Source organism: Nitrospirota bacterium (assembly GCA_035516965.1).
In the GTDB taxonomy this organism is placed as follows: domain Bacteria; phylum Nitrospirota; class UBA9217; order UBA9217; family UBA9217; genus MHEA01.
This window is the reverse complement of sequence record DATIZR010000120.1, coordinates 1-81,849: the sequence shown is the minus strand read 5'-3', so window position 1 is coordinate 81,849 and position 81,849 is coordinate 1. Positions and strand designations below refer to the sequence as shown.

Sequence of the window (81,849 nt, the reverse complement as noted above, 5' to 3'; positions counted from 1 at the left end):
TGGTGGAGCTGAGGGGGATCGAACCCCTGACCCCAAGACTGCCAGCCTTGTGCTCTCCCAGCTGAGCTACAGCCCCACGTCTTTAAGGCTGTTAATGTAACATCACGAATTATTCTTGTCAAGAAAAAATACCGGAAAGGGGCCGCGAAGCGCTGTTGACACGATGACGGACGTCAGCTACACTCGGTCCATGAAAAAACTCATCGTTCTCGCTTCGGTGTTTGTGCTGGCTGCGACGGCTCTCGCGCATCCCGGGAAAACGGACAGGTTCGGCGGTCACAAGTGCCTGAAGGACTGCGAAGAGTGGGGGCTCTATTACTCGGAATATCATCTCCATGACAAGGACGGGAAGCCGATTCGGGTCAGCAGGAAAAAGACCGCCATACCGAGGCAGGAACAGGATGAAAAGAGTCCGGCGACTGCAACCGCCCCGGTCGTGAGCGATGCTCCCCGGACAGAACAAACCGTCACCGAATACCGTTATGTTACCGTCGTGCAGGAAGAAAACACCCTGTCGCTGAACCCGCTGCTCTTGATGCTTCTTCTTCTCTTTCTGCTGTGGTTGATCCTCAGATTGAATCGAAAAAAGGAAGGGGATTCGGAACGCTGAAACGTTCCTTGCGTCAAGCTCAGTGCACCAAACCGGAGATGCAGTGGTCATGCGAGCGCACGAGCATCTGCGCGAGAAGTTCGATGTACCCGTCGCCGGTTCTCCGGTCCGCGTAGCGGGCGGCTCGTTCCTGAAGGTCGGGCTGAATGTTGGTGTGGTTCTGGTTCGTGGGGGTCTCGTAGCGTAATCAGCGTTCCTGCCGTCATCGTCAAATTCACGGGAATGATAGAGTATTCCCGGAGGCACCTCAACGGCGCCGACCTCCCGCTCCTGGTTGATGATTCTGAAGATCATCTCGACCTTTCCCGGATGCCCGGCAGGGCTGGCTGATTCAGTTCACCTATGCATATAATATATCGGACAAACAGATGTGATGCCGGGGCCGGGGAGAACCTGACTTTGCGAATTTATTCTTGCAAAATAAGGGTATCCCCGGATGGAATTAGGCCTGGGCCGCTGAAGGCATGCTGAAAAACAGTGAAAAATTGTGGCTTCCCAGTTATAATCTACCCATGCCCGAAGACAGGAAAACCGATCAACCCGAAAACGAATCTTCTGCCGCACCTGTCCCCGAGGTGCCGCTCGATACCCGTCTTCTTTCGGATGCCGTGATCGAACTGAACATCTCGCGCAAGAACGTGGCCATCTACCCGCCCGGACACGCACAGATCACGAGGAGCATAGACAATGCCTTCGAGATCCTGATGCGGCTGTTCGAAATCAGGCCCGAGATGACCTTCGGCGTGGCCAAGGACACCCTGCTTATCGGGAAGGACTATCTGGACCGGAAGAACCCGGTCTACCGCGATTTTGCCCTGTCGCTGAACCAGCAGGGGATTGCGGCGGTGACCTTCTCGCGGGGACTTTCGCGCGAGGAACTGGTCCGTTTCCACCAGGTCCTGTCCGCGAAGCCCGACGATATCCGGGCCCGCGGCGGCATCAAGAAGGTGATGGAGGAATCGTCCATAGCGCATGTGGGCGTGACGGCCATCGACTACGGCAGTTTCCACGTCACGGACGAGCAGGAGATCGTGAGCCCCCGGAAGCAGGCCGGCGGTGAAAAGGGCTCCGATGTGTGGCAGGATTTTGTTGCCCATCTTTCCGACAACACGCTGGCCGCACAGGGCGAAGGCGCGTCCCTCAGTCAGGCGGAGCGAATAGACCCCGTGGAGCTGGCCCGCCTGCTGAATGAGCGCAAGCTGGACCCGGGCGCCGCGGTCCAGAGCTACGACCGGATCATCACGTCGCATATCAGAAGCAATGCAGAGCGCAAACAGCTTACTCATGAGCAGTCAAAGACGCTGGAAGGCTTGAACACCCTGATACGGGAACTGAACCCGGACCTGAGAAAACAGTTCCTGTCCGTGGCGTTCCAGCGCGTATCCGAAAACGCGTCGCTCCCCGCGGCGGGGGATATTATCGGCGGTTTTGCCGATGACGCGGTGGTCGAAATGCTGACCCAGGCGAACGCGGAGGGACGCCAGATATCACCAACGCTGACGGGAATCATCGGTCAGCTCGCTGGCACGCGGCCGGATGGCGCCGCAGCGGGCCCTGCCGGATCAGCAGGAGCGATGCGGAGCACGCGAAGCTCCGCTGACCCTGAGATCCTTCCGGAGGAGATGGAGAAGCTCTTTGAGCGGGAACATTACGAAGAGTACGTGCCCGACGCATATCAGGCAATGCTGGATCAGGTAAAACAGCCGGTGACGGGTGCGGCAGCATCCTTCCCGCTGGAAGAGCATCTGAAATCGCTCGATGATTCGCGGCTCGACTCCCAGATCGGACGGGCGCTCATCGCGTTCCTTGACGAGAATCTCGAAGAGGATGATTACCGGGAATTCGTAAAGAAACTGACCGCCATTGTGCCCGGGTTCCTGGAAACGGGCAATTTCGAGCTCCTCTGGGACATATCCGAGACCCTCAGGCGCCACACGACCGACAAGCCGGTTAAAGCCATCAGGGAAGCGGCCGAAGAGGCCCGCAGGATATTCACCGATCCCACCTTCATTGAAAAGGCACTGCATGCGTTCGAGGTCTGGATGCGGGACAAGGGACAGGAGGCAGCAGGCCTGATCATGGCCCTCGGTCCCGACACCATCCCGGGACTGATGGACATCTTCAGCAGAGATGAATCCCATGGCGGAAAACGCGTTCTTTTTAACCTGCTCTGTCTTTTCGGCGAGACGGCCGTGCGTGAAGCGCAGAAGCGATTGCGCGACCCGCGGTCCTATTACGTGATCAATCTCCTGATATTCATCCGCCGGGCGGGCACGCCGGCTTCCGTCCCGCAGGTTCGGCCCCTGCTGAAGCACCAGGACCTTTTTGTTCGTATGGAGGCATTGAGCACACTCCTCAAGTTCAAGGCCCCGGACTCGGTGAAACTGCTGCGGGAGGCAATCCGGTCCGATGACGTCGATATCGCATCAAAGGCGGTTTCCCTGGCGGGCCTGTACCGCGTCTCAGAAGTGACGGAAGATGTCCTCGCACGGATCAAGCGGGTCATCCTCTTTGATGCGGATTATACGGTCAACGCGGAGATCATCAAGGCGCTCGGTGAGATCGGTGATCCACGGGCCGTTCCTGACCTGGAAAAACTCGCGCGCGCGAACTGGTCGCTCCATCCGCAGAGCCTGCTCTGGATGAAGGAGATCCTATTTGAATCGCTGGGCAGGTATCCGAGAGAGACCATCAACAACCTCATCAGGATCGGTGAACAGTTGAACAGCGATAAGATCCGGAAGGCATGCAGAAAACTGGCGGACAGGACGTGAGGGACCGATGCGGATCGCAACGTACGGATCAGGGAGACCTTCATGACCGACCATGATCTCCACGAGGGGCTGTCACGGGTGCTCTCCCAGCTGACAGCGGCGGTCACGAATACGAGCTTGTATTCGCCCGCCCACCCGCAGGTGGCGCAGTATATAGACAAGGCCTATGCCGTTCTTGAAGAGATCCTGAAGTTTGAACCGGAGGTCACGGTGCTGCTGATCGGCGACGACCTGATCGCACAGAACAGGCCGCTCGCCAAAGGAGGGAGTGCCTCCTTTGCTTCGCCATTCATCAAGATCCTGAAGAAAAAAGCTATCGAACGGCTGACCTTTGTCGCCGGTCTCCCGAGATCAGAACTCCAGTCGCTGATCCGCGATCTCGCTTCGCCGGATTCCCTGTCGGTCCGCTCGACGCCGTTCATCAAGCTCGGCAAGGTTGAGCTGCGGGTGAAAAAGGATGGCCAGTCCACAGCACACGGTGCGGACGATGCGCCTGAGGCTGCGATGCAGGAGTTGATCGCGCTCACGGCAGCGGAGTTGGACGAGCTGAAGGCGCTTTACGTCAGGATCAAGAAGCACAAGAAGATCGACATCCGCGGCGTTGACGACATGGTGAAGAACTTCATCAACGGCTTCCGTCAGGAGATCAATCCGCTCAGCCTGCTGGCCAGGCTCAAGTCGGTTCACGAATATACCTTTACTCATGTCACCAACGTGTGCATCCTTACCATGAGCCAGGCCCAGAGCCTGGGGTTCACCGGCGGCAGCCTCCATCAGATCGGCGTGGCTTCGCTGCTGCATGACGTGGGGAAGATATTCGTACCAGACGAGATCCTGAATAAGCCGGGGAAACTGACGGATGATGAGCGGAAGATCATCGAGACGCATTCTATCAAGGGCGCGCGCTATCTCATGGGGATCGACGGGATCCCCAAGCTGGCCGTCCTGTCGGCGCTGGAACATCACCTGAAATTCGACGGTTCGGGCTACCCTTCCATCAAGGGCGGCTGGCGGCCGAACATCACGAGCCAGATGATCACAGTCGCCGACGTGTTCGACGCCATGCGCAGCAAGCGCTCCTATCAAGGGGATATTCCGATCGAGAAGGTCGTCGAAGTCCTGAAGAAAGGAAGCGGCGTATCCTTCAACCCGGAGCTGGTCGATCATTTTCTGAGGCTCATCAAGTATCCGGCCGCATAAAGATATGTCGAGGTATTCTGAACAGCAGGTTTACCGGAAGGCCGTCACCAGGCGTAGCTTATCTCCGCTTCCACTTGGTCGTTCCGTGCGTAGCGGCCGAACAATGACTGTCCGGGTCCGGTGAGCGCAACGTAGGTGGCGCCCGCCTTCCACGCATCAGAGAATACATACCATCCATTTGCCCTGAACATGTGATCGCCGTGCTCGGGATTGTAGGCGATGTTCATGTTCGTCAGGATCTTCTGGTTCATGAATCCCGCCTTAAGGTTCGCCCAGAGCAGCGTCTCGACTTTCCTCTCGTAGAGCAAGTCCACATTCCCGGACAGGATCGTCTGCTGGGCCTGCACGGTCAACAGGCCGTCTTCGAACAGCCGGTAATCCGCGCCGATGCCATAGTCGAGCGCATCATGCTTCTGCTCGATGGATGGATTCAGCGGAAATATGCCCGGCGTGATCGTCGAAGGATAGCCCCAAAGCTCCTGGCGGATATTACGGTACCGGTTCAGGGAATAGGCGGTTTCCAGCCGGAGGCTCCAGTCGCCCCTGACAGCGGCTGCGTCCACGCCGATCGATGTAATCCTGTGGAAGTCGGGAACGTATCCAGGGTCGATCACGACGCTTCCGCCCACAGGCGAGACCACGAGTGTCGTGGTCCTGAACACGGGCCGAGGGTCCCAGCCATGATACAGGTCCAGTGCCCATTCGAAGTCTCCGGCGTGTTTCATGCGCAGTCCGATATTCCCGTTCTGGGCAGTACGCGCGGGAAGGAGCGGCTCTTCCGGAGTGATCAGTGCGTTCGGATACGACTGCTGGATGACCGAGGCAAGCGGTACTCCGGACCACCGTTCATCGGGCAGGGGCAGGCGAAAGGGGACCAGGAGAGGGACCCATACCGTTTCAAAGGACCAGTCTCCCAGCGCCAGGGCGGCTGAAACCGAGGGAGCGCCGACCTTCCGGTCTTCGAGCGGTTTTATCAGGAACTGCGAATAGTCCCAGGGGTTGAGCAGGTCATTCGGCGGATACTCATCGAGCCTGCCCCAGGCAAAGCGCTGGATGCCGGCCCGAATATCAAGCTCGCCTGAAGAATGCGTTACGAAGAGCTCCTTGAACTCCAGGTAGGGCGTGTTGCTCTGGTAGACCTGATCGTAGTTCTTGAAGAGCCTGTCATCCTGAGCAGGCCTCTTGACGCTCCCGTCCCAGCCTCCTTCGAGCCATGCATGAAATCGCCATGGCGCACCCGCAGAGTCGGCCTTGATCCGCCCCATCAGGCTCGGATCTTCTTTCACACTGTCGCTATTGAGCTCCTGCACCCCGCGAAGGTCCAGATTGCCGGAAAGGGAAAGAGCGTCATCGGCGAACGACGAGGAAGAGGTGAGAAAGATTGTGAACAGGAAATAAAATGATCTATGCCAGCTCTTGGCTGGAGATGACAATAGTGTCGGCATATTTATAGGGACCGGATATCAGATATTAATATTCAAGCGTGTCGCGGCACGATACAAATCTACTTCCCTGCGCGTTCCAGCGACCGTTGCGAAAAGAGATCATCGGGAAAGTGTGTGTTATACTGGATTTTCTGGATCGTCAGCTCGGTCCGGTGGCCGGACTTCCTGTTTTCCATGTTCAGCTTGAACGGCGTCGGGATGCCTTCGATGATCCTGACGTCAGAGAAGTCTCCGGACCGGTAGATGTCCTTGTCCTGGTAATACTCGACCTTAAGATGGATCCACAGGTCTTTCGCGACCCACCCAATGTATCGCGTATATTTCCTGCGGATTTTCGGCGTCACCTCGACGACGTAGCAGGACTTACCTTCCACGACCTCTTCTCTCAGGATACTGAACCTGTAGTCGTCCAGATTCGGCGGTCCGCCGAAATCGTCATAGGAGAAATCAGACCCGAAGAACGAGTCATCCTGCGAACTCGACGCGATCCTGCGGACGCGCTTGTATTCCGGGAAATAGGCCCACAGGTCTCGATCCGCGAAGGTGTGCGCATGGATCAGGAACCCGACGTTCTTGAGGTCTGGCGGGGCCGTGAACACCACGAGGACCTTGTATGCCTCCGGAACGGCCTTTTTGCTGTATTCGATCAGCGTCCTCGTGCGTTTGCCGCCTCCCTTGTCGAACAGAACCATGGTCGCCTCGGTCTTCCGGTCGAGGGCTTTCGAACGGATTTCGTGTACCCTTTCATAGACCTCGCGGCCAGAGAGGGCGAAGGAAGGTGAGGTAAATCCAAATACTAGAAGACAGATGACAGAGGACAGAAGACAGATATATTTTGAAATTTGATCATTCATAGGTCAGCGCCTCCACGATGTTCGTCTTCGCCGCCCGGCGCGCCGGGTAGATTCCTGCGAGTCCCGCAAGTGTCGTCGAGATGCCCAGAGCCCACAAGAGCGAAGCGGGATCGACGTGGTACTGCATGCTCGCGCCGTAGTCGCTTTTCAGGAACCCCTCGAGGCTCATCCAGCCGATAGCAATGCCGGCGCCTGCGCCGAGCACCCCGCCGATAAGGCCGAGGACCATGGATTCGATCACAACGACCCGGGAGACCTGGCTCCTCAACATGCCGATGGAGCGCAGGATGCCGATCTCGCGGGTTCGTTCCAGCACCGACGCGAGTAGCGTGACGATGATCCCGAGGCATGCGATCAGCATGGTAACGATGTTGATGGCGTGGTTCACGGCGAAGCCGCGGTCAATGAGCTTTCGGATCTCAAGCTTGAATTCCCGCGCCGGGAGCACAAAGAGCTTCCGGTCGTTGCCGAACCTTTTCGCGATCTCGTCGCGCACGGTGTTGACGTGGGCGTCCGGCTTCACCCGTACCGAAAAAGAATCGGCAAGATATTCCTTCCAGTATTTCCGGTATGTGTGCATATCCATCAGGATCGAGCCGGAATCCGAACTGTAGTCCACGTTGACGACCGCCACGGTGAAAGCGACCGGCCCCTCCGGCGTCGGAAGGACCATCGTGTCCCCGGGTTTGAGGCGCTCCTGAGCCGCTACGGTCTCATTTACCGCGATAGCGTTCCGGTTCGGCAGGAGGCGCACCATGTCCTCCCGTCTCCCCTGGGTCACTTTAAAGGGGCTGTACAGCATTCTGCGATCGATGTCCAGAGTCAGGAGCAGGAGGCGCCTGCCCCGGTAGTCGATGTAGATCTTGCGGAAGGGGTCGGCCGACAGCACGCCGGGGACCTTCTCGATGTCCTTCCACAGGTCCACGGGCATGGGGATGTTCTGCGAGCCCGTGGACGCGATGGGATGGCCGGACGTGACGATAATGTCGCCGCGCACGTAGGAATCGATCCACTCGAGCACCGACTGCTTGGCGCTGTAGATGATGCCCGCGGAGCTGACGAACACGGAGATGCCGTAAAAGATCGCTGCCGCCGCGACCGCATTCCGGGTGATGTTCTTCTGAAGGTTCAGGCCCGCCAGTTTGGCGGCGGCGCCGATGTACGGCGAAAGCGCCCGGTGGAAGAAGCCGAGAAATCCCTCGAGGACCGAGGGGGTCGCGAGCGATATTCCGAGGAGGAGGAAGATCGTGGCGGAGAACATGGCGACGGTGTTGTGGAGGAGGAGTGAGTCGGCGAAGGCTTTGTAGAGAACGAGCAGGAATAATGCGAAGGCGACAAACAGCACCGCCGCGATCCTGAGCCGATTACCCGAGAGGAGGCCTTCCTCGGAATAGGGCACGGAGCGAATGGCGGAGACCGGCGTTATACGGGCGCTCGCCAGGGACGGGAAGAACGCGGCGGCGAGGCTGGCTGCAATGCCGGAGAGGAAGCCGATGGCAAGATCGGGCGGGGAGACGGTAATCTGCTGGATGGACGTGCGCAGATAGAGCTCGGAAACGGTCTGCCCGACGGCCCCGATGGCCGCTTTCGCGAACAGGATGCCGACGGCCAGGCCGAGTCCGGATGCCACCACGGCCATGGCCAGGGTTTCGCCCAGGAACAGCGCGATGATCTGTCGTCTCGTAGTGCCCAGCGCACGGAGGATGCCGATTTCCTTTCGGCGCTGGACCACCGCGATCGAGACGGCGTTGTAAATGAGGTACATGCCGACGAAGACGGCGATAAAACTGATGAGATTGATGTTCTTCTGGAAGTGCGAAATAAGCAGAGCCACCTGTTTCGTTCTGCCCTCCGGCGTCACGATGCTATATCCCGCGGGAATCGCCTTCTCGATCCGACGGCGCACGCTCTCGAACTCTTCCCCACGGAGCAGGCTCACGTCAATCCGGTCGATGCGGCCCTCCTTCCCGAAGGCCATCTGGGCGGCGGGGTAGTCCATGATCGCGATATTGCCCCCCATGGCTTTCGCAGGGCCTTCAGGGTTCAGGAGACCGCGGACCTGGAAGGTCCTGATGCCCTGGACGGTCTCGACGCGGATCTTCTGGTCGATCGCAATGCCTTCCCGCCCGGCGAGCTCCTTGGTGAGCAGAATGGAGTCGGGCCTGGCAAGGAAGAGGAGCGGGTCGGGAATGTCCGCGCTCTCCTCGGAGAGGTGATAATCACGGATGTTGCTGTCCTGCAGCACATCGACGCCGAGGATGGCGATAGAGCTCTCTTTTGCGCCGATAAGGATGCCCTGGGTATCGATCACGGGCACTGCGTACTCCACGCCCGGCACGTTCTGCACGCGCTCCAGCAGTCCCTCGGGGAAGCCGGAGGCCGGGCCGGTGATCTGGAGCGCTGCCCTGCCCGTTACCCGAGTGATAGAGTCCTCGAAGGACTGCATGACGCTCTTGTTCACGATGCCGATGGAAACGATCGCCGCCACGCCGAGGCAGATGCCGGCCATCGTCATGAGCGCATGGACCTTCTGGAGGCGAATTCGCCTGACGCTGATGTGTTTGAGCAGGTTGAAGAGATTCATAGTCGACAAAACCCCTTGACTTGACAAGGCGCCAAGGACGGAAAGAAAGAGGTTGATCCCTTCAGAACAGCTTCTTCCTCGATCTTTGCGCTCCTTGCGACTTCGCGCTTAACTTGCTTTATGCTCGCTCCTTCGCACTGTCCTCGGCGATGCTGCCGTCCTTCAGCATGATGATCCTGGTTCCGCGCGACGCGGCTCTCGGATCATGCGTGACCATGACGATGGTCTGGCCCTCGGCGTGCAATCCGCCCAGCAGCCCGAAGATATCCTCGCTCGTCCGCGAGTCCAGGTTCCCCGTCGGTTCATCGGCGAGCAGCACGGCCGGGCTTGTGACAAGGGCGCGCGCGATGGCGACCCGCTGCATTTCACCGCCCGAAAGCTCTTCGGGTCGGTGCTCGGTACGTTCGGCGAGTCCAACTTTGGCTAGCAGGGAAAGAGCCTTAGGCTTCACGTCGGCATAGGGGATCCCCTCAAGCAGGAGCGGGAGGCTGACGTTTTCGGCAGCGGTCAGGATCGGCAGGAGATTGAAGAATTGGAAAATAAAACCGACCTTCCTGCGCCGGATCAGCGTGAGCTCGTCATCCGACACGCCGTGCAGCGGACGGCCTTCGATGAAGATCTCGCCCGAGGTGGGCTGGTCCAGGCCGCCGATGAGGTTCAGGAGCGTGCTTTTCCCGGACCCCGACGGTCCCATGATGCCCAGGAACTCGCCTTTCCCGATGCTCAGCGTGACCCGCTGCAGGGCATGGATCTCCTTTGCTCCGCGTTTATAAACCCTGCCGACATGCTTCAATTCAATCATGGGGCACCTCGTTGCTATCTATTGTAATCTCACCTCCGTATGTTGTAAAGGGCATCCCTTGAAAAGAGCGGCCTGGAAAAGCAGAAGAATACCGTTTCCAACAGGGATGATATGTGGTATAAGGATGCCACGGGATGTTTATTCACGCTGAACCTTGTCAAGCTCAATGGACGGACGGGGGACGGTTGGTGGTGCACAAGCGGGTACCGGCTTCCTTTGCATAACGGGCATAAATTAAAGAAAGCAGGAGGATTATTACGATGAAGGTCGTTGCATTCAACGGGAGTGCCCGCAAGGACGGCAATACGGCGATACTCCTGAACCTGGTACTGGATGAATTGAAGGCCGAGGGGATTACGACGGAACTGTACAGTCTCGCTGGAAAGCCGGTCCAGGGCTGCATCGCGTGCATGAAATGCTTCGAGAAAAAGAACAAGCGCTGTTCGGTCGAAAAGGACGTCATCAACGAATGCCTCCAGAAGATGGATGAGGCTGATGGTATCTTGCTGGGGTCTCCCACGTACTTTGCCGACGTATCGGCAGGGATGAAGGCCCTGATCGAACGGTGCGGCATGGTGGGGAGGGCTAATCCCGAGATGTACAATCGCAAAGTGGGGGCCGCGGTCGTCGCCGTGCGCAGGGCAGGAGCTATCCATGTCTTTAACACCCTCAATTATTTCTTTACGATCAGCGGTATGATCGTCCCCGGTTCGAGCTACTGGAACCTGGGAATCGGGCGTCAGCCGGGCGAGGTGAGCAACGATGCCGAGGGCATCCAAACGATGAAGAACCTCGGAAAGAACATGGCATGGCTGCTGAAAAAGGTCCGGGGCTAAGGGGCTGGAAGTGCAGTCGTTTGAAGAAGGTTCAATGCGGCATGGGGCCTGAAAATTCGAGTAAGAATCATTCAAAATGAGACCTCTGATCCGGCAAAAGCTCTTGACAGGGGATGGAACGATAGTGTACAATTTGTGACTTCGTTATGAGCTCGTCCGCGCTAAATAATCCTATTATATTAAGCATTTACCTCAGGGCGACTGCGTTAGAATCTTCATGATGGACATTAATCAAAAAAGAGCGCTTGTCGTCGGCGGCAGCAGGGGTATCGGTCGCGCTATTGCAGTGCGCCTTGCGCAGTCCGGGTTCGATCTCTGGCTGACGTATAAAGGGAACCATGAGGCCGCACGGAGCGTGAAAACAGAGATCGAGGCGCTCGGCAGGACGTGCGATACCCTTTCATTCGATGTTTCCAGCTTTGAAGAGACAGAAGCGGCTCTGGCCGGGCTCGTCGAAATAACTCCACCCCACGTGCTGGTCTACAACTCGGGCATCTCACGGGACAACCTTCTCATGTGGATGACGAAGGACGAATGGCGATCGGTTCTTTCAACGAATCTCGACGGCTTTTTCAATGTGACCCGCCCGGTCGTGTTTGCGATGCTGAAGGCAAAGCGCGGACGCATCGTTGTGGTGTCATCAACCTCCGGCCAGATCGGACAGGCGGGGCAAGTGAACTATTCGGCGTCCAAGGCGGGTCTGATCGGAGCAGCCAAAGCGCTCGCTCGCGAGGTGGGCAGGAAGAACATCCTGGTCAATGTCGTTGCGCCCGGCTTCATCGAGACGGACATGACTGAAAAAATCCCCCGGAACCAGGTGCTGCCGCTCATTCCCCTGAACAGGGTGGGAACGGCGGATGATGTAGCCTCCGTCGTAAACTTCCTGTGTGCGGAGGAACATCTGTACATCCATGGCCAGGTGATCGGCATCAACGGCGGGCTGGCAATGTGACCATCGGGATGTTCGGCTCTTTGAGAGAAGGAAGTCGGGGTTGCAGGCGTTTATGAACCGGTACGATCATATTGTGGTGGGAAGCGGCATCAGCGGGCTCACGATGACGCTTCTTCTTGCCATGAGCGGGAAGAAGGTCCTCCTGCTCGAAAAAGGCATGCACATCGGCGGCTCCCTGTCCCGCTTCGTCAAGCGGGGCATTGCGTTCGATACGGGATTCCACTTCACAGGCGGGCTCCAGGAGGGAGGAATCCTGTCCGATATCCTTTCGTTTCTCGGCATCCGCGGTTCCATCGAGCCGATCTTTCTTTCCGAGGCTTGCAGAAATCACTTCATCTTTGAATCGGAAGACAAGGGGTTCGAGCTCCCGAGCGGCGTCGAGAACATCAAAAAACAGCTCAAGGGCTATTTCCCGGCCGAAAGAGTCGCCGTCGACCGCTATTTTGAGATGGTTCTTTCGGTCTGCAGCCGCACGCCCTCGCTGAATATCCATGAAAATGAAATCGCCCTGGCGAACCTCGATGAGGATTTTGTTTCGCTCGATGCCGTTCTGAGGGGCCTGACCGGGAACGCGCTTTTGCGGGGCCTGTTGTCGGGGTATGCGATGTGCTACGGGGTGAGGCCAAGCGAGATCTCCTTCGCGAACCACAGCAGGATGGTCCTCAATTTTTACGAGTCCATCGCCTGCGTAAAGAACGGCGGAGATGCCTTTGTGGCCGCCTTCCGGGAGAAGTTCCGGGAATATGACGTGGATATCCGCTGCGGGACGTTCATCACCGGACTGGAGGACATCCGGGGCAACAAGGTCGGACGCTTCGTGCTGAATACCGGTGAAGAGGTCGCGGCCGACTCCTGCGTCTTCACGATCCATCCCAAAGATATTCTGAAACTGCTTCCCGAGAAGCATTTCAGCAAGGCGTTTGGGAACCGCGTATCGTCGTTCGAACCGTCGGCAGGCTTCTTCTCGGTATTTGCCATGCACAAGCCCGGAAGCAGGGACCCTAATCCCGAGGCGTCGATCGTCTCTCTGTTCCCGGATCCGGACGTCAACAATCTGCTGGATCCCGCCTACGAGGGGATGCCGGCCCTGGTCATCATCAAGTCGCCTGACCTAGCCGAGGGAAGCGCGGGCAAGGGAATCTGCATCCTCGAACCTTCGTTCGTGGAACAGGTCGCGGGCTGGAGCGGTTCCCGCAGGGGATCGAGGCCCCCCGCGTATCTGGATTACAAAAGGAAGCGCGTCGAAGCGATCCAGGAGCACATCTTCCGCGTCTTTCCCGCGTATCGCGAGTCGCTCCAGATCGTGGATGCCGGGTCCATGCTCACCTTCAAGGAATATCTGAACAACCCGGACGGAAGTGCCTACGGTGTGAAGCAGAAGATGGGACAGTTCAACCTGATCGGAAAACTGCCGCTCCACAATCTGTATGCAGCGGGGCAGAGCGCACTGCTGCCCGGGATCATAGGCGGGATGATGTCCTCCCTGATCGTCGGCCGCGCTCTCGTGGGCAAGGAACGGTACGGAAGACTTCTGAGCAAGGCATCATGTCATTGAAACGCGTGGCCATAACCGGCATTGGCGCGGTATCGCCTCTGGGCAACGGCGTGCCTGCCCTGATGCAGGGGATCGAGGAGGGCCGCAGTGCCATACGCCGCATGGAGGGGTGGGAACAATACATCGGCCTCCACAGCCTGGTCGGCGCTCCGGCCGAGATGCAGGACGAAAAGCGCATCCCGCGCCAGAAGCGACGGTCCATGGGGCGCATGAGTATTTTTGCGGCCCGGGCTGCCGATGAAGCGGTTGCGGATGCCGGTCTCGATCTGGCCGCCGAGGACCCCTGGAGGGCCGGGTGCGTCATCGGGTCCACGATGGGAAGCGCGAAGAGCATCAACGACGCCTTCGAGATCATGCTCCCGGACAGGGACCTGAGCAGGCTCAACTCGACCATGTTCTTTCACTGCATGTCCCATACCGCCGCGGTCAACGTGGCGCAGTACCTGGGATTGAACGGCATGATCATGGCGCCCGCCGCTGCCTGCGCGTCGGCGCTGCATGCCCTGGGCGTCGGATATGACCTGATACGGCTCGGCCGCCAGGACGTCCTGCTCTGCGGAGGAGCCGAGGAGTTGCATCCCACGGTGACCGGGTCCTTTGACATCCTGTTCGCCACGTCCTCGAAGTACAATGACGCTCCTGCGAGGACGCCCCGTCCCTTCGACCGGGACCGTGACGGGCTGGTCTGCGGAGAGGGGAGCGGGATACTCGTCCTCGAGGATTACGACCGGGCGGTCAGGCGGAACGCCAGGATCTATGCCGAGATCATAGGCTTCAGCACGACCGCAAACGGTCTGCATGTGAGCCAGTCGAACCGGGAGTCCATGGTGTCCTGCATGCGCCAGGCGATGCGCGATGCCGGTACCGGGGCCGGGGATATCGATTACATCAACGCCCATGCGACCGCCACCCTTCAGGGCGACCAGGAAGAGGCGGAGGCCATCCGCGATATCTTCGGCAAGACCGTACCGGTCAGCAGTCTGAAGGGCTACATCGGGCATACGCTGGGCGCGTCAGGCGCCATCGAGCTGGCAGCGTCCCTGTCGATGATGCAGCGCGGAGTCATCTACCCGACGCTGAATCTGGAGAACGTGGCCTCCGACTGCGAAGGAATCGATCACGTCACGAAACCGCTGCGAAAGGACGTGAGAACCGTGTTGAAGAACGGGTTCGCCTTCGGAGGTATAAACGCGGCGCTGGTGTGCAGGAAAATATAAACGCCGGAGAGTAGGCACCACATCGTCAATACTCTCCAGGCATCAAATTCAAAACGATGGAGAATTGCGACCGTGGCTTTGGGTATTCCGTATTATGCGGAATTGCGGAATTCATGATTCGGGATTTGGCGAACGGAGGATTGCATGACAGATCAGGAGATCATCGACAGGACGAACAACGTGTTTGTGGAATCCTTTGAGATCGAGAAGGAGCGGCTGGTTCCGGGGGCCCATATCTTCACCGACCTCGGGCTCGACAGTCTCGATATCGTCGATCTGATCGTCGCGCTCCAGAACGCCTTCGGCGTCAAGATCCGGAACGAGGAACGGGTGCGGGACATACGGACGCTCCAGGACATCTATGTGTTCATTGCTTCCCTCAAGGGCGGGGAAGGCGTCAAGAGCTCATAACCGATGCCGGATCGATTGAAGCTGCATCTTCTGAACCTGTATTTTTATACGTTGTTCCTTTTGCTCTCTGCGATCGGGATCCCGGCATTGACGTTGTTCGTAGCGGTAACGAGGCTCTTCCAGTCGCACCGGCAGACGATGAAGCGGTTTCGGCGGGCTATCAGCTTGTACGGGAGGCTGATCACGGCGATCCCGTACCCCTTCATCAGGCTCCAGTTTGAGGATTATTCCGGGAACGGCCCCGGAGAGCCGTACATATTCGTGAGCAACCACCGGTCGGCATCGGATGCATTCCTCATGTGCGTGCTGCCTCACGAGTGCATCCAGATCGTGAACGTATGGCCGTTCCGCATACCTGTTCTGGGACTGTACGCGAAGTTCTCGGGGTATCTGAACATCAGGCTGATGTCCCCCGGGCAGTTCACGGAGAAGGCGACAAGATTGCTGAACGAGGGTGTGTCTATCATCTTCTTCCCCGAGGGGACGCGGTCGGCGAGCCTTAAGATGGGGAGCTTTCACGGAGCGGCCTTCCGGCTGGCGCTGGCATCGAAGGCTTCGGTGGTACCTCTCTGCATCTCGGGCAACGAGAATATCCCTCCCAAAGGCTCGCTCCTCATGAGGCCGGGGACCATAAGGGTACGCAGGCTGCCGGCCATCCCGTGGGATGAATACAAGGACCTGAACGCCTTCGCGTTCAAGAACAGGGTCTGGCGCATCATCGACAGGGAGCTTGCCGCCATGGAGAACCGCCTATGAGCGCGATCGAATTCGACCGGAACCGAAAGCTCGAGTTCCTCAGGCCGGAGGAGATCAGGAAGGTGCAGGAGTCGCTGCTGCGGCGGCATGTGCATTACCTGGCCGATCATTCGCCCTACTACCGGCGGCTCTTTCAGGATCGCTGGGCCGATGTCCGGAGCATCAGCCTCGAGAGCCTTCGCGAATTCCCGCTGACCGACAAGTCAGCGCTGGGACAGCATAACGACGATTTTCTCGCCGCGCCCCGGGCGGAGATCGTGGACGTCGTCCTGTCCTCGGGTACGACCGGCAGGCCCACGGTGATGATGTACACCGAGAACGATCTCCGGCGCCTTGCCTATAACGAGGAGATCTCTTTCGTCAGCTGCGGCCTGAGCAGGGATGATGTGGTCCTCTTGACCTGCACGCTTGACCGGTGCTTCATCGCCGGCCTGGCCTATTTCTCCGGCGTGCGGAGTCTGGGGGCCGCCGCCATCAGGAACGGCCTGAACAGCGTCGAGAGCCATCTCGAGATGATGCAGCGGCTGAAGCCGACGGCAATCGTCGGCGTCCCGACGTTCCTGCTGAAACTGGGGAGATTCATTGAGACCCTGGACATCGATCCTCGCAGCCTGGGCGTATCGAAGCTGATCTGCATCGGGGAGCCGGTCAGGGACCGGAGCCTGTCGTTCCTGAAACTGGGAGAGAGCCTGGAAGCGGTCTGGGGCGGGAAGATCTATTCGACCTACGCATCGTCCGAGACGATCACGTCCTTCTGCGAGTGCACGGCGCAGCGGGGCGGCCACCTGCATCCGGACCTCGCCGTCGTCGAGATCGTGGACGAACAGGGGAAGGTCCTTCCCGCGGGCGAGACGGGCGAGGTCGTGGTCACTCCGCTCCAGATTGAAGGAATGCCGCTGTTCAGGTTCCGGACGGGCGATGTCAGTTTCCTGACCGGCGAGCCATGCTCCTGCGGAAGGTTCTCGCCCCGGCTCGGTCCCATCCTTGGCAGAAAGAAGCAGATGATCAAGTTCCGGGGGACGACGCTCTACCCGAACTCGCTCTATGCTGTCCTCGATTCTTTCCCGGGAGTCAGCGAATACTACGTTACGGCGACGAGCGACTACGACCTTTCCGACAGGATCACGGTCACGGTGGCGGTGAAGGACAAGGACTGCACTGCCGCGATGATCATGGACAGGCTCCAGGTCCATCTGCGGGTCAGGCCGGAAGTGATCGTCACGAGCGAGGATGAAGTGCGAAAACAGGTCTACACCGGGAATGCCCGGAAATTAACCAGGTTCGTCGATAAGAGAAAGAGCCCATGAATACTTGTCAGACACGCATCTACGCGGCGGAATTCTCCGCCGCAGAAATCGCAGAAGCGGTCCAAAACGGCAGGCTGCTGTCGATGGAAATCGAGTTCAACAGCGTCTGCAATTTCCGCTGCGTCTACTGCTATGCCTTCGAGAACGGCCGGAAGCGGAACGAGCTCACGAAGGAACAGTTCCAGGAGGTCATCACCCAGGCAAAGGACCTGGGAGCGCGCAAGATCATCGTGCTCGGCGGCGAGCCCATGCTCTATCCCCCCATTTTGGAGATGATCCGGTTCATCCGGGGCCTTTCCCTGGAGATCGAGCTGTTCACGAACGGGACGGGCATCACGCCGGACATGGCCGCCACGCTCTATGACCTGAAGGTGAGGGTCGTGCTCAAGATGAACACCTTCGATGAAAAACTGCAGGACACGCTGTCCGGGAAAAAGGGAGCCTACACGCAGATCCGTGACGCCTTCAACAATCTGAAGAAGGCCGGCTATCCGTCGGAAGACCGGTTCATGGGCGTCAGCACCATCATCTGTCAGCAGAACATCGAAGAGCTTCCCCGGCTGTGGGAATGGCTGCGGGACCAGAACATCGCGCCCTATTTCGAGATGATCACGCCCCAGGGCGGGGCAAAGGACAATGCCGCCCTCGACATCACCACCAGCCAGGCGGAAGAGTTTTTTCACAAGATCGCCGAGCTCGACCGCAGGAAGTACGGGAATCACTGGGACCCCAGGCCGCCGCTCGTGGGCGGGGTCTGCCTCAGGCACCAGTTCTCCTGCGCCGTCAGCTCCGAAGGCAACGTACAGCCCTGCGTGGGTGTCACGATCCCGATCGGCAATGTGCGGGAAAAAAAGCTCAAGGACATCCTGGGGGATAGCGAGGTCGTCCAGGACCTGAAGCGTTACCGGCACATGATCAAGGGTCCCTGCGGTTCCTGCGAACACCTGAACGAGTGTTACGGCTGCCGCGGTGCGGCCTATCAATTGACCGGTGATTATCTTGCCTCTGATCCGCTCTGCTGGAAGAACCTGGACAAAAAAGAGGAGATCCTCTACCTCCCCGTTGACGCGGCCCTCCTCGTGCCGCATAAGCCCCCGATGCTTCAGATCGACCGGCTGATCGAGATGAAAGAGCGCGCCTCTGTCTCGGAAATGACCGTGAAGGCTGACTCTATCTTCATGAACGGCAGCGGGACCCTGGACGAGGCCTCCTATCCGGAAATCATTTCCCAGGCGATCGCCGCGCAGGAGGGGTTCCGCAAGCTCGGCAGCCGGGACTCGCAGCCGGAAGGTTTCCTGCTCGGCATCAAGAAGCTCGAGGTCCTTGGGTCCGCGAGGGCCGGCGACACACTCCGCATCTCCGTCGTGAAGACCGCGAAGTACGGCGATTTCGGGATCGTGCACGGCGAGATACACCACGGCGCTGAACTGGTCGCCCGCGGCGAGGTCAAGGTCTATCAGAGCGGCGTGGAAACGGTGAACAAGTAATGCTCCTGCGAAAACTGATGAAGTTTTGTGCGCCGATCCTCCTCCTGGTGTTCGTCAACCTTCCCGTGACGCTGATTGCATCCGAGAAACCTGCCGGGGGGCAACCCGACATGGCGGTGTTCCTGGCCGAGCTGGGGAAGAGGGTTTCCGACTTCTCCACGCTGAAGACGGATTTTTTGCAGGAAAAAGAGATGGCCATGTTCAAGGAGAAGCTCGTCATGAAAGGCCGGATCTATCTGCAAAAACCGAACAAGGTCGCCTGGCATGTCGATTCCCCGGTACGCTATTCGGTCCTGATCACGGACAGGGTCATACGGCAGTGGGACGAGGACACGAACAGGGTGCAGGAAATATCTCTTGCGAAGAATCCAATCTTTCAGAATGTGCTGAACCAGATCACGGTCTGGTTCTCCGGCGACTACTCGTCGCTTCTCGCGGTAAATGATATCCGGCAGGTGCAGAACGATCCCCTCGTGCTCGAGTTCGTCCCGCAGGAGAAGAACGTGGCCAGGAAGGTCATCAAAAGCATCACGATCACGTTCCGGGACGATGGGAAGTACCTCAAGCAGATACGGATCAAGGAGGTGAGCGGGGATGTCACGACCATCATCTTCCTCAACACCCTCCTGAACGTTCCCCTGGACAGTTCCAGCTTCGAGGTAAAAGGACATGGGTGATCGCTTTTTTTCGCGCCTTTTTGAGCTCTCGCGGGCGCACAAGCGGCTTGTCCTGCTGATCATCGCGTGTTTCACGGCGGCAGCCGTTGCCGGGCTGACCCTAATCCGCTACGAAGGAAACATCGACCTCATGCTCCCCCCTGACCCGGAAGTCACGAGGAGCCTGCAGTTCCTGCGCGAATCGAACCTGTCCGACAAGATCATCATTTCTCTTGCATTGAACGACCCGGAAAAGGGAAAGAAAGAGCTCTTCTCCGCCGTCGACCAGCTGTCCGCCGCGCTCACGCCGCCGCTGTTCACCAAGGTCATGTCCGGCATCTCCGTGGCCGACGCGATGGATGAGTTTTCGGTGCTCCAGTATGCGCCGCAAGTTCTGACGGGGGATGAACTGGCGGCGCTGGACCACGAGATCACGCCGCCGGCCGTTGCCGCAAAACTCAAGCAGATCTATCTCCAGTCCTTCCGGCCCGAGAGCATCTTCACGGCATCCTTCTCCCGAACGGACCCGCTCGGGATTAAGTCGCTGCTCTACGGAAAGCTAAAGGCCCTTCCCGCATCCATGGGTTACGACGTCGCCGTCGAGGACGGCCACTTCGTGAGCCGCGACGGCCGCCACGCGATGGTGATCGCCCAGACCTCTGTTCCCATGACGGACAGCCAGCGGAGCAAAGAGCTCCTCCGGGTGCTGGAAGGGGAGCTCGGGCGCTTGCCTGAGAGTGTTACCGCGGATGTCATCGGCGGCCACCTGCATACGGTGAGCAATGAAAAAGTGATCACCCGCGACATCAAGACCGCATCGGCGATCGCTTCGATCGCGTTCATGGTTCTCTTCCTGGTCGTCTTTCGTGACCTGAGGGTCTTCTTCGTCTACGTCATCCCGATCATCGCTGTACTCTGGTCGATCATCCTGACGAGCGCTGCGGAGGGGACGCTGTCCTACCTGGTCATCGGGTTCGGAACGGCGATCGCCGGCATCTCGATCGACTACGGCCTTCTGGTCTACATAGCCATGAAGCGGGGAGCCGACGCATCCCAGATGGTGAAGCTCGCGAAGCTCGTGTCTATCGACGCAATCACCACAGTATTCAGCTTTTTCGTGCTTTATTTCTCGGTGATCCGGGGATACCATCAGCTGTCGCTGTTCTCGATGCTCTGCGTGCTTCTCTGCCTGGGGCTCTCCCTCGCGGTCCTTCCTCTCGTCCTGTCCTGGGACCGGTACTCCCTCGCGTCGGACCCGACGATCGGCAACCGGATGAAAAAGGTCCGCTGGCCGGCCCGGACGATCGTTGTCGTCTGGTCGCTCCTGACCGCCGCGGCACTCGTATTCTCGTTCCAGGTTAAGTTCGACAGCGACGTGAAGAAACTCGACGGGAGCGAACCGTCGGTCCTCAAGGCGGAGCAGAACTTCCACGACACCTGGGGAGGCAAGAGCAACCAGGCGATCTTCGTCGTTCAGGCGAAGACCTATGAAGAGGCGATGGAACTGAATGACCGCGTGTACCGCGAAGCGTCAGCGGTGGTCGGCCCGGAGAATTTCACGAACATCGGGATGTTCTGGGCGTCGGAAAGGACCAGACGGGAGAATGCGCAGCGCTGGGACAGTTTTTGGCGGACCGGCAGGGAAGCGAAGCTCCGGATCATGATCAGCCGGGCCTCGGCGCAATACGGTTTTTCGGACCGGGCCTTCGCTCCCTTTTTCAGCGGGCTGTACAGCCATCGGGTCGCGGGAAATAATAATGCGAACGGCATGGTGGCGCGGATCCAGGAGCGCTTTGTTGTGCGCCGGGACGATTCATGCAGGGTCCTTTCCTTTTTTCCGGACGAGCCGTCCTCTGTCGATGCTCTCAGCGCGATCGCACGGGACCATCCAGGCTCCTTCATCGTTTCGGGCAGGAAGCTGTCAGATTCCATATCGGCGTTCACGATCCGGGAAGCGAAGATCCTGGCACCGCTCGCGTTCCTGTTCAACGTGGTGCTGGCGTGGTTCTTCTTCCGGAATTGGCGGGAGGCCTTCATCTCCCTGGTCCCGGTCATCACGGGCGTGACGTGGCTCATCGGTTTCATGGCGATCTTCAAGATACCCCTGAACGTGGTGAATATCGTCGCCGCGATCGTGACGACCGGCGTCATCGTGGATTACGGCCTCGGCATGACCTATGAGTACCGGTACAACCTCAGGATCGGAACGGTAGTCGCCGTGACGCTGTCGGCCGCGACGAACATCATCGGGGCTGGAGTCCTCCTCTTTGCCAAGCATCCAGCGTTCTACTCGACGAGCATCGCCATGGTGATCTGCATGACAACGGGCTACCTCTCCTCGGTCATTGTCGTCCCGTCGCTGTGCAGCATCCTGACGCCGGCAAACCGGGAGCAGGCGCTGTGAAAACGATTGTTCCGGCGGCGCTTCTTGCGGGATTGCTGTTTGGCTGCGCTTCGCCCGTTCCCTTCCGCGCTGCGGCGCCAGTCGCCGTGGACGATGCCGATCCTGTGGCAGTGGCGGAGCGGTTCGGAAGAGCTGTTCCCGATGATTTTCATTTGCTCAGCTCCATTGTTTTTGAGTATAATTGGTTCTCCGTTTCCGGGATCGGATACCTCGATGTAGACACCACTGCCGGGCGATACAAGGTCGTTTGCATGAACTACCTCGGCGTCAAGATCTTAGAGTTCGAAGGCGACCGGAACGGCCTGACCCACAAGTACATGATAGAACCGCTGGCCCGACAGGGGGACATCGCGTCAGTGGTCGCAGAGGACATCAAGCGGATCTATCTGGACCTCGTACCCTCGCTCGATGCACGTGTGGTGAAGAGGAGACAGGCTATCCTGTTCCGGCAGCGGTCCGGCGACGGGGCCCTGGAGTATGAGTTCTCCGGCGAGGGGCTGCCTCTGACCAGCAAGACGTACCGGGAAGACCACCGCGCTGTCTGGAGGGTATCTTATTACGAGCACCGGAGCAGGAACGGCAGGCTCTATCCCATGGGCATTGTTCTCTCGAACTACCGGAACGGATACCGCTTGATCGTGCGGCAGAAGGAGATTCGCGAGTGACAAAGGTGAAGGCTGAGATCGTGCGCTGCATGAGCGCCTTGGAATCGCGGGAGCGGACGGTCACGTCCCGGTTCCGCTTTCCCGCGGATTTCGTCGGGTTCCAGGGGCATTTCCCGGACAACAAGGTCCTGCCCGGTGTATGCCAGATCCAATGCGCGCTCTCATCGCTGGAACAGGCGAAGCACCGGCATGCCGCGCTCCGGGAAGTCGTCCTTGCCAAATACTTCGCGCCGGTCGCCCCGGGCGAGGAGATCACCTGCTCATGCAGTGACGTCCTCGATGCAGGCGAATTCACGTTCAAGACGATGATCACGCGGGGAGACACCAAGATTGCGGAACTGAAATTGCGGGTCGCCTTCACCGACTGAGACGAGACGATGATACCACGGAGGAAGACAACCTATTTTGAGCGGATTGCCGGAGCGCCGGCTCCCATCGTCGTTGATATCAGACGTCGCGTGCGCTTCAATGAGGCCGACCCGATGGCGATCGCGTGGCACGGCAGGTACCCGCTCTACTTCGAGGAAGCATCCGAGGAGCTTGGAAGACGGTGTGGACTGTCCTACAGGGACTTCTTCGAAGCGGGCCTCCGCGCGCCCATTGTGGACCTCCATATCGACTACTACCGGCCGATCTTCCTGGACGAGGAGTTCACGATCAGGGCATCTCTGATCTGGCATGAAGGAGCGAAGCTGAACACCGAATTCCAGCTGCTCAAAGGGGATGGCACGGTGGCCACCAGTGGCTACACGGTCCAGCTCTTTACGGATCACCGGACCGGCGAGGCCTGCATCATATCTCCGGAACTGATCGAGCGGGTCAGGAAAAGATGGAAGTCGGGAGAGTTCCACCAGCATCCATGAAACCGGTCATTGTCGCGCATGATATGGTAACCTCCTACGGCCTTGGTGTGGATACCTGCTGGAGAGGCGTCACTGACAACAGGACGGCTATCGGTCAGGTCACCCGCTTCAGGACTGAGGCCTTCCAGTCCGGCTGCGCGGGGATTGTCCAGGGCCTGCAGTACAACGGGGACGGCTCGCTCGTCCTGCAGATGCTCCGGATGCTCTTCAGGGATGCTGGGACTGCGATCCCCGCTGATGCGAGGCTGCTGCTTGCTTCGACCAAGGGAGAGATCGATCTCCTGGAGCGGTTCGTTCTCGAAGGCCGGGGAGACCCGGAAGACAGCACCCTGGACCGGCTCCTGACCAAGGTCGAAGACCTCTGCGGGGCGCGCGGCGGGGGCATGGTTATGTCGGCAGCCTGCACTTCATCCTCTGCCGCTGCAGCGCGGGCCGCCTCTCTGATCAAAAACGGCCGCGCTGATGCGGTGCTCGTTGTTGCCTGCGACAGCGTGACGGAATTCATTTTTTCCGGCTTCTCGTCGCTCATGGCGCTCGACCGGGCACCGGCCAGGCCCTTTGACCGGAGCAGGGCCGGTTTGAGCGTGGGCGAGGCCGCGGCATACGCTCTTGTCATGAGCGAGGAACGGGCGCGGCGAGAGGGAATGCCGGTGCTCGGCGAGATTGCCGGGTGGGGACTGAGCGACGATGCCAATCACATGACCGGACCGTCGCGGGAGAGCGAAGGCCTGATCCTTGCCCTGAAAAAGGCATTGGCATCTGCCGGCGTCGGCCGGGAACAGATCGGGTTCATCAGCGCCCACGGCACCGGGACCGTGTACAACGACGCCATGGAAATGCGGGCGTTCCGGGAGGTCTTCCCGGGCGCGGCAGTCCCGGCATACTCGATCAAAGGCGGCATCGGTCATACCATGGGGGCTGCCGGGCTGGTCGAGATGATCATGGCGCTGCGGGCGCTGCGGGAAGGGATCGTCCCCCCAACGGTGAACCTGACCACACCCGACGATGATGCGGCGGGATGGGTATCGGACCGATTGAGACCGGTCAGTACGGGTATGCATGCGTTGGTGACGAATGCCGGGTTCAGCGGCATCAATTCAGCGATCGTACTGGCATGAGACGGCTTCTCATGCGCCAGGCTGACTAATGTCAAAGAAGATTATTCGAGCATGACGATAAGCGTACAGGGCATAGGCTGGCTTACGAAGGATGCGTACGGATGCATCGTTCGGAAAGAGCGGTCGATCTATGACGGCGGACCCGGCCCTGATTCGTTGAGAGACCAGCTTTTCCCCCGGCCCGTCAAGAACTTCGGACGCTTCGACCGCCTCTCGCGGATGGCATGCTCCGGCGTGGCGCTCGCGCTCCGGGACGCGGGGTTCGAGGATCCGCAGAAACGGGACATCGGCCTCATCGGCACGAGTCGGGAAGGATCGCTCCGCACGGACCTGGACTATTTCAGGGACTACATAAAAGGCGGCAGGACGCTGTCCCGGGGGAACCTTTTTATCTACACGCTGCCCTCGAGCCCGCTCGGCGAGGCGGCCATCCAGTTCGGACTCCTCGGCCCCCTGTTCTATGTCGCGGACCGCGGCCATTCCCTGGCACCGCTCCTCGACCTGGCCGCTGAAATGATCGAGAACCGGGAGGCTTCCTTCATGATTGCCGGAACGGCCGGGGAAGAAGAAGCGCTCTTTCTGGTCATGGGAACGGAGGGAACCGGCCGAACAGACGATCTCTGCAGTTTCCCCGTTGCACAGGCAATCGTTCAGTCAGCCCCGGAAGTAACGGGGATCATTCAGAAATTCTCTTTCGTGAGCAGCAGGAAAGGTTTCGCGTGAAGATTAAACTGATATACCCCCAATGGCCGAAACTGGAACGGCAGACGGAATTTCACCTCCCCCCGCACGGGCCGATCTGTTTTGCGTCGACTGTGCCGGACGACTGCGAACTGGGCTTTATCGACGAGCACGTGGAAAACATCGATTTCGACGAACCCGTCGACTTCGTCGCCATCTCCTGCATGCTTACTTGCCAGATCCCCAGGGGGTGGGAGATCGCCGACCGCTATCGGAGCAGAGGCGTTCCGGTCATCTTCGGCGGCATCGGGACCATGCTGCATGCCGAGGAGACAAAGACGCACGCCGATGCCGTGTTCCTGGGCGAGGCAGAGGGCCGTTTCGGCCAGGTCATCGATGACCTGAAGAGGGGACAACTCAGGAAGGTCTACGACTACCAGTGGAATTTTCCGGACATGAAGCTGGTCGGCCCTGCCCGGCGGAACATCCTCAAACGCGACCGGTACAACTACCGGGGCGTCCAGATGGTGGACCTCATCCATGCCTCGCGCGGCTGCCGGTTCAACTGTTTCCCGTGCTGCACGCCGTTCCTCGGCGGACGTGAATTCCGTCCGAGGCCGATCGACGACGTCGTGCGCGAGGTCGCGGCCATCGACAACAACCGGCTCTTCTTCGTGGACAACTCCATGGCGCAGAACGACCAGTGGGAGAAAGACCTCTTCCGGGCGCTGATCCCGCTCAAGAAGAAGTGGGTCTGCCATCCCATCAAGGACAATGACGAGATCCTGGATCTCGCGGCGCAGGCAGGCTGCTGGTACGTGTACCAGGCGATCTTCGACACGTCGGATTACATCCGGAACCGCGTCAAGCGGCTGCAGGAGCGGGGCATCGGCGTCGAGGGCACGATCATCCTGGGGACCGACGAACAGGACGAGGACTACATCAGGCGGCTTGTGGATTTCCTGCTCGAGATCAACCTCGACCTTGCCGAGTTCACGATCCTGACCCCGTTCCCCCACACACCGATCCGGGAAACGCTGACGAAGGAGGGAAGGATCCTGTCGAACGACTGGCGGAACTACACCGGAGGAAAGGTGGTCTATCAGCCGGCCAGGATGACGCCGTCCAGGCTTCAGGACCTCTATTACTACGCCTGGGACACCTTTTACCAGGAAAGCAGCCAGAACCTCAGGATGGCGAAGCTGTTCCTGAAGGTCATCGAGAAGGAAAAGGCGGACGGCACCTACCAGGGGGCGCGTCTGCGGCGGCGGAAGTGGCAAAAGGACATGGTAACGGGGACCTCGCGATGAAGATCCTTCTTATATCGGCGAATGTGACCACGTCTCCCTATCCGATCTACCCGCTTGGCGTGAGCATGATCGCGGCGGCCCTCACCCATGCCGGCCACGAGGTCCTGCAGGCGGATTTTCTGCAGCAGAAGACGTCCCTCGAAGCCATCGGGAGCGAGGTAAAGCAGTACGCGCCCGATCTCGTCGGCATCTCGGTCCGCAACATCGACAATGTGAACCTCGTGAGCGAGCAGTACTATATCCAGAACGTGAAGAACATCGTGTCCACGGTGAAAAAGGTATCGACCGCAAAGGTGTTGCTCGGCGGCGCCGGCTTCTCGCTGGTCCCCGAGCTGATTCTGCAGGAGACCGGTGCGGATTACGGCATCGTCGGCGAGGGAGAGGTCCTGGCCGTCGAGTTCGCGGACAATGCGGCACGGGGTGTCTATCCCCGCGACCCTATCATCGGGCCCTCGGCGCGGATCGCCGGCGACAGGATCGGGTCGGCGCTGTACGACGAACGGCTGCTCGAGTTCTATCTGCACAGCGGCAACATCGCGTCCGTTCAGACGAAGCGCGGCTGCGCATATAAGTGCGTGTACTGCACCTATCCCGTGCTCGAAGGCTCGCAGCTCAGGCGGCGCGAGCCCCGGGCCGTGGTCGACGACATCGAGCTGCTCAGGGACAGGTTCAAGACCAAATACCTCTTCTTCGTCGACTCGGTCTTCAATGATGACGAGGGTGCCTACCTTGAGGTGATCGACGAGATGCAGCGCAGGAGCGTCTCCATTCCCTGGACGGGTTTTTTCAAGCCCCGGGGGCTGACCGACGAGATCGTGGAGCGCATGAAAAAGACCGGTTTCGCGGCTGCAGAAGTAGGCGCCGACGCCGCGTGCGACACCACGCTCAAGAAGATGGGCAAGAACTTCACCTTCCGGGACGTCATCGAATGCAATGACCTGTTCGCGCGCCACGGAATCTCCACTTCCCACTTTTTTATGTTCGGGGGGCCCGGCGAGACGCCCGAGACCGTGGAGGAGGGCATTCGGAACATCCTGTCCCTGCAGAAATGCGTCGTGTTCATCTTCATGGGGATCCGGATCCTCCCGGACACGCCGCTCGCCCGACTCGCGGTCAAGGAGAACCTCATCAAGCCCGATGAAGGAATGCTCCATCCGGTCTACTATCTGTCTCCCGCTGTGGACAAAAAGCAGCTTGAGGAACGGCTGACAAGGGCATTCGAAGGTGTGCGGCACTGCGTGTTCCCGCCTGACGCGTACGACAACAGCCTGCAGATCCTGCACAAGCTCGGGTACACGGGCCCGATGTGGGACCTGCTCCTTCCCGGGAAGAACAAGGAGAGGGCGCGGCATGCACCTAAGTAAGCACGCCACGGACGGCCGCGTCTGGATCGCGGTCCCGGTCTATAACAATGCGGCCACCATCAGGACCGTCGTGGAACAATGCCTCGCCATGCTCTCAAACGTGATCGTGGTTGACGACGGCAGCACGGATGCCGACGTCTCATCACTGCTGGGCGGCCTTGCTGTTGTGATGCTGAAGCACGAAAAGAACCTCGGCAAAGGACAGGCGATCCTCACGGCCTCGCGCTCTATCGAGGAGCGCGGCGGCGTCTTCATGATCACCATCGACGCTGATGGGCAGCACGACCCGAGCGATGTCCGGCGGTTTTTCCCGGTAATCGAAGAGGACGACAGGAGCGTCATCATCGGATCCCGGGACTTCAATACCGGGAACGTGCCGGCTTCGAGCAGGTTCGGCAGGGCCTTCGCGAACTTCTGGCTCAAGGTGGAGACCGGGGTGACGGTTGATGATTGCCAGAGCGGCTTCCGCGCCTATCCGGTCCGCTATCTGAACCAGCTCACCTTCAAGGGCAGCCGCTACGACTTCGAGGCCGAGGTCCTTGCCAAGGCGTCTTGGGCGGGACTGACGCTGAAAACGGTTCCCGTCTCCGTATGCTATCCGAAGCCCGGGGAGCGCGTATCGAGCTTCCGGCCGTTCCTGGACAATCTTCGCCTCACGGGCATCCATTCCATGTTGGTAGGCAGGCGACTGCTGCCGGTGCCGCATCACAAACTGGTGAAGCCCGCAACGGCACTCAACCTCTCCCTCCTGCGACACCCGGGGAAGGCGCTGAAGATGCTGATCAGGGAGAACGCCACTCCGGAGGGGCTTGCCCTGTCCGCGGCAGTTGGCGTCTTTCTGGCGGTCCTGCCGCTTCTGTTCGTGCATTCGCTCGTCATCCTCTACGTGTCCCTGCGGCTGAACCTGAACAAGATCGTGTCCCTGAACGTCCAGCATATCGCGATGCCGCCCGTGGTGCCGGCGCTCTGCATCGAGGTCGGATACTATATGCGCCACGGGCAATGGCTCACCGATCTCTCGTTCCAGACAGTGTTCGAGCAGTTCTCCGCACGGCTCTATGAATGGCTTCTCGGTTCGCTGGTCATCGCGCCGCTCCTCGCCCTCCTGACCGGCGCGATCGTCTTCTTTGCCGCGCTTGCGATCCGGAAGGCAAGGTACGTCTATGTCGCAGGCAAGGGCAACTGACCGGAAGCGGGGGAACAGGATCGGGTTCTGGTTCTTCAGAACGGCGGTCCGCGTCTCCGGACTCGCCGGGGCCTACGGCCTGCTGTACCTGGTGGGGCTCTACTACCTGGCATTCGACCGCCCTGCAGTCAGGGCGAGCCTGGCTTATGTGAACCGCCGGTTCCCGGGCCACGGCCGGCTCCGGCGGCTGCTCGATGTTTACCTGCTGTTCGTCAGCCAGGGCAAAAGCCTCCTCGACCGGTATTACGTGATTGCCGGCGGAACAAGCATCGAGATCGACATCCAGGGCCTGGAACGGCTGAAGGGCCTCCTTTCAGGCGAGAAGGGACTGGTCCTGCTGACGGCCCACGTTGGAAACTGGCAGGTGGCCATGACCGTTCTGCGGAGGCTGGGAAAGACCGTCCACCTGCTGATGCGGCCAGAGGACAACGCCGCGGTCCGGGAGTCGCTGGGCATCGACCGGGACCAGAGTGCGATACGCATCCTGCACACCGATGACACGCTGGGCGGTGTGGTCGAAGCCATGAAGGCGATCAGCCGCGGCGAACTTGTTTCGATCATGGGGGACCGGACGTACGGGTACAGTTCCCAGGAAGCCATGCTTCTGGGCGGACCCGTTTCCTTTCCCTACGGAGCGTTCACGATCGCGGGCGCGGCCCAGTGCCCCGTAGTCGTACTGCTCTCGGCGAAGGTCGGGCGCAGGAAGTACCTGACCGACGTCACCCACGTGATCGAACCGCCGCGCGGGAGAGCGAGGGAGAAGCAGGAACAGATCAGGGCCTGTGTCCAGGAATATGCCCGCGTCCTGGAAGACTACGCGGATCGTTATCCATACCAGTGGTTCGTGTTCCGCGACATGTGGCGTTCCAATGAGTGACGGTGCTGCTGGCCTGGCCGCATGTGCAGCCGCTGCATGCGTTGTCAAACGAGATCATTCAACCGGTGAAGAAGGAGAGAAAGTATGGCAGAAGCAAAGGAACAGGAACTGGTGCAAATCCGCAAGGACCTCAAGGAAATGATCGTCCGCGATCTTTCGCTCGAGGATGTCAAACCGGCGGACATCAAGGACGATGAGGTTCTCTTCGGGGAAGGGCTCGGGCTCGACTCTCTGGACGCCGTGGAGATCGTCGTGCTGCTGCAGCGGAACTTCGGCGTCGAAGTCAAGAACATGGATCAGGGCAAGGAGATATTCCACTCCATCAATACCATCGCCAACTTCATCTACGATAACAAGAAGTAAAGAGCTCCGGGAGAAGGGTGCGACGATCCGGAAAGCGCGCCGGGGTATGTACACAGGGGTCCCCGTTCAGCTGATTCGTGGCGCCGCTCCCGGGGCCGGGGCTCGCTGTCCTGTGCGAATGCTCCGGTCAAGAAGGTCGACCACGATCAGCGTCTTCAAGGGAAGTCCATGTAGGCGTTCGAGAAATGGGAAGTATGATACACAATGAAGCGCTGACTATCATACGAGAGAAACTCTTCTACGGCTCCGTAGATTACACCAAGAGCCAGCCGGACCTGTTCATTCCTCACCACTTCAAGATACTGGCCCCGTCGCAGACCGACTGCTTTCTGGAGCGGGTAAGAGAGAGCCTGGTAGCAGAAGAGCTCTTGCTCTATGTCCACCTTCCGTTCTGTTTCTCCGAATGTCTGTTCTGCAATTCCTTCCCTCATCCCGTGAGCAGGGAAGCCCAGGATGATTATCTGGAGAATTTGCTGAAAGAGATAGAATTGGTGGCGGGCCGCGGAGTATTCTCTGGCAAGAAGGCGCGATGCATCTATTTCGGCGGCGGAACCCCCACGTCATTTCCCAGCCGCGACATCAACCGTATACTGGAAAAGCTTTCCTCTATCATCGGATTCAGTCATGCGTGCAACGTAACGTCGGAAGCGCATCCCGCCACGCTCTCGGATGCAAAGCGGGTACGGGAACTGCGGAATATCGGCATCAACAGGCTCAGTATCGGTTGCCAGACCTTTGACCAGGAGATCCTCGCTCGCTGCAACAGAAAGAACACCCGGGGACAGGTCGCAGACGTCGTGAGGGCCGTGCAGGATGCCGGGATATCGATCAACATCGACATGATGACCGGACTTCCCGGACAGACCATGGACAGTGTGGAAGCTGACCTGGCCATCCTTGAGGGAATCCGTCCTGATTCGGTCGAGTATATCAGGCACGAGATCGTGAACCCCTTGATCGTCAAGCTCTACAAAGAACACCCCGGCCTGGTCGTGAGCAATGACACTCTTTTTGACATCGTGTTCAGGACGCAGGAATGGATGAGCGCGAACGGATACGAGCAGAATGGCAGTTTTACGAATGACGCGCAATGGCCCTATCGCTATTACTGGTTGAAAGAGATACCGATCATCGCATTCGGTTCGCGGGCGCGGTCGTATACCAAAACGATCTGCTATGATAAGTATGAAGAGCTTTCCTCGTATACGAACATCATCAGAAAAGGCGGGCTTCCGATCGGCAGATATATCGACCTGACCAGACGGGAACAGATGTTCCGGACGCTCTTGCTGAGCCTGCAGCTGGCTGAAGGCGTCGATATCCGCCGGTTTCACGGCAGGTTTGCCGCAGACCCCCGGGATGTCTTCTCCCGGCTCTTTTCGGAGCTCGGAGGTTTTGGGTGTCTCCTGCAGGAGAATGGGTTCGTTCGTTTATCGAAATACGGCGCGTTTTTCGTGGAAGACGTTTGCGACTACATCATCGACTCGGTATTGACCGAGGAATCGGATCATCTGATACGGGCGCCACATTCCGAGGGCGGAACCTCTTCCCGGCTCACGAGTCCAGGTACATCGTGATCGCCCGGGACCGTCAGACACGATAGCCAGCCCAGCTACGTTTACGGGAACAGAAAGAAGCCCTGAACAAGATCCGGAAGCCTACATGAACCGAAAAAAATATCTCCTCGTTCCGGGCAACAACGCGCTTTCCCACGTGGCGAAATGCCTCGCCCTGAGCGAGGCGCTCATCGAGAGAGGCCATGAAGCGCGGATAGCGGTGAGCAGGAAACATTCAGCGTTCCTGACGCGTCTTTCGATCGAGCATTTCGTTCTGCCTGATATCCAGGAAAATGACGATTCGGGCTTCCCTTCCGTGGAATGGTTCCGGGACCCCCGCAGGATTGCTGCCTGCATCCATGCCGAAGTCTCTCTCCTGAGGGAATACCGGCCGGACCGCGTGCTCGGTGTATTCCGGTTCACGCTCAAGGCCTCTGCGGCCATTGCGGGCGTGCCCGTTGACTCCCTGATCTGCGGCTGCATGACTCCGGTTTCCGAGGACGTCCTCGGGTTCGCGGAAGACGAACCCGGGCGCGACATGCAGCGCATCATCCTCGACGGCTTCTTCCGGTACGCCGGATCAAAGCTCGGAGCGTCGATCACTGCTTTCGGACTGCCGAAGAGCAACGGAGACATCCGGAACAGCCTGCTGGGGGAGCGCACCTTTCTCTGGGACTTTCCCGAGTTCGCTCCGCTGCGTCAGCGGAAGGACCTCCTTCACGTCGGTCCGATTTCCTGGAACCGATGGCCTGCCGACCCTGTTGATATCGACTTGCTGCTGGCGGGCGGACAACCGCTTGCAGTCGTCGCCTTCGGCACCTGCACAGTCTCCTTCACTCCCGTGCTGCGGATCGTCCAACTGCTGCTCGACAGAGGGTATACGGTCCTGCTCGCAGGCGGCGGCCAGAAGGAATTCCTCGGCTGCGTGCCTGCTGATCCCCGGGTCGTCTCCATGACCTTTGCACCGCTCGCAGCAATCCTGCCCCATGCCTCGCTCGTGGTCACCCACGGCGGACAGCTTACGGTGTTTGAATCGCTCCAGAACCGGATCCCCGTGATCGTCATGCCGTTTCAGCCCGAGCAGGCCCACAGCGGCGTCTGTCTCGAGAGGATGGGGTGCGGTCTACGGCTGATACCACCCCAGCCTTTTCAGGGAAATCCGCAGATCTACATGGAGGCCCTCGAACGGATGTCTGACGATGAGGTCCACGTGAGGATCAGCAGCCTGCTGGTGAAGTCCGGTCTTTCAGGACAGCTTCTGCAGGCCCAGACCACCTTGGCGCGCTACGGCGGCGTGACCGCCCTTGCGACCGCTCTTACGGAGTCTTAGTCGTGCCCGCCACTGTTATTCTTGTCCACGGTTACTCGGGGTCCCCGGACGACCTTACCCTCCTTGCCGATGCGCTTCGCGGGCGCAAAGGACTGGATTCCGTGCGAACCGTGCGGCTTCCGGGTCATGCATCGCGCGGGGTGCCCGCCTTCGATATGAGGTCCTTTACCGGGTCCGTGGTCGAAGCAGTCAGAGACGCCCAGCAGCGGGGCCTGGACATCGTGCTCTTCGGACACTCGACCGGCGGCATCATTGCCCTGAACGCGCTGGCGGAGACGGGCGCAGAACCCTTGCTGCTCGTGCTTGCTTCCGTTCCAAAAAAAATCGACACAAACTCTTTCGCTCGATGGTCGGACCACCGCAAAGGCAAGAGCCAGATTTCGTTCACCTCGGTTGCGGCCATGGTCTCAATGATCAAGAAAGTCGGGAAATCCCGGTTCAAGGGTTCATTCCCGGTATTTGTCCTGCAGGGAGAGCGGGATGCGCTCGTCCCTGGCGCCGATACAGCAGACTGGTCGCGTGACTACTTCCGGGGACCCGTTCGTGCGGCGACCGTCCCCGGCGCGGGACACGATGTCTTGCAGGGTCCGAACTGCACGCTTGCTGTTGATCTTGTTGCGAGGGCCATCGATGATGTCGTGCGGGTGCCGTCGCGCGAGGATAGGGCCGTACTAGAACGCATCCTGTCCGTCGAACCCGAAGCGGGCCGTTTTCTTGACGTGTCGCCGTTTTCCGCGCATCATCTTGCCCTGAGCCCCAGCGGACAAAGCGCGGCCGGTCAGCAGTCCCGGCTCAGTCCGATCGTTCCGACTGAGCCGGTTATCGCTAACATCGAGATCACCACACGGTGCACCATGCGCTGCGTCCATTGCGCCCGCACCCTGAGGGGCGTCGATCCCAGGGACATGCCGAAAGGAGTCTTCTCCGCCATACTCGACCTGCTTCCGCATGCGTATCGGGTAACACTGGTTGGCCTCGGCGAAACGCTGATGCATCCGCAGGTGGCGGATCTTGTCCGGGAGGCATCATCCCGGGGAAGAAGAACAGCGCTGGTGACGAACGCGATGCTCCTGGACGAAGGGCTCTCTCGCAGTCTTCTTGACGCGGGTCTCGAATCGATCGCATTCAGCATCGACGCGGGTACTCAGGACCTTGCCGCAGCGGTACGGCCCGGAACGGACCTTGCCCGAGTGGTTGCTAACATAAGGCGGTTCGTCGATATCTCGCGTTCCACGAGGGAAATATCGATTGCCGTCTTTTCCGCGGTCTCGACGGAAACCATCGATTCGCTCGACCTGCTCATGGAACTCGTCTCCGGCCTGGGCGTTCACGTGATGATGCTGACGGACCTGAATTTCGGGGAAAACATCGGGCGGACGCTCTGGAAGAACGGCAGCGTACATGCAGCCTCGATGTTGCGGACAGCCGTATCCAGCGCTTTCCGGAAGAACCTGCCCGTTCTTTCCGTGAGGGGGCTGGAGGAGTTCGGTCTCTGGAAGAGGTACAATAAGTTCCTGCTGCTTCCTCCTGATCAGCTGTACATGCGGTCATCACGCCGCTCCTGGTGCGCTTCGCCGTGGCAGACCATCCCCATCAATGTCCAGGGCGAGGCAACGCTGTGCGATTGCCAACCCGGCATCAAGGCGGGAAATCTCCTTGCCCAGCCCCTCTCCGCGATATGGAATGGAGATGTGTTCAGAGACCATCGTCAGCGGATGACAGGTGATGACCCTCCCGAGGCCTGCAGGACCTGTCCGCGCTTCTGATGGCCTTGATGGCCAAACCCATGGACAAAGAACAAAGGGGAGTGTACAATAACCGGCCTATGCAGAACAACGATATCCTTATCACCGGACTAGGCGCGATCTCCGCGGCCGGCTCTTCGGTGCCTGAGACGCTGACGTGCTTCAAGGACGGCCGGCGAAACGGCGGGCCTGTAACGCTCTTCGAAACGCGGCTTGAGTATCCGGTGTTCGAAGTGAAAAGCATTCCCGAGGCATTTCGCCGGAAGGGACTGAGGACGATAAGCCTGGCCCTTGTTGCCGTGGATGAGGCATTGCGCGAGTCCGGCCTCGGCCATGATCTTTCGAAGCATCGAGTCGGCGTCTGTCTCGGCACAACCGTGGCCAGCCAGTTGAACGATCTGGAATTCTATCGCTCCTATCGCGAGACGGGCTCGGCGCCCATGGAGCCCGTGGACCGTTACTTGAAGGGGAACCTGGCCGAGTACGTCGCACGCTCCGTCAAGGCAAACGGGCCCTGCCTCACGGTCGTGAATGCCTGTTCATCGGGCACCGATGCGATCGGCGCGGCTTCGTCATGGCTCCGGAGCGGCATGTGCGACATTGCCATAGCCGGCGGCGCGGACGAGCTGTCGCGCATCCCGTACTGCGGTTTCGGATCGCTCGGCATCGTGAGCAAGGAGCTGTGCGCGCCCTTTGACCGGGACCGGAAGGGGCTGAATCTTGGTGAAGGGGCGGGCGTGGTCGTTCTCGAGCGGCGGGAGTTCGCCAAACGGCGCCGCGTCTCGACAGACCTGTTTCTTGCGGGGTTTGGGGCATGCGCCGACGCCTACCATCTCACGGCGCCCCATCCCGAGGGAGTCGGCCTTGAGGCGTCGCTGGTCGCTGCCTTGCGACAGGCGGACGTCGGGCCGGAGACAGTCAGCTTCGTGAACGCCCATGGGACGGCGACCCCGGATAACGATCAGGCCGAGGGGAAGCTCCTTGCCAGGATGTTCGGTCCCGGGCTCGCCATGCTCTCGACAAAGGGGTTCACAGGGCACACGCTCGGCGCAGCAGGCGGGTTGGAGGCTGTGTTCACCGCCCTGGGGCTGAGAGCGGGATGGATCCCGGCAAGCCCTGGGTTCGTGAACCAGGACCCGAACATTCCCCTTGCGCCGGTCCGTGAAATAACACGCATCGCGGGCAAATACGCCGTTTCCACGTCGCTCGCCTTCGGGGGCAACAACGCTGCCATCGTGATGGGACGGAGGTCAGCGCCATGAACGTACAGGGCATTGGCCTTCTCTGTTCGCGGGGCAGGGGGATCCATGCATTCCAACAGGCCCTGCTCGAAGGATGGCGCGAACCCGCGCGCTTGACGATCAAGGACAGGCAGGTGCCGGTCCATACCGTGGACCTGGAGCACGTGCAGGACAAGAGCGTTCTCAAAAAAATGAGGCGTGCGGACAAGCTGAGCAAGATGGCGGTGCTCGCGGCAACGGACGCGGTGACGGACAGCGGACTTCGTCCTGAGGAGGTCAGGAGGCTGGGCGTGATCGTGGCCACGGCTTTGGGGGCCCATGGAACGACCTTTGAATTTCTGGACGGCATCCTCGACTTCGGCGAGGCGGCGGTCTCCCCAACGGCCTTTTCCAATTCGGTGCACAACGCGGCGGCATCTTATATTTCTACGGCACTCGGGATACAGGGCCCGACGCTGACCGTGACGCAGTTCTTCTTTTCGTTCCAGTCGGCGCTGCAGCTTGCCGACGCATGGCTTCATGAGGGGCGACTGGACCACGTTCTTGTCGGCGCAATCGATCAATTCGGAGACGTTCTGGGGTATATCGCGGACTCCAGACTTGCCCTGGCCGCCGACGGGAAGATCAGGCCTTTCCAGAAGTCACCCGGAGCAGTTCCCGGTGAAGGGGCCGCTTTTTTCCTTCTCGGCAACAAGGAGGATGAGAGGTTTTACTGCAGGGTGTCCGGCGTACAGTTTGGAACCAGCGCCAACACACCACAGGGTTCAGGTCTCAATATTCTCGACATTGACGGGATGACGTCAGAGGTAACGTGGCAGGCCTTTGAAACGAGTCCAGGGGCCCGGATCGCCGCTTACTCGCCGCTCTACGGAAGCATGATGACGGGGACGGCATTCTCCATGGCTGCAGGTGCCCTGATGCTCAAGGCCGGTTTCTGTTATGCAAACCCCGTTCTGGACGGAGCGCAAAACCTTCCTGTTGTGAAGGAACACGCTGATTCTTCTGTTGATTTCATGCGATGCATCCGGTATAATTGCGCAAACGAATCAAGCACGATTCATTTGATGAAACCGTAGTCTAATCATCACGTACCATGCTGCTGCGCGAGCGGGCCGGTCCCTCGATCCATCCATCGATCTTCAAGCGCCAAGGCAGACCACTCCAGCTGAAAGGATTTTTTCGGGATATGGCGGTTCAGGAAACGGGCAAGAAGTTCACGGTGCAGGAAATCGAAAGCACGCTGACGGAAGGCGTAGCCGCCATACTGGCGGCTGACAAGGCATCTCTCGGAGGCGACCAGCCGTTCCACGAACTCGGGATCGACTCACTCGGCCTCGTCGAGATCCTGGTATTCATCGAGAAGACCTTTAAACTCCAACTGATCCACTCGGACCTTACACGACAAGACTTCGAGACAATCCGGTCCCTGGCGTCCTTCATCCACAAGAACCTGTAGCATGATCTCCGAGTACCTATCAGTCAAGAACAAATACTACCTCAGCGGCTTCGACTGGGTGATGGGGACCATCGACCTCATCATGAAGAACGCCACCTGCGCAGGGAACTCCTCGCAGATCGTCTTCATGCTCGATGCTCCGCCCGACGAGGCCTTCGTCCGCGAATCGCTGCGGCGCTTCCTCCGTTTTTTCCCGGTCATCAACGGCCGCGTGTCCCGGCACTGGACGCTCACTCCCTACTGGAAGATACCGAACGGGCCCAGGGAACATCCCCTGCCGCTCACGGTCACCCGGCTGGACGGAGCGTCCCGCGACCGGGACCTCCTGTCGGTCCTGACGCGATCCATCAATACGCCATTCACCGGAAGCGACGAACACCTGGCGTTCCACCTGGTCTACGGAATGAGCGAGCAGTGCTTCGCCATGACCTTCGATCACCGACTCTTTGATGCGAGGGGAGCCGAGGCTTTCGTGGGGCTGCTCCAGCGCTATCTCGCCGCAAACTCGGACGATGTCGTCGGCAACATCCGGCTGATCCAGGACTATGACCTGTCCGGTTGGAAGAACAAGTTCCTCGCCGGACAGGTCGTGAACCGCAAGGTCCGGTCGCTCTCCGGGGAGCCGGTGCGTGCCGTGCCGGTCAGCCTGAGCAGCAGCAGCCGGGGTTTCCGGTTCCGGATCATCGCCTTCAACGAGGAAGAGACGAAGCGGATCACGAACAACGCCTATGATGAGGCCGGGTACCTGATGATCATGCCCTACCTGTTCAGCCGCGTGATCCAGGGTCTTCACCGCCTGTTCGAGGGCAGGGGGGCGGCTCCCGGGGCCTATGTGGTGCCCGTTTCGACAGACATGCGCCGCGCAAAGGACATCAGGGAAGAGCTGTTCTTCAACCAGAACTCGATGTTCTTCTTTCAGATAAAGCCGGAGGACGTGGGCGATCGAAAACGGCTGATCACCGTGATCCGCAGCCAGCTTTACGAGCAGACGCAGAACCGCTTCCCGGAAAAGCTCGCTGCTGCCGGCGCCCTGACTCGAATCGCCCCCCTCCCGCTGCTGGAACGTATCTTTCATCTTCCCATGGAGGGAAAGATAGCTTCGTTCTGCTTCTCGCACGTGAGCAAGGACGCCTTTGTGTCCGCGGACCTGCTTGGCGCGAAGATCGTAAACCTGTTCCACATGCCGAGAACACCCGTGCCGCCGGGGATAGGCGTCTTCTTTAATTCGTACAGCAGGCGGCTGAACGCGACGATCTCCTGTCTCGACGGCTTGTTTGGTGACGAAGAACTGGAGACCCTGGAGCGTGACCTCCGATGCAGTCTCTGATCGACAGGAGGGAAGGAACGATCGTTGGTGAAGTTCTGGTCGCAGGAGGGGGAGTCGCCGGCGTTGCAGCGGCAATCAGCGCAGCCCGGAAAGGGTGCCGCGTCATCCTGGTTGAAAGATCGGGCCGGCTGGGCGGGACCGGTACGCACGGCATGCTTCGGACGATCTGCGGGCTCTATGCCGGCGGGAGTTCTGAACCCGGGGAAACACTGAACCCCGGAGTAACGCGGGAGATTGCTGCCGCGCTCTTGAAAAAGTCTCCCCGGCGGACCGTCCAGAAGGCAGGGAAGGTCTTTGTCCTGCCCTACGAGTCAGCGGACCTTGAACAGGTCCTGGGAGAACTCTGCCGGAACGAGCAGGGAATAGAGGTGATTCGTGAGAGTGTTGCGATCGCGGTCACCGCAGACTGCGGCACAATCGACGGGATCCTCGTCGATCAAAAGGGCATGCACGTGACGCTCCGAACATCGGCCGTGATCGACTGCACAGGAAGCGGCGAGATCGGGTTTCTGGCAGGGGCCGAGTTCGACTGTGCGCCTCCCAACGAGATCCAGATGGCCGGCTACACGGTCCGGGTCAGCGGCCTCCAGGGCCAGGACCAGGCGCTTTCAATCAAGGTACCCTTCGTGCTGGCACAGGCTGTGGAGCACGGGCAGCTCTCTTCCAGCATGCGTTTCACGGCGTTCCACCCCGGTGATGCTCCGGAGGAAGGTTATCTCAAGTTCAGCACCGAGGAGCAGGAACACCCTGATCGCGAAACGCGGGTGCGGGGGGAAGTCAGCCGGGCAATGGCCATCCTCGCGGCAAGGCTCCCTTCTTTTCGCGAAGCCGTGATCCGGGAAGCCTCCGGAGTTCTGGACCGGGAGGGCAGAAGGATCCGCGGCGAGTACGTCCTGAGCGAAGAGGACGTGCTTTCGGCAAAGAAGTTCTCCGATGGCGTTGTAAAGAATTCGTGGCCCATTGAGCTCTGGGACCGGACCAAGGGGCCCGTGTATCGGTACGTGCCCCAGAACGATTACTACGAAATACCGTTCCGCTGCCTGAAGGTCAAAGGGTTTCATAATCTCCTCACTGCCGGACGCTGCATTTCCGTATCGCATCAGGCACTCGGCTCCGTTCGGGTGATGGGCGCGTGCATCGCCCTGGGGGAAGCGGCGGGCCGGGCCGCAGCCGAGTTGGTCAGGTCCGGTCAGTACCCGGCTTTCGGGAAATGATCCCCTGTGAATGAGGAACTGCCCGACCGGTTTGGCGTGAACGGTTAACAGGCCTTTTTTTGAAATCTTTGTTATCTTTGTTCAATCACGAAAGGGAGTTACAGCATGACACAGACGACGACATCGGTAGACGCCAGGCCTGGGAAGGCCTTTGGAAAGAACAAGCCCCTCACCATCCTTCTCATCAAACCGCACTCGCACCTTCTCGTGGCAAGGAGGCTCCAGGACTTCCTTCACCTCGAGCCCCTGGAGCTCGAAATCGTGGCGGGAGGGGTCCCGAAGGAGGACCGGGTGCTGATCGAGGACATCGCACTGGAAAAAGACCCGGTGGCCTTTTTCGAACAACGCGTGCGGGAGCTCCAGCCGGACATCATCGGGTTCACGGCTTACAGCAACCAGTCGGCCATCGTAAAAGACCTTGCCAAACGGGCGAAAATGCTGGTGCCCGGCGTCCTGACCGTGGCCGGCGGCATCCACGCCACGATCATTCCTGCGGACTACGCCGGTTCGGACATGGACCTGGTCGTTCGCGGGGAAGGCGGCACGGCATTCGAAGGCATTATCCACCGCTATAAGAAAGGTGAAACCCTTGCGGACGGAGATGCGGTCCTCGCGGTACAGGACATCGAGTTCACCCGGAAGGCGGGCGCGAAGCCGCCTCTCTTTCCGGCTGTCGAAGCGATCCCAAGGCCCCGTCGCGAGCTCGTCGACCGCAAGCGGTATTTCTCGGTCTGGACCTCGCCGGACGGTAACAACCGGCTGGAGACCATGTACCCCTCCATTGCCACGATCAGGACCTCGACGGGGTGCGCCTACAGTTGCGCGTTCTGCGTGGTCCATCACATGATGAGCGGCAAATACCTTCAGCGAAGCCCCGAGGACGTGGTGGACGAGATCGCGGGCATCCAGGAAGATTACATCTACTTCGTTGACGACGAGACCTTCCTGAACCCAAAGCGGCTCACGGATATCGCGAACCTGCTGAAAGCACGCGGCATAAAGAAAAAGTTCGTGAGCTGGGCCCGCGCCGACACTATCGTCCATCATCCCGAACTATTCAAGCTCTGGAAAGAGGTCGGCCTCCACATCGTCTACGTAGGGCTGGAGGCCATGGACGAGGAACGCCTCAAGGATTACAAAAAACGAACCTCGGTGGAGACGAACAGGAAAGCAGTGCAGATTCTGCGGGAGGCGGGCATCCTGCTGCACGGCTCGCTGATGGTGGATCCCGGGTTCACGGTCGAGGATTTCCGGAGGCTCGAAAGGGTCATTATCGAACTCATCCCGTCCGAGGTTTCGTTCACGGTCTTTTCCCCTTCGCCGGGAACCGAACTGTGGCACAAACACCAGAACGACTACATCATCGATTCGTACCTCTACTACGACTGCATGCACACCGTGCTGCCGACAAAGATGGACATGAAAAAGTTCTACGCGCACTTCGCCCGGCTCTACAGCATCGGCTGGCGCCACAATCCGCTCCGGCTGAACAAGACGAAGGTTCCCTTCCGTGAGATCGTGCGGAGCATCAAGAACGGCACGAAGTACGTCATCGCGATGCGGAATATCTATAAGGACTATCTGCCCAAGAAAATGTAAGACGAACAGAGCGGCGTTGCCGCGGGAAGGCTCAACGGCACACAGTATTTTCTGGCCATGATTCTTCACGAATTCTGCGCCTCCCGTGCTGCTCGACCGGAATTTTCCTTTCATGAATATTTTCGACATCATTAAGCGTGAAACTGAGCCGTTCGCCGGGAAGGCGGCAGTCATCCAGGGTGATTCAAGCATAACCTACGGTCAGCTGATCGCTTCGGCCGGGATGTTTGCGGAAACGCTGCGGCGGAAGGGTGTCTCCCGGACCCACCGCGTCGGGCTCCTGTGTGATGACGGCATCGACTACATCATTGCCAGCCTCGCCATCCTGTCTCTTTCCGCCGCCGTTACGCCGGTTTCCCCGGAGCAGACCGCCGATGAGATCGAGACGGTCATCGACCGGATCGACGTGGATTACCTCATTGCGGAGCCGCGGCTGAGACCCGAAGGGTACGGTGAACCGCTGCCCTCTGAAGGTCTCTCTCAGAAAGAATTGATCCTGGTTAAACGGACGGTGCGGGCGCGGCCGCCATCCGAATATTTCCGCATCAACCCGGCCTTTATCCGCTTCAGCTCCGGCACGACCGGTACGAGCAAGGGTGTAGTGCTGTCCCATGAGGCGATTCTCGACCGGACCGATGCTGCTGACAAGGGCCTGCAGATCACGTCCGCGGACACGGTGCTCTGGGTCCTCTCCATGAGCTATCACTTCGTGGTCACCATCCTGCTCTTTCTCCGGCGGGGCGCCACCATCGTTCTGTGCGGCCATCGCTTTCCGGAGTCCCTGATCGAAGGCATCACGAGGAGCAAGGGGACCTTCATCTATGCTTCACCCTTTCATTACAGTCTCCTTTCCCGCTCCGGTCTTTTGACCAAGGATTCGCTCCGGAATGTCCGCATGGCCGTTTCGACCGCGATCAGGCTTCCCGAACAGGTTGCAGAAGAGTTCTCCGCGAAGTTCGGGTTCGAACTGACCGAGGCCTATGGCATCATCGAGGTCGGCCTGCCCTTTGTCAGGCTCGGCGGCAACAGGGAAAAGAGGGGCTCCGTCGGTAAACCGCTCCCGGATTTCGAGATCAAGCTCGACAACAGGAACGAGAACGGCGTCGGTGAGATCCTCGTCAGGGGCAAGGGAATGCTCGATGCCTACTATTCTCCCTGGCAGGGAAGGGACGATATCCTTGCGGACGGATGGTTCAGGACCGGCGATCTCGGCCGGAGGGACGACGACGGAGACCTGTTCATTGCCGGCAGGGAAAAGGACGTTATCAATTTCGTGGGCATGAAGATCTTCGCCCAGGAAGTAGAGGACGTTCTGAACCGGCATCCGCACGTGCGGGAGTCGCTGGTATACGGCGCACCCCACGCTGTATACGGCCAACTGCCGATGGCCAAGATAGTGCTTCGCGATGGTACCGAGAAGCCGGACATCAATGACCTGCGGAAGTTCTGCTATCAGCACCTGGCCCAGTACAAGGTGCCGAAGGACTTCGAGTTCACGGACCGGCTGCCGAAAACCGCTAGCGGGAAGTTGAAGCGATGAGGGTCCTGCTCGTGAACCCCTTCGGCTCGAACTGGGTCGAGGGGAGTGATGACAAGAGCGAGACTGCCATCCGCATGGCGCCGAACGGTCTCCTCTCGATCGCCGCCTACCTGGAGCAGCGCGGGATCGAAACCGCCATCCATGACTGCCGGGGGCCGGTGACGCGCGTCGGAACGGCCGATGTCCTTGCCCGCGTTTCCGATTTCAGGCCCGACATGGTCGGCTTTACGGCCGTCACGTCGAGCTTCCTGAACGCTTACCATCAGGCAGAGGCGATCAAGGAGTCCTGGCCCGGTGTCAAGATCGTTGTTGGCGGTGTGCATGTGTCGGCGCTGCGCGGCAGTATCCTGGAGCGATTTCCCGCCATTGACCTCCTCGTGACGGGAGAAGGCGAGAAGGCCATGGCTGAGCTGGCTGCGGGTGCGAAGCCGGAGACAGTCCAGGGGCTTGTCTTTCGCGATGGGGGCACGATCAGAGACAACGGGATCAGGACCGATCTCTGCGAGCTTGACTCGCTTCCTTTTCCCGCCTACCATAAACTCGACGGATTTCCCGGAAGCTTCGAGGCAGCACTGTTCAACTATCCGAAAACGCCGACCGCAACGGTAATCTCGAGCCGCGGCTGCCCCTACCAGTGCTCCTACTGCGACCGCTCCGTATACCGCAGGAGCTTCCGGTTCAATTCGGCCGAGTATCTTTACGAGCACATGGCGTTCCTCAAGAAGCGGTTCCACATCCGGCACGTGTTCTTCTACGATGACCTGTTCACCTTCAACCGCGAACGGATCGAGAAGTTTTGCAATCTCCTGCGGGAGAAACCGCTCAAGATGACGTTCAATTGCGCCGTACGCGTGGGCCACGCCGATGACGAAATGCTCAGGATGCTCAAGGCCTCCGGCTGCTGGATGGTCAGCGTCGGCATCGAGTCCGGCGCGCCGGAGATTCTCGCGAGGCACAAGACCAAAATAGATTTCCCCGAGATGCGCTCGACGGTCCGGCGCATTCAAAAGGCCGGGCTCCGCGCAAAGGGACTGTTCATGATGGGGCTCCCGGGCGAGACCGAAGAGACCGTCAAGGTCACGACGGACTTTATCAACGGCCTCGAGCTCGATGACATGAACATGACCAAGTTCACGCCCTTCCCCGGCTCGCCGATCTACCAGACCATCCGGGAAGAAGGCGTTTTCGAGGAGAAATGGGACCTCATGAACTGCCTCAATTTCGTGTTCGTACCGAAAGGAATTTCGTCCAAGGAGCGGCTCGATGAATTATACAAGCAGTTCGTGAAACAGTTCTACACAGGCAGGAACTGGACCCGCAAGTTCGTGCCGCTCATGTTCAAGTCGCCCCACAGCGCCCTCAGGATGATCAGGAGTCTCCCGACGTTCCTCAGGATCAAGGACGATTTTGAACCGAAGGGAAAAGAATAAGAACGGCATGGCATCCTATCGTTAACATAACCCTTCACATAATCATTCCCAGAATATTTCCTCAGTCTTTAGTATCGCTTCCCTTTGTCGGCTTTTTGACAAAACCTATCTCGATATCTATATTTTAATTATCTCTATGTGGCAAGCTCCCTAGCGGGGCCTGTCATGAGAGGTATTGCGGTTCGACGCTGAGACCAACTGCTGTTGCAATATTTTGTTCGCCCGTTCTGTTCGCACTTGTTTGGTCATCAGCGCAGACCGTAAAGGGGCAAAGCCTATGCGTGAGCCATTTGAATTCAAGCAATGCATAACCCTGCTGAAAGCGACAGGCAGTACGGCAAAAACGCTTGCCGAACTTCGTAACCGGCTGGCAACGATAAGCGACCGGTCCCTGTATCACCATACGTACCAGTATTTTCTGAAAGGCCATATCCTGGAATATACCAATGACTTCGCCGAGTGGGCGGGACAGGACCTGGAGGAGCGCGAACTGGCGGAGGAGCTTTCTAATGTGGACCCCTATGATTTCCCCGATATGAACGCATTGCGCGTCGAATTGATGCGTGTGATCCAGGTCTACCTCGAGCGGTTCCCGGAGCCGAGGGAGACCAGGGTTGGCGAGGAGTTCTACTTCAACGAGACGGTAACGCTCGTTTTTCCAGCGGGAGTCCGTGCCAAGAACCTCGCCGAATTCCTTCTCGCCATCAAGTACGTGGACCGAAGCTGTCTGTACTATCATTTTTACGATGCCCGGCTGCGCCTCGGCGGAGCGATGAACGATTTTTCGCAATGGATCGTCGACGCCCTCGGGAAGAAAGAACTCGCCGACAAGCTGATGGCCATAGATCCCTTCGTCCATTCGCTGGAAGGGATACGGGAGCGGATCGTCGAGGCCCTCGAGGCGGAAGTGAAGGTCGATATGGAAGCGGCCGGGGTCCATCATGCTGTCCGGGACGAGGTGACAGAGGAGATGACAACCGCGGGAGGTCGTCATGATTAGTCAATACTATGGGATAGCGCCGAAAGGCGACCTTCTTCTTCTGCAGAAGCTCAGCGGCCGGTTTCAAAAGAGGAAGTTCCTCCATATCAACTCGACCCGGGAGGGGGGCGGTGTCGCCGAGATCCTGCATCGCATGATACCCATGCTCCAGGAGTTCGGCATCGATGCCCGGTGGGAGGTCATCAAGGGCGACGCGGCCTTTTACGACATGACGAAGAAGATCCATAATTCGCTGCAGGGCGAACCGGAGTTCTTCACAAAAGACATGTGGGATTACCATCTCGAGGTCAACAGAAGGAATGCCGAGACCCTGGACCTTGAAGCGGACGCCGTATTGATCCATGACCCGCAACCGGCGCCCCTGATCCTCTTCAGGAAGAGCGGCGCCTGGATCTGGAGATGCCACATCGATGTTTCCAATCCCCGCAGGGATACCTGGGACGCCCTCAGGCGGTACTGCGAGCAATACGACGCCGCCGTCTTTTCCGTATCGAAGTTCGCGAAGGCCATGCGCATGCACGAGTTCATTGTTCCGCCTTCGATCGATCCGGTCAGCGAGAAGAACCGCGAGCTTTCGCCGGAAGAGATCCAGGATTCGGTGAACAGGTTCGACATCCCCCTCGACCGCCCGGTCATCCTCCAGGTCTCGCGGTTCGACCGGTTCAAGGACCCCATCGGCGTGATCAAGGCGTACCGCATGGCGAAAAAATACAACGATTGCGTGCTCGTTCTTGCCGGCAGCCCGGCCTCGGACGACCCGGAAGGGGAGAAGGTCCTTGACGAAGTAAAACAGAATGCGGCCGATGATCCCGATATCCGCATCCTGATGCTTCCTCCGTTCAGCGACAGAGACATCAATGCCCTGCAACGGATGGCGACGGTCGTGCTCCAGAAGTCCCTGAAAGAAGGGTTTGGTCTGACCGTGTCCGAGGCGATGTGGAAGGGAAAACCGGTCATCGGCGGCGCCGTAGGCGGCATTCCGCTCCAGATCATGCACAGCGTTACCGGCTTCCTTGTCCACTCCATTGAGGGGACTGCGTTCAGGATACGTCAGCTCCTGAACAACCCGGACATGGGAAAGAAAATGGGCGAGCAGGCCAGGGAGTTTGTCCGGAACAATTTCCTGATCACGAGGCAGATGCGGGATTATCTCTCGATCTGGTATTCCCTCGAGAACGACGGCCTGCGGACCCTGGAACTGTGACCCCGGGCAAATCGCCGGAACGGAGAACGGAAGGTTACTATGCCTGAGGGAAGAACTATGGGTCGGGCGCGCAGGGTCCGGGAAGGCTTGCTCGGCGCCCGGTTCCACGAGAAGGTGACCGGTCGGTTCACGGTCTGGGCGCCTTTTGCAAGAAGCGTTGCCGTAAGGATTGTTTTTCCTGAAACGCGCGTCATTCCCATGGTGCAGAACAGCCGCGGCTATTGGCATGCCGTTGCGCACGGCCTCGTTCCCGGGGCCAAGTATGTTTACCGGCTCAATGATGAAAAAGACAGGCCCGACCCCGCGTCCCGGTTCCAGCCCGAAGGAGTCCATGGCCCATCGCAGCTGGTCGATCCCGCCGAATTCGATTGGAATGACGATGACTGGCAGGGCATGCCTTTTCGCGATCTCGTGATCTACGAGGTGCATATCGGCGCTTTTACGCCGGCCGGCACCTTTGAGGCCGCTGTTTCCCGCCTTGATCACCTGAAGGACCTGGGCGTCACGGCGATCGAGATCATGCCCGTTGCCCAGTTCCCCGGCAGCAGAAACTGGGGCTACGACGGCGTGTATCCTTTCGCACCCCAGAACACCTATGGCGGGCCGCCGGGATTGAAGGCGCTCGTGGACGCCTGCCACCGGCAGGGGATCGCAGTCATCCTCGACGTGGTCTACAACCACCTGGGACCGGAGGGCAATTATCTCGGTGCATTCGGCCCGTATTTCACCGCGAAATACCGGACGCCCTGGGGCGAAGCGGTCAATTTCGACGGCCCGTACAGCGATGAGGTGCGTACGTACTTCATCGAGAACGCGCTCTACTGGGTCACCGAATACCACTTCGACGGTCTTCGTCTCGATACCATCGACCGGATGTATGATTTCGGGGCCAGGCATTTCCTGGCTCAACTGGCAGCAGCCGTGCACCGGAGGGCGGATGAACTGGGGCGGCAGATCTTCCTCATTGCCGAGAGCGATTTGAACGATGTCAGGGTCATCAACCCGGTGGGACTGGGCGGATACGGCATCGACGCGCAATGGAACGATGACTTTCATCACGCCCTGCACGCACTGGTGACCGGTGAGCGAAACGGCTACTACCAGGACTTCGGAATGATCGAACATCTGGCAAAGGCGTTCCGGGAAGGCTTTGTCTACTCGGGCGAGTATTCCCAATACCGGAAACGGAAGCACGGGAACTCCTCAAAAGACGCAGCGGCGATCCGGTTCATCGTCTTTTCCCAGAACCACGATCAGGTCGGGAACAGGGTGCTGGGAGAGCGGCTTTCCTCGATCGCAACATTCGAACAACTCAAGCTGGCGGCAAGCTGCGTCATCCTTTCACCCTTTGTGCCGTTCCTGTTCATGGGTGAGGAATACGGTGAGCCGTCGCCGTTCCAGTATTTCGTACATCACACCGACGAGACCCTCGTCAGGGCGGTGAGGGAGGGACGGTCATCGGAGCTAGCCCCTCTTTCAGAAAAGGGAACGGTCCCGGACCCTCAGGACGAAAACACCTTCCACCGGTCCAAGATCGACCCGGGCCTCCGAAGTTCGGGCAAGCACAAGATCCTGTTCGAATATTACAGAGCGCTGCTGCACCTGAGAAGGTTCCTTCCCGCACTCTCGAACCTCAGGAAGGAAGTCATGGAAGTCACGGGCTATGAACCGGAACGTGTGCTTCTCATCCGGGGCTATCAGGAAGGTAACCAGGTCCTCATTCTATTTTCTTTCAACGACGATCCGGTGGCCGTTTCGGCGGTCCTGCCGGGGGGGGCATGGCATAAACTGATCGATTCCTCCTCGAGCGAATGGGGCGGAACATCGGAACGCGCCGAACAAACGGTAACGCCGAACGGCGGAGAGGTACTTCTTCAGATGAACCCGCACAGCGCCGTCCTCTATGCTCGTCAGGAGGAGGGGCCATGATGCCGGACCTTCCCGGGCCGATAATACCCGGCTCCACATACCGCCTTCAGTTCAATCAATCATTCACATTCCGTGATGCGTCGCGCGTCATCGCCTATCTCCATGACCTCGGCATCACGGACATCTATGCATCTCCCTATTTTAAAGCGAAACAGGGAAGCCCTCACGGCTATGACATCGTTGACCATAATCAACTGAATCCCGAGATCGGCACCGAGTCCGACCACGCCGCCATGATCGACGAACTGCGGCGGCACGGCATGGGCCAGGTGCTGGACATCGTTCCCAACCACATGTGCATCGAAAGCCCGGGAAACCGATGGTGGTCCGATGTGCTTGAGAACGGACGTGCTTCGACGTATGCACGCTACTTCGATGTCGACTGGTTCCCGGTAAAAAAAGAGCTCCTGAACAGGATCCTGATACCCGTTCTCGGCGACCAGTACGGCAAGGTTCTCGAGGACCAACAGCTCTCGGTCGCTTTCGCGGAAGGGACCTTTTTCGTACGCTATTTGGAATATAAGTTCCCTCTGCAGCCCACGACATACGATTTTGTCCTGAAGCAGCATCTGCAGGAATTGCAGGATCGTTTGACACAGGACGATCCCCATGTCGCCGAGTTATTGAGCATCATGACCGCGTCAAAACACCTTCCGTCCTCTCTGGAGACCGGGTCGGCAACCATCGAAGAACGCAATCGTGAGAAGGAGGTCATCAAACGGCGTCTGGACGCGCTTTATCAGGGATCTTCGGAGATCAGGGTGCATATCGACGGGAATCTCAGGGCCTTCAACGGTACGAAAGGAGACCCGAAGAGCTTTGATCTTCTCGACGAACTGATGAACCAGCAGATCTACCGCCTTTCCCACTGGCGTGTTGCAACGGACGAGATCAATTACCGGAGGTTCTTCGATGTCAACGGCCTGGCAGCGATCCGTATGGAGGATCCGGCCGTCTTCGCAGCCGCCCACGCTCTGATCTTCCGGATGGTCGGAAGCGGCAGCGTCACCGGTCTCCGGGTAGACCATGCCGACGGCCTTTATAACCCGGTCGAATACCTTCACTGGCTGCAGCGCGGCTGTTTGATCCATCAGGTCCTGGCGAGGCGATCCAGAGGGGCAAATGAGCCGCTTCCGGCGGACCACCTGATCGAGGCGGAACGGGAACTGGGCGACGGCTATAACAAGGCTGTCCTGGAAGACCCCGGGTACAAGCCTTTCTACATCGTGGTGGAAAAGATCCTGACAAAAAGCGAACGAATGCCCGCGGACTGGCCGGTCTCCGGATCGACCGGTTATGTCTTTCTGAATTCAGTGAACGGCATCTTTGTCGACGGCGAAAATGCGAAGGCTTTTGACGGGATCTACGATAAGTTCATTCACCAAAAAACCGAATTCACGGAGCTCATGTATGAAAAGAAGAAACTCGTGATGCAACTCGCCATGGCAAGTGAGCTGAACACGCTCGCACGGTACCTGGATGAACTCTCGGAAAAGAACCGCCACACCCGCGATTTTACCCTGAACAGCCTCAAGAGCGCGATCGTGGAGGTGATCGCGTCTTTCCCCGTTTACCGGACCTACATCAACACCTGGCACGTGAGCGACCGCGATGCACAGTACATCGAACAGGCGGCGTCGCGCGCCAAACGGAGAAATCCGGCAGTCAATGGATCCATTTTCGACTTCCTCGAGGACGTGCTCCTGCTCCGGTTCCCGGAGGACTCGAGCGACAAGGATAAGGCAGAATGGTTGGACTTCGTGATGAGGTTCCAGCAGCAGACCGGGCCGGTCATGGCGAAGGGCGTCGAAGACACGGCCCTAAGCGTCTACAACCGCCTCGTTTCGCTGAATGAAGTGGGGGGCATGCCCGAACGATTCGGCATGACCCCCGAGACGTTCCACGGTCTGAATATCGAGCGGATAAAAAATTGGCCGCACTCTCTCATTACCACATCGACGCACGATACCAAACGAAGCGAGGACGTCCGGGCGCGTATCAACGTTCTGTCGGAAATTCCCCATGAGTGGGGGGACCGGAGCAGGAGATGGGCTGAACTGAACAGGAAAAAGAAAAGCGTAATTGATGGCGAAAATATGCCTGACCGGAACGACGAATACCTGCTGTACCAGACGCTCGTCGGCGTCTGGCCGAATGAAATGCCGGGGCAGGAAGCCTATGACCGTTTTGTTCAGCGCATCAGGGAATACATGCTCAAGGAAGCCCGAGAAGCAAAGGTGAACACGAGCTGGATCAACCCGAACAAGGCCTACGAAGACGCGCTGCTGGCCTTCATCGACGCTGTCCTGACCTCACCGGGCGGCAATCCCTTCCTGAATGAACTGCTGCCCTTTCAGCAGATGGTCTCCTGGTACGGCATGTTCAACTCTCTTGCCCAGACCCTCCTCAAGATCACCTCTCCCGGGGTGCCCGACTTTTATCAGGGCACCGACCTGTGGGACTACAGCCTCGTGGACCCCGATAACCGGGGGCCCGTCGATTACGGCAAACGAATGGGGATGCTGGCAGGTCTGAAGGACCTTGAGCGAAGGACGGGGGCCAGGATTCTCTGCCGTGACCTTTCAACACACATGGATGACGGCAGGATCAAGCTGTATCTTACCTGGAAAGCCCTCAATTTCAGGAAGTCCGAACGGAAGTTATTCTCGGAAGGGGAATATGTTCCGCTAGAAGCGGACGGCCCGCGGTCCGGGAACATATGTGCCTTTGAACGCTGGTCCGGCCAGGCTGCGGCGATCACCGTGGTGCCCCGGTTCCTGACCCGTATCACTTCCGGCCTTGGAGCACTGCCCTTCGGTGCTTCCGTATGGGAAGGCAGCGCACTGATCCTGCCGAGGGAAGCGGGAACTGAATATCGCAACGTCTTCACCGGTTTGGTCCTTTCTTCGGCCCTTCAAGGCAGGGGAAGGACCGGGCTGTCGCTTTCCGATGTCTTTTCGGACTTTCCCGTTGCGCTTCTCGAGCGGGTAGAGAGGGCGCCCAGTTTCGCGTGACGATTCTCCGATGCAGGCTCCGCATTCTTTCGATCTTTTGTTCTCCTGCGTATCATCACGCTAAGAAATTACTTGACAGCGTTCCCTGTGTTAAGGTAATGTGCATGTACGACAGGAAATTCTCTTTAAGTCTGGTCCAGAGAGGCCAGGAAGGGTTCGAAATGAAAAATTATGAGAGCGGAATAACGTCGTTAAACACGCGCGGAGACCTTCTTCCTATTCAGGGATGAAGGTTTTTTTGTGCCTTTTCACAGGGTTGCGGGAGCGGGAATGAACGGGAAGGAAAAAGCACTTATTCTTGACACAACCGGGATCGACCGGGCAGTCACGAGGATCGCCCACGAGATCCTGGAAAAAAACCGGGGCGCAAGGGACCTGGTGCTCGTTGGGATCCAGCGGGGAGGCGTGCATATTGCCAGGCGGCTGGCTGCCAAGGTGCGCGAGATCGAGAAGGTCGAGGTCCCGGTCGGGATCCTGGACATCACGATGTACCGGGATGACCTGGCAACACGGAAGTCGCAACCCGTTCCCCATACGACGAACATTCCCTTCGATATCCAGGATAAGATCATGGTTCTCGTTGACGACGTTCTCTTCACCGGCAGGACGATCCGGGCCGCCCTGAACAGCATCATGGACTACGGCAGGCCGCAGCGGATCCAGCTCGCGGTGCTGGTCGACCGGGGGCACCGGGAGCTCCCCATCAGGGCCGACTACGTAGGCAAAAACCTGCCCACATCCTCGAAGGAAAAAGTGGAAGTGATGCTTGCCGAGGACGGGGTGGAGGAAAAGGTCGTGATATTGGGAGAGTAGAATCGTTTGCGGATTCGGAGTGCGGAATAAAAAACATAAAACAAACTAGCCACAGAGGACACGGAGACCGCCGACAATGAATGCATAAAACTGATTTTTCCCGTATTCGTTTTTCCTCTGAGTTCCCTGCGAGCTCTGTGGCGACAAAGTTTTAAGGTTTCGGAAGGAAGGACATGGCTCTCAGTTCAAAAGACCTGCTCGGCATAAAAGGCATGGCCGCTGATGAGATCAATCTCATCCTCGATACGGCCGCGACCTTCAAGGACGTTTCCGAGCGGGACATCAAGAAGGTCCCGACGCTCCGCGGCAAGACCGTGATCAACCTGTTCTATGAGGCGAGCACGCGCACGCGGACCTCCTTCGAACTGGCAGGTAAGCGGCTGTCGGCCGATGTGATCAACATCTCGACCTCGACGAGCAGCGTGGTCAAGGGCGAGACGCTGCTCGATACAGCTCGAAACATCGAGGCGATGAAGTGCAACATCATCATTGTCCGGCACTCCTGCTCGGGAGCTCCAGAATTCCTCTCGACGCGACTCACCAGTTCGGTCATCAACGCAGGCGACGGTTTCCATGAACATCCGACGCAGGCGCTTCTCGATATGTTCACGATCCGTGAAAAGCTGGGAAAGCTCGACGGCCTGAATGTCGCGATCGTAGGTGACATTACCCACAGCAGGGTGGCGCGATCCAACATTTACGGGCTCACGACCATGGGAGCGAAGGTGCGTGTCTGCGGCCCGCCGACCATGATGCCGCCCGGGATCGAGAGCCTGGGGGCGAAGGTTTGCAGCGACATGGACGAGGCGATCGACGGCGCCGACGCGGTCATGATGCTCCGGCTCCAACTCGAGCGGCAGGCTGCCGGCCTGTTCCCTGGCGTCCGGGAATATGCGCGGCTCTACGGCATGAACAGCACCCGGCTGGCCCGTGCCCGCAAACATGTGATCGTCATGCATCCCGGCCCGATCAACCGGGGGGTTGAGATCGCTTCGGATGTGGCCGATCATTCCTCGGTCATCCTGGACCAGGTGACGAACGGCGTTGCCGTGCGGATGGCCGTGATGTTCCTGCTGTCTGGTGGCGGTAAAGCGGAAGCAGAGCCGCACGGCGAGCGACGTAAGAACGTCAGTAACTGAAGAATCAAAATCTTCTCAGAATAGATACTGATTTACCACGGCATCCTCTTCTGTAAAAAGGTGTACGCATGAAAATAGTGATCAAGAACGGCCATGTGATCGATCCCGCCAACAAGGTGGATGGTAAGCTCGACATTCTTCTGTCTGACGGCAGGGTCGCGAAGATCGGCCAGCCCGGCTCGATCTCTGAGAACGGTGCCAAGGTCATCGACTCAGCGGGCATGCTCGTCGTTCCCGGCCTCGTCGATATGCATGTCCACCTGCGCGAGCCCGGCTTCGAGTATAAGGAGACGATAACGACGGGCACGGATGCGGCAAAGGCAGGCGGGTTCACCTCGGTCTGCTGCATGCCGAACACCAGCCCGGTGAACGACAACCGGTCGGTAACGGAGTTCATCCTGGCCCGTGCGAAAGGCGCTGCTGCCAACGTGTTCCCGATCGGCGCGATCACGAAAGGGTCAAAGGGCGAGGAACTGGCCGAGATGAACGACCTGCACGATGCTGGCTGCCTCGCCATTTCCGATGACGGGAGACCCGTGGCGAACGCGGGCATGATGCGCCGGGCCATGGAGTATTCAAAGATATTCGACCTTCTGGTGATCTCCCACTGCGAGGACAGTTCGCTGTCCGCAAAGGGAGTGATGAACGAAGGCTCCGTCTCAACGGAGCTCGGCCTTCGCGGGATCCCCTGCGCGGCGGAGGACGTAATGACCGCCCGTGATATCGCGCTTGCCGAGCTGACGGGATGCAGGCTGCACATCGCCCACGTGAGCACCGCCGGCTCGGTCGAGCTGGTACGAGCCGCAAAGGCGCGCGGCGTGAAGGTATCGGCGGAGACCTGCCCTCACTATTTTGCCTTGACCGACGAGGCTGTGCGGGGGTACAACACCATGGCGAAGATGAACCCCCCGCTCCGGACCGCCGGGGACGTTGAGGCCGTGAGAAGAGGCCTGCGCGACGGTACCCTCGATGTGATCGCGACCGACCATGCGCCCCACGCCCTGGATGAAAAGAACGTCGAGTTCGATCATGCGCCGTTCGGGGTCGTCGGGCTCGAGACATCCCTGGGTCTCACCCTCAGGCTCGTAGGTGAAGGCATCCTTTCCCTTGAAGACGCGGTGCGCAAGTTAAGCCTGAATCCGGCAGCCATCCTCAAAGCGGGGAAGGGGACCCTTGCCGTCGGCGCTGATGCGGATGTCACGATCATCGATCCGAATGCGGAATGGACCGTCGACCCCTCTCAGTTCAAGTCTCGTTCAAAGAATACGCCCTTTGCCGGATGGAAACTGAAGGGGAGGGCAGTTCAAACGATCGTGGGAGGAAGAGTATAAGTGCTGAGTTCGGAGTTCAGAACCCGGGTGAAACAGCTTGCCCTCACGATCCTTCTGCTGCTCGTCTGGGTCCACACGGGTTTCACGGCCCAGGACCAGCAGATCCAGCAAAGGCTTTCGGCGCTCGAGAAGATTCAGGGGGCGTTCTCGTTCATCGTGCTCGGCGACAACCGTTCCGGAGATGAAACGTACCGGAAGATCGTCTCCCTGGCCATGCAGCGGAAGCCCGGCTTCGTCCTGAATACGGGCGATATGATCGCTACGCCGGGCAGCGAGGAGGAATGGTCCAAGTTCTGGGACCTGTCCAGACCGATCACCGTGCCGTACTTTCTGGCCGTTGGCAATCACGACGCACACCCGAAGGTACCGTTCAGTGAAAAGATGTACCGGGAACAGGTCGACCTTCCCGGTAACGAACTGTATTACTCCTTTGTCGCCGGCAATGCGCTGTTCATCGTTCTCGACTCCTGTATCGAAGACCAGGAAAAGAGGATAGCCGGAGAGCAGCTGAAGTGGCTTGAAGGGGTCCTCTCGAGCTCGGACAGGATACACAAGTTCGTGTTTCTCCACCATCCCCTGTACACCGACCCGGGCACGGGCCATCACGCAGGCGACAGCCTGGACAAATACCCGAAAGAGCGGGACGCGCTGGAGGCCCTCTTTGTGAAATACCGGGTGCAGGCGGTCTTTGCCGGACACGAGCATATGTACCGGCGAAAGACCGTCGATGGGATCGCGCACGTCATTACCGGCGGCGGAGGCGCGCCGCTGTACGGCAAGAACGAGGAGGGCGCGTTTCACCACTTTGTCCGGGTGACGGTCGACGGGGACAGGGTGAGCGCGGAAGTGATCGACATAAACGACAGGGTGAGGGACAGGTTTTAGCGCTGAGCCCGGAGTGCGGCTTCATAGCGTGAAAAGGGGGAAGGAAACCAGGGTATGAAAAAAGCGATCCTTGCATTGGCCGACGGCCTGGTGTTCGAAGGATACTCCTTCGGAGCGGAGGGAGAGACGAGCGGTGAGATCGTGTTCAACACGAGCATGACCGGGTACCAGGAGATCCTGACGGATCCGTCGTACAAGGGGCAGATCGTCACCATGACCTATACGCAGATCGGCAACTATGGCGTGAACCCCGAGGACGTGGAGTCGGGCCGGCCCTATGTCGAAGGCTTCATCGTCAAGGAATACTGCGAGTCCGCCAGCAACTGGCGGTCGAAAAAATCCCTCCATGAGTATCTCGCCGAGAATCGTATTGTCGGCATCCACGGGATCGACACGCGGGCGCTGACCCGCCACCTTCGGGATCAGGGGGCCCAGCCGGGAGTCATCTCCTCAAAGGACCTGAACCCGGAAAGTCTTGTCGCGAAAGCAAAGAAACTTCCGAAGATGAGCGGCCTCGATCTCGCCAAGGACGTGACGTGCAAGGAGCCGTACCCCTGGGACCAGGGGGACTGGGACCTGGCGCGGGGTTATGCCGGGAAGCCTGCATCGCGGTACCGGGTCGTGGCCTATGATTACGGGATCAAGCGGAACATCCTGCGGCTCCTGACGAGCGCCGGCTGCGACGTGACCGTGGTCCCGGCAACGATGCCGGCCGAAGAGGTGCTCGCCCTGAAGCCCGACGGCGTATTCCTGTCGAACGGGCCGGGCGATCCGGAACCGGTTACTTATGCCATCGAGAACATCAGGAAGATCCTGGGAAAGAAGCCGGTCTTCGGCATCTGCCTGGGCCAGCAGCTGCTGGGCCTTGCCCTCGGCGGCAGGACCTACAAGCTCAAGTTCGGGCATCATGGCGCGAACCAGCCGATCATGGACCTGACGACGCGCAAGGTGGAGATTGCCGCGGAGAACCACGGGTTCGCCGTTGACATGGAGACCGTGAAGGACGAGGTCGTGATGACGCACGTGAACCTGAATGATAATACCTGCGAGGGTTTCCGGCACAAGACTCTTCCGGCCTTTTCGGTCCAATATCATCCCGAAGCATCACCGGGCCCGCACGACAGCAGGTACCTGTTCCAGCGGTTCACGGACATGATGGAGAAGTGCAAAGAGAAAAGTTCAACAACGGATGAACAAGGATTGACACGGATAACAGCGGGAAGTGACAGCCGCAAGAAGGCACGAGAGGCGCAGGAGCTGATTTAAAAACATATTGTGATCTCTTTATGCCCGCGTTTTGGCAACAAGGGTGTGCTTATTTGCGGCAAATCAAATCCTGATTGTTTTACCGGTGTTCATCTGTGTTAACCTGTGGTTTCAACGGGTATTATGGTTTCAGTTTCACAAACAGAATTACAAATTCGCATCGAGGCTGCCTACAATCTCCTCGAATCCTGCCGTGTCTGCCCCCGGGAATGCGGGGTGAACCGTCTGAAGGACGACAAACTCGGCTTCTGCCGTTCCGGCCTGAAGGCAGTTGTTTCGAGCGCGAGCCCCCATCTCGGCGAGGAACCGCCTCTTTCGGGAGCGAAGGGTTCGGGGACCATTTTTTTCGCCAACTGCAATCTGCGGTGCGTTTATTGCCAGAACTATCCTATCAGCCAGCTCGGGACCGGCACGGAGCGTACGCCGGGCGAGATCTCCTGCCAGATGACCTGGCTGCAGGAGCAGGGGTGCCACAACCTGAATCTGGTGACGCCGACCCATTTCATGCCGCAGATCCTGAAGGCGCTCGGCATAGCACGGGAGCGAGGGTTCGACCTGCCCATCGTGTACAACACGAGCGGCTACGATTCGGTTGAATCGCTCAAGCTCCTTGATGGCATCGTGGATATCTATCTGCCGGACATGCGGTATTCCGATGAGGCTGTTGCACGGCGCTATTCTGCGGCGTCCCAGTATCCGGAAGTCAACCGGGCTGCCGTCCGGGAGATGTACCGGCAAGTGGGCAACCTGGTCGTCGATGAAACCGGCCTGGCAAAGCGAGGGCTCATCATCCGCCACCTCGTCCTGCCGGGCGGTCTCTCCGGCACCGAGAGCGTGATGAAGTTCCTGGCCGAAGAGATTTCGAAGGATGTCCACATCAGCCTCATGTCCCAGTACTTCCCGGCGTACAAGGCAACCCAGATCAAGGAGCTGTCTCGCAGGATCACGGCCGGGGAATATGAGGAGGCGCGGCAGATCATGGACAAGTATGGGCTCGAGAACGGGTGGGTGCAGGAGTTCGAGTAAGAATAAGATCTACAGGGGGACACGGTGACCGGGGAGAAATAGGGAAAGACCCGTTGTATGCATGGACCATTGAGCAATGAACTCCATGCCCTCCGCAACAATCAACTGTTCGACTTCAGGTCGTCTCTGTTAAGGAAGGATTTCATGCCGAAGAGAACCGACATCAAAAAGATCCTGATCATCGGCGCGGGGCCGATCGTGATAGGCCAGGCCTGCGAATTCGATTACTCGGGCGTTCAGGCCTGCAAGGCGCTGAAGGAGGAAGGCTACGAGATCGTGCTGGTGAATTCCAATCCGGCGACGATCATGACCGACCCCGAGATGGCGCACCGGACCTACATCGAGCCGATCACGCCCGCCGTCGTTGAGAAGATCATCGAGCGCGAACGTCCGGACGCGCTGCTGCCGACCATGGGCGGCCAGACGGCGCTGAACACCTCCGTAGCTCTTGCCGAGATGGGAGTCCTCGAGAAGTTCAACGTCGAATTGATCGGCGCCAGACTGCCGGCTATCAAGAAAGCGGAGGACCGCGAGCTGTTCAAGAAGGCCATGGAGAGCATCGGCCTCGATGTTCCGAAGAGCGGCTTTTCCACGTCACTGGATCAGGCCTACGAGATCCTCGACATGGTCGGATTTCCGGCCATCCTGCGGCCGGCCTTCACCCTCGGCGGGACCGGAGGCGGCATTGCCTACAACCGCGAGGAATTCACGGAACTGATCACCCGGGGACTGGAGGCGAGCCCTGTCCATCAGGTGCTCATCGAGGAATCCGTCGTCGGATGGAAGGAGTACGAACTCGAAGTGATGCGCGATACCCGGGACAACGTGGTCATCGTCTGCTCCATAGAGAACCTCGACCCCATGGGCGTCCATACCGGCGACAGCATCACCGTGGCGCCGGCCCAGACGCTCACGGACAAGGAATACCAGATCATGCGCGACGCGTCGCTCAAGATCATCCGCGAGATCGGCGTGGACACCGGCGGCTCGAACATCCAGTTCGCCGTCGACCCGCAGAACGGCAGGATGATCGTGATCGAGATGAACCCCCGTGTGTCCCGCAGTTCGGCGCTCGCGTCAAAGGCGACGGGGTTCCCCATCGCAAAGTTTGCGGCAAAGCTGGCCGTGGGATACACGCTCGATGAGATCACGAATGACATCACCCGGGCGACGCCGGCGTCCTTCGAACCCACGATCGACTATGTGGTCGTAAAGTTCCCGCGATTCGCCTTCGAGAAATTCCCCCAGGCCGACGCCACGCTTACCACGCAGATGAAGTCCGTCGGGGAGGCCATGTCCATCGGACGGACCTTCAGGGAGTCCCTGCAGAAGGCGCTCCGGTCGCTCGAGATCGACCGGTACGGTTTCGAGTCGCGCCGTGACCGGGACGGCGACGGAGACCACAGCAGCGACGATATCCGGCAGAAGATCAGCGTTCCTAACTGGGAGCGCATCTGGTACATCGCCGACGGCTTCCGGACGGGCATGAGCGTGGACGAGGTGTTCGTCCTTTCGAAGATCGACCCGTGGTTCCTGCAGCAGATCAAGCAGATCGTGGACATGGAAAAGGAACTGCGCGAAAAGGCGGCGGCCATCCTGCATGACCGGACGCCGTCGCTCGACCATCCCCTCAGGCTTGCTAAGGAGTATGGATTTTCGGACCGCAGGCTCGCAAAACTGTTCACGACAACCGAGGACGCCGTACGAAAAGCGCGGCGTGAGCTCGGCATCACGCCCGTATTCAAGACCGTGGATACCTGTGCCGCCGAATTCGAGGCTCATACGCCCTATCTGTACTCGACGTACGAAAAACCCTTCTTCAGGCTTCAGGGGCCGGGGACCGGGGTCGAGGGAAAGGCCGAGTGCGAGGCGAACCCGACAGACCGGAAGAAGATCATCATTCTCGGAGGCGGCCCCAACCGTATCGGGCAGGGCATCGAGTTCGACTACTGCTGCGTGCACGCGGCGTTTGCGCTGAAAGAAGACGATTTCGAAACGATCATGGTGAACTGCAATCCCGAGACGGTCAGCACGGACTATGACACGTCGGACCGGCTCTATTTTGAACCCTTGACACTCGAAGATGTTTTACATATTATACAGCGGGAACGGCCGGTCGGCGTCATCGTGCAGTTCGGCGGGCAGACGCCCCTGAAGCTTGCGGTGCCGCTGGAAAAGGAGGGGGTTCGCATCCTCGGCACTACCCCCGACAGCATCGACCGCGCCGAGGACCGGAAACGGTTCAAGGAACTGCTCGATAAGCTCGGTCTCCTGCAGGCGGAGAGCGGGACCTCCATATCCTGCGAAGAGGCGGTGGAGGTCGCAAACAGGATCGGCTACCCCGTCATGGTCCGGCCTTCCTACGTCCTCGGCGGGAGGGCGATGGAGATCGTGTATGACGAGGAGAGCGTAAGAAATTACATGAGCCGGGCGGTGAAGGCGTCCCCGGAGCGTCCGGTTCTGGTGGACAAATATCTGGAAGACGCCGTCGAGATCGATGTGGACGCCATCAGCGACGGCAAGGCCGTCGTCGTTGCCGGCATCATGGAGCATATCGAGGAAGCCGGTGTTCACTCCGGGGATTCCGCGTGTTCACTCCCGCCGTTTTCACTGCCCAAACACATCGTTGAGGAAATCGACCGGCAGACGCGGGTCCTGGCGATGGAACTGGGCGTCATCGGGCTCATGAATATCCAGTTCGCGGTGAAGGAAGGCCGCATCTACGTCCTCGAAGTGAACCCCCGTGCCTCGCGGACGGTGCCGTTCGTAAGCAAGGCCATCGGCGTGCCGCTGGCCAAGCTGGCAGCCCGCGTCATGGCGGGCAAAACGCTTGCGGAGCTCGGCTTCACGAAGGAAGTCGTTATTCACCACATAGCGGTCAAGGAAGCCGTTTTCCCCTTTGCCAAGTTCCCCGGCGTGGACACGCTGCTCGGGCCCGAGATGAAGTCTACCGGCGAGGTCATGGGGATCGACTCGGACTTCGGCATGTCATTCGCAAAATCCCAGATGGCCGCCGGGAACCCCATGCCCGTGGAGGGCCGCGTGTTCCTGAGCGTGAAGGACAAGGATAAGGCCGGGCTCCTCGAGGTCGCACAGGGCCTGCAGGATGCGGGATTCTCGATCGTGGCGACAAGAGGCACGGCCTCCTATCTGAGAGACCGCGGCATCACCGTGGAGACAGTGAACAAGGTCACCGAGGGAAGGCCCCATATCGTGGACCAGATCACGGACATGCAGATCGATTTCGTGATCAACACGGTTTCCGGCGCGCAGTCCCAGAAGGACTCCTACTCCATCCGGCGCACGACGCTCGTCAAGGGCGTGCCCTATTTTACGACGATTTCAGCGGCAAAGGCTGCGGTGCGCGGCATTTCGGCCATCAAAACGAGATCCTTGCAGGTGAAGTCCATCCAGGAGTATCATACAAAATGACCCAGAAGATCCCCATGACCAAAGGAGGCTACGACAAGCTCAAGCAGGAGCTCGACCGCATCATCAAGGTCGAGCGGCCAAAGAACATCAGGGACATCGAGGAAGCCCGGGCGCACGGCGATCTGTCTGAAAATGCCGAATTTCATGCGGCCAAGGAGCGGCAGGGGCACCTCGACGCAAAGAAGCGCGAGCTCGAGCATAAACTCTCCCATGCGCAGATCATCGATGTGTCCAAGCTTACCAATGAAAAGGTCGTATTCGGATCGACGGTAACGCTGTCGGACACGGAATCGGGCGATCTGAAAAAGTACACCCTCGTCGGCCAGGAGGAGGCGGACCTGAAACAAGGGAAGATTTCGATTCAGTCCCCCGTTGGCAAGGCGCTCATCGGGCATAAGGTAGGCGATGTGGTCACGATCAAGACACCGGCCAAGACCGTGGAGTTCGAGATACAGGAGATCCAGATTGCCTTCGAATAGGCTTCACCAGGCCCAGGTCGTTTCGAACCGTCCCGCAGGAAGAGGTTTTTACCGGCTTGTTCTGAAAGCGCCGGATGCGGCGGCGGTCGCGGTGCCCGGCCAGTTCGTGATGTTGAGGGTCACGGGTAACTGGGACCCGCTCCTTGGCCGGCCTTTCGGTATTTCCTCCGTTCTCTCGAAATCAAGACTCGAAATCGTGTACCGCGTAGTTGGACGGGGCACCGGTTTTCTCGCGGCCGTCGAAGACGGCTTCACCCTCGGCATGCTGGGCCCTCTCGGGAACGGCTTCCCGATGCCGGGCAGGGGCACGGTGCCGGTCCTGCTCGGCGGCGGAAGCGGTTTTCCTCCTCTTCACTTTCTTGCACAACGTACACGCTCCCGTTCGCACTTTTTCATCGGTTCGAAAAACCGCGAATGTCTTCCCCCGGCCGCCATCATGAAGAGTTTCCGGGAGGTCACGGAACGGGTGCACGTTGCCACCGAGGACGGAAGCGCGGGAGCGAAGGGAATGTCAACGCACATCCTGGAGACCTTCCTGTCCCGGACGGAAAAAAAGTCCCCCCTCGTGATCTATGCCTGCGGACCCCACGCGATGCTGGCCTCCGTCAGCAGGATCGCAGCCGAACATGCGATCCCCTGTTATGTGTCCATGGAGGAGCGTATGGCCTGCGGCCTGGGCGCCTGCATGGGATGCTCGATCCCGCAGAAGTCCGGCGGCTATAAACGGGCCTGCAAGGAAGGTCCTGTGTTCGATGCGAAAGAGATCGATTGGAGCGAACGCATTGTGCTGCCGGTCCCGCACCGTAAATAGGGTAACCCCGTCGACGTACGAGAGCGCATCCTGGTTGTTGACACAAAAGGGCCATGGTCTCAACCAGGGAAAGTCATAGATCAATCCGCCTCTTTAGTATCAAGAATCGCTGTCATGAAAAAAATAGCGTTGACCCCCCCCATAGATCTCTCCGTCGACTTCGCCGGGATCAGGCTCAAGAACCCCGTGCTCACGGCCTCGGGAACGTTCGGCTACGGCGAGGAGTTCTCGGACTTCGTCGATCTGAATCTGCTCGGCGGCGTGGTCGTCAAGGGCATATCTCTGAAGCCCATCAAGGGGAACCCTCCTCCGCGGATATGGGAGACGCCTGCCGGGATGCTGAACGCCATCGGTCTCGAGAACCCGGGGGTGGACGTTTTCCTGGCGGAGAAGCTGCCCTATCTCAGGAAATTCGACACGGCTGTCATTGTCAATATATTCGGCTCCAGCCCCGAGGAGTACGTCGCCGTCGCAGAGCGCCTCGACGAAGCCCCGGGGGTCTCGGGCATCGAGGTCAATATCTCCTGCCCGAATGTCAAGGCCGGGGGGATGGCGTTCGGAACGGACCTCCGGGCCACGTCGGAACTGCTTTTCGCCATCCGCAGGGCAACGAAGCTGCCGCTCATCGCAAAGCTGTCGCCCAACGTGACGGACGTGACAACCTTTGCAAAGGCTGCTCAGGACGCGGGGTGTGACGGGCTTTCGCTCATCAATACGCTTTTGGGCATGGCGATCGACGTGCGCTGCAGAAGGCCCCGGCTCGCGAACTGCACCGGGGGGCTCTCGGGCCCGGCCATCAGGCCGGTCGCGGTCCGGATGGTATGGCAGACGGCGCGGTCGGTGACGCTTCCGATCATCGGAATGGGGGGCATCATCACGGGCGAGGACGCGCTTGAGTTCATGCTCGCAGGCGCAAAAGCGGTCGCGGTGGGAACGGCGAACTTCGTTAACCCGCGGGCAACGCTCGATGTCATCGAAGGCATGGCGATGATCCTCCACGAACAGGGGGTCTCCCACGTGAAGGATATCATCGGAAAGGTGAATGTCGGGTGAGGATCGTATCGAGCCTCAGAAGCAAGATCATCATCTGGGTTTCGGCCATTCTCGCGGTGACCATCGGCCTCGGCACGTGGATCAATATCCAGTACCAGCAGGCCCACATGGAAGACGCTCTCGAAGACAATGTCCTGGTCATATCCAACACCATTGAGCGCAGCCTGGCAAATGCCATGCTCGAGGGCAAGAGCAAAGAGGTGCAGCACATCCTGGAAGCCGTCGGCGGGTATCACAACATCCGTGAGGTGAAGATATTCAGCCCCAACGGCGTGATCCTCAAATCGTCGAAACGGTGGATGATCGGCAGGAAGGTTGAAGCCGCGACACAGAAATGGTTCCTGGCCGACCTGTTCAAGAAGCCCATCAAGAGGCGGGATGAGGGTATCTTCTCGGTCCTCTTCCCCATCGTGAACGACGAGCGCTGTTTTCACTGTCATGGTTCAAAGGTCAAGCTCAACGGGATCCTTGCTGTTGACGTCTCGATGGAACAGACCCAGCAGAAGGTCGGTGAATTGAGCAAGACCATGTTCCTCTGGGCCCTTGGGGTCACCGCCGTGCTCGCCATCTCCCTGTCGCTGTTCCTGACCCGCTTCGTGACAGACCCGATCCAGGAACTGATCGCGACGATGGAGCGGGCGGAAAGCGGCCTTGAAGCCCGGGTGGATGTGAGGAGCACCGACGATATCGGCAGGCTGGGCGAAGCCTTCAATTCGCTCCTGGCAAAGCTCGAACGTGCACGCCGGCGCGTTGAACGGTACCATTACGAACAGATGAAGCGGGCCGACCGTCTCGCTTCCATCGGCGAGATGGCGGCGGGAATCGCCCACGAGATCAAGAATCCCCTGGCGGGCATCGCAGGCGTGATCCAGGTCCTGAAAAAGGACATGCTGGCCGCCGACCCAAAGCGTCCGGTTCTCGATGAAGTGCTCTCCCAGGTGGAACGGATGGACAAGGCGGTCCGGAACCTGCTCTCCTTCGCCAGGCCTCCGGAGCCGAAGATGACCCTTGTGGATATCAATGAGCTTATCGGTAAACTCCTCGACTTCCTCGCACCGCAGTTCGCCAAGTATTCCATCACCTCGGAACGGAGGCTTGCCGCCGGACTGCCCTGGCTCACCCTCGACCCCGATCTTGTCCAGCAGGCGATGATCAACATTGCAATGAACGCGATCCAAGCTATGCCGGAGGGCGGGAAATTCACTGTGGAAACCCGTTCAACCAAGCCCTCGGGAGAGACGCCGGGCGTTGTAGAACTGTCTTTCAGCGACTCAGGCAAAGGCATATCCATGGAAAACCTGAGCAGGATCTTCAATCCCTTCTTTACCACACGGCAGCAGGGAACGGGCCTCGGGCTCTCCATTACCCAGCGCATCATCGAGCAGCACAACGGCGAAATAGCCGTCACCAGCGCTCCGGGAAAGGGAGCGAATTTCCTGATACGTTTTCCCTATCCTCCCGGCATCAAGTCATAAGAGGAGCGAGCACGATGGCGCAGAAGATACTGGTCATAGACGACGAAAAACTGATCCGGTGGACGCTCGAACAGCATCTGGTGAAAGAGGGCTATGAGGTGGCGACTGTGGATTCGGCCGAAAAGGGCATGCAGATCATCGCCGATGATCCGCCCGACCTGGTCCTCCTCGATAACAGGCTTCCGGAAATGACCGGCCTTGAGCTCCTCGAGAAGCTGCACGTGCAGGATCGGGGGCTCATGGTGATCATGATCACCGCCTACGGAATGGTGGAAACGGCGGTCAAGGCCATGAAGTTCGGGGCATACGACTATATCAGCAAGCCCTTCAACCTTGATGAGATCACCTTCGTCATCAGGAAGGCGCTCGAAGCGGGCTCGCTCAGGAGCCAGGTGAAACAGCTGCGCAAGGAACAGCTGGCGCAGGTGGATACGCTCATCGGGGACAGCGAAGAGATGGTCAAGGTGAAGAGCCTGATCCTGAAGATCGCCAAGAGCGATGCGACGACGGTACTGATCCAGGGCGAAAGCGGCACGGGAAAAGAGCTGGTTGCCAAGGCGATTCACTACGGCAGCGCGCGAAGCGACAAGCCGTTCATGGCTATCAATTGCGCCGCCCTCCCGGTCACCCTGCTCGAAACCGAGTTGATGGGACATGAAAAAGGCGCGTTCACCGACGCAAAAACGGCCAAGAAGGGGCTGTTCGAACTGGCAGACGGCGGTACGGTGTTCCTGGATGAGATCGGCGACATGCACATGAGCATGCAGGCCAAGCTGCTCCGCATGCTCGAGGAAAAGACCTTCAAGCGCGTAGGCGGCGTGAAGGACATCAAGGTGGATGTGAGGCTCATCTCGGCAACGAATCAGGAGCTTGCGAGGGCGATGAACGAGGGCCGGTTCCGGAAGGACCTGTATTACCGCCTCCAGGTTGTCCCGATCTATCTGCCGCCGCTGCGGGACCGCGGAAAAGATATCCAACTGCTGGCAAACCACTTTCTCGAGCATTTCAACCGCGAATGCCATAAGAACATCGCGAGGATTTCCCCGGAGGCGGAGCAGATCATGATGAACTATCCCTGGCCGGGAAACGTCCGGGAGCTGAAAAATGTGATCGAGCGGGCAATGATCCTGGACATCGACGGGGAGATCGAGCCCGAGAATTTGTCGCAGGAGGTTCTGGAGCGGTCTCCCTTCCTGAACAATACTCAGCCCAGCATGCCGGTTTCGCTCGATGGTTTCGTTATTCCCGAGTCCGGACTTTCCCTTGAAGACGTGGAAAATGCACTCGTCAGGAAAGCGCTCGAAATGTCCGGAGGCAATCAGACCAAGGCAGCCAATTTGCTCAGGATGCCGCGGGATGCCTTCCGGAGAAGGATGAAGCGTTTCGGGGTGATGTAGCCATTCAAGAATAGAGTTTATCCGCCTTATTGCATTACCATAGTTGAAAAAACACTGAACAACAGGTGCCCGGGGAATCCATTGCGGGGTGTCTCCTCCGGCCGGGAACCATTGCGCCTGTCCCTGTTCGTCCATCCCTTGCAATTCCGCTCGTATTCACATACAATCGAAGCAGAGCAGCGCCGCAAACCCTATGGATCCCGCAATCCTGAAAAAATTTCTGGCCTATCTTTCCGTTGAAAAAGGCCTTTCCCGGAATACCATCCAGTCCTATCGGAACGACCTGACGCGATATCTGGGCAGGCTGAAGGACAAGCCGCCGGACGAAATCCGGCAGTCGGACATCCTCTCGCATCTGGCTGCGCTGTCCTCGCTGGGAATATCCCCGGCATCATCGGCAAGGAATCTTGCCGCGATCAGGGGCTTTCACAAGTATCTGCTGATAGACGGGCTGGCTGCGACCGACCCGACGATCAACCTGGAAACGCCGCGGGGCTGGAAACGCCTCCCCGGGTCGCTCTCGATGGCCGATGTGGAATCGCTTCTGAACCAGCCCGACCCGAACACTCCCCTCGGCCTCCGGGACAAGGCGATGATGGAGCTTCTGTACGCAACGGGCCTGCGCGTGAGCGAACTCGTCGGGCTGAAACGGGGGGACATCAATCTGGAGCGCGGCTTTCTGATCGTCATGGGCAAGGGATCGAAAGAGCGCGCAGTGCCCCTGGGTGAGCACGCGGCCGGCTGGATCAGGGAATACCTCGACCGGGCCAGAGCCTCACTGCTCAAGGGCTCGGAAGCAGGCGAGTTGTTCGTCAGCCTGAGGCGCCGGGGTATAACCCGGCAGATGTTCTGGGAGAGGATCAAGCTCTATGCCGTGAAAGCGGGGATCCGCACGAGCATCTCTCCCCATACGCTCCGCCATTCGTTTGCCACGCACCTGCTGGACAATGGCGCCGATCTCCGCGCGGTTCAGGCCATGCTGGGGCACTCCGATATTTCAACGACGCAGATCTATACCCATGTCTCCCGGGACCGGCTCAGGAAGATTCACGAAAAATATCATCCGAGAGGGTAAAGGACAGAGGACAGGAAACAGATGCGGACAACAGACAAAAGATAGCCATACGCATACGGCCTTGCCCGTCGTCTGAACGTCCGGCTTCTGCGGCCTGCAATACTTATGGAAGTGATCACCAGCCATACTAACGCGGATTTCGACGCCCTGGCGTCGATGGTCGCCGCGAGGAAGCTTTATCCCGAGGCCAAGCTCGTGTTTCCCGGCTCGCAGGAGAAGAGCATGAGGGATTTTTTCCTGGAGTCTGCGTTCTATGCCATGGAAGTGGAGCGTCTCCGGAACGTGGATGTCGGGCAGGTCTCAAGGCTCATCGTCGTGGATAACCGGAACCCGGCCCGCCTGGGCAAGCTGTCCGATGCCTTGAAGCGGCCTGGCATCAGCATCCATATCTATGATCATCATCCGGCGGCGGAAGGGGACCTGCGCGGCGAGGTGGAGGTTATTGAGGCCGTCGGAGCGACGACTACCATCATGGTCGAACTGCTCCAGGCGAAGAACCTCCCGATCGAGCCGCTGGAAGCGACAATTTTTGCGCTCGGCATTTACGAGGAAACGGGCTCCCTGACCTATGCGTCGACGACCGAGCGCGACGCCCGGGCTGCGGGCCTCCTCATTTCCCTCGGAGCCCAGCTCAATATCGTTGCTGATTTCGTCAGCCGCGAATTGCCCCGCGAGCAGTTATCCCTCCTCAGGGACCTCATGGGTGCAGCCACGAGCTATGACATCAACGGGGTCCACGTGGTGATTGCCGCCATGGCGACTTCGACCTACGTACCGGACCTTGCCAACCTCGCCCACAAGATCCGGGACCGCGAAAGCCTCGATGTCCTGTTCCTCGTCGTCCAGATGGGCGATAAGACACACCTGATCGGCCGGTCGCGCATCGGGAAGGTGAACGTCGGCCTGGCGCTGTCGGAACTGGGCGGAGGAGGACACGCCACGGCCGCATCGGCCGTCGCCCGGGAGATGACCTACCTGCAGGCGCGGGAGCGTCTGATCGACATCCTGAAGCATCACATCCAGCCGGGCCCCATGGTCAGGGAGATCATGACCGCGCCGGTCAAGACGATCCCGGCAGAGAGCACCCTGGAGGAGGCCGGGGGAGCAATGACCAGGTTCAGCGTCAATGTCCTTCCCGTGCTGCAGGAGGGACAGTACCAGGGGATCATCACGCGGGAGATCGTCCAGAAGGCGCTTATCCACGGCCTGGGGAGGCAGAAAGTCGGAGAGTTCATGACTACGGGCGGTCCGGTCGCTTCACCGGAAATGCTGGTGGGCCAGGTCGAGCGCATCATGATCGAAGAGCACCAGCGCTTTCTTCCCGTGATGGACCACAGCGGGAGCCTGGTCGGCGCCGTCACCCGCACGGACCTGCTCCGCTCTCTTCACGAGGAGCGGCTGTCCGGGGCGCGGGAGACGGACGAAACGGATATCCGGTCCGTCCGGAACGTGAAGCATCTCATCGAGGAGCGGCTGCCGGCCGGTGTCGGCAGGGTGCTGAGGGCCGTGGGGGAAGTGGCCGACGCGTCCGGCTTTCCCGTGTATCTCGTAGGCGGCATCGTGCGCGATCTGTTCCTGCACGTCGCCAACCTGGACATCGACATCGTCGTGGAAGGCGACGGCATAACCTTCGCCGGCATGCTGGTCGCGAAGATGGGCGGCAGGATGAAGACCCATCTCAAGTTCGGCACGGCCGTGGTCGTTCTGCCCGACGGCGTCAAGATCGACATTGCTACGGCGCGGCTCGAGTATTACGCTTCGCCGGCCGCGCTGCCGACCGTGGAACTGTCATCCATCAAGAAAGACCTGTACCGGCGCGATTTCACCATCAATACCCTTGCGGTACGGCTGAACCGGAAGCGCTTCGGCGAACTGATCGATTTTTTCAGCGGCCTGCGCGACATCAAGGACAAGACCATTCGCGTGCTGCACAGCCTCTCGTTCGTAGAGGACCCCACCCGCGTGCTCCGCGCGATCCGCTTCGAACAGCGCTTCGATTTCCGGCTGAGCAAGCATACGCAGAACCTGATCAAGAGCGCCGTGAACCTGAAGCTCTTTCACCGGTTGAGCGGCGATCGCATCACCAGCGAGCTGCAACTGCTTTTCTCCGAAACGGACCCGGCCCGGGTGCTCAAGCGAATGAGCGATTTCGACCTGCTGAAGTTCATTCACCCCGGCCTGAAGGCGTCGGCGGAGACCGAGCGCCTTTTCGGGCAGATCGGCGAGGCGTTCACCTGGTTCCGGATGCTGTATCTTGACGGGGTGAGGGCGGATAAATGGTTCGTCTATTTTCTGGGTCTCCTGGACCGGCTCAAAGACGCGACTGCCGACGAGATTCTGGATCGCCTGTCGATTCCCGCCAGGACCCGGGAGCGAGTACGCCAGGCCCGGGAGAAGTACCGGGACGTCCTCTATGTGTTTTACAAGGAGCAGGATCTCCGGCCGAGCGCGCTCTACCATCTCCTGTCGCCGCTCGACATCGAAGCACTCCTCCTGATGATGGCCAAGGCCAAGCAGGAGGAAGCGCGTAAGTACATCTCGCTCTATCTCACCCGCCTGAGGGAGGTAAAGGTGACGCTGACCGGGGACGACCTCAAGGCGATCGGGATCCCTCCCGGTCCCCGGTACCGCAGGCTCCTGGCCGAGCTGCTCGATGCACGGCTCGACGGACTCGTGAAGACCCGCGATGAAGAAATCAATTTCATAAAAACCAGGTCAAAGGGCACGTCGCCCTTGACGAACCGTTAAAAAATGGGCATAGTGCTTCCATGATCATCGTAAGCCTCTTCGGAGGGGTTCTCCTGCTCCTCTACGGCATCAGGCTCCTGAATGACGGCCTCCAAAACGCCGCGGGATCGAAGATCCGTTCTCTGCTGCGTTCCCTGACGAGCAACCGCCTGTCCGCCGTCGGAGCGGGCGCATTCCTCACGGGGCTCATCCAGTCGAGCAGCGCGACGTCGGTCATGCTCGTGGGGTTCGTCAGCGCCGGCCTGATGACCTTCCGCCAGACGCTTGCCGTGGTCCTCGGCGCCGACATCGGCGCCACGCTCACGGTGCAGCTCATCGCATTCCACATCACCGACTATGCGATCCTCATCATCGGCGCCGGCCTGGCGCTTGTTTTATTTTCGAAAAAACGCTTTTCCCTCAGCGTAGGCGACGGGCTGCTCGGGTTCGGTTTCGTGTTTCTCTCGCTCAAGATCATGATCGAGGCGATGGAGCCGCTTCAGGGGAACGAGCTGTTCCGTCAGGTGTTCGCCGTCCTCTCGGAGACTCCGTTCATCGGCATCGTCCTTGCGGCCGTTCTGACAGCGTTCATTCTCAGCAGTGCGGCGACCATGGGGATCGCCCTGGCGCTCGCAAAAAGCGGCCTCATCCCGCTCCCTGCCGCGATCTCTATCGTGCTGGGGGCGAACATCGGAACCTGCGCAACGGCACTCATCGCCAGCCTGCGGTCGCCCGCGGAGGCCCGCCGCGTGGCCTGGGCACACGTCCTGTTCAAAGTATTCGGCGTCATCCTTTTCCTGCCGTTCCTCGGCCCCTACGAGACCCTCGTGGCGTCGACGGCGTCCGACCTTCCGCGCCAGATCGCGAACGCCCATACGCTGTTCAACGTGATCATCGCGGTCCTGTTCCTCCCGCTCACCGGGCTCTTTGCGAAGCTGATCATCCATCTCGTCCCCGAGAAGGCCGAAGAGAAGAAGTTCGGGCCGCTCTATCTCGACGAGCACGTTCTGGGAACGCCGGCGATCGCGCTGGGCCAGGCGACGCGCGAAGCGCTCCGAGCGTCGGATATCGTGCGGGAGATGCTCGTGGACTCGGTCACGGTCTTCCAGACGGACGATCCCTCCACGATCAGCGCCATCAAGGACAAGGACAACCTGATCGATCTTCTCGACCGTCACATTCGCCTCTATATCACGCGGCTGTCATCGGGTCACCTGACGGAATCACAGACACGGCGTGCCATGACCGTGCTTGAAATAAGCCGCGACCTCGAAAGCATCGGGGACATCGTCGACCGCAACGTCATGCCGCTCGCGCTCAAGAGGATCAAGAAGGGGATCACCTTCTCGCAGGAAGGGCTCGACGAGATCATTGCGTTCCACAAAAAGGTCCTGGAAAACTTCGATATTGCCGTCACGGCATTCTCGGGCAACGACCGGGATCTCGCGGACCGCGTGCTGCGTGCCAAGGAGGAGCTGGGGGCGCTTGAGCGGGAACTGGTCCAGGCGCATCTCGACCGCCTGCGAAAGGGGTTTCGCGAATCCATCGAGACCAGCCACATTCACCTGGACCTGATCGGCAACCTGGCGCGGATCAATTCACTTATCACTCACATCATCTACCCGATCGTGGAGGAAAAGCGTGTCAGGGGCCGGGAGGACGTGGGCATAGAGGCCCTGTAAGCGGGAGCACGACCCTATTCGCGCTCCGGCCCGTTATCACTATCCCGATTATCGTCAGGAGGCATTTTCATGATCAAGCAGCTGCGCGTAAAAACGAACTCGAGGACCGAACTGGTCGACATTACCCCGGGCATCCAGCGGCTGGTGGCAGAGAGCGGGGTCCGCTCGGGCGTCTGCCATCTCTATGTGCCCCATACGACCTCCGCGGTCACGATCAACGAAAATTCCGACCCGAACGTCGGCCGAGACATCCTGAAAGAACTGAACAAGGTGATCCCCTTTGAGGACCATTACGGCCACAGCGAAGGGAATTCTGCCGCACACATCAAGGCGAGCATTATCGGAGTGTCGCAAACGGTCATGGTCGAGGAAGGGCGGCTCGCGCTCGGTACGTGGCAGGCGGTTTTCCTCTGCGAATTCGACGGGCCGCGGGACCGCCGGGTGATGGTAAAGGTGACGAGGGATTGATGATATCGGAAAGCGGATGGAGAACGGCAGGATGGCTGCCGGGAGGCGAGGACAGGGGTACATGATCGGAATGGCAAGAAGAACAGGTTCACCAGACGCCCCGCGCGAAGGAACGGGAACCCATCGATTTCTTGCGTTGCTGGCGGCATCATTCGTGCTGTTCGCTGCTCCTGAACCGGCATTTCCTGAAAGTGCGGCTCAGAACACCTACATCCGGTGCGTCAAGAACGGTCATCAGCAGATGAAAGCCGGCGATTATCAGGCCGCACGGGACGCATTCAGGGAGGCGCTCCAGTACATCGATGACGACGCAGCGGCGCATCTCGGCCTTGGCCTGGCATATTTCCATCTCGGGGACGATACCGGTGCGGAACGGGAACTGACGAGGGCGGCGGGCATCTCGCCGAACTCGTGGGAAACCTACCAATGGCTCGGCGAAGTGCATTACCGTCAGGACAACCTCGAGGAAGCGGCACAGGACTGGGAGCGTGCCGCTGAGCTGAACCCTTCATCGAGCGAGGTGCGGGCGCGGCTCGAGCGTATCCGCCGTGAGCATCAGACCGAAAAGGACTTCAACCGCGATGTGACCAGCCACTTTCTCGTCAAGTATGAGGGACGGGAAAAGATAGAAGCGGGAAAGATCGTCCTCCGTATCCTCGAAGATGCGTATGGTGAGGTCGGCAGAGGGCTCGCTTATTATCCCGATCGTGAGATCCAGGTGATCCTCTACTCCAGCCAGCAGTTTCAGGAGGTGACGGACGCACCGGGATGGAGCGGCGGTATCTTTGACGGCAAGATCCGGATCCCGATCGGAGGGATCGAGAAGGAGACCCCGGGTCTCAGGAAGCTCCTGTTCCACGAATACACGCATGCGGTGGTCCGGTCGATCGTACCCCGCTGTCCCACCTGGATCAATGAAGGGCTGGCGCAGTACTTCGAGGGACGCGAGATCGATGCGCATCAGCGGGAAATAATGAGAAGGATGGCCCAGTCGGGAAAACTGCCCTCGCTTTCCGATCTCGAAGGCTCCTTTATGAGCCTGAACAACGATCAGGCGTTCTATGCCTATCTGTTCAGCCTGTCCTCGATCCGCTATGCGGTCGACACCTTTGGGATGTACCGGGTCAAGATGGTGCTGGAGCAACTGGGCAGTGGCGCAGATACGGGAAAGGCGATCGACAAGGCTCTGATGATCTCCTACGAGGAATTCGACCGGGGATGGAAGCGCTCACTGGAGTGACCTCAATATCCCCTGACCGCTTGCGGATGCTGCCCATGACGTACGTGCCCCCGGTTCCTTGATCCACGTCCGGTTCACATTTGGAATTTCCATCCTCTTGTGGTACTATCCCCCCATGATGTCCGCTGAAAAAGAATACCTGAGCCTTGCTGATTTTGATTACGACCTCCCGGAAGCGCTCATAGCTCAGGAACCCTGCGGTGTGCGCGACCGTTCGCGCCTCATGGTATTTGACCGCAGGAGCGGCCGGATTGAACATCGTCTCTTTTCGGACATCGGGCGGTATCTCATCCCGGGGGACCTTATCGTCTTGAACAATACGAAGGTCTTTCCCTGCCGTCTGCTTGGCCAGAAAAAGTGGGGCGGAAAGGCGGAGATATTTCTTCTCGCTGAACGGGACGTCAACATCTGGAATGCGCTCGTGAGGGGAGGCCTGTCCACAGGAAAGACGGTAACCCTGCGGCCGGGAGTCGAGGCCGAGATCATTGCAGACAAGAACGACGGCACGAGGGATGTCCGGTTCAGGGGGATTGCTGACATCAGGACGCTTCTTCCCGAGATCGGCAGGACTCCGCTTCCGCCCTACATAAAAAGGGAACCCGTGAGCGCGGACAAAGAGCGCTATCAAACGGTCTACGCGATGCACGAGGGCGCAGTGGCAGCTCCCACCGCCGGTCTCCACTTCACTCCCGGGCTGCTCGAAAACCTTCAGGCAAAGGGAATCCAGCAAACAGCGATAACGCTGCATGTCGGGCCGGGCACCTTCCAGCCCGTCAAGAATGAGATGATCACCGGACACCGCATGCATCCGGAGCAGTATGTTATTTTGGAGGACGCCGCGTCCGCCATGAACCGGGCCGGCGCCGAAGGACGACGAGTGATCGCCGTCGGGACGACGAGCGTCCGAACCATGGAGAGCGCGGTTGCAGACGACGGACAGGTACATCCCGGCACGGGAAAATCTGAACTCTTCATTTATCCCGGGTTCCGGTTCAGGGTCACGCGCGGCATGATCACTAATTTTCATCTTCCCAAATCAACGCTGCTCATGCTGGTGGCGGCATTTGCGGGGCGCGAGCAGGTCCTCGCCGCGTACAAAACCGCAATATCTGAGAAATATCGTTTTTATAGTTATGGCGATGCGATGCTGATTCTGTAACTTTGGTGTGCACAAAAAAAACGAGAACAAGAAACCCTGGATCCATTCGCTCCAGGATGACCCGGGTGAGGGAAGATAAGCATGATCAACAACCAGCGAGGCGGCATCATATCCAAGCTTTTCATCATACCCATCGGCGTCTGCCTGATGGCGGGTTTTTTCTTTCTCGGATACTACGTGGGGAAATACCAGAGCAAGACGAACCGGAATGAAATCGTGGTCCCCCTGCCGGAAGTCGTTTCCGAGAGCCTGCCGAAGGAGAAGGACTTCACTTTTTTCAAAACATTATCAGACAAAGGGAACAAAACAGTATCGATCGAACTGAAACCGAAGCAGGAGGGAGAGACGCCCGGCGTGAAGGAAAAGGCCGGCTCTTCAAAAAAAGAGAGCAGCGCCGAGATCAGACCTGACAAAACAGAAACGTCACCCAACAGGGAGACGACCGCAAAGAAGGAACACGTCGTGATCCGCGAGTCGAACCCGAAGATGCGGTATACGCTCCAGCTGGCGTCATACCAGGAAAAAGAGATGGCGGAAGCGGATGTGAAGAAGATGAAGCAGCACGGATATGCCGCTTTCATTGTGGCGTCGGAGGTAACGGGCAAGGGAACGTGGTTCCGGGTTAGGCTCGGAAGCTACTCAAGCAAGGCTTCCGCGGAGAAGATGCAGAAAGAGGTCCAGACCAAGGAGGGGATTACACCGTTCATTACGCTTGAGTAGCGCTCAGAGCGGCTGTCCGTGGGCATTCAATGCACATTCGTGGCATTCTTGTCGGAGATCACCTGGACGGGAAGGGGAACGAGGGCCGTACGTTCATTGTCGATCAGCATCTCGACCCAGTAGGTGCCGGGCGAAGCAAAAGGCGTATTGAAACGGACGGAAATGTCGCGGTGGCGCTGGGTTTCGTTGAACAGGCTCATGGTCGATTCCGACTCTGACAGGACCTGCTGCTGGTTCGGCGAGAGGAGCCTGATCCGGGCCCGGAATTCGCCTTTACCGCCGGTCCATTCGTTCATGATGGCGAACCGGTGATGTATCGCCGGGAAAGCGTTTGCATAAATGCTCTCGAACAGACCCATCAGGCTGAATTTGCCGCCTACCTCGTGGCGCACGTCATCGCACAGAAGCGTGCTGATGAGCCTCGGCTTGATCTTGGCGTTTGTCATGGCTCACCTTATCACACCGCCAGAAGCCCCGTCAATCTGTTTTTTCTTGACAATTTTCGTCATTCAACGTAGTCTTGTCCGCATCTTATGGCGACATCAGACCTTCAAAAACTGCTAGAAAGCCTGCATCCGCTCGAGCATAAGCTGCTCCTCAGCCTGGACCGCCCCGAACCCCTTTCGTCCTCTGAACTCCAAAAATCGTCCGGCCTCGACGGGTCCCGCATCGACATGGCCTCCGGGTGGCTCCAGGCCAAGGGCCTGCTCGAGGTGAAAGATGAATCAATCGATTCCTTCGTTTCTCTCACGGAAACAGGCAGGGAATACTTTGAAAAAGGAACGCCCGAGATGCGCATTATCCATGCGCTGCGGGAAGGAAAGCAGTTTACCGTCAAGGATGTCATACAGTCCTGGGGGATGGACCCCACGGAAGTCAGCTCTGCCGTGGGCGCGCTCAAGGAGTCAAAGGCCATCCAGATAGCGCAGGGCGGCATCCTCGTTCTTGCACCGGGGGCGGAGCTTGCTCCTTATGCATTCCTCACGGGCCTCATCAAGAAAATTGCGGGGTTCGATCAGGCCGGCCTGTCGACATTCAGCGACCAGGAACGGGAAGCAATCCAGTCAAACTTTCACAAGCGGGGCAAAGCGAAGGGCATCTTCAGGATCATTGAGAAGAAGAACCGCTCCTTCCCTCTCACGCCTGATGGCTGGGAACTGGTCAGGCTGATCAGGGAGCGGGGGGCGGTCACCGAAGAGGCCTCGATGCTCACGCCGGAGATGCTGAAGCAGGGCAGCTGGAAGAACAAGAAGTTCCGCGCCTACAACATCTCGCTCAATCCGCCCCGCCAGAGCATCGGCCGGAAGCACCCGTACCGGGAGTTCCTGGATTTCGTGAAGTACAAGTTCATCGGCATGGGGTTCGAGGAGATGCGCGGACCCCTCGTGGAGAACGAGTTCTGGGACATGGACGCCCTGTTCATGCCCCAGTTCCATCCCGCCCGGAACATCCACGATGTGTATTTTGTGAAAGAGCCGGGGAAGTGCAGGAAGATCGAAGAACCCTTTGCCAGGCGCGTCGCCTCGGCCCACAAGGACGGAGGCAAGACGGGATCCACGGGCTGGCGGTACCCCTTTGACATCGAGCGGGCAAAGCGGCTCATCCTGCGGAGCCAGGGTACGGCCGTGTCAGCGCGGACTCTCGCATCCGGCCCCAAGGTCCCGGGTAAATACTTTTCCATCGCCCGGTGCTTCCGCTACGATGCCGTCGACGCCACGCATGCGCCCGATTTCTACCAGGTTGAGGGCATCGTGCTCGGCGAAGAGATCAACTTTAAGACGCTCCTGGGCCTCTTGAAGCTCTTTGGCCAGGAGATCGCCAAGGCAGGGGAATTCCAGTTCAGGCCCGCCTATTTCCCGTTCACGGAGCCGTCCGTGGAGTTGCATGTGAAGCATCCGGACCTGGGGTGGATGGAACTCGGCGGCGCGGGCATGTTCCGGCCTGAGGTGACCGCTCCTCTCGGCGTGAACGTGCCAGTCATCGCCTGGGGGCTCGGTCTGGACCGCATGGCGATGGTGGCCCTCGGGATCCAGGATATCCGCGATCTGTTCTCGAAGGACCTTGATTTCATCAGGACGAAGAAGATCCAAATAGGATGAGGTGCTCTCAATTCCTGCGACTTGGCTGAGCTTGTCGAGGTCTTATGCAGGAATGACGATAGCATCGCTAACCATGCCAACAATCGATATTAAGAAGAACGATCTCGACACCCTCATCGGCAGGAAGCTTGCGCTTCCCGTGCTCGAGAAAAAGCTCATGCTCGCGAAAGCAGAGCTCAAGGAGTACATCGCCCAGACCGATGACCTGAAGGTCGAGCTTTCCGACAGCAACCGGCCCGATCTCTGGTCGGCGGAGGGCATTGCACGTCAGGTCCGGATCGCCCTTTCGGGAAAACCCGAAGAGTATCCCTTCTTCGAGCACGGCAGGAAAGCGACACGGGAGATCCGCGTCTCGAAGGAGATGAAGGCGGTCCGGCCCTATATCGCCGCCTGCACCGCTTCCGATGTGCGCATGACCGATGATGTCCTGGCCCAGATGATCCAGAGCCAGGACAAGCTTGCCGAGATCTTCGGCAGGAAACGGACGACCGTCTCGATCGGCATCTACGAGCTGAACCGGATCGTGTTTCCCGTGGACTACCGGCTGGCGGAGCCTGCGTCGGTCTCGTTCACGCCGCTCGGCATGGAGGAGAAGCTCGATCTCGCGCAGATCCTGGAAAGGCATCCCAAGGGCATTGAATACGGCCACATCGTCAAACCCTTCAAGAAATATCCGATCCTGACCGACGGCATGGGGCGGGTGCTGTCGTTCCCCCCGATCATCAACAGCAGGGAAATCGGGGAAGTGAAATCAAGAACGAGGAGCGTGCTCATCGAAGTGACCGGGACGGACATGCGGATGACCGTTCTGACCCTCAACATTCTGGCAACGAGCCTCTATGATCGCGGAGCCGGCATCGAGCCGGTCCTCGTGACCTACCCCTATGCCACGGAGCTCGGAAGAAGCATAACGTTCCCCTATGATACGTCGGGGAAATTCACGGTGCCGCTGTCCTACTTCGCGAAGGGGCTGGGTGAGAACGTGACGGCGGAGGACGTGAAGAAGCGTCTCCGGTCCTATGGCCACGAGGTGAACGCGGGCCGCGGCAGGGTTTCCGTTGTCGTGCCGCCGTACCGCGATGATATCATGCATCCCATGGACCTCGTGGAGGATTACGCGATCAGCAGGGGATACGATTCCTTTGAGCCGGTGCTTCCGCAGCAATCCACGGTCGGGTCGCTCTCGGGGCTCGAACTGCTGTCGGACCGGGTGAGGGGATTCCTGGTGGGCTCCGGTTTTCAGGAGATCATGTCCAACATCCTCTGCTCTCGGGAGGAGCTGGCGTACGCCATGCCAGCGGGAGAAAAGCTGGTCGAGGTGGCCAATGTCATGTCCCTGGCCTACTCGGTGCTCAGGAACCTGATCATCCCGTCGCTCTTGAACGTCGAGGCGACAAGCTCCAAGGCGTTCTATCCGCATCGGATCTTTGAGGTGGGAGAGGCGGCATTGTACGACGCCACGGAAAACATGGGGTCACGAACTGAGCTGCGTCTGGGTGCCGTGGTCTCCCATCCGGGCGCGAACTTCTCAGAGATGCATTCTCACCTTGACGTCCTGCTCTATTATCTGGGATTGGAATACAAGCTCGAGCCTGCCGAACATCCGCTGTTCCTGCAGGGCCGGTGCGGAAAGGTGGTCGCTGCCGGGGAAGCAATCGGGATGATCGGCGAGGTGCGGCCCGACGTGCTCGAGATCAAACAGATCACCATGCCCTGCGCGGCCTTCGAGGTCAGTCTGAACGCGATCCTCGCGCTGACATCCGTGCGATAACCGTCTCGCTACTTCTTATCGCTCGTCTGTTGTGTTGCTCCCTCCACGTCCTTCGGAACAAGCGATATCTCGATCCTTCTGTTCCTGGCCCGTCCCTCGTCGGAATCATTCTGCGCAACAGGCCGGTATTCGGAATAACCGCAGGCGCTCAGGAGCCTGGGATCGATGCCCCTGTCCTGGAGATGGCGCGCGACGGTTGTCGCACGTGCCGTTGAAAGCTCCCAGTTGGTCGGAAACTTGACGGCAAGCCTCGGGCTGACCGGAACATTGTCGGTATATCCCTCGACCCGTATCTGCTTGTCGGTCACGTTGAGCAGGATCTCCGCAACGCGGTCGATCACCTTTTTGCCGTCTTTCCTGATCTCGGCGCTTCCGGAGTCGAAGAGGATCTTCTCCACCATGTTGACGGACAGCTTGTCCCTGAGTTGGGTGATCGTGATATCCCCCTTCCTGATCTCTTCGTTCATTTCCCCGACCAGGCTGTTATAAGTCTTTTTCAGCTCGGAGATGGACCGCTCCTTTTCCTGTTTGAGCGCCTGGATCTCGGCATTCCTGGCGTTCAATATCAGCTCTTTTTGCAGCATCTGCTCCCGCAGCGACGCGATCTTCACGCTCAGTTCGTCCCGTTTTGCCTTGAGAAGCCCGCTCAGACCGGCGTTGTCGTCGGAGAGGACCTTGTTCCGGACCGTGAGATCTTCAAGGTCCTTCTTCTGCTTCGCAAGCTCTGTTGCAAAAGCCGCCTTTTCAGCCTGTAACGCTGAGATCTTGCCTTGGCCTGTCGAAACGTCCTTTTTCAGATTGTCAATGTCCGCGAGCCGTGCCTGGTAATCGGACTTCCAGACACAGCCGCACAGGGCCATGACGAGCATAAGGAGAACCGCGGATTTCATGGCATGCATCCTATGATCCCTCCCCAGGGCTGTTTCCTGTTCGCTATTCATCCAGCATGATCCTGTTCGGCCAGGTGTAGATGTTCATTCGTTCGCCGCGGGCAAAGCCGACGAGGGTGATGCCCATGTCTTCGGCGTAGCTGATGGCCATGCAGGACGGGGCGGCGCGGCTGATCAGCACGGGAAAGCGGTTCCTGCCGGCTTTGGTCATGATCTCCGACGTCACCCTGCCGCTCGTGATGAGTATCTTGTTCTCGACCGGGATGGACTGCAGGAATGCGCGGCCGATGATCTTGTCCACGGCGTTGTGCCTGCCGATGTCCTCCGAGAAGAACAGGATCTCCGCACCGTCCGAGAGGGCCGCGCTGTGCACGCCGCCGGTCTCGAGATAGAGTTTCGAGATGGTGCGGAACTTCTGCAGCAGGTTTCGTATGCTCTGCAGCGACAGGGTGTGCTGCTTAACTTCAATCCTCCGGTCCGCTTCGCTCCGAAGGGTGGAGAACGTGATCCCTTTGCCGCAGCCCGAGGAGATCGTCCTTTTTTCGAACAGGCTCGCGAAATCGGCCGGGAGATCGGCAAGTTCGATACGCACGGCCATCTCTTTTTCTATGACCTCGAGCCTCTTGATCGATTCTTTCTTTCTCAAGATGCCTTCGGAGAGCAGGAAACCCACGGCAAGCTCTTCCAATTCGGCAGGCGTGCAGAGAAGGGTCACGAGAGGTTCGTTGTTGACGATGAGGGTGACAGGCAGTTCCGACGCGACGATGTCGATCACTCCATCGACATGGCTGTCCGACACTTTCAAGATGGGAGCTTCACGCTTGGTTTCCACAAAAAGACTATAGCATGGCGCAAAAACATTGTAAAGCGGCGCAAAAAAAGGCCCCCGGGATGTTCCCGGAGGCCTCGGATGACCATCGATCAGCAGCTAGAAGTTCACATTCAGCCTCGCCGAGTATTCGCTTATGTTCGAGAAGTCGCCTTCCAGGACGATATTGATGAAGGGAAAAACTTTGATCTTGGTGCCGACAAATCCCTTGGATTTCATG

67 protein-coding genes and 1 tRNA gene are annotated in these 81,849 nt (G+C 59.0%); 60 read left to right on the top strand and 8 right to left on the bottom strand.

All coding sequences use genetic code 11. The features are described from left to right. Positions 1 to 76, bottom strand: a tRNA-Ala gene (locus tag VL197_17870). Between the two features lie 114 nt (positions 77 to 190). Between VL197_17870 and VL197_17865 the strand changes: the two genes are divergently transcribed. The 4 genes from VL197_17865 (at position 191) to VL197_17850 (ending at position 4,584) form a co-directional block, all read left to right on the top strand. Continuing rightward, positions 191 to 610, top strand: a complete 420-nt coding sequence (locus VL197_17865) for a hypothetical protein (GenBank protein HUJ19859.1) — start codon at positions 191 to 193, stop codon at positions 608 to 610. A 43-nt stretch (positions 611 to 653) separates the two neighbouring features. Then, positions 654 to 797 carry a hypothetical protein gene (locus tag VL197_17860; GenBank protein HUJ19858.1) on the top strand — a complete coding sequence of 48 codons (144 nt, stop codon included), beginning with the start codon at positions 654 to 656 and terminating at the stop codon, positions 795 to 797. Positions 798 to 1,074: 277 nt separating this feature from the next. Further along, positions 1,075 to 3,384, top strand: coding sequence for a HEAT repeat domain-containing protein (locus VL197_17855; GenBank protein HUJ19857.1), 2,310 nt, complete (start codon positions 1,075 to 1,077; stop codon positions 3,382 to 3,384). 42 nt (positions 3,385 to 3,426) lie between these two features. Then, positions 3,427 to 4,584 carry an HD domain-containing phosphohydrolase gene (locus VL197_17850; protein ID HUJ19856.1) on the top strand — a complete coding sequence of 386 codons (1,158 nt, stop codon included), beginning with the start codon at positions 3,427 to 3,429 and terminating at the stop codon, positions 4,582 to 4,584. Positions 4,585 to 4,628: 44 nt separating this feature from the next. Here the strand turns inward: VL197_17850 and VL197_17845 are convergent, their stop codons facing one another. The 4 genes from VL197_17845 to VL197_17830 all read right to left on the bottom strand — a co-directional run bounded on the left by VL197_17845 (position 4,629) and on the right by VL197_17830 (position 10,269). Beyond that, entirely contained in the window at positions 4,629 to 5,870 is a 1,242-nt protein-coding gene (locus VL197_17845) for a DUF1302 family protein (GenBank protein ID HUJ19855.1), read from the bottom strand. A 218-nt stretch (positions 5,871 to 6,088) separates the two neighbouring features. Beyond that, complete coding sequence (locus VL197_17840) at positions 6,089 to 6,883, bottom strand: outer membrane lipoprotein-sorting protein (protein ID HUJ19854.1); 795 nt, start codon at positions 6,881 to 6,883, stop codon at positions 6,089 to 6,091. After that, positions 6,876 to 9,467, bottom strand: coding sequence for an FtsX-like permease family protein (locus tag VL197_17835; GenBank protein HUJ19853.1), 2,592 nt, complete (start codon positions 9,465 to 9,467; stop codon positions 6,876 to 6,878). The genes VL197_17840 and VL197_17835 overlap by 8 nt, the downstream gene beginning before the upstream one ends. Before the next feature lie 118 nt (positions 9,468 to 9,585). Next, the gene (locus tag VL197_17830; GenBank protein ID HUJ19852.1) at positions 9,586 to 10,269 is read right to left on the bottom strand and encodes an ABC transporter ATP-binding protein; all 684 of its coding nucleotides are present in this window, start codon (positions 10,267 to 10,269) and stop codon (positions 9,586 to 9,588) included. A 260-nt stretch (positions 10,270 to 10,529) separates the two neighbouring features. On the opposite strand from VL197_17830, the gene VL197_17825 reads away from it, so the two are divergent. The 54 genes from VL197_17825 (at position 10,530) to VL197_17560 (ending at position 76,040) form a co-directional block, all read left to right on the top strand. Next, the gene (locus tag VL197_17825; GenBank protein ID HUJ19851.1) at positions 10,530 to 11,105 is read left to right on the top strand and encodes a flavodoxin family protein; all 576 of its coding nucleotides are present in this window, start codon (positions 10,530 to 10,532) and stop codon (positions 11,103 to 11,105) included. A 217-nt stretch (positions 11,106 to 11,322) separates the two neighbouring features. Next, complete coding sequence (gene fabG / locus VL197_17820; GenBank protein HUJ19850.1) at positions 11,323 to 12,057, top strand: 3-oxoacyl-ACP reductase FabG; 735 nt, start codon at positions 11,323 to 11,325, stop codon at positions 12,055 to 12,057. 52 nt (positions 12,058 to 12,109) lie between these two features. After that, positions 12,110 to 13,612, top strand: coding sequence for an NAD(P)/FAD-dependent oxidoreductase (locus VL197_17815; protein ID HUJ19849.1), 1,503 nt, complete (start codon positions 12,110 to 12,112; stop codon positions 13,610 to 13,612). Then, a complete protein-coding gene (locus VL197_17810; protein ID HUJ19848.1) occupies positions 13,603 to 14,829 on the top strand; it encodes a beta-ketoacyl synthase N-terminal-like domain-containing protein in 1,227 nt (408 codons plus the stop codon). Before VL197_17815 ends, VL197_17810 begins: the two co-directional genes overlap by 10 nt. Before the next feature lie 144 nt (positions 14,830 to 14,973). Then, on the top strand, positions 14,974 to 15,240 hold the full coding sequence (locus tag VL197_17805; GenBank protein ID HUJ19847.1) for an acyl carrier protein: 267 nt from the start codon (positions 14,974 to 14,976) through the stop codon (positions 15,238 to 15,240). A 3-nt stretch (positions 15,241 to 15,243) separates the two neighbouring features. Continuing rightward, positions 15,244 to 15,996: a lysophospholipid acyltransferase family protein gene (locus VL197_17800; GenBank protein HUJ19846.1), complete on the top strand. Its 753-nt coding sequence runs from the start codon at positions 15,244 to 15,246 to the stop codon at positions 15,994 to 15,996. Then, positions 15,993 to 17,303 carry an AMP-binding protein gene (locus tag VL197_17795; GenBank protein HUJ19845.1) on the top strand — a complete coding sequence of 437 codons (1,311 nt, stop codon included), beginning with the start codon at positions 15,993 to 15,995 and terminating at the stop codon, positions 17,301 to 17,303. Before VL197_17800 ends, VL197_17795 begins: the two co-directional genes overlap by 4 nt. Then, the gene (locus VL197_17790; GenBank protein ID HUJ19844.1) at positions 17,300 to 18,790 is read left to right on the top strand and encodes a radical SAM protein; all 1,491 of its coding nucleotides are present in this window, start codon (positions 17,300 to 17,302) and stop codon (positions 18,788 to 18,790) included. The genes VL197_17795 and VL197_17790 overlap by 4 nt, the downstream gene beginning before the upstream one ends. Next, complete coding sequence (locus VL197_17785) at positions 18,790 to 19,467, top strand: outer membrane lipoprotein carrier protein LolA (protein HUJ19843.1); 678 nt, start codon at positions 18,790 to 18,792, stop codon at positions 19,465 to 19,467. The genes VL197_17790 and VL197_17785 overlap by 1 nt, the downstream gene beginning before the upstream one ends. Continuing rightward, entirely contained in the window at positions 19,460 to 21,850 is a 2,391-nt protein-coding gene (locus tag VL197_17780; protein ID HUJ19842.1) for an MMPL family transporter, read from the top strand. Before VL197_17785 ends, VL197_17780 begins: the two co-directional genes overlap by 8 nt. Then, a complete protein-coding gene (locus VL197_17775) occupies positions 21,847 to 22,515 on the top strand; it encodes a hypothetical protein (GenBank protein ID HUJ19841.1) in 669 nt (222 codons plus the stop codon). The genes VL197_17780 and VL197_17775 overlap by 4 nt, the downstream gene beginning before the upstream one ends. Next, positions 22,512 to 22,883, top strand: coding sequence for a hypothetical protein (locus VL197_17770; GenBank protein HUJ19840.1), 372 nt, complete (start codon positions 22,512 to 22,514; stop codon positions 22,881 to 22,883). Before VL197_17775 ends, VL197_17770 begins: the two co-directional genes overlap by 4 nt. 9 nt (positions 22,884 to 22,892) lie before the next feature. After that, a complete protein-coding gene (locus tag VL197_17765; protein ID HUJ19839.1) occupies positions 22,893 to 23,378 on the top strand; it encodes an acyl-CoA thioesterase in 486 nt (161 codons plus the stop codon). After that, the gene (locus VL197_17760; GenBank protein ID HUJ19838.1) at positions 23,375 to 24,496 is read left to right on the top strand and encodes a beta-ketoacyl synthase N-terminal-like domain-containing protein; all 1,122 of its coding nucleotides are present in this window, start codon (positions 23,375 to 23,377) and stop codon (positions 24,494 to 24,496) included. Before VL197_17765 ends, VL197_17760 begins: the two co-directional genes overlap by 4 nt. A gap of 51 nt (positions 24,497 to 24,547) precedes the next feature. Continuing rightward, positions 24,548 to 25,219, top strand: a complete 672-nt coding sequence (locus tag VL197_17755; GenBank protein HUJ19837.1) for a beta-ketoacyl synthase N-terminal-like domain-containing protein — start codon at positions 24,548 to 24,550, stop codon at positions 25,217 to 25,219. Further along, entirely contained in the window at positions 25,216 to 26,487 is a 1,272-nt protein-coding gene (locus tag VL197_17750; GenBank protein HUJ19836.1) for a radical SAM protein, read from the top strand. Before VL197_17755 ends, VL197_17750 begins: the two co-directional genes overlap by 4 nt. Continuing rightward, positions 26,484 to 27,851 carry a lipid biosynthesis B12-binding/radical SAM protein gene (locus VL197_17745; GenBank protein ID HUJ19835.1) on the top strand — a complete coding sequence of 456 codons (1,368 nt, stop codon included), beginning with the start codon at positions 26,484 to 26,486 and terminating at the stop codon, positions 27,849 to 27,851. Before VL197_17750 ends, VL197_17745 begins: the two co-directional genes overlap by 4 nt. After that, a complete protein-coding gene (locus VL197_17740; protein ID HUJ19834.1) occupies positions 27,838 to 29,037 on the top strand; it encodes a DUF2062 domain-containing protein in 1,200 nt (399 codons plus the stop codon). Before VL197_17745 ends, VL197_17740 begins: the two co-directional genes overlap by 14 nt. Continuing rightward, entirely contained in the window at positions 29,015 to 29,914 is a 900-nt protein-coding gene (locus VL197_17735) for a lysophospholipid acyltransferase family protein (GenBank protein ID HUJ19833.1), read from the top strand. Before VL197_17740 ends, VL197_17735 begins: the two co-directional genes overlap by 23 nt. An 84-nt stretch (positions 29,915 to 29,998) precedes the next feature. Next, a complete protein-coding gene (locus VL197_17730) occupies positions 29,999 to 30,277 on the top strand; it encodes a phosphopantetheine-binding protein (protein HUJ19832.1) in 279 nt (92 codons plus the stop codon). Positions 30,278 to 30,462: 185 nt separating this feature from the next. Then, on the top strand, positions 30,463 to 31,854 hold the full coding sequence (locus tag VL197_17725; GenBank protein HUJ19831.1) for a radical SAM protein: 1,392 nt from the start codon (positions 30,463 to 30,465) through the stop codon (positions 31,852 to 31,854). 85 nt (positions 31,855 to 31,939) lie between these two features. Beyond that, positions 31,940 to 33,163, top strand: a complete 1,224-nt coding sequence (locus VL197_17720; protein HUJ19830.1) for a glycosyltransferase — start codon at positions 31,940 to 31,942, stop codon at positions 33,161 to 33,163. Between the two features lie 2 nt (positions 33,164 to 33,165). Continuing rightward, positions 33,166 to 34,929, top strand: a complete 1,764-nt coding sequence (locus VL197_17715) for an alpha/beta fold hydrolase (GenBank protein HUJ19829.1) — start codon at positions 33,166 to 33,168, stop codon at positions 34,927 to 34,929. A gap of 8 nt (positions 34,930 to 34,937) precedes the next feature. Next, positions 34,938 to 36,170 carry a beta-ketoacyl-[acyl-carrier-protein] synthase family protein gene (locus tag VL197_17710; protein HUJ19828.1) on the top strand — a complete coding sequence of 411 codons (1,233 nt, stop codon included), beginning with the start codon at positions 34,938 to 34,940 and terminating at the stop codon, positions 36,168 to 36,170. Further along, entirely contained in the window at positions 36,167 to 37,225 is a 1,059-nt protein-coding gene (locus VL197_17705; GenBank protein ID HUJ19827.1) for a beta-ketoacyl synthase N-terminal-like domain-containing protein, read from the top strand. The genes VL197_17710 and VL197_17705 overlap by 4 nt, the downstream gene beginning before the upstream one ends. A gap of 110 nt (positions 37,226 to 37,335) precedes the next feature. Further along, on the top strand, positions 37,336 to 37,605 hold the full coding sequence (locus VL197_17700; protein ID HUJ19826.1) for an acyl carrier protein: 270 nt from the start codon (positions 37,336 to 37,338) through the stop codon (positions 37,603 to 37,605). A 1-nt stretch (position 37,606) separates the two neighbouring features. Next, complete coding sequence (locus VL197_17695; protein ID HUJ19825.1) at positions 37,607 to 38,932, top strand: hypothetical protein; 1,326 nt, start codon at positions 37,607 to 37,609, stop codon at positions 38,930 to 38,932. Further along, positions 38,920 to 40,146: an FAD-dependent oxidoreductase gene (locus tag VL197_17690; GenBank protein ID HUJ19824.1), complete on the top strand. Its 1,227-nt coding sequence runs from the start codon at positions 38,920 to 38,922 to the stop codon at positions 40,144 to 40,146. The genes VL197_17695 and VL197_17690 overlap by 13 nt, the downstream gene beginning before the upstream one ends. Before the next feature lie 105 nt (positions 40,147 to 40,251). After that, positions 40,252 to 41,745: a radical SAM protein gene (locus VL197_17685; GenBank protein HUJ19823.1), complete on the top strand. Its 1,494-nt coding sequence runs from the start codon at positions 40,252 to 40,254 to the stop codon at positions 41,743 to 41,745. A 112-nt stretch (positions 41,746 to 41,857) separates the two neighbouring features. Further along, positions 41,858 to 43,285, top strand: coding sequence for a class I adenylate-forming enzyme family protein (locus tag VL197_17680; protein HUJ19822.1), 1,428 nt, complete (start codon positions 41,858 to 41,860; stop codon positions 43,283 to 43,285). Further along, complete coding sequence (locus tag VL197_17675; protein ID HUJ19821.1) at positions 43,282 to 44,715, top strand: radical SAM protein; 1,434 nt, start codon at positions 43,282 to 43,284, stop codon at positions 44,713 to 44,715. Before VL197_17680 ends, VL197_17675 begins: the two co-directional genes overlap by 4 nt. Before the next feature lie 277 nt (positions 44,716 to 44,992). Further along, on the top strand, positions 44,993 to 45,715 hold the full coding sequence (locus VL197_17670; GenBank protein HUJ19820.1) for a DUF5752 family protein: 723 nt from the start codon (positions 44,993 to 44,995) through the stop codon (positions 45,713 to 45,715). Then, positions 45,708 to 46,919, top strand: coding sequence for a glycosyltransferase (locus VL197_17665; protein ID HUJ19819.1), 1,212 nt, complete (start codon positions 45,708 to 45,710; stop codon positions 46,917 to 46,919). Before VL197_17670 ends, VL197_17665 begins: the two co-directional genes overlap by 8 nt. Before the next feature lie 57 nt (positions 46,920 to 46,976). After that, complete coding sequence (gene treZ, locus VL197_17660) at positions 46,977 to 48,848, top strand: malto-oligosyltrehalose trehalohydrolase (protein HUJ19818.1); 1,872 nt, start codon at positions 46,977 to 46,979, stop codon at positions 48,846 to 48,848. Continuing rightward, complete coding sequence (gene treY / locus VL197_17655; GenBank protein ID HUJ19817.1) at positions 48,845 to 51,862, top strand: malto-oligosyltrehalose synthase; 3,018 nt, start codon at positions 48,845 to 48,847, stop codon at positions 51,860 to 51,862. Before treZ ends, treY begins: the two co-directional genes overlap by 4 nt. Before the next feature lie 270 nt (positions 51,863 to 52,132). After that, positions 52,133 to 52,675, top strand: coding sequence for a bifunctional pyr operon transcriptional regulator/uracil phosphoribosyltransferase PyrR (gene pyrR, locus VL197_17650; GenBank protein HUJ19816.1), 543 nt, complete (start codon positions 52,133 to 52,135; stop codon positions 52,673 to 52,675). A 173-nt stretch (positions 52,676 to 52,848) separates the two neighbouring features. Further along, positions 52,849 to 53,814, top strand: a complete 966-nt coding sequence (locus VL197_17645) for an aspartate carbamoyltransferase catalytic subunit (GenBank protein HUJ19815.1) — start codon at positions 52,849 to 52,851, stop codon at positions 53,812 to 53,814. Positions 53,815 to 53,882: 68 nt separating this feature from the next. Then, positions 53,883 to 55,145 (top strand): dihydroorotase, encoded by a 1,263-nt coding sequence (locus VL197_17640; GenBank protein HUJ19814.1) that lies wholly within the window; start codon positions 53,883 to 53,885, stop codon positions 55,143 to 55,145. After that, the gene (locus tag VL197_17635; GenBank protein ID HUJ19813.1) at positions 55,146 to 56,030 is read left to right on the top strand and encodes a metallophosphoesterase; all 885 of its coding nucleotides are present in this window, start codon (positions 55,146 to 55,148) and stop codon (positions 56,028 to 56,030) included. Positions 56,031 to 56,084: 54 nt separating this feature from the next. After that, the gene (gene carA, locus VL197_17630; GenBank protein HUJ19812.1) at positions 56,085 to 57,296 is read left to right on the top strand and encodes a glutamine-hydrolyzing carbamoyl-phosphate synthase small subunit; all 1,212 of its coding nucleotides are present in this window, start codon (positions 56,085 to 56,087) and stop codon (positions 57,294 to 57,296) included. A gap of 216 nt (positions 57,297 to 57,512) precedes the next feature. Then, complete coding sequence (locus VL197_17625) at positions 57,513 to 58,322, top strand: radical SAM protein (protein ID HUJ19811.1); 810 nt, start codon at positions 57,513 to 57,515, stop codon at positions 58,320 to 58,322. 144 nt (positions 58,323 to 58,466) lie between these two features. Continuing rightward, entirely contained in the window at positions 58,467 to 61,754 is a 3,288-nt protein-coding gene (gene carB / locus VL197_17620) for a carbamoyl-phosphate synthase large subunit (GenBank protein HUJ19810.1), read from the top strand. After that, entirely contained in the window at positions 61,751 to 62,233 is a 483-nt protein-coding gene (gene greA / locus VL197_17615) for a transcription elongation factor GreA (protein HUJ19809.1), read from the top strand. Before carB ends, greA begins: the two co-directional genes overlap by 4 nt. Then, positions 62,220 to 63,044, top strand: coding sequence for a dihydroorotate dehydrogenase electron transfer subunit (locus VL197_17610; protein ID HUJ19808.1), 825 nt, complete (start codon positions 62,220 to 62,222; stop codon positions 63,042 to 63,044). Before greA ends, VL197_17610 begins: the two co-directional genes overlap by 14 nt. Positions 63,045 to 63,158: 114 nt before the next feature. Continuing rightward, entirely contained in the window at positions 63,159 to 64,097 is a 939-nt protein-coding gene (locus VL197_17605) for a dihydroorotate dehydrogenase (protein ID HUJ19807.1), read from the top strand. Continuing rightward, on the top strand, positions 64,094 to 65,572 hold the full coding sequence (locus VL197_17600; GenBank protein HUJ19806.1) for an ATP-binding protein: 1,479 nt from the start codon (positions 64,094 to 64,096) through the stop codon (positions 65,570 to 65,572). The genes VL197_17605 and VL197_17600 overlap by 4 nt, the downstream gene beginning before the upstream one ends. A gap of 14 nt (positions 65,573 to 65,586) precedes the next feature. After that, entirely contained in the window at positions 65,587 to 66,969 is a 1,383-nt protein-coding gene (locus VL197_17595; GenBank protein ID HUJ19805.1) for a sigma-54 dependent transcriptional regulator, read from the top strand. 193 nt (positions 66,970 to 67,162) lie between these two features. After that, on the top strand, positions 67,163 to 68,044 hold the full coding sequence (gene xerD, locus VL197_17590) for a site-specific tyrosine recombinase XerD (GenBank protein HUJ19804.1): 882 nt from the start codon (positions 67,163 to 67,165) through the stop codon (positions 68,042 to 68,044). A 105-nt stretch (positions 68,045 to 68,149) separates the two neighbouring features. Beyond that, entirely contained in the window at positions 68,150 to 70,792 is a 2,643-nt protein-coding gene (locus VL197_17585) for a CBS domain-containing protein (protein ID HUJ19803.1), read from the top strand. 20 nt (positions 70,793 to 70,812) lie between these two features. Next, the gene (locus tag VL197_17580; protein ID HUJ19802.1) at positions 70,813 to 72,453 is read left to right on the top strand and encodes a Na/Pi cotransporter family protein; all 1,641 of its coding nucleotides are present in this window, start codon (positions 70,813 to 70,815) and stop codon (positions 72,451 to 72,453) included. A 69-nt stretch (positions 72,454 to 72,522) separates the two neighbouring features. Beyond that, a complete protein-coding gene (locus VL197_17575) occupies positions 72,523 to 72,921 on the top strand; it encodes a secondary thiamine-phosphate synthase enzyme YjbQ (protein HUJ19801.1) in 399 nt (132 codons plus the stop codon). Between the two features lie 70 nt (positions 72,922 to 72,991). Beyond that, a complete protein-coding gene (locus tag VL197_17570; GenBank protein ID HUJ19800.1) occupies positions 72,992 to 74,161 on the top strand; it encodes a tetratricopeptide repeat protein in 1,170 nt (389 codons plus the stop codon). A gap of 139 nt (positions 74,162 to 74,300) precedes the next feature. Next, positions 74,301 to 75,320, top strand: a complete 1,020-nt coding sequence (gene queA, locus VL197_17565) for a tRNA preQ1(34) S-adenosylmethionine ribosyltransferase-isomerase QueA (GenBank protein ID HUJ19799.1) — start codon at positions 74,301 to 74,303, stop codon at positions 75,318 to 75,320. A gap of 81 nt (positions 75,321 to 75,401) precedes the next feature. Further along, entirely contained in the window at positions 75,402 to 76,040 is a 639-nt protein-coding gene (locus tag VL197_17560; GenBank protein ID HUJ19798.1) for an SPOR domain-containing protein, read from the top strand. A gap of 26 nt (positions 76,041 to 76,066) precedes the next feature. Here VL197_17560 and VL197_17555 read toward each other — a convergent pair whose 3' ends face one another. Further along, on the bottom strand, positions 76,067 to 76,486 hold the full coding sequence (locus VL197_17555) for a hypothetical protein (protein HUJ19797.1): 420 nt from the start codon (positions 76,484 to 76,486) through the stop codon (positions 76,067 to 76,069). 87 nt (positions 76,487 to 76,573) lie between these two features. Here VL197_17555 and VL197_17550 point away from each other — a divergent pair, with 87 nt between their 5' ends. Next, positions 76,574 to 78,139, top strand: a complete 1,566-nt coding sequence (locus tag VL197_17550) for a phenylalanine--tRNA ligase subunit alpha (protein ID HUJ19796.1) — start codon at positions 76,574 to 76,576, stop codon at positions 78,137 to 78,139. 73 nt (positions 78,140 to 78,212) lie between these two features. Further along, positions 78,213 to 79,910: a phenylalanine--tRNA ligase subunit beta gene (pheT, locus tag VL197_17545; protein ID HUJ19795.1), complete on the top strand. Its 1,698-nt coding sequence runs from the start codon at positions 78,213 to 78,215 to the stop codon at positions 79,908 to 79,910. A gap of 8 nt (positions 79,911 to 79,918) precedes the next feature. On the opposite strand, the gene VL197_17540 is transcribed toward pheT, so the two are convergent. Both VL197_17540 and fdhD read right to left on the bottom strand, forming a co-directional pair. Then, positions 79,919 to 80,800, bottom strand: a complete 882-nt coding sequence (locus VL197_17540; GenBank protein HUJ19794.1) for an OmpA family protein — start codon at positions 80,798 to 80,800, stop codon at positions 79,919 to 79,921. Positions 80,801 to 80,843: 43 nt separating this feature from the next. Continuing rightward, on the bottom strand, positions 80,844 to 81,599 hold the full coding sequence (gene fdhD, locus VL197_17535) for a formate dehydrogenase accessory sulfurtransferase FdhD (protein HUJ19793.1): 756 nt from the start codon (positions 81,597 to 81,599) through the stop codon (positions 80,844 to 80,846). Positions 81,600 to 81,849 lie beyond the last annotated feature (250 nt).

Coding starts and splice junctions, on each gene's coding strand:
- greA (HUJ19809.1), top strand. CDS start 61,751: ATGACCCAGAAGATCCCCATGACCAAAGGAGGCTACGACAAGCTCAAG.
- xerD (HUJ19804.1), top strand. CDS start 67,163: ATGGATCCCGCAATCCTGAAAAAATTTCTGGCCTATCTTTCCGTTGAA.
- VL197_17555 (HUJ19797.1), bottom strand. CDS start 76,486: ATGACAAACGCCAAGATCAAGCCGAGGCTCATCAGCACGCTTCTGTGC.
- VL197_17685 (HUJ19823.1), top strand. CDS start 40,252: ATGACACAGACGACGACATCGGTAGACGCCAGGCCTGGGAAGGCCTTT.
- VL197_17855 (HUJ19857.1), top strand. CDS start 1,075: ATGCTGAAAAACAGTGAAAAATTGTGGCTTCCCAGTTATAATCTACCC.
- VL197_17595 (HUJ19805.1), top strand. CDS start 65,587: ATGGCGCAGAAGATACTGGTCATAGACGACGAAAAACTGATCCGGTGG.
- VL197_17745 (HUJ19835.1), top strand. CDS start 26,484: ATGAAGATCCTTCTTATATCGGCGAATGTGACCACGTCTCCCTATCCG.
- VL197_17790 (HUJ19844.1), top strand. CDS start 17,300: ATGAATACTTGTCAGACACGCATCTACGCGGCGGAATTCTCCGCCGCA.
- fabG (HUJ19850.1), top strand. CDS start 11,323: ATGATGGACATTAATCAAAAAAGAGCGCTTGTCGTCGGCGGCAGCAGG.
- VL197_17760 (HUJ19838.1), top strand. CDS start 23,375: ATGAAACCGGTCATTGTCGCGCATGATATGGTAACCTCCTACGGCCTT.
- VL197_17700 (HUJ19826.1), top strand. CDS start 37,336: ATGGCGGTTCAGGAAACGGGCAAGAAGTTCACGGTGCAGGAAATCGAA.
- VL197_17585 (HUJ19803.1), top strand. CDS start 68,150: ATGGAAGTGATCACCAGCCATACTAACGCGGATTTCGACGCCCTGGCG.
- VL197_17815 (HUJ19849.1), top strand. CDS start 12,110: ATGAACCGGTACGATCATATTGTGGTGGGAAGCGGCATCAGCGGGCTC.
- VL197_17850 (HUJ19856.1), top strand. CDS start 3,427: ATGACCGACCATGATCTCCACGAGGGGCTGTCACGGGTGCTCTCCCAG.
- VL197_17800 (HUJ19846.1), top strand. CDS start 15,244: ATGCCGGATCGATTGAAGCTGCATCTTCTGAACCTGTATTTTTATACG.
- VL197_17825 (HUJ19851.1), top strand. CDS start 10,530: ATGAAGGTCGTTGCATTCAACGGGAGTGCCCGCAAGGACGGCAATACG.
- VL197_17805 (HUJ19847.1), top strand. CDS start 14,974: ATGACAGATCAGGAGATCATCGACAGGACGAACAACGTGTTTGTGGAA.
- pheT (HUJ19795.1), top strand. CDS start 78,213: ATGCCAACAATCGATATTAAGAAGAACGATCTCGACACCCTCATCGGC.
- VL197_17640 (HUJ19814.1), top strand. CDS start 53,883: ATGAAAATAGTGATCAAGAACGGCCATGTGATCGATCCCGCCAACAAG.
- VL197_17865 (HUJ19859.1), top strand. CDS start 191: ATGAAAAAACTCATCGTTCTCGCTTCGGTGTTTGTGCTGGCTGCGACG.
- VL197_17720 (HUJ19830.1), top strand. CDS start 31,940: ATGAACCGAAAAAAATATCTCCTCGTTCCGGGCAACAACGCGCTTTCC.
- VL197_17665 (HUJ19819.1), top strand. CDS start 45,708: ATGATTAGTCAATACTATGGGATAGCGCCGAAAGGCGACCTTCTTCTT.
- VL197_17645 (HUJ19815.1), top strand. CDS start 52,849: ATGGCTCTCAGTTCAAAAGACCTGCTCGGCATAAAAGGCATGGCCGCT.
- VL197_17550 (HUJ19796.1), top strand. CDS start 76,574: ATGGCGACATCAGACCTTCAAAAACTGCTAGAAAGCCTGCATCCGCTC.
- VL197_17780 (HUJ19842.1), top strand. CDS start 19,460: ATGGGTGATCGCTTTTTTTCGCGCCTTTTTGAGCTCTCGCGGGCGCAC.
- VL197_17690 (HUJ19824.1), top strand. CDS start 38,920: ATGCAGTCTCTGATCGACAGGAGGGAAGGAACGATCGTTGGTGAAGTT.
- VL197_17695 (HUJ19825.1), top strand. CDS start 37,607: ATGATCTCCGAGTACCTATCAGTCAAGAACAAATACTACCTCAGCGGC.
- carB (HUJ19810.1), top strand. CDS start 58,467: ATGCCGAAGAGAACCGACATCAAAAAGATCCTGATCATCGGCGCGGGG.
- VL197_17830 (HUJ19852.1), bottom strand. CDS start 10,269: ATGATTGAATTGAAGCATGTCGGCAGGGTTTATAAACGCGGAGCAAAG.
- VL197_17755 (HUJ19837.1), top strand. CDS start 24,548: ATGACGATAAGCGTACAGGGCATAGGCTGGCTTACGAAGGATGCGTAC.
- VL197_17730 (HUJ19832.1), top strand. CDS start 29,999: ATGGCAGAAGCAAAGGAACAGGAACTGGTGCAAATCCGCAAGGACCTC.
- carA (HUJ19812.1), top strand. CDS start 56,085: ATGAAAAAAGCGATCCTTGCATTGGCCGACGGCCTGGTGTTCGAAGGA.
- VL197_17670 (HUJ19820.1), top strand. CDS start 44,993: ATGCGTGAGCCATTTGAATTCAAGCAATGCATAACCCTGCTGAAAGCG.
- VL197_17840 (HUJ19854.1), bottom strand. CDS start 6,883: ATGAATGATCAAATTTCAAAATATATCTGTCTTCTGTCCTCTGTCATC.
- VL197_17740 (HUJ19834.1), top strand. CDS start 27,838: ATGCACCTAAGTAAGCACGCCACGGACGGCCGCGTCTGGATCGCGGTC.
- VL197_17540 (HUJ19794.1), bottom strand. CDS start 80,800: ATGAAATCCGCGGTTCTCCTTATGCTCGTCATGGCCCTGTGCGGCTGT.
- VL197_17735 (HUJ19833.1), top strand. CDS start 29,015: ATGTCGCAGGCAAGGGCAACTGACCGGAAGCGGGGGAACAGGATCGGG.
- VL197_17785 (HUJ19843.1), top strand. CDS start 18,790: ATGCTCCTGCGAAAACTGATGAAGTTTTGTGCGCCGATCCTCCTCCTG.
- VL197_17605 (HUJ19807.1), top strand. CDS start 63,159: ATGAAAAAAATAGCGTTGACCCCCCCCATAGATCTCTCCGTCGACTTC.
- VL197_17795 (HUJ19845.1), top strand. CDS start 15,993: ATGAGCGCGATCGAATTCGACCGGAACCGAAAGCTCGAGTTCCTCAGG.
- VL197_17560 (HUJ19798.1), top strand. CDS start 75,402: ATGATCAACAACCAGCGAGGCGGCATCATATCCAAGCTTTTCATCATA.
- VL197_17580 (HUJ19802.1), top strand. CDS start 70,813: ATGATCATCGTAAGCCTCTTCGGAGGGGTTCTCCTGCTCCTCTACGGC.
- VL197_17705 (HUJ19827.1), top strand. CDS start 36,167: ATGAACGTACAGGGCATTGGCCTTCTCTGTTCGCGGGGCAGGGGGATC.
- treY (HUJ19817.1), top strand. CDS start 48,845: ATGATGCCGGACCTTCCCGGGCCGATAATACCCGGCTCCACATACCGC.
- VL197_17675 (HUJ19821.1), top strand. CDS start 43,282: ATGAGGGTCCTGCTCGTGAACCCCTTCGGCTCGAACTGGGTCGAGGGG.
- VL197_17575 (HUJ19801.1), top strand. CDS start 72,523: ATGATCAAGCAGCTGCGCGTAAAAACGAACTCGAGGACCGAACTGGTC.
- treZ (HUJ19818.1), top strand. CDS start 46,977: ATGGGTCGGGCGCGCAGGGTCCGGGAAGGCTTGCTCGGCGCCCGGTTC.
- VL197_17765 (HUJ19839.1), top strand. CDS start 22,893: ATGATACCACGGAGGAAGACAACCTATTTTGAGCGGATTGCCGGAGCG.
- VL197_17725 (HUJ19831.1), top strand. CDS start 30,463: ATGGGAAGTATGATACACAATGAAGCGCTGACTATCATACGAGAGAAA.
- VL197_17710 (HUJ19828.1), top strand. CDS start 34,938: ATGGCCAAACCCATGGACAAAGAACAAAGGGGAGTGTACAATAACCGG.
- VL197_17680 (HUJ19822.1), top strand. CDS start 41,858: ATGAATATTTTCGACATCATTAAGCGTGAAACTGAGCCGTTCGCCGGG.
- VL197_17570 (HUJ19800.1), top strand. CDS start 72,992: ATGGCAAGAAGAACAGGTTCACCAGACGCCCCGCGCGAAGGAACGGGA.
- VL197_17810 (HUJ19848.1), top strand. CDS start 13,603: ATGTCATTGAAACGCGTGGCCATAACCGGCATTGGCGCGGTATCGCCT.
- VL197_17835 (HUJ19853.1), bottom strand. CDS start 9,467: ATGAATCTCTTCAACCTGCTCAAACACATCAGCGTCAGGCGAATTCGC.
- pyrR (HUJ19816.1), top strand. CDS start 52,133: ATGAACGGGAAGGAAAAAGCACTTATTCTTGACACAACCGGGATCGAC.